Raw genomic sequence first — 101,082 nt, 5'->3', positions numbered from 1 at the left:
TGTTGACGGTGTTCTTGAGTTCGAGGATCTCGCCGCGGGCGTCGACGGTGATCTTCTGGGAGAGGTCGCCCTTGGCGACTGCGGTGGTGACCTCGGCGATGGAGCGGACCTGGCTGGTGAGGTTGCCCGCCATCGCGTTCACCGAGTCGGTCAGGTCCTTCCAGGTGCCCGACACCCCCGGCACCTCGGCCTGGCCGCCGAGCTGGCCCTCGGTGCCCACCTCCCGCGCCACGCGCGTCACCTCGGAGGTGAACAGGGAGAGCTGGTCGACCATCCCGTTGAAGACCGTCGCGATCTCCGTCAGCAGGCCGTCGCCGTCCTCGGGGAGCCGGGTGCCGAAGTCGCCGTCCCGTACGGCGGTGAGGCCGGCCAGGAGCTGCCGCAGATCCAGTTCGGGGTCACCGCCGGCGGCGCGTGCTGATCGCGCACGCTTCGCGGTGCCTGCCCTCTCGACCATGTCCACCCTCGCGATCACCGTCATGAACAGGAGAAAGAAAGCATATAAAGCACTGCCGAACGCATCGGCCCCTGTGGCCGCGGCCGCGGACTCATCCGGTGGAGTCGCGGCCGGCGTCGAACACCTTCTCGTAGTGCTCGCGCGCCTGCTCGACCACGGAGTCGTCGAGCCACGCGACCGGCTCGACCTGGTCGATGAGCGGCTCGTGGTCGGGGCCGCGGGCCACCACGCGACCGGCCAGCACCCACGCGTGCCGCTCCTCGTCCTTCTCGGCCAGGTGCGTGTACTTGCAGATCTGACGGGCCAGCCAGTCGCGCAGCGGGAGGGTCCACCAGCGCTCGGCGTCGAGCACGGTCACCGACAGGCCGGGCAGTTCCAGACGGCTCTCGTAGTCGACGCTCGGCTTGCCGGCGTCGGCGTCGGGGCCCTTGGAATAGCGCAGGTACAGCCCGGGCCGGTGCTCGACGAGCTCGGTCAGCTCGTCCAGGCTCTTGATCGTCGGTATTCCGCTCACCTCGCCCCTCCACGCTCACGCCCGTCGCGTCTCTTCCGGACGGTCACGCAGGGTGCGGAGCACGAACGCGCCGATACCGGACAACGGCTGCACCGGAAGCGGGCGGCCCGAAAACGGTCCGTCCGCGGTGCCGTCCTCCCCTCCCCGTCCGCCAACAGGGCAAACCCCCGTCCGGTGAAGGCGGGAGGGGACATCACGCACCGTGACGGCCGCACGGATACCCAAGCCGCGCTGCTAATGCGCATTATTACCGCTATTACACCGTTGACGGAGGACGGGCGAGCCCGCAGACGTACAGGTAGCTCGACGACTGCCCGCACGACCCCTTGGGATAGGCCTGCGCCGGCCCGGCGGCTCCGACGCCCTGGCTCAGATCTGGGGCTTGTTCGCCTGGTAGAGCCACGCGTCGAAGAGGGGGCGGAGGTTCTGCCCGCTGAGCTTCTCGGCGAGGGAGACGAAGTCGGCCGTGGTCGCCGTGCCGTGCCTGTTCTCCTGCGCCCAGGTCTTGAGCAGGGAGAAGAACACCTTGTCCCCGATCTTCGTGCGGAGGGCGTGGACGGTCATCGCGCCCCGCAGGTACACCGCGTGCTCGTCGAACATGTGGGCCCGGCCGGGATCGCCGGTCTTCAGGTTCCAGAAGTGGCCGTTCTTCCGGTAGTGCCGGTCGAAGATCTCCTTGGCGGACGGCCCGCCGTGCTGCTCCTGGTAGAGCCATTCCGCGTACGTCGCGAAGCCCTCGTTGAGCCAGATGTCGCGCCAGCTCCGCACACCGACGCTGTCGCCGAACCACTGGTGCGCCAGCTCGTGCACGATCTCCAGGTCGTCGGTCGGACCGCCGCTGTAGACGGGCCTGCCCTGCGTCTCCAGCGCGGTCACGGAGCCGTTGCCGTCCGCGATGCCGCCCGTGGAGGAGAACGGATAGGGGCCGAAGAGCCCGGTCTCCCACGCGACCGCCTTCGCCGTGAACTCGTGCAGGTGCTCGGACTTCTTCGCCAGCGACGGGTCGTAGGCGGTCACGTTCGGCATGCCGTCGACGGTGCCCTCGTCGACTGTGAAGCGGCCGATCGCGACGGTGGCGAGATAGGGCGCCATCGGCTGCCTCATCTCCCACCGCACCGTGCGGTAGCCGTCGTCGTCCGCGTCGTCCGCACCCGTACGCTCACCGTTGGCCAGCACGGTGAGGTCCTCCGGTGCGGACACCCTGAAGGAGAAGGTGGCCTTGTCCGCCGGGCTGTCGTTGGCCGGGAACCAGCTGCGCGCACCGTCCGGCTGGGACGCGACGAACGCGCCGTCCTTGGTCTTGATCCACCCCTGGTGACCGGTCGCGTCCGAGACCGCCTTCGGCGTCCCGGCATAGGAGACCGCGACCGTGAATGTGCTCCCCGATTTCAGCCCCTTCGCAGGGGTGATCACCAATTCCTGGCCCTCGCGGCGGTGATCGGCCTGGGCGCCGTCCACCGTCACGCTGCTGATCGGCGGCCCGGAGAAGTCGAGGTTGAACCGGGACAGGTTCTGGGCGGCGGTCGCGGTGATCGTCGTGGTGGCGTCCACCTCGTGGTCGTCGGGGTCGAACCGCAGGCGCAGGTCGTAGTGTCCGACGTCGTAGCCACCGTTGCCCTGCAGGGGATAGTAGGGGTCGCCCATCCCCGCCGACCCAGGGAGGAAGGTGACCGGCTCCGCGGCGGCCGGAGCGGCCGAGGACGCCATTACGGTGAGGCTCGCGGCGAGGGCGGCTAATTTACGCACCATCCCCCCATAATGGGGATTTTTGGCTAAAAGCGGTAATTCGTCACATTAGTTCCTTTTGTGGCATATTTCCGCATGGTCGCCCTGGCCACGCCGGCCACACCGCTCACCCTGCCATCGCCGCGTCCACAAGATCGAGGCCCAGATCCTGTGCCTGCCGGACCGGCAGACCGGCGTCGCTGAACCAGTCGTCGGTGGCCTCCGGGTGCGGGCCGACCACGGCGACCCGGCCCGCGCCGTACGGTGTGACGAGGGCGGCGACGGCGCCGTTGGGGTAGGTGGCGAGGACGGTGGCCTCGTTGCCGGGTTCGAGCAGGAAGCAGGGGCCGTCCTGGAAGAACACGCTCCTGTTCCGGCCGCGCCACCGCACGTCGACGAGCGTGTCCTCCTCGCCCTCCACGGTCGCGCCCGGTGTGACGATGTACTGGTCGGTGTCGCCTGGCAGCAGGGCGAATCCCGGGGTGGCTCCGGCGAGGTAGCCGCCGAGACAGAAGCCGAGATAGCGGCCGCCCCTGGCGACGAAGTCGCGGAGCGGGCCGCGAAGCCGCCTGAGGTGCCGATAGCCGCGCGCCAGGTCACCGCCGCCGGGCTGGGCGTACACGGCGGCCCCGGCCAGCGCCTCCGCCGTGAGCGGGATCTCCTCGTGCGGGCCGGTGTAGCGGACGTCGAAGCCCCAGCGGCTGGCCTCCAGCAACCCGGCGACCGCCTCGGAGCAGCCGGGGATCGAGGCCGGGCCCCGGTAGACGAGCGCGAGCGGCCGTCCGGTGCGCGGCGGAGGGGCCTTCTCGGGGCGGAAGACGCGGCGGAGGGCCCTGCGTATGCCAATGGATCTCATGGTGTTCCTCGCACATCTCTCAGGCGGGGGCGGTCTGCGCCGGGATGCCTCGCCAGCTTGTGCCCGGCGTGAGCTGCTCACCCTTCATCAGCAGCGACAGAGCGCCGAGCGACACGTCCTCGCCCACCACGGAGTCGTAGAGCACCACGGCGCGGGGGCCGATGCTCGCGCCGGACCGCACGGTCACGGTGGACATCTTCATGACCCGGTCCTCGAAAAGGTGCGTCTGCAGTGACACCCCCGATCCGATCGCGACGTCGTCACCGATCTCCACCAGGTCGAACTCGGTCAGGTAGGTGGTCGCTATACAGGTGCGCCTGCCGATGCGGGCCCCGAACCACCGCAGGACGGGTGGGAGGAACGGGGTGCCGGCCAGAAGAGCGACCCCGGCCGGAACCGCGGCGGCCTCGTACAGCCCGGTGACGAACTCGGTGCGCCGGACGAACCGGCTCCACAACGGCTCCACTCTCGCCCGGTAGACGCCGATGAGGCGCCGCTTGAAGCCGACGCAGCAGCCGATCAACGCCAGCCCCGCCGAGCAGGCGACGAGCGGCGCGGCGGCCGCGACCGCGGGCAGGGGCAGGACGCGGGCGAGTGCGTGCACGCCCAGCAGGTGAAGGTAGAAGCCCGCGCCGAACAGCATCGCCGGGAGGGTGGCGCGGAAGAACTCGACGCCCAGGCGGTGCAGCACCAGCCGGCGAGGCGGTCGGAACGTCTGGTCCTCGGAGAACGAGCCGCTGTCCTGCCGTACGGGCAGGTGTATCGCGGGAGAGCCCAGCCACGAGGTGCCCTCGGGCACGCCGTCGCGCGGAGGGACCGTGCTGACGCCCACCAGGGAGCCCGATCCCATCCGCGTCCCCGCAGGGATGACCGCGGCGTTGCCGACGAACGCCCGCCTGCCCACCTCAGTTGGCAGGAAGGCGACACGGCCGCGGGCGAAGCCGGCGGCCCCCACACTCGCCATGTCCGCGACGAAGCTCTCCTCGCTCAGCGTGAGGAGGTCGGGGTCGAGTTGCGCGGCCGTGGACACCTCGGCGCGACGGCCGACCCGCGCGCCGAGCAGCCGCAGCCATGGCGAGGTGTACAGCGTGCCGTAGAGGGAGTTGGTCGACCTCAGGCTGAACTCCAGGAGCTTGTCCACGGCCCACTTGCGTACGCCGAGCCAGGAACGCGCCGGGTGGACGCCGACCGGTGCCTTCGGCAGGATGAGGCGTTTGCCGACGGCCACCGCCGCGCAGACGACGACCACGTACAGCGGGCCCGCCAGCAGGACGGCGACCGGGCCGGCCGCGAGGCCCCAGGTGGCCACGGCCGCCCAGACCACCAGGACGCTCGGCACGATCGAGGCCAGCATGACCGCCTCGAGGCAGCCGAGGACGACCACGGCCGCGGCCACATGACGCGCCTTCCATCCGCCGGGTGCGGGGGCGCGCAGCATCGTCTCCACCGCCGGCCCGACGGACTCCACGGGGCTCGGCGGCGACCCGGCCCACCGCGCTCCGTCCGGCACCGTCTCGCCCTGCGTCAGGGCCGACTGGTCGCCGAGCCCGGCATGGGCGCCGACCCGTGCGCCCGGTCCGAGTACGACCCCGTTGCCGAGGAACGCGTGCGGCCCTACCTCCACGGGGGCGACGACCACCCAGCCGTCCACCACCAGCCAGGCGTGCAGGGAGGCCCGGTAGCCGACCGAGGCGCCCGCACCGATCCGCAGCATGGTCGGGAGGTTGACGTCGCCCGTCACGACGGCGGCGCCGGGACCGACCCGCGCGCCGAGCAGCCGCAGGTAGGCCCCCATCATGGGGGAGCCGCTCAGCAGCGGCAGCGGGGAGACCGACAGCAGCAGTTGCAGCGCCCACAGCCGCAGGTAGGTGGCCCCCCACAGCGGATATCGGCCGGGCCGGACGCCGGCCGCCAGCGGCCGCGCGAGCAGCACCGGCAGCAGCCAGTGCACCCAGAGGTACGCGGTCATGGCGGCCAGCGCCAGTGAGGCGAGCAGGGCGCCGCCGTCTCCGGGCAGGAGCAGCCAGCCCTCGTCCCTCCTCGGGACATGGGGGATCGCGTCCGCGCGGGGGTTGGTCCACGCGTGCAACGTGACGGAGACCGGCAGTGTGATCACGAGCAGCAGCAGGTAGATGACCGCGCTCTGCACGGCCCCGGCCAGCGCGATCCGGCGGCCGCCGTGCCGAAGGGGGGCCGCACGGGCGTCCCGCGGCGGGACGCCCGTACGACCGCCGAGATGGGCGGCGAGGCGGCGTACCGTGGGGTTGGCGTAGAGGTCGCGCACCGCGAGGCCCGCACCGATCTCGCCGGCGCGCAGAAGCGACACCACGCGGGCCGCCAGCAGGGAGTGACCGCCGAGGTCGGTGAAGAAGTCCGCCTCGACCGACAGCGACTCGGGGTCGACGCCGAACGCCTCCGCCCACACCTCGCGCAGGCGTGTTTCCAGGTCGCTCTCGGCGGGCGTCACCGGCCCGGAGGCCACCAGGCGACGGCCGGTCGGCGGGGGCAGCCTCCTGCGGTCCACCTTGCCGCTCGGCATGGCCGGCAGCGCCGCCACGACGTCCAGGAACGAGGGCAGCATGTACGACGGCAGTCTGCGGCGCAGCCGGTCGTGGAGCCGCCCGACGAGCGCCCTGCCGGAGTCCCGGCCGTTCCCGTTCCCCTTCGCGGGCACGACATAGGCGGCGAGTTCGTCGCCGGAGGCGCCCGTGCCGGGCACGGGCATCAGGGCGGCCACGGCCTCGGCGACGCCGGCGTCCTCCAGCAGCACGTTCTCGATCTCGCCCAGGTCCACCCGGTGTCCCCGGATCTTCACCTCGGAGTCGGCACGGCCCAGGTACTCGATCTCCCCGGTCGCGGTCACGCGGCCGAGGTCCCCGGTGCGGTACAACCTGCCGCCGGGGGACGCCAGCGGGTGCTCGATGAACCGGTCGGCGGTCAGGTCGGGACGGCCGATGTAGCCGCGGGCGACGCCGGGCCCGCCGATGCAGATCTCGCCGACCTCGCCGTCCGGCACCGGGTCGCGCCGCTCGTCGAGCAGCACCACGGAGTAGGTCGGCAACGGCCGGCCGATGGTGACGCGCCGCCCCGGCAGCAGTTCGGCGCAGGTCGCGGTGACGGTCGCCTCGGTCGGCCCGTACGTGTTGAGGATCCGCCGGCCCGGCCGGCTCCACCGCTCCACCAGACGGGGCGGGCAGGGCTCGCCCCCGACGATGAGGGTGCGCAGGGACGGCAGCTCACGCGGGATCGTGGCGAGCAGCGTCGGCACGCAGTAGAGCATCGTGATCCTGCTGCGGTCCAGGAAGTCCGCAAGTTCCGCGCCGAACTGCGGTAAGCCCGCCGGGCCCGCGACGAGGGCGGCGCCGGCCGACCACGTCGGCCAGATCTCCTCGACGGAGAAGTCGAAGGAGATCGTCATCCCCTGGTAGACCCGGTCGTGCGGCCGCACGCCGTACAGGCCCGGCACGACGTCGAGGAAGTTGCAGATGCTCGACTGCGCCACCTCGACGCCCTTCGGCCGGCCGCTGGACCCGGAGGTGTACATGACGTACGCGACCGGATCGTCGTCGTCCGCTGCGCCGTCGAGCGGGCGGGTGACCGGCGCGGCGGCGACGAGGCCGGCGGAGGCGTCGAGGTCGAGCACGCGGTGACCCAGCGCGACGACGGCGAACGATCGATCCGACGTGGTGAGCACGAGGTCGGCGCCGGCGTCGTCGAGGATGTAGCCGACCCGGTCCGGCGGCGACTGCGGGTCGATCGGCACGAACGCCGCGCCCGCCTTGCCCACCGCGAGCAGCGCCACGTAGGTGTGCACCGACCTCGGCAGCAGGATCGCGATACGGGCCCCGCGTCCGATCCCCAGGTCGCGCAGCAGGTGGGCGAGCCGGTTCGCCCGGGCGTCCAGCGCGGCGTACGTGAGCCTCAGCTGTCCGCACTCCAGCGCCGTCGCCCGCGGCGTCAGGTCGCACCGTGCTTCGAAGACGTGGTGCAGCCGCCTGCGTGATCCCCCGTGCGAGATCCGCGAGCCGCCCTCGGCCCGCGCTGTTCGCGATGCGTGACTAGGCATGATCACCCTTAGGCCGATCGTCGTCGCCCTAGGTGTGCCCCTCCCTGTCGCTACGCTCCCGTAGCGAATCCCCAAACAGCGCAAAAGTTGGGCTCTGTCCGGCCCGCCGAACTCCGGCGTACGGCGACGCCGGGCGCCGTGGTATCAGGGGCGCTGCTCGCGTTCGGCGAGGAGGCGGGCGGTCTCGTCGGAGACCTCGCTCGCGAGGACCGCCGAGACCACGTCGATCAGATGGCTGGTGAACAGGCGGTCGTCCCGGGCCGGCGGGCCGCTCGCCCGGCGGGCCAGCTCGACGTACGTCATGCGGATCGCCATGAAGCGCTGGTGCAGGCGTACGGCGGCCTCGGGAAGCAGGGGGGCGACCAGTTCACGCCAGCGGTCGATGCTGCCGCCGCCGTCCTCGGGGAGGCTGGGCGGCACGCGGTGGACCAGTTGCTCCATGACGCGCAGGTAGTCCCGCCCGCCGTCGGGGTCGGCCAGCTTGGCGGCGGCCGGGCGGACGAGCGCGGCGGCGAGCGAACGCAGGGCGTCGGCCTGAGGCAGCGGGCCGCGTGCCTCGTACTCGTCCAGAAGCTGGTGGCGTCGTGCCTCGATCTCCGGGCGGTGCTTGGCGAGCACCGCCTTCAGCAGCCCGGCGCGGTCGCCGAAGTGGTACTGCAGCGCGGTGGAGTTGCGCTGCCCGGCGGCGGTGTTGATCTCGCGCAGCGACACCGCGTCGATGCCGCGCTCGGCGAACAGGCGTTCCGCGGCGTCCACGAGCCTCCGAACCGTGGTCTCCGCCGCCATCGTGCCTCCCTTGTCGCTCGTACGGCCAAAGGATACGGTATTTCAGGCGATCGTCTTATTTGACGTGTCAGTCGCATTATCGTGCCCGAGGGAGGGCCATGGCCATCGACTTCACGCTCGCTCCCGAGCACGAGGAGATACGCGCGCGGGTGCGGACGTTCGTCCAGGAGACGGTGATCCCGGCGGTGAAGCCGTTCGAGGACTCCGAGGAGAAGGTCCTCACCCGCGAGGAGTACCTGCGCACGATCTTCGACCTGCGCCGCAGGGCCAGGCAGGAGGGGCTCTGGCTGCCGCACATGCCCAAGGAATGGGGCGGCATGGGCCTCGGTCACGTCGAGCTGGCCATGGTGCAGGCCGAGGCGGCCAAGACCAGGCTCGGCCCGTGGGTGCTCAACTGCGCGGCCCCCGACGAGGGCAACATGCACACGCTGCTGCACTGGGGCACCGACGAGCAGAAGGAGCGCTACCTGCGGCCGCTGCTCGACGGCGTGAAGATGTCGTGCTTCGCGATGACCGAGCCCGAGGTGGCCGGCTCCGACCCGACCCTCATCCGTACGAGCGCCGTGAAGGACGGCGACGAGTGGGTGATCAACGGGCACAAGTGGTTCATCTCCAATGCCCGCAGGGCGAGCTTCGCCATCCTGATCGCCAAGACCGAGTTCGACCTGCCGGAGGGCGCACGGGGCGCCAACACGGCCTTCCTCGTGGACCTGCCCGCCGACGGCTGGAACGACGTACGCGAGATCGAGACCATGCACGGCTCTACCGGCCACAGCGAGATCGTCATCACCGACCTGCGCCTGCCGGACTCCGCCGTGCTCGGCGGGCGGGGCAACGGCCACCGGCTGGGCCAGTACCGCCTCGGTCCGGCCCGGCTGGCGCACTGCATGCGGTGGATATCGCAGGCGGAGACGGCCTTGGACATGATGGTGGGCAGGGCGCTGGACAGGTTCAGCCACGGATCGCTGCTCGCCGACAAGCAGGGCGTGCAGTGGATGATCGCCGACTCGGCCATGGAGCTCTACCAGTGCAAGCTCATGGTCCTGCACGCCGCCTCGAAGATCGACAAGGGTGAGGACTTCCGCACCGAGGTCTCGATGGCCAAGCACTTCGTGGCGAACAGCCTGAACCGGATCGTCGACCGGGCCATCCAGGTCCACGGGGCGCTCGGCTACTCGACCGACACTCCGCTGGCGCACATGTTCCAGCACGCGCGATGGGCGCGGTTCGCGGACGGCGCCGACGAGATCCACCAGATGCGCATCGCCGAGCGCACCATCGAGGCGTACCGGGCCACCGGCTCGACCAGGGCCGCAACGGGAGGACTGCCGCTGTGAACACCGACGACATCTCCGGCAAGGTCGCGCTCGTCACCGGGGGCGCGGGCGGCATCGGCGCGGGCGTCGCCCGCCGCCTGGCCGCGTACGGCGCGCATGTCGTGCTGGCCGACGTCGACGCCGAGGCCGGTGCGCGCACCGCCGAGGAGATCGGCGCCGCGTTCGTGCGGACCGACGTGTCGCGGCTGGAGGACAACCAGGCCGCGGTCGCGCTCGCGGTCGAGCGGCACGGGCGGCTCGACCTCGCCTTCCTCAACGCGGGCGTCGCCTCGGGGTTCGGGCTCGGCGAGGACTTCGACCTCGCCCGCTACCGACGCGTGATGGGGGTCAACCTCGACGGCGTCGTCTTCGGCGTGCACGCCGCGCTGCCTGCGATGCGGGCCGGGGGCGTGATCGTGGCCACCGCGAGCATGGCGGGGATCGTGGGCATCCCCTCCGATCCCGTCTACGCGGCCAACAAGCACGCGGTCGTCGGGCTCGTCCGCTCGCTCGGCCCGCAACTGGAGCCCCTCGGCGTCCGGGTGCAGGGGCTGTGCCCGTCGTTCGCGGACACGGCGATCCTCGACGCCGAGGCCAAGGCGCTGCTGGACGAGCTGAAGTTCCCGATCCTCGACGTCGAGACGGTCGTCGACGCGTTCTTCTCGCTGCTGGCGAGCGAGGGCACGGGCGAGTGCTGGTTCGTGGTGCCGGGCCGCGAGAGCCAGCCCTTCGCCTTCCGCCGCGCCCCCGGCCCTCGCTGATCGCCGTCCCTGGTCAGGAGCCGGAACCCGGCTGGGGACCGCGGTGCTGCTCCCGCCCAGTGGACGTGGTGTCGTGTATCGCTGATAACGCATGGATGGTTCCAGCGTTATCAACGCTGATACGATGTCATTGCTTTCACTGGAAACGGAGCGCTGAGGAGCATCGCATGTCCGACCGACTGCGGATCGTCGCGCACCGACTACCCCTTCACCTACGGGTTCCGCCCCGGTGGCTTCCCCTTCGTGGACACCAGCGCCGGCGTCGCCCGTTCCTTCCTGGAGGACGCCCCCTTCACCGACGAGCAGAAGGCCGACATCGCCCACCGCAACTGGGAACGCCTCACGTCCCGCGCCGCAAACCCCCACCTGGCGCGCGGGGCCCGTTGATCGGTTCCCGATAATGTGTTCGGCAGGAGCCGCCGGGGCGACGGCCGGGTGGAAGCGGAGCGAGAGCGAGCGCGATGAGCTGGGCGGACTTCCAGTACGAGATCTATCTCAGCGGCATGACCGGGGCCGTGCCCCGGCTGCCGACCGACCTGACCCGGCTGGAGGAGATGGCCGAGAGGCGGCTCGGGCCGGGTCCGGTCGGCTACGTCGCCGGCAGCGCGGGCAGCGGGCGCACCGAGCGCGCCAACCGCGAGGCGCTCGACCGCTGGCGGATCGTGCCGAGGATGCTGCGCGACGTGCGTGAACGCGACCTGTCGGTGACCGTGCTGGGCAGGCGGCTGCCCGCGCCGCTGGCACTGGCGCCGATCGGCGTGCTCTCGATCATGCATCCGGAGGCCGAGCGGGCCGCCGCCCGCGCGGCCGCCGCGACGGGCGTGCCCTTCATCCTGTCGTCGGCCTCCAGCACGCCGATGGAGGACGTCGCGGCGGCCATGGGGGACGGCGAGCGGTGGTTCCAGCTCTACTGGGGCAAGGACCGCGAGGTCACCCTCAGCTTCCTCGCCCGGGCCAAGGCGGCGGGGTTCACAATGCTCGTCGTCACCCTCGACACGCCGCTGCTGGCCTGGCGGCCCCGCGACCTCGACCAGGCCTACCTGCCGTTCCTGCGGGGCGTCGGCACCGCCAACTACTTCACCGACCCGGCGTTCCAGGCCGGGCTCGCCCGGCCCGTGCACGAGGACCCGAACGCCGCCGTACTGCACTTCGTGGGGATGTTCGGCGACCCGGGCAAGACGTGGCCGGACCTCGCGCTGCTGCGCGAGCACTGGGACGGCCCGATCGTGCTGAAGGGCGTCCTGCACCCCGACGACGCCCGCCTGGCCGCCGACGCCGGAATGGACGGCGTCGTCGTCTCCAACCACGGCGGACGCCAGGTCAACGGCTCGATCGGGGCGGCCGACGCCCTGCCGGCCGTCGCCGACGCCGTGGCCGACCGGCTCACCGTGCTGTTCGACGGCGGCATCCGCACCGGGGACGACGTCGTCAAGGCGCTCGCGCTCGGCGCCAGGACCGTGCTGCTCGGCCGTCCGTACGCGTACGGGCTGGGCCTGGACGGTCAGGCGGGGGTGGAGCACGTGATCCGCTGCGTGCTGGCGGAGACCGATCTCACCCTGGCCCTTTCCGGCTGCGCCGGGGTCGCCGCGCTCACCCCGGACCTGCTCACACGGATCTGACCCGGCCCTCGCGTGGTAATCCCACCTCGGCCGCGGCGGTCTGGCTCATGAGCAACGCAGTGTGGGGCCGCCGCGCCCGGCCCCCGGCCCCTCGATCAGGTGGCCGAACCGAGGTCCTCGGCCAGGGCCTCCTCCTCCAGTTCCTCCCGCCGCGCGGCGGCCGGGTCGGCGGCGGCCGCCTCGGCCGCCTGGGCGCGCTCGGCCTCGCCGAGCTGCCGGTGCGCGGTGGTGAGGACGACCGCGCCGAGGAGCACGGCCGCGGCCCCCATGTAGAACGGCGCGTGCCGGCTGTCGAAGTGCTCGGCGAGCTTGCCCGCGACGAAGGGCGCGAGACCGCCGCCGATGAAGCGGATGAAACCGTACGACGCGGAGGCGATGGGCCGCTCCACGGGCGAGATGGTCATGACCGCCTGGGTCGTGACCGTGTTGTTGACGCCGATGAAGACGCCGGCCACGATCACGCCGCAGATCACGGCGACCCGGTTGTCGGTGAACAGCGCGATCACCAGGATGTCGAGGCTGAACAGCACGAGGTTGGCGTACAGCGTGCGGGCGATGCCGAAGCGGGCCTGCAGCCGCGGGGCGCCGAAGACCGAGAAGATCGCGACGAGGATTCCCCAGCCGGTGAAGACGAGGCCGAGCTGGTGCTCGTCGAGCTCCATCGGGTAGGGCGCGTAGCCCAGCACGGTGAAGAAGCCCCAGTTGTAGCAGAGCGCGGTCAGGCCCAGGATGAGCAGGCCGCGGTGACGCAGGGCCTTGATCGGCGCCGCGATGCCGGTCTTCGTCGCCGGCGTGGGCGTGGGCCGCACCAGGGTGACGGTGGCGATCAGCGCGATCGCCATCAGGACCGCGACGCCGTAGAACGGGCCGCGCCAGCTGATGCCGCCGAGCACGCCGCCCAGCAGGGGGCCGACCGCGATGCCGACGCCGAGCGCGGTCTCGTACAGGATGATCGCTCCGGCGAAGCCGCCGCTGCTCGACGCGACGATGACCGCGAGCGAGGTGGCGATGAACAGGGCGTTGCCGAGGCCCCAGCCGGCGCGGAAGCCGACGATGCCGCCGATGCTGCCGGACGTCCCTGCGAGGGCGGCGAACACCACGATCAGGGCGAGGCCCACGATGAGGGTGCGCTTGGCGCCGATCCGGCTGGAGACCCACCCGGTGACCAGCATCGCCACGGCGGTGACGACCAGGTAGCTCGTGAACAGCAGCGACACCTGGCTGGGCGTGGCGTGCAGCTTCGTGCTGAGGGCGGGCAGGATCGGGTCCACCAGCCCGATCCCCATGAACGAGATCACGCAGGCGAAGGCGACGGCCCACACCGCCTTCGGCTGCTTGAAGGGGTTGGAGACAGGGGCATGAGCAGAGCTCACCGGACCTCCTGGGAAGAAGCGAGGGGGAGCGCCCTGATCCCTACTCGTCCGCCGTGCCCTGGAGCAGGCGCCGGAGCAGGGGGAGGAACTCGCCGGCGACCCGCGTCAGCTCACGCAGCTCGCCGGGGGACAGCGTGCCGAGCATCTCGGTGAGCCGCTCTCTGCGCCGTCGGCGCCGCTCGGCCAGCAGCGCCCGGCCGGCGTCGGTGACGCTGACCCGCACCGCGCGGCCGTCGAGGTCGTCGACCGCCCGGCATACCAGGCCTTCGCGCTCCAGGCGCTGCACGAGCTGGGTCATCGACGGCTGGGTGACGGCCTGCCGCGCGGCCAGGACGCTCAGCCGCTCCGGGCCGTTGCGGTCCAGGTACGACAGGGTCGTCGCGGCCGTGAGGCTGAGGTCGCTCTGCGCGGACAGCCGCCGTACGGCGAGCACCGCGAGGTCGTCCAGGACGGCCGCGACCGCCTGGGACTCCTCGGGGGGATCGGCACTCGGGGTGACGGACACAGGTGTTCCTCCGGACGGGAACCGAATTTACATAGGAATCCTATACAACCCTGCGGAGTGCACCACATCGCCCCCTCGCCGAGGGCTCGGCGGGCCGCTGCGAGCGGTGAGGAGTGCGTTACGGCGGATGAACGTGCTCGTGACGACGCGGAAACGACGGCCCCGTAAATAACTGTCAATCGACAGAAATCCCCCCAGCGCCCGGAGCCCCGATGGCCGTCACCGTCCCTTCCTCGCCTCCCACCGACGAGAGCGCCCTGCAGACGTTCGGCTACCGCCAGGAGCTGCACCGCAGCATGGGCAGGTACGCCTCCTTCGCCGCCGGCTTCTCCTTCATCTCCGTACTGACCACGGTCTTCCAGTTCTTCGCCTTCGGGTACGCCTTCGGCGGTCCGGCCTTCTTCTGGACCTGGCCCGTCGTGCTGGCCGGACAGATCCTGGTCGCCCTGTGTTTCGCCGAGCTGGCCGCCCGCTATCCGATCTCCGGCTCCATCTACCAGTGGTCCACCCGGCTCAGCACGGCGACGTTCGGCTGGTTCGCCGGGTGGATCATGATTCTCGGGCAGATCGTCGTGATCGCCGCCGCGGCGCTCGCCCTGCAGGTGGTGCTGCCCGCGATCTGGCCGGGCTTCCAGCTCGTCGGCGGCGACCCCGCGCCCACCACCGCGACGGGCGCGGCCAACGCCGCGATTCTCGGCCTGGTCCTGCTCGCGCTCACCACCACCGTGAACGTCGTCGACAACCGCGTTCTCGCCCGGATCAACAGCATCGGCGTCACCGCCGAGATCGTCGGCGCGATTCTCATCGTCGTGCTGCTGCTCACCCACGCCGAGCACGGTCCCGGCGTGACGTTCAGCACCGGCGGGCAGGGCGGGGCCATCGGCGCGCTGCTGGTCGGCTCGTTCACCGCCGCGTATGTCCTCATCGGGTTCGACAGCGCGGGCGAACTGAGCGAGGAGACCCGCAGCCCCCGGCGGGTCGCCCCGCGCACCATCCTGACCGCGCTCACGGCGGCCGGGGTGCTCGGGGGACTCATCCTGTTCGCGGGTCTGCTCGCCGCTCCCAGCCTGACCGACGGGAGGCTGGCCGCCGAGGGCCTGTCCTACGTGCTCACCAGCAGCCTGGGCGACTGGGTGGGCAAGCTGCTGCTGGCCGACGTGGTGCTGGCGATCACCGTGGCGACCATGGCGATCCAGACGGCCGCCACCAGGATGTTGTTCTCCATGGCGCGCGACGGGGCGATGCCCTTGTCGGGCGCGCTGTCCAGAGTCTCGCGCCGCACCGGGATGCCGACCGGGCCGGCGCTGGTCACCGGAGTGGCCGCGGCGGCCATCCTGCTGCTCAACTTCGCCTCTCCCGAGGCGTTCCTGGCCATCGGCACCACCTGCATCGTGCTGCTCTATCTGGCGTACGCGATGGTGACGGGCCCTCTGCTGCTCCAGCGCCTGCGCGGCGGCTGGCGGGGCGGGGCGCCGGGCGGGTTCGCCGAGGACGGCAGCCGGCTGTTCAGCATGGGCCGCTGGGGCCTGCCGGTCAACGCGCTGGCCTTCTGTTACGGCCTGGCGATGATGGTCAACCTGGCCTGGCCGAGGGCCGAGGTGTACGCCCCGATCACCGGCCACTGGTTCTTCCAGTGGTTCACCCTGCTCTTCCTGGTGGCGGTCGTCGCTCTGGGCGCGCTCTACCGGCGGCTACGCCGGCCCGCGGCCCGTCTTGCGCAGGTCGGGCAGATCCCGGTCGGGAACGCCGGCCAGGCGTAGCGCCGCGTCGGCGGTGGCGGCCGCCAGCGTCTCCAGGGCGTCGGCGGCCATCTCGCCCGGGGCGTCCCTGCGGATCAGGATGACGCCCTCGATCAGCGCGAACAGCAGATCGGTGCGCAGCGCCCGGTCGGCGGGCGTCAGCGCCGCGCCGGAGGTGGTGGCCGCCAGCAGCCGCGCGTAGGTGTCCTTGAGCTCGCCGCGCATGCGCCGGAAGGCGGCGAACCGCTCGGTGCGCACCTCGGGCAGGAGGTAGAGCGCGCCAAGGTTGTGCGGGCCCGAGCAGAGCAGCCTGGCGTCGCAGTGGCACAGCTCCCACAGCCGCTCTTCCGGCGTACCGCCGGTCAGGGCGCGGGCGGTCTCCAGCGAGGGCCGCACCGTGCTCTCCAGCAGTTCGGCGAGGATGTCCTCCTTGCCGTCGAAATAGTGGTAGATCGACGCCTGCCTGATCCCGGCCCGTTCGGCCATCGCCCTCGTCGAGGTCGCCGCGTAGCCGTGCGTCGTGAACAGCTCCGCCGCCGCCGCCAGGATCTCCTCCCGCGGGCTCAGCTCGGTTCGCGGCCGGGCGACGGCTCGCGGCCTGCCGACCCTTCGCGCGCTGGAGCCGGGCGCGCTGGAGCCGGGCGCGGTGGAACGGGCACTCACCGCACGATCCTCGCACACCTCCAACCGGCCGCCGCGGCTGTGCGCTTCCGGTAACGGGCGGGAAACCCAGGGGCGCAGGAGAGGAAACACACGCCGCCTAATTTCTGTCGTGCGACAGAAATTCACCCCCCAGAGGAGAACGCGTCATGGCGACCAGCACGACCTACGGCGCGCGCGAGCACGCCCGAGCACAGGAAGGCACCACAAGCGACACCATGCCGGTGCTCCCGGCCTCGGACTGGCCCACCCCGCCCGACGGCGTCGACCCCGCCCACCTCGTGTGGGCCGAAACCGTCGCCGGGGGCGGCTACACCCACAAGGTGCTGGCCCGGGGCACCGAGCTGCGCCTCACCGACCTGGCCGGCGACGCCTGCGCGCACCTGCTGCTCTTCGTCGAGGGCCGCCCCTGGGAACGGCTCAACGTCGCCGACACCGTCAAGGTGCTGTGGAACGCCTACCTCGGCGAAGGCCACCTGCTGCTGTCGGACCAGGGCCGCGTGCTGGCCTCCGTGGTCGCCGACACCTCCGGTCGCCACGACACCATGTGCGGGGTCTCCACCCTTCGGCGCAACACCGAACGCTACGGCGACGGCTCCCCGCACGGCCCCGCCCCCGCCGGGCGCGAGCTGTTCAAGCTGGCCGCCGCCAAGCACGGACTCCAGCCCCGGGACCTGCCCCCGTCGATCTCCTTCTTCCAGGGGGTCAGGGTCGGCCCCGACGGCGGCCTGACCTTCACCGGCTCAGCCGGGCCCGGGGCGTCCGTCACCCTGCGCGCCGAGATGCCGCTGACCGTGCTCATCGCCAACACCGCCCACCCCGTCGACCCCCGCCCCGCCTACACCTGCACCCCGCTGGAAGTCCTGGCCTGGCGCGCCCGGCCCACCGGCCCCGGCGACCCCCTGTGGCAGGCCGGCCCCGAAGGCCGCCGCGCCTTCCTCAACACCGCCGAGGTGACCCGATGACCGTGCCCGACGTCCCCACGCTCGACGTGCCCGTGGTTGATGTGCCCGTGGTTGATGCGCCCGTGCTCGAGGTGACCGTGCCCGCCCGTGCCCCCTGGTCGGCGATCATCCGGGCCGGGCAGGAGCTGACCATCACCGACCTCGGCGGCAACCAGGCCGTCGACTGCCTGCTGTACGACGCGCACGACACCGCCGTCCGCTACAGCGCCCCCGACACCATCCACGCCCAGGGCGGCATCTTCCTCACCACCGGCAGCGTGCTGCTGTCCAACGAGCACACCCCGCTGATGACCGTCGTCGGCGACACCTGCGGCCGCCATGACACCGTCGGCGGCGCCTGCTCCAAGGAGTCCAACACGCTGCGCTACGGACACCACACCTACTCCCAGCACGCCTGCGTCGAGAACTTCCTCATCGAGGGCAGCCGCCACGGGCTCGGCAAACGCGACCTGGTCAGCAACATCAACTGGTTCATGAACGTCCCGGTCGAACCCGACGGCACGCTCGGCATCGTGGACGGCATCTCCGCTCCCGGCCTCGCCGTCACGCTGCGGGCCGAGACCGATGTGCTGGTCCTGATCTCCAACTGCCCGCAGATCAACAACCCGTGCAACGGCTTCGACCCCACGCCCGTGCGGATGACGGTCCGATGAACACCCTCCTCATCGCCAACCGGGGCGAGATCGCCGTCCGCGTCATCGCCACCGCCCGCCGCCTGGGCCTGCGCACGGTCGCCGTCTACTCCGACGCCGACCGGGGCGCCGCCCACGTCCGCCTGGCCGACCACGCCGTACGGCTCGGCCCCGCCCCCGCCCGGGAGAGCTACCTGGACGCCGGCCGGGTGCTCCGCGCCGCCCTGGACAGCGGCGCGGACGCCATCCACCCCGGCTACGGCTTCCTGTCCGAAGACGCCGCCTTCGCGCGCCGGGTCGAAGCCGCCGGGCTGGCCTTCGTCGGTCCCACTCCCGAGCAGCTCGACCTGTTCGGCACCAAGCACACCGCCCGCGCCGCCGCCGAGCGGGCCGGCGTGCCCCTGCTCCCCGGCACCGGCCTGCTGCCCGACCTGGACGCGGCCCTGAGCGCCGCGCGGGAGATCGGCTACCCGGTCATGCTCAAGGCCACGGGCGGGGGCGGCGGCATCGGCATGCGCGCCTGCCGCGACGCCGGCGAGCTGGCCGAGGCGTGGCACAGCGTGCAGCGCACGGCCGCCGCGAGCTTCGCCTCGGCCGGGCTGTTCCTGGAACGCCTGGTCGAGGGCGGCCGGCATGTCGAGGTCCAGGTCTTCGGCGACGGCCTGGGCGGCGTCGTCACGTTCGGCGACCGCGACTGCTCGCTGCAGCGGCGTCACCAGAAGGTGCTGGAGGAGGCCCCCGCCCCCGGCCTGCCGCCGCTGGTGCGGGCCAGGCTGGCCGAGAGCGCGGCGGGCCTGTGCGCGTCGGTGCGCTACCGGTCGGCGGGGACCGTCGAGTTCATCTACGATCCGGTGCGCGCCGAGCCGTACTTCCTCGAGGTGAACACCCGGCTGCAGGTGGAGCACCCGGTCACCGAGGCGATCTACGGCGTCGACCTGGTCGAGTGGATGCTGCGCCTGGCCCAGGGCGACGCGAGCCACGTGCACGCCGCGCTGCGGACCCCGCCCGCGGCGGTCGGTCACGCCGTGGAGGCCCGGGTCTACGCCGAGGACCCGAGCCGCGACCACCGGCCCAGCGCGGGCCTGCTCACCCGCGTCGCGTTCCCCGAGGGCGTGCGGGTGGACGGCTGGGTGGAGACGGGCACCCAGGTGAGCAGCGCCTACGACCCGCTGCTCGCCAAGGTCGTCGCGCACGGCGCCGACCGGGAACAGGCCCTGGACCGGCTGGCCGCGGCGCTGGCCGAGACCAGGATCGACGGTGTCGAGACCAACCTCGGGCTGCTGCGCGCCGCCGTAGACGATCCTTCCGTGCGGGCGGCCACGCACGGCACCGCCACCCTGGCCGGGCTCGCCGACGGCTCCCGCCGGATCGAGGTGGTGCGGCCCGGCACCCTCACCACCGTCCAGGACTGGCCGGGACGGACCGGCTACTGGCAGGTGGGCGTGCCGCCGTCGGGACCGATGGACGACCGCTCCTTCAGGCACGGCAACGCCGCCCTGGGCAACGACCCCGGCGCACCCGGACTGGAGTGCACGTTGCGCGGCCCGGCGCTGCGCTTCAGCCACACCACCACCGTCTGCGTCACCGGCGCGCCCGCACCCGTCACGGTGGACGGCGCGCCCGTCCCCCAGTGGGAGCCGGTCACCGTGCCCGCCGGCGGGGTGCTGGACATCGGCGCCGCCGAAGGGCCGGGACTGCGCGTCTACCTGCTGATGGCGGGCGGGTTCGACGTTCCCGCCTACCTGGGCAGCGCCGCGACGTTCACGCTCGGCGGGTTCGGCGGCCACGGCGGCCGGGCCCTGCGCGCCGGAGACGTCCTGCACGGATCCCTCAAGCGCCTGAGGCACGAGGGACGCCTCGTCCCCGGCAGCGCCGAAACAGGGGAGCGGCCCGAGTTCGGGCACGCCTGGCGGATCGGCGTGGTCGAGGGCCCGCACGCCAACCCCGAGTTCTTCACCGACGACGACATCCGCGACTTCTACGCCGCCCAGTGGAAGGTCCACCACAACTCCGCCCGCACCGGCGTCCGCCTGATCGGCCCCAAACCGCGCTGGGCCCGCCTCGACGGCGGCGAGGCGGGACTGCACCCCTCCAACATCCACGACACGCCCTACTCGGTGGGCGCCGTGGACTACACCGGTGACATGCCGGTCGTGCTCGGCCCCGACGGCCCGTCGCTCGGCGGGTTCGTCTGCCCGGCCACCGTCGTCAGCTCCGAACGCTGGAAACTCGGCCAGCTGCGGCCAGGAGACACCGTCACCTTCGTCCCCGTGCCCCCCGCGATCGGCGTTCCCGGCGACGGCGGCGTGCTTCACCGCCTTCCCGAGACCGGCGAGCGGCCCTGTGTCACCTACCGGCGCAGCGGGGACGACAACATCCTTGTCGAGTACGGGCCGATGGAGCTCGACCTGGGCCTGCGCATGCGCGTGCACGCCCTGGCGGAGGCGCTCGCCGCCCGAGACCTGCCCGGCGTCGTCGACCTCACCCCCGGCATCCGCTCGCTTCAGATCCATCTCGACCCGGCGGCGCTCTCTCAGCGCGATCTGCTGGCCGAACTGCTCCGCATCGAGGCCGGTCTGCCGCCCACAGGGGAGCTGGAGGTGCCCAGCCGCGTCGTCCACCTGCCCCTGTCCTGGGACGACCCCGCCACCCGGGAGGCCATCGCCCGCTACATGGCGGGAGTGCGCGACGACGCGCCCTGGTGCCCGTCGAACATCGAGTTCATCCGCCGGGTGAACGGCCTGGAGGACGTGGCCGAGGTCCACCGCATCGTCTTCGACGCCGAATACCTCGTCCTCGGGCTCGGCGACGTCTATCTCGGCGCTCCCGTGGCCACCCCGCTCGACCCCCGGCACCGTTTGGTCACCACCAAGTACAACCCCGCCCGCACCTGGACCGCCGAGAACTCCGTCGGCATCGGCGGCGCCTATCTGTGCGTCTACGGGATGGAAGGTCCGGGCGGCTACCAGTTCGTGGGCCGTACGACGCAGGTGTGGTCGAGCTGGCAGCAACGCGGCGCGTTCCAGCCCGGGTCCCCCTGGCTGCTGCGCTTCTTCGACCGCATCCGCTGGTATCCGGTGACGGCGGAAGAGCTGCTGGAACTACGCGCCGACCTGGCGGCGGGGCGCCTCGAACCCAAGATCGAAGAAGGGGTGTTCCGGCTCGCCGACTACCACCGCTTCCTGGCCGAGCACGCCGACTCCATCGCGGCCTTCCGCGAACGGCAGGCCGCCGCCTTCGCCGCCGAGCGGGCGGCCTGGCAGGCGTCGGGCGAGTTCGACCGGGTGGAGCAGCCCAAAGGCCAGGCCGAGACCGAGCTGGAGCTCCCCCCGGGTTGCCAGGTGGTGGAAGCGGAGCTCACCGCGAGCGTCTGGCAGATCAGCGTCACGCCCGGCCGGCGGATCGCCGCCGGGCAGCCGCTGATCGTGCTGGAGGCGATGAAGATGGAGTCCGCCGTCCTGGCCCCCGCCGACGGCGTGGTCGAACGGGTCCTGGTCGGCCCCGGTGACCAGGTGGAGGCCGGCGTCCCGCTGGTGGTGCTGAGGAGTGATCGTGGCTGAGACGGCACTGGAACGAGTCCGCAGGGCCTACACCCGGATCGCCAAGACGGACCGTCCGGAGATCTGGATCGACCTGCGGCCGCGGGCCGAGGTGGAGGCCGAGGCCGCCGCCGTGGACGTCCGGGTGGCGGGCGGCGAGCACCTTCCCCTCGCGGGCCGCCTGCTGGCCGTGAAAGGCAACATCGACGTGGCCGGGCTGCCGACCACCGCCGGCTGCCCCTCCTACGCCTACCGTCCGGACGCCGACGCCCCCGCCGTGGCTCGGCTCCGCGGGGCCGGTGCGATCGTGCTCGGCACCACAAATCTCGATCAGTTCGCCACAGGGCTGGTCGGCACCCGCAGCCCCTACGGCGCGGTGCGCGCCGCCACCGACCCGGACCGGATCTCCGGAGGATCCAGCTCGGGCTCGGCGGTCGCCGTCGCGCTCGGCCTGGCCGACCTCGCGCTCGGCACCGACACCGCGGGCTCGGGCCGGGTCCCCGCCGCCTTCAACGGCATCGTGGGGATCAAGCCCACCCGCGGCCTGATCCCTGCCGAAGGCGTGGTCCCGGCCTGCCGGAGCCTGGACTGCGTCAGCGTCTTCGCCCGCACGCTCCCCGAGGCCCAGCAGGCCCTGGCCCTCATGACCGCCCCTTCCGCACCTCCCGCATCCCGCCCGGCCCGCCGCCCCGGACCCTGGCGGCTGGCCGTGCCCGCCACCGCCGGCCTCGGCACGCTGGCCCCGGGCTGGGCCGAGGCGTTCGAGACCACGGCCGGCAGGCTGGCCTCGGCAGGCGTCGAGATCCACCCGATCGACCCCGCCCCCTTCCTGGAGGCCGCCGCGCTTCTCTACCAGGGGGCCTTCGTCGCCGAGCGTTACACCGCCGTCGGCGCGTTCGTCGACAAAGGCGGCCCGGACCTGGATCCCACTGTCGCCTCCATCATCACCGCGGCCCGCGACCTGCCCGCCCACCGCCTGTTCGCCGACCGGGAACGGCTCGCGGCACTGCGCGAGCGGGCCTTGTCCCTGCTCGGCGACCGCGACGCCCTGCTCCTGCCGGTCACTCCCCGCCATCCCACCCTGGCGCAGGTCGCGGCCGACCCCGTCGGCGTCAACAGCGACCTCGGCCGCTTCACCAACTTCGTCAACCTCTTCGACATGTGCGCGCTCGCCGTACCCGCCGGACAGGTGGACGGGCTTCCGTACGGGGTCATGCTGGTCGGCCGGGCCCACGCCGACGACGACCTGGCCGCCATCGCCCGGCTGCTTCAGCCGGCCGTCCGCCTGACCGTGGTCGGCGCGCACCTGTCAGGACAACCGCTCAACCACGAGCTCACCACGCGCGGCGCCCGCCTGGTGGCCACCACCACGACCGCCGCGCGCTACCGGCTGCACGCCCTGACCACCGACCCGCCCAAACCCGGGCTCGTCCGAGTCGCCGGGAACGGCGCGGCCATCGAGTGCGAGGTGTGGGAACTTCCCGCCGAAGGGCTGGCCGACCTGCTCACGGCTCTTCCCCGCCCGATGACGCTGGGCCAGGTCGAACTGGCCGACGGCACGAACGTGCCCGGCTTCCTCTGCGCTCCGGAAGGGCTGCGGGGCGCGGCCGACATCACCGCGCACGGGGGGTGGCGCGCCTACGTCCGAACCGTGGCGGTCCATCTCTGACCCGCTGGGCCGGCGGTCGGCTCGTCCTCTACGGCAGGTGAGGAGGGCTCAGGGCTGGATGTTCTCCAGGTCCTCGAGGAGGCTGGGGTGCGTGGGCTGCCACCCGAGGACCTCGCGGGTATGGGCGCTGGAGGCCGGCTGGTCCATGGCGAAGATCGGGCCGAACGGGCCGAAGTTCTCCTGCGGCACCGGCTCGACCGGCAGGCCGAGTCGCCGGCCGATGACGGTCGCGATGTCTCGTACGGCGTCGCCCTCATCGGCCACGGCGTGCCAGACCGTCCCGGCGGGTGCCGACTCGAGAGCCAGCCGGAACAGGACCGCCGCGTCGAGCGCGTGCACGGCCGGCCAGCGCTGGGCGCCGTCGCCGGGGTAGCCGGACACGCCGGTGCGGCGCGCCTGATCCGTCAGCAGGCCGGCGAATCCGCCCTTGCCCTCGTTGTGAACCGTGCGCGGCATGCGGACAGCCGTGCTGCGCACACCACGCGACGCCAGATCCAGCAGCGCATTGACCGAACGGCCGCGACCGCCCACCGGTCCCTCGGTCGCCGCGGGGTCGGTCTCGGTGGAGAGGCGGCCCGGCACCCAGGGCGTGCCCGAGACCGTGACGATCGGACGAGCACTGCCGAGCAGCTCCTCGCCCAGAGCGGCGAGAGCGGCGCTCTCCTCGGCGATCGACTGCGCGACGGCCTCGTCAGTGCTGTAGTCGCCGCCGAACGCCAGGCTGATCACGCCGTCGGACTGCGCGGCGCCGGCCCGCAGGACGTCGAGGTCGGCCAGCTGTCCGCGTAGCACCTGGGCACCGGCGTCTGCGAGGGCTTGCGCGGACTTGTCCGAGCGGGCCAGCGCGAGAACGGTGTGACCGTTGGCGAGCAGTTCGGCAACGACGGCGGAGCCGATGGTGCCGGTGCCGCCGGTGACGAAAACGTGCATGACACTCTCCCCAAGTGACGAGACTATTGTCCCATCACCATACACACCGACGGGACACTTGTCCCATCACCTATGATGTCGTTCATGGCCCGATGGCAACCGGAGACGACCCAGCGACTCGTCGTCGCGGCCGTCGACCTGTTCACCGAGCAGGGATACGACGCCACCACGGTGGCGCAGATCGCCGAGCGCGCCGGCGTTACCAAGAGCACCTTCTTCCGGCACTTCTCGGACAAGCGTGAGCTGCTGGTCGCCGGCCAGGAGACCCTGAGCCGGTTGCTCGCGGAGGGGATCGCCGAGGCGCCCCCGAACGCGAGCCCGCTCGAGGCGGTCGCAGCCGGTCTCGAACGCGCATCCAGCGCCATGGGGCCGGCGAACCGTGAACTCGGCCCCCGCCTGAAAGCAGCCGTGGCGGCCAGCACCGAACTTCAGGAGCGAGACGCCCTCAAGAGCGTCGGTCTCGCTGCCGCCATGACCGCCGCGCTCATCGCCCGCGGTGTGCCGGACCCGACCGCGCACCTCGCGGCCGAGATGGGAGTCCTTGCCTTCAAGCGGGGCTACGCCCAGTGGTCCGAAGGCGATCGTGATGACGCACGAGGGCTCGCGCACCATGCGTTGGCCGCCCTGCGGGATCTGCGCGCGGCAACGGCGTCACTGGGTTGATCGATTCTGCGCCGGCGGGGAACGGGGAGGTGCGGCCGGGCACGATGCCGCATGCCTATGCTGTGCCGGCCGCAGATGCCTCCGGCCGGCACAGTTGATGTTCAGGTCGATCTGCCTGTCCCAGTCCTCGACCGCCAGGTGCGGCACGCTGTTCGGGCGGGCATCACCGTCCCTTCGCGACACGTGAAAGGCTGACCGCGCCGCGGTCGCGTCGGCGGTCTGTCTTCTCCGGGCCCTCTGCCCGGTCAGCCGCGCCGAGCGGGCGGCCAGCCGTGGCCCCAGCCGCCCTGTGCCATCGTCTGGAACGCCCACCCGTCCTCGGTGCGCACCAGCAGGTCGCCGTAGTGCATGCTCTCCCGCCGGCCCTCGACCGTCATCGTCGCCGTGGTCTCCACGAACACCAGGTTGGGGCTGAGGAAGTGCGGCGTCCTCGCCGACTCCAGGTCGAGCCCCGCCGTTCCGCCGCCCATGGCCTCCCGCATCGCCTCGACGTACTCCTCGCGCGTCCACTGCCGTACGGCCGCGAAGCCGCCCGGCACGTCGGTGGCCAGATTCATCGGGAAGACCGCGAGGTCGGCCAGCCGCTCGATCGCCCCCTGCTCGGCGACCGCGTCGTACTGGGCGAACCAGTCCTCGACGCTCTTCAGTTCCTCGTCGCTCGGCTCGTACACGAAATGCGCCCCTTTCTGTCGTACGTTGTACCGTACAGCATACGGAAGCCTTGTGTGCCGGGCCGGACACGAATCGGGTATGAGACGCGGATCACCGGGTAGCCGTGAGCCTCGTATGTCGTGGAAGGCTCTCAACAGGAGGACCCATGGCCGCTCCGGTCGACTGGGGAAGAGGAGTGGCCGACGCCTGGTCGTCGGTCGCCACGTTCGTCCCCAAGTTCCTCGCATTCGTCGTCGTCCTCGCGGTGGGCTGGCTGGTCGCCACGGCACTGCGGAAGGTTGTGGACGCCGTACTCGAACGTGCCGGGTTCGACCGGTGGGTCGAACGCGGGGCCGTGGGACGGGCGCTGGCGCGCAGCAAATACGACGCGTCCGGCCTGCTCGCGAAACTCGTCTACTACGCGATCCTGCTGATCACGCTGCAGATCGCCTTCTCCGTCTTCGGGCCCAACCCCGTCAGCGACCTGCTCGCCGGAGTGGTGGCGTGGCTGCCCAAGGCCGCCGTGGCGATCGTCATCATCGTGGTCGCCACCGCCATCGCCAGGGCCGTCAAGGACATCATCACCGCCGCTCTGGGCTCCCTGTCGTACGGCCGGACGCTGGCCACGATCGCGTCGGTGTTCATCATCGGCCTCGGCGTCATCGCCGCGCTCAACCAGATCGAGGTCGCGACCACCGTCACCACGCCCGTGCTGATCGCGATCCTGGCCACCATGGCCGGCATCCTCGTCGTCGGCGTCGGCGGCGGCCTGGTCCGGCCCATGCAGCAGCGCTGGGAGCACTGGCTGAACCGGGCGGAGGCCGAGACCGACACCATCCGCGCCCAGGCCGCGGCCTACAGCCGTGGCCGCGCCGACGCGATGGAGACCGTCGCCGTGCCGCGGACCGAGCAGCCGCGGCAGCGGGTGGGGGCCTTCGCCCAGCCGGCCTCCACCGCGTACCCGCAGAGCACCGCGTCCCGGGAGAACATCGCGCAGCCGGAGAACATCGCGCAGCCGGAGAACATCGCGCAGCCGGAGGACACCGCGCAGCCGGAGAGCGCCGTGCGGCCGCAGAACGTCGGCGGGAACATCCCGGGCGCGCAGGGCGCCAGGGAGGCGCCGGCGAGCCGGCCCGCGTACCCCGAGAGCACGCCGCCGGTCGCTCCGGGCGCGCCGACGACTCCCATCCCCCCGGCGGGCGCGGTCCCTCCGGGCGCCCCCGGAACCCCGCCGATGCCGCAGGACGCGCCGGGTGAGGTGGCGCGGCCCACCTCCTCCCGGCCGAATCCCCCGGAGGAGCCGCCGGCGCCGCGCCGGTGAGCCTTTCAGCCGCGCGGGGCGTCCCTCATCGGGAGGGGCGCCCCGCCGCTGTGCCGGAAGCGGTGGGGAGTCAGGCGGGTTCGGCCGCGGCGTCGAGCAGCAGGCAGACCGCGGTCATGCGGAGGGTGGCGAAGTCGAGCGGCTGCTCCGGTCCCGGCGCCCGCCAGCCCTTCTCTCGCGCGCCGTCCCAGTAGCCGATCAGATAGGCGAGCAGGGAGGCAGGCCCGACCCGCTCGCCCAGCTCCGCGATGGCGTGCTTGACGGCGGTCATGTGCTGGTCCAGCGAGGCGAGGATCCCGGGATGCTGATGCCGCAGGTCAAGGACGCGCTGCGCGAACTCGGCACGGATGCGGACAGGCCAGGACTGCTCGGACACAGAAGTCCCCCGGAGGGTCAAGGGTGATGGGTGCCTCATCACGATAAGCGCCTCCGGGAGCACAGCGATCCAGAACGCTCAGACAGGGCGACACCCCGAGCGGGAGCGTCCGGTGCGGCTCAGCGCGCGGGCAGTGCCGATCGCGGCCCAGGCCGGCACGGATGTCCGGCCCCAGGCAGGCGGAGAGGGGGCCTGGGCCGTGACAGCGCGCGTGTTCCGGCCCACGGGCGGGCGGAGAGGGTCAGAGCGGGGGCGTGCTGGAGCCGCGCACGACGAGTGTCGTCGGCAGGATCCGGGGCGGCGGGGCGTCCGCACCGTTGATCATCGAGACCACCGCCTCCGCGGCGGCGGTGCCGAACCCGGCCTTGTCCTGGGCGACGGTCGTCAGGCCCGGCGGCACGAGCGCGGCCACCTCGATGTCGTCGAACCCGACCAGGGCGATGTCCTCGGGCACCTTCAGACCGGCCTCGCCGATCGCGCGCAGCGCGCCGACGGCCATCTCGTCGCCCGCGACGAACACGGCGTCGGGCCGCTCGTCCGCCTCGAGCAGGCGGCGCATCGCGGCGTGGCCGCCCGACAGGTAGAAGTCGCCCTCGACCACGAACTCGGGACGGTGCGGCAGCCCCAGGCGGGACATCTCGTCCTGGTAGCCCCGCAGCCGCTCGGCGCCCGGACGCGTGTGCGCCGGGCCGGTGATCGTGGCGATGGCTCGCCGTCCCCGCTCGTGCAGGTGCCGTACGGCCAGGCGGGCGCCGCCCGCGTTGTCCGAGGTCACGTATGTGGCGCGGGAACCCTCGACGGGACGGTCGAGGCTGACGCAGGGGACGCCCGATTCGGACAGCCGCCGCAGTGAGGGATCCCAGGTGCCGCTGTCTATCATCACGACGCCGTCGAGGTTGTGCCTGCGCACGGCGCGCACGTAGGCGTCTTCCGTCCTCTCCCCGCTCGTGTCCCCGCTGGTGGCGAGCATGAGGAGGTGATATTCGCGCCCGCTGAGCGCCGTCTTCAGGCCGATGAGGATTTCCTGGAAGAACGGGTGCCGCCAGCCGGGTCGGCGGTGGTCGGTGTCCCACACCAGGCCGACCATGAAGGACTTCTTGGTGGCCAGGGTGCGGGCCGATTCGTTGGGCAGGTAGCCGATCTGGCGCGCCGTCCGCAGGACCTGCTCCCTGGTCTTTGCGTTCACCACCTCCGGGTTGTTGAACACGCGGGAGACGGTTGCCGGGGACACGCCGCACAGGCGTGCCAGCTCTCTGATCGTTGCCACGGATCAAACGTTATCGCATCTCGCTGTAACCGGTTTCATGTAACCGGTTTCGAGGAAAGTATGCAACCCGGGGAAGTCTGTCAAGGCGGCCGGAGATTTCGCCGATGTTAGGTTTCCGTGACTTGACATCGGGTGCCGCTGTTATGTCTCATGGCGGACGTATCGGTCGATGCTTCTCGTTGCCGCGGCTCGGCCATCGCATCTCGCAGCCACCCCCCTCCTCCCCCCTGGAGTTCACGGTGTCTGCTGCGAAACTTCGTCTGCTCGCGGGTGTGCTCGCCGCCGGTGTGCTCGCCGCCGGATGCGGCGGCTCGTCCGGCGACGGCCACATCACCCTCACCCTCAACCTGTTCGGAAACATGGGGTTCAAGGAGTTGTACGCCAAGTACGAGGCCGCCCATCCGAACATCAAGATCGTCGAGCGTACTTCGGCGTACAACGACCACCACCGCAACCTGGCCGCGCATCTGGCGACGGGCAGCGGCGCGGCGGACGTGGAGGGCATCGACACCGGCTTCATCGCCCAGTTCAGGGCGCAGCCGGAGCGCTTCGTCGACCTGCGCAAGCACGGCGCCGACGGGCTGAAGGACCGGTGGTTGCCGTGGAAGTGGCAGGCGTCGGTGGCCAAGAACGGGGCCCAGATCGGGTACGGGACGGACGTCGGCGGCCTGGCCATGTGCTACCGGCGGGACCTGTTCGAGAAGGCCGGCCTGCCCACCAAGCGGGACGAGGTGAGCAAGCTCTGGCCGGACTGGGCGTCGTACTTCGAGGCCGGCAAGAAGTACACCGCGAACAAGCCGGCGGGCGCCGGCTTCTTCGACGGCGCCGCGCAGATCTTCAACGCCATGATCGGACAGGCCGAAACCGGCTACTACGACACCTCCGACCAGGTGATCGTCGCCTCCAACCCGGCGGTCCGCTCGGCGTACGACGAGGTGCTGAAGGCCGTGGCCGACGGCGAGTCGGCCAAGCTGGTGGGCAGCTCCCCGGCGTGGAACACCGGTTTCGCCAAGAGCCAGTTCGCCACCGTCGCCTGTCCCGCCTGGATGCTCGCGAAGATCCAGGACCAGGCCAAGGCCTTCGCCGGCAAGTGGGATATCGCGGCCATTCCTGGCGGCGGCGGCAACTGGGGCGGCTCGTACCTGACGGTTCCGGCGCAGAGCAAGCACGTGAAGGAGGCGGTGGACCTGATCACCTGGCTGACCGCTCCCGAGCAGCAGATCGAGGTGTTCAAGGCGCACGGCATCCTGCCCTCGACCGTGGCCACGTACGAGAAGCCCGAGGTCAAGGACCTGAAGAACGCCTTCTTCAACGACGCCCCGGTCGGGCAGATCTTCACCACCGCCGCGCTGAACCTGAAGCCGCAGTACCAGGGGCCGCGGGCCGGTGACATCCAGACCGCCATCCGCGACGCGATCAACCGGGTGGAGGAGGGCAAGCAGGACGGCCAGCAGGCCTGGGACCAGATGCTCAAGGACGTCGAGCGCATCGAGAAGTAGCCGCGCAGCCAAGCCGGGTGACGGCGGGAGGTCAGGGCCCGCCGTCTCCCCTCTTCCCGGGATGGATCCATGACCCCCGCACGATCCAAGCCGCGGCGTCGCTGGGCCTACCAGCTCGACGTCAAGGGCTCGCCGTACCTCTACATCGCCCCGTTCTTCCTGCTGTTCGGCGCGGTGGGGATGTTCCCGCTGCTGTACACCGCGTACGTCTCGCTCACGGACTGGAGCCTGCTGGAGCCCACCCGGCAATGGGTGGGGCTGGCGAACTACGCCGAACTGCTGACCGACGACTACTTCTGGAACGCGCTGTTCAACACCGTCAGCATCTGGCTGCTGTCCACCGTGCCGCAGCTGCTCGCGGCCCTGTTCATCGCGCACATGCTCAACCGCAGCCTGCATGCCCGCACGTTCTTCCGGATGGGCGTGCTGCTGCCCAACGTGACGTCCATCGTCGCCGTCACGATCATCTTCGCCCAGCTCTTCGGCCGCGACTTCGGCATGGTCAACTGGGTGCTCGAACTGGTGGGGCTCGAGCCCGTGGACTGGCAGGCAGGCACCCTGTCCTCGCACATCGCCATCTCGCTCATCGTCATCTGGCGGTGGACCGGCTACAACGCGTTGATCTACCTGGCCGCCATGCAGACGATCCCCGAACACCTGTACGAGGCGGCGACGCTGGACGGGGCCCGCCAGTTCACCCAGTTCCGGAAGATCACGATCCCGATGCTGCGGCCGACGATCATCTTCACCGCCGTCGTGTCCACCATCGGCGGGTTCCAGATCATCGCCGAGCCGCTGCTGTTCCAGGCCGGCACGGGCAACCCGACGGGAGGCTCGGACCGGCAGTTCCAGACCGTCGGCCTCTACCTGTACGAGCAGGGGTTCGGCCTGTACAAGTTCGGCTACGCCTCGGCCATCGCATGGACACTGTGCCTGATCATCGTGGTCATGGCTCTGGTCAACTACTCGGTCACCCGCCGGATCAGGAGAAGCTGACGTGACGACGATCATCACCGAGGCGCCCCGGCAGGCGCGCGTGCCCCGCTCGCGGGCGGCCCGCTCCCACGGCGGGCGCCGCTCGGCCGGGTTCTGGACCTACGCGGCGCTGGTCGCCGTCCTGCTCGGCTCCCTGTTCCCCGTCTACTGGTCGCTCATCGTGGCGTCGCACGACAACGACGCCATCGCCCGCGTGCCTCCCGTCCTGACGCCCGGCGGGCACCTGTTCGAGAACGTCGCGCGGGTCTTCGACACGACCGCGTTCGGCAAGGCGATGCTCAACTCCTTCATCGTCTCCGGCTCGGTCACCGTCTCGGTCGTGCTGTTCTCCACGCTGGCCGGGTTCGCCTTCGCCAAGCTCCGCTTCCGGGGCCGGACGTCGCTGCTGGTCGTGGCCATCGCGACCACCACCGTGCCGCACCAGCTCGGGATCATCCCGCTCTACATCCTCATGGCGGAGCTCGGCTGGACCGGCCGGCTGGAGGCGGTGATCGTGCCCGGCCTGGTCACGGCGTTCGGCGTCTTCTTCATGACGCAGTACCTGTCGAGCGCGGTGCCGGACGAACTCCTGGAGGCCGGGCGGATCGACGGCTGCTCCACCTTGCGCCTGTTCTGGCACGTGGTGGTGCCCGCGGCGCGGCCGGCCGCGGCCGTGCTCGGGCTGTTCACGTTCATGCAGGCATGGAACGATTTCTTCTGGCCGCTGGTGGTCCTCACCCCGGAGAACCCGACCGTGCAGGTCGCGCTCTCCTCGCTGGCCAGCGGTTACACGACCGACTACGCGCTCGTGCTCACCGGCACGGTGCTGGCGACCGTGCCCGTCGTGGTCGTCTTCGCGGCCCTGGGCCGGCAGATCATCGGAGGTATCATGTCAGGAGCGATCAAGGGATGACGGCGATCGAGGAAAGCCTCACCCGGCCGCGGACCTTTCCCGCGGGCTTCGTGTGGGGCACCGCCACCGCCGCCTACCAGATCGAGGGGGCCGTCGACACCGACGGCCGGGGGCCCTCAATATGGGACACCTTCTGCAGGGTGCCCGGCGCGGTGGCACAGGGCGAGTCGGGTGAGTTCGCCTGCGACCACTATCACCGCTGGCAAGAGGATGTCGATCTGATGAAAGACCTGGGGGCGGGGGCCTACCGATTCTCTGTCGCCTGGCCGCGGGTGCTGCCCGACGGCCGCGGACCGGTGAACCGGCGCGGGCTCGACTTCTACCGGCGGCTCGTGGACGCTCTGCGCGAGGGCGGGATCGAGCCGTACGTGACCCTTTACCACTGGGATCTGCCGCAGGCGCTGGAGGACCGCGGAGGCTGGCGGGTCCGCGACACCGCCGAGCGTTTCGCCGACTACGCCGAGGTGATGTACGACGCTCTCGGCGACTCGGTCTCGCAGTGGATCACGCTCAACGAGCCGTACTGCTCGTCCGTCGTCGGGTACGGCGAGGGGCGGCACGCGCCGGGCGCCAAGGAGGGGCACGGCGCGCTGGCCGCGGCCCACCACCTGCTGCTCGGCCACGGCCTGGCCGTCGCGCGCCTGCGGGAGATGGCCAGACCCGGTCAGCAGGTCGGGGTGACGCTCAACATGTCGCCGACCGTGCCGGTGACCTCCTCGCCGCAGGACGTCCGGGCCGCGCGGCGGATGGACCTGCTGGTCAACCGGCAGTTCACCGAACCGCTCTTCGGCGGGGCCTACGCCGCCGACATGGCCGAGACGTTCGGCCGGATCACCGACTTCTCCTTCCGGCAGGACGGTGACCTGGACATCATCGGCGCGCCGGTGGACTTCCTCGGGGTGAACTACTACTACCGCCTGCATGTGGAGGCCGCGCCGTACGAGGAGGCCGACCCCGCCCTGCGCTCGGCGTTCGACCTTGGTGTGCGCACCGTCACGCCGGAGGACGCGCGCACCAGCGGGCTGGGCTGGGTGGTGGAGCCCGAGGGGCTGTACGAGACCCTCGTCGGGCTGACCTCCCGCTATCCGGACCTGCCGCCCGTCTACATCACCGAGAACGGGTACGGCGACGACGGCGTGCTCGAAGACAGCGGGCGCGTCGACTACCTGCGCGACCACCTGGCCGCGACCCGCGACGCGATGACGGCGGGCGCGGACGTGCGGGGTTACTTCTGCTGGTCGCTGATGGACAACTTCGAGTGGGCCCGGGGCTACTCCGCCAGGTTCGGCCTGGTGCACGTGGACTACGACACCCAGGTGCGCACGCCGAAGGCCAGCTTCCACTGGATGCGCGACTTCATCGCCGACCCGGTCGTCGCCGCTCCCGCCACGACGGGCCCGGTCGACATCCTGGTCGCCGGCACCCCGGGGGGTGAGCGCCCGGCGAGGGACTGAGGAGCCCGCGGGGCTCCGGGTTGACCGGCCGCGCCCTGGCACATGCCGGTCAATTCCCCCTTTGATGCGCCGAATCCGGATTAATCGGCTACGTTTTGATCAACGTACGAGCGCATCAGGGGCAGGTCGGATGAACATGGAGCAGGGTCCGCCGGGAATCGACGTGACGGTCCCCAGCGTCGCCAGGATCTACGACTACCTCCTCGGCGGCAAGGACAACTTCGCCGTCGACCGGGCGGCGGCCGAGAAGCTCATCGAGCTGACCCCGAACGCGCGTGAGGGCGTGCGGACCAACAGGCGCTTCATCCGCCGGGCCGTGACCCTCATGGCCCGGGAGGGCATCCGCCAGTTCCTCGACATCGGCGCCGGCCTGCCGACGCAGGAGAACGTCCACCAGGTCGCGCTCGGTGAAGCCCCCGACGCGCGGGTGGTCTACGTCGACAACGACCCGATCGTGCTCGCCCACGGCCGGGCCCTGCTGGCCGACAACAGCCAGACGATCGTCGTGGACGGCGACCTGCGCGAGCCCGAGGCCATCCTCAGCGACCCCCGGATCAACGAGCACATCGACTTCGGCAAGCCGGTGGGCCTGCTCATGGTGGCCGTGCTGCACTTCATCCCCGGCACCGAGGACGCCGAGCGCATCGTCGCCACGCTGCGTGACCGGCTCGCCCCCGGCAGCGCGATGGCTATCAGCCACCTGTCGTACGGCGACCTCGACGAGGAGAAGATCCGCGAGGGGCGCGAGCTGTACAAGAACACCTCCGCCGGCGCGGTCACCCCGCGCACCCACGCCGAACTGCTGCGGTTCTTCGACGGGTTCGACCTGGTGGAGCCGGGTCTGGTCGTGACCGAGGAGTGGCGGCCCGAGCCCGACGAGCCGAAGCTGCCGAGGATTCCCGGCGTGGACGGCTACGCCGGCGTCGGCCTGCTGCGCTGACCCGGCCTCGGTGAGAGGGCCCGCCGCGGGCGAGCGGCGGGCCGGTCACCGGATCACGCGGCCGCGATCCACAGGTCGGGGCCGAACACCTCGTAGTGGATGCCGGAGGAGGGCACGCCCAGCTCGACCAGCTGCGCGCGCACGGCCCGCATGAACGGCAGCGGCCCGCACAGGCAGGCCACGACGTCCCCGGGCAGGTCGATCGCCGACAGGTCGGCCAGGCCCACGGCGGCGACGTGGTCTGCGGCATGCTCCTCCGGCAGGTCCTCGTACCAGCGGTGCAGGGTGGCGCCGGGCAGGGCCGCGACCAGGTCCGCGAGTTCGTCGCGGTGAACGTGCGCGTCCGGCGAGCGGTCGGCGTGCACGACCAGCACGCGCCGCTCAGAGCCGGTGGCGGCGAGGTGGTCGAGCATCGACAGGATGGGGGTGACCCCGATCCCCGCGGAGGCGAGCAGCAGCGGGCCGTCGCCCTCGGGCAGGGTCAGGTCGCCGAAGGGCGCGGAGACCGCGAGCACGTCACCGGCCCGGACATGCTCGTGCAGCCAGGCGGAGACCTCGCCCTCGGGGGTGCCCTCGCCGCGCACCCGCTTGACCGTGATCCGCCAGTCGCCGCGCTCCGGGGCGTTCGACAGGCTGTACTGCCGGATCTGCCGCGCCCCGTCGGGCAGCGTCACCTGGACGCTGACGTACTGGCCGGGCCGGAAGGACATCGGGGTGTCCGGGCGCAGGAGGAAGGAGACCACGTCCGCCGTCTCGTCGCACCGCTCGACCACCGTGGCCCGCGTCCAGCCCCGGCCCGCCTCGCGGTAGAGGCCGCGCTCCAGGCCGATCAGCGTCTCGGCCATGAGCCAGTAGACCTCGTCCCACGCCTGGGCGACCTCGGGCGTCACGGCGTCGCCCAACACCTCGACGATCGCGCCGAACAGGTATTTGTGCACCACGGCGTACTGCTCCTCGGTGATGCCGAGGGAGGCGTGCTTGTTGGCGATCCTGGACAGCATCGTGCCGGGAAGCACCCCCGGGCGCTCCACCAGCGCGGTCGCGAACGCGGCGATCGAGCCCGCCAGCGCGACGCGCTGCTCACCGTTGGCCTGGTTGCCGCGGTTGAACAGGTCGCGCAGCAGCTCCGGGTTGTCGGCGAACATCGTGTCGTAGAAGCGGGCGGTGATGTCCTGGATCGCACCCGCGATCACGGGCAGGGTGGCGCGGACCGTCGCGGCCGACTCCGGGGAGAGCATGGCATCCTCCAAATTGGTATCTAATATGCAAATTTAACGCCACGAACCTGCTGGTTCTTCCCATTGATGCAGGTCAGGAGAGACTGAGTAGCACCGGCCTCGACGACGAGGAGGCCAGCTGATCCACGGTGATCGGATCGAGGGAGGCGTAGAAGGCCTGCTGTGCCGCGCGCAGCGCGCCGCGCAGGCTGCAGACGGCCCGCAGCGGACAGGGGATCTCCCCCTCGCAGGTGACGACCTCCTCCTCTCCCTCCAGTTCGCGGACCAGCCAGCCGATCGAGGCCGTACGGCCGAACTCGGTCAGCTCCAGGCCGCCCCCGCGTCCCCGGCGGGCCTCCACGACGCCGAGGTGCTGCAGGCGGGCGATGGCCTTGGCGGTGTGGTTGTAGGGGATCACCATCGCGTCGGCCACCTGGCGGGTGGTGAGCGATGCCCCCGGTTCCAGGACCGCCAGGCGCATGGTGACGCGCAGGGCCAGGTCCGTGAACTTCGTCAACCGCACACCCTGACGCTATCAAATCGGTATGTAGCACTCCAATTTGGGGTGCTACGTACGGGAGCGAAGTTGTCGGTGGCCGGTTCTAGGGTGGACCCCATGACGACTCTTGCCGATCGCCCGAACACCGCGCTGCTGGTCATCGACGTGCAGAACGGGGTGGTGGCGGGCGCCCCCAACCGCGACGCCGTCATCGCGAACATCGACACCCTGGTCGGCAAGGCCCGCGCGGAGGACGTGCCGGTGATCTGGGTGCAGCACTCCGACGACCACGATCTCCAGCAGGGGAGTGAGAACTGGCAGTACGTGCCTGAGCTGATCCGCCAGGACGCGGAGCCGCTCGTCCACAAGAGGTACGGCGACTCGTTCGAGGACACCGGCCTGGAGGCGCTGCTCGCCGAGCGCGGGGTGGGCCGTCTCGTCGTCACCGGCGCCCAGACCGACGCGTGCATCCGCTCGACCCTCCATGGGGCCTTCGTCCGTGGGTACGACGTGACGCTGGTCGGCGACGCGCACACCACCGAGGACCTCACCGCCTACGGCGCGCCGGCTCCGGAGCAGGTGATCGCGCACACGAACCTCTACTGGCAGTGGCAGAGCGCCCCCGGCCGCCGCGCGGGGACCGTCGGCACGGCGGAGGTGACCTTCACCACCGACGCGGGCTGAGGTTCCGGCGCGGCTGAGGGGGCATCACCGAGGGTGAGCGGGCCGCGGATGGGGACGGCGCCGCTCACCGTCTGAACTTGAGCGTGGTGGACGTGACCGCAGCCGCCTGTCCCGAAGACCTCGTCCGGGCCGTCCGGGCGGTGGGCGTGCGTGACGAGCGCCTGCTCCAGGCCGTGCGCTCGACCCCGAGGGCCGGTTTCGTCCCCACCGAGCACATCGCCCACGCGTACGAGGACGTGCCGATCCCCATCGCGCACGGGCAGGTGACGACCCAGCCGTCGCTGTCGGCCACGATGATCGAGGGACTGGGACTCACCGGCCGGGAGCACGTGCTGGAGGTCGGCAGCGGTCTCGGCTACCAGACCGCGCTGCTCGCCCGCATGGCCGCCGACGTGGTCAGCGTCGAGTTGTGGCCCGACCTCGTGCGCGGGGCTCGCCGCAACCTCGCCCGGCAGGGCATCCGCAACGCGGAGGTGCGCGTCGGCGACGGCGGCCAGGGGGTGCCCGGGCACGCCCCTTACGACGCCGTCATCGTCTCGGCCGCCTTTCCCACGGTCCCCGCGCCGCTGGTCGAGCAGTTGCGGCTCGGCGGTCGCCTGGTGCAGCCCATCGGCACGGGCGGCCGCGAGGAGGTCGTGTTGTTCGAGCGCACCGTCATCGGCCTCGAACCGCGTCAGGTCCTCACGCTGGCCCGCTTCGTCCGCCTCCACGGCCGCTACGGGTACCCCTCCTGACCGTACGGCCGGCCTCTGGGAGGATGTCCGGGAATCCGCATGCTCGACGCCTGGAAGATGTGCGTCAATTGGCGTAGGGCGGCTTTTCGTTGATCTATTCGACCGACGGCTCGTGCCGTAAGATCAAAATCGCCCTCTGATTCATCGAGCCGATCGGGCCGCGATTGCGAAGAGTTTCCATCACCCATGACGGTGACGAGGAAGAGGAGCGGCCACTCCACGGATGCGGGAGTGCGGCGCTGCTCGCTCTGGGGATCGGCCTCGGCGGACCCGTCCTGGACGCGCGCCTCGTCACAAGAATGCAGCTGAACTGCACGGGGAGCCTCAACGCCCCGGAGAAGTTCGCGGGATTCCTGTGGCTGATGGAGAGGGTCCTGGTGTTCGGGGCCATCGCGTTCGTCTCCGTCATTTCCGTCGTGCTGCTGGATGCCGCCTCGCGGAGATTCGCATTCCTCGGGTGGTGTCACTGGGGAAGGGCGCTCCTGCTGAGCTTGACCCTCGCGATCGCCGCGTCGGCCGTGATCGTCGTCCATGACGTCCACGCCGCGGGCCTGCGTCTTTGCTGAGGAGAAGGTGATGGACGCCGAATCCGGCGACGCGAAGCCGCGTTTCCCGAGAAAATCATCCCGCGCGGCCCTCGTCGTCCTGGTCCTGACGGCCGGATTGCTTGCCGCGGGTACGGCCGTCGCATTCCGTCGGTACGAGAACACGTCGCGAATCGCCGCGGCGTACGAGCTCGCTCTCCGCGGCGCGGAGTTGCGCGAGTCCCGGCCGGAAGACGCGGCGTTGCTGGGTGCGGCGGCCGTGTCGATCCGGCCGGACGAGGTCACCCGGGCGAGCCTGGCCGACACGTTGCTCCTCCACCGTCGCAGCGTCGTTTTCGGCACCGTGAACGTCGACTCGGTGGCGATAAGCGCCGACGGAAGTCTGGCGATCACGAGTGACCTCCACACCGGCGTGAAGATTTGGGAATTGTCGTCCGAAATGGACGACAGTGTCGAAGCAAGCGATATCTCCGCTCTCAAAGATCACGAAGGCTGGGTGACCGCGATCGCGTTGACGCCGGACGGAAAAGTCGCGCTGACCGCCGGCAGTGATGATGGCTCGATGAGCGTCTGGGATCTGACCCATCCACGCCGCCCGGTCAAGGCCGGGGGAATGGTGGTGGGCGATGTGGTCAACGGGGTCACGAAGGTGGCGCTGGCCGCGGACGGGCGCACCGCGGTGGCCGGCACCGAGAACGGCGACGTCACCCTGTGGGATCTGACCAGGAAGTCCCATCCGGTCCGGTTGTCCGAGCTGCGCGGTGCGAAGTCGCGCGTCGGGGGTCTGGCGATGAGCGCCGACGGGCGCACGGTCGTGTCCGCGGCGGGAGGTAGCGGCGTCGTATGGGACGTCACCGACCGGGCTCGGCCGGTTCGACTGGCGACGTTGGACCGGCCCGGCTCCACCGTCGAGGGCGTCGCGCTCAGCGCCGACGGACGCACCGCTCTGGTGGGTGGGCTGACAGACGTCGATCGGCGCAACGGGGCGCACATGTGGGACCTGTCCACACCGGCGAGGCCCGTTCACCTGGCGACTCTGCCCGCCCGCATGTCGGAGGTCTACAACGTGGCGCTGGCGGCGGACGGGAAGACCGCCATGACGAGCGGGTTCGGCGGACTGACGATGCTCTGGGATCTGCGGGATCGGTCGCGTCCGGTGCGGACGGCCACTCTCAAGGGGCCTGCCACGCTTGCGAACGGCGTCGCCATGGCCGCATCCGGGACGACGGTGATGATGGCCACGCCGAGGTGGGGTGCTTTCACCTGGAACATCGCAGGGGTCGGCGAGGATCCACTACGGACCTTCTGCGACGGCCCGCGATATTTCCAGCACGTCGACCGGCAGTGGTGGGACCGCTGGATGGACGGACATGCCTGGCCGCCCGCTCTCGACGAAGCGGAGGACATCGCGCCGTGCTCGCAGCTCTGACGGCCACCCCCGGCCATGCCGCCGATGCCGAAAGGCGGAAAAGTGCGTGAGCGCGTCCGGCGGACCTTCGCCCTGAGTATGCACGATCGGAGGGCTGCGGAATTAGGAACACCCGAATGTCGGGTTGAGGTCACAGCAAGACGTCTTATCGCAGGTAATCGCACGCATCCGTCCCGTGATCAAGCTTGTGTCATGAGGGTGATGTCGCAGATCGGCGAGGTCCACAGGGGCTGAGCGACCGCCAGCGGTTTGGGTAATGCGGCAAAGCAAATTTTATGCCCTCTTTACGTCATGATCGTCGGCAGGTACCTTTTGATCACTTTGCTGAAGATCGCTCCGGTGTCGCCGAGCCTCTCCTGAAGCTCTGCTTCGCATGGGCGCCGTGCGCGCAGCATGTTGCGTGCCGACGGAGAGGTGGACGGGGTGCGACGGAGTGGGTTCGGCCTGGGCAAGATCGGCCCGGCTCGATGGCTGCTGCGTGTCACGACTGTGTCGGTGATCGCGATTCTGCCTGGAACGTTACAACTTCCGGCATTTCCGGCCCCGGTCTCCGCGCCGCGCGTTGTGCTGAACTTGCCGAACGTCACATCCGGCTCGGCCGACGCCCCGCCGGTGCAGCAGTCGGGCTCGGCGCAGGGCCTGCCGCATCTGGTCGATGCATCGGCCACCGAACCGAGAGACCTGCGAATTCCCGGCCCGCGTCCAAGTGACGACGGGAAGCGCCCGGAAGGTGGGCTTCCGCTGGACAAGCCGCGCACGCCGTCGGACGAGCCGGCCAAGGGCGGTCTGAAGTCTCCACCGCCACTGCCGGCCGAATTCAGGGAAGCGAAGCCCGAGGAGACGGCCCCCCCGCAGGCCGTCCAAAGTCAGGGCTTGTCGATGAGGCAGGTGCGCCCCGCCAAGGGCGCTGCTGCGGAGTCACCCACGCTTGTCGTTACCCGAGTGGCGTCTGCCGCAACGTCGACAAGGTGGTCGTCGAACCTCGCCTCCGCCATGGCGGAGGGTGACGCTCCTTCCGTGTCATCCCTCTCGGCCTTGGGGACCCAGGGTTCGGACGGATGGACGCTGTCGTCGTTGACGCCGTATTTCCAGGCGAAGGTCACCGACCCCTTGTATCGGTCGTCCTATCTCGGGTACGAGATCGAGCACGATCCCTCGGTGCCCGCGCAGGGCTCCGGTCTGATCTCTTCGGGCAAGGGGACGACCTCGGCGTCGTCGGGGTCGTTCGCCTCCGTCAGCGTGCCTTCGGGAAAATTAACGGACGGTTGGCTGGTGCGCTGGCGGGTCCGTGGTGTCACCACGAGCGGCGTAGAGGGCGCGTGGTCTGACTGGCAGCCGGCGAAAATCGACGTCTTCAAGCCCGCGGTATCGGACTTGTCGGCGTGGCCGGAGGCGGGAGTGTCAACATTGGCGTCACTGACCCCGGAATTCTCGGCGAAGGTCACTGACCCGATGCCGTTCCGGTACTCATACTTGAGTGCGGAGGTGGAGCACGATCCGTCGACGCCAGGCCAAGGGTCGGGTCTGATCTGGTCGGGTACGGGCACGACGGCGACGTCCTCGACCAGCTCGTACGCCTCCGTCACGATGCCGAAGGGCAAGCTGACCGATGGCTGGATGGTGCGGTGGCGGGTCCGGGCCGTGACGACGACGGGTGTGGCCGGGCCCTGGTCCGACTGGCAGTCGGCCAAGGTGGACATCTTCAAGCCGACGGTGTCGAACCTGTCGGCCGACGGGACGCAGGGCTCGGGGCTGTGGACCTTGTGGTCGCTGACGCCGCGATTCGACGCCGACATCAGTGACTGGGTTTCCTCTCGGTACTCCTATCTGAGTGCGGAGGTGGAGCACGATCCATCGGTGCCGGGTCAGGGGTCGGGTCTGATCTGGTCGGGTACGGGCACGACGCCGACGTCCTCGTCCACGTCCTCCGCCTACGTCAAGGTGCCGGCGGGCAAGCTGACCGACGGCTGGATGGTGCGGTGGCGGGTCCGGGCCGTGACGACGACCGGCCTGAACGGGCCGTGGTCCGACTGGCAGACCTCCAAGATCGACATAACCAAACCCGCGGTGTCGGAGGTCACGACGACTACCGGTCTGCCGAACTCGGGTCTGTGGACGTCGTGGACGCTGACACCGGAATTCCGGGCGAAGATCAGGCCCACCACATTCGGCAGTCTTGACGCGAACTCCTATCTTGCTGCGGAGGTCGAGCATGATCCGTCGACGCCGGGCCAGGGGTCGGGTCTGATCTGGTCGGGCAAGGGCACAACGACCACGTCCGCGGACAACCCGTACGCCTCGGTGACTGTGCCGTCGGGGAAGCTGAGTGATGACTGGGTGGTGCGGTGGCGGGTTCGCGGTGTGACCACCAAGGGCCTGGCGGGGCCGTGGTCGGACTGGCAGACCATGAGGGTGGACGTCACCAAGCCGGTGGTGTCCGACATCGGGGTGCAGGGGAGCCAGAGCGGCGGCCTGTGGACGATGTGGACCCTGTCGCAGAGCTTCTCGGCGAAGATCACCTACAACTCGATTCTCGGTCTCGGACCGAACGCCTACCTTGGGGCGGAGATCGAGCATGACCCATCGGTGCCGAACCAGGGGAGCGGACTGATCTGGTCCGGGACGGGCACGACGGCCACGTCCTCAAGCAGCTCATACGCCTCGGTGTCGATGCCCGCGGGCAAGCTGACCGATGGGTGGCTGGTGCGGTGGCGGGTTCGCGGTGTGACGACGACGGGGATCAACGGGCCGTGGTCGGAATGGCAGACGGCGAAAATCGACGTCAACAAGCCGGCCGGGACCGGCCTCGGCGTGGTCCCGGGAACCAAGACCGCGGACGACTTCTGGGTTCTGGCCTCGTCGACGCCCTGGCTGTACACGAAGGTGACCACTGAGGGAGGCCTGGCCTCCTATCTGGGCGCGGAGGTCGAGCACGATCCGTCGGTGCCGGACCAGGGGAGCGGGCTGATCTGGTCGGGGACCGGCACCAAGTCGTACGCCTCCGGGTCGAACGCCTGGGTGCAGGTGCCCGCCGACAAGCTGTCCGACGGATGGCTGGTGCGGTGGCGGGTCCGGGGCGTGACCACGACCGGCGTCACTGGACCGTGGTCGGAGTGGCAGAGCGCCAGGGTGAGCGTCAACAGACCTGCCGTCGCAGCGGTGGGAATCACCCCAGGAACGGCCGGCGTTTGGTCCTGGACCGCTCAGTCGCTGACTCCGTGGCTGTTCGCGAAGGTGACCGACGCCCAGGGACGCAGTTCCTACCTGGGCGTCGAGGTCGAGCACGACCCCGAGGCGGCCGACCAGGGATCAGGTCAGATCTGGGCCGGGACCGGCACCGCCGCATACCCGTCCGGCTCGAACGCTTGGACGGTCATCCCGGCAGGCAAGCTCACCGACGGCTGGCGGATCCGCTGGCGGGTCCGGGGCGTCACCATGAGCGGAGTGAACGGCCCGTGGTCCGAGTGGCAGAGGGCGACGGTCGCGGGCCTGCCCTTCCAGACCTTCTCTCCTGCGGACAACTCGCAAGTGAGCACGTTGCGTCCGACACTGTCCGCGCACGCGCAGTCGCCGGTCGAGGCCAAGGTGACCTACTGGTTCCAGATCTGCTCGGGGACCAAGGACCACTGGACGTGGTGTGAGAGCTCGTATGATTGGAGCAAGAACGGGACGTTCACCGTCCCGAAGGACAAGCTGCAGTGGGGCAAGACCTACTGGTGGTACGCCAAGGCCGCCACGAGCACCGTAACCGTGACCTCCCCGTGGATGAGCTTCACCACCACGCCTGAACAGGGCACCGTCAACTCCCTTCTCGTAACCGGCACCGAGGGCCGGGAGTTCAACTACGTGAACGGTGACTACACCCGGTCGGTCACCGATCTGTCCGTCGCCACTCCTGGCCCGCCGCTGGCCGTCACCCGCTCGTACAACAGCCTTGACCCGCGTTCGGACGGGGCGTTCGGTTCCGGCTGGTCCACGCGGTGGGACATGCGGATTCAGGACGAGGGACAGGCGATCAGCTACCCGTCCATGGTCGGTCACTGGCGTCTGGGCGACCTTCTGGGCAGCGTGTTCGCGGCGGACGCGTCCGGCCGGAGGTTCAACGCGGCGCTGTCCGCCGGCACGTCCCCCGTTCAGGGGAAGATCGGCGGTGCCATCGCCACGTCGGGTGGCGCGGTGGCCACCGCACCCGGGCCGGTGCTGCGCACCGACGACAGCTACACCGTCGCGTCCTGGCTCAGGCTGGACGACAGGTCGGGTTCCTACCAGGTGGCCCGGCAGAACGGCGACAACGGAGCGCCGTACTACCTGGGCGTCGACCAGGCCACCGGCCAGCTCAAGTTCGCCACCTACGCCTCCGACACCGCCGGTTCCACGAGTACCTCCGTGCTGTCGGGAGTGAACGCGCCCGTCGGGCAGTGGTTCCACGTCGCCGGCGTGTACGACAAGGCCGCGGGCTCGATCTCTCTCTATCTCAACGGCGACCTGATGAAGACGGCCACCGGCGTCCCGGCCGGCTGGAACGCGACCGGCACGACGGTGCTCGGCAGCGACGTCAAGGGCGCCATCGACGACCTCCGGATGTTCCAGAAGGCGTTGTCGTCGGCCGAGATCCAAGGGCTGGCCGCCATCAAGACGATCACGCCTCCCGCCACGGTGCTGATCACCTACCCGGACGGCACCCAGCAGCGCTTCGCCTCCAAGGGCGACGGCACCTACGCCTCCCCGCCGGGGACCTTCGCCACCCTGGTCAGCCTGGATGACGGCGGCTGGCGGTTGATGGACCGGTCGGCCACCTCCTACTGGTTCGACACCTCCGGTCGGCTGACGAAGGTCAGCGACAGGCGGGACCGCACGCAGGACCTGGCGTACGGCACGGACGGCAAACTGCTGAAGGTCACGGCGACCGGGGGGCGTTCGCTCACCTTCGGCTGGACCGGCGCGCATGTGACCAGTGTCGCCACCGACCCCGTTGACGGCGCTCCAATCAGCTGGACCTACGAGTACGACGGCGACAAGCTGGTCAAGGTATGCCCTCCGGCCGCCGGCGGCGCCTGTACCACCTACACCTACACCGACGCGTCCCACTACCGCAGCGTCGTCCTCGACTCCATGCCCACCGGCTACTGGCGCCTCGGCGGGACCGCGACGGCGTTGCGGAGCAAGGTGCCCAGCTCCGGCGGCCTCGACTTCGGCGCGAGCGACGGCATGCTCAGGGGTACCACAGCCAATGCGACCGCGGGCGTCACGGGAGCGCTGGCCGGCACAGCGGACACGGCCATGACGTTCGCGGGCACCGCTGGCTCCGCCTACGTGTCACTGCCTGAGGCGACCGTCAGCGGGCTCGGCGGAAGCCTGTCCGTCGAGGCCTGGTTCAAGACCACCGGCTCGGGCACCATCCTCGGTTACCAGAACTCGTACGAGGACGATCCGGACTCCTATGGTCTGGGCATCTATGTCGGGACGGACGGCAAACTCCGCGGCCAGTTCTGGAACGGAACCATCGCTCCGATCACCACGCCCGGCAAGGTGAATGACGGCAACTGGCACCATGTGGTGCTGTCCGGCGCGGAGGACATCCAGACCCTGTTCCTGGACGGGCAGCCTGTCGGCGGCGTCGCGGGCAAGATCACCCACACCGTCAGTTCCGAGATGTGGGACACCCGCATCGGCGCTGGGTACGGCGGCCCGAGCTGGCCGTTCACCACGGCGTCGTTCACCGCCTTCCCCTTCGCCGGCAGCATCGACGAGGTCGCGGTGTACAACAGGCCCCTCGGGCTGGGCACCGTCCGCACCCACTACGCCGCGCGACTGGCCCAGCCGCTGCTGACCAAGGAGACCCAGCCGTCGGGCCGCGTCCACGCGGAGAACACCTACAACGCCGACGGAGGCCGGCTCACGACGCACACCGACGACGACGGCGGCATTTGGAAGTTGTCGGACCTGGTGTACGCGAAGGAATCGACCACTCAGATCTCGGCCACGGCCACCGTGACCGACCCGCACAACGGCACGCTGACCTACGTCACGAACGCTCTGCGCGGATACCAGGTCGTCTCCACGACCGACCAGCTCGGCAAAACCACCAGGTACGCCTACGACGTCGGCGGATTCCCCGCGAAGGTCACCGACCCGAACGGCAACGCAACGGACGTGTCGTACAACGCGCGCGGTAACCCCGTGGCCAAGAAGACGTGCCGCAGCAGCGACACGTGCTTCACGGAGTACTACTCCTATTACCTGAACGCGGACGACCCCTTCGATCCCCGCAACGATCAACCGACCGCCTACCGCGACGGCAGATCGGCCTCGGCCGCCGACGACACTTACGCGGTCACCATGACGTATAACACCCATGGTGAGCCGACGAAGAAGACGGTTCCGGCCACGTCGGACTTCCCCCAGGGGCGCTCCCAAATCACGGCCTACACCGACGGCACTGAACCGGCAGTTGGCGGTGGCACCACTCCAGCCGGCCTGGTGAAGTCCGCCAAGGACTTCAAGGGAAATGAGACCACTTACGCTTACACTGCCAACGGCGACCTCGCTCAGGAGACCGGCCCCAGCGGCTTGATCAAGAAGTACGGCTACGATCCGATCGGGCGGATGGTCGAGCGCAGCGACATCTCGCAGGCGAATCCCGAGGGCGTCACCACCGAATTCACCTATAGCCGACGTGGGCTTCTCACAACCGTCACTGGAGCGGCCGTCAGGAACGAAGTTGCCGATGTGACGCACACGCTGAGGCAGTCCTTCACCTATGACGCGGACGGCAATCAATTGAGCGTGTCGGTGTCCGACCTGACCGGAGGCGACGCGGAGCGCACCACCGCGCACACCTATGACTCCTACGGCCGGGTCGATTCGGTCACCGGTCCGGAGGGAGGCGTCGAGCGATATGAGTATGACCATAAGGGACAGAAAGTAAGCTACACCGACACGCGCGGTTCGGTGTACAACTACACCTACACACCGCGTGAAGAGCTCGCCACGGTCATCCTCAGGGGATGGAGGGGCAGCCCGGTGGATCCACAAAGCGCGACCGACGTGGTCATGGAATCGTATGCCTATGATCCCGCTGGCAGACGCGCAGCCAAGACCGACGCGATGGGCCGCATCAGCTCTTATACCTATTACGCGGATGGCCTCCCGGCTCAGACGATCGCCAGCGGCGTGAGCCTGAATGGTTCTTCTTCTGAGCGTGATGTGATACTCGACGAGAGGGTGTACGACCCCGCTGGTCACCTCACTCGGCAGATCACGGATGGCGGCGTCCTGCGCGTCGACGCGGTCTACGACGAGGCCGGACGTCTCACGTCACACACGACAGATCCGGCCGCGTTGGCCAGGAAGACGGCGTACCGCTACGACGCTAATGACAACATCATCGAAATAGGTCGGAGCGCGGCCGGAACCGATCGCACCGAGGTCACCGAATATGCCTACGACGCGGCAGACCAGCCCATTAGGCAGGTCGTGCACAACAACGGTCAGGACCTGGTCACCACGCTGACTGTGGACGACCGCGGACTGATCACGGCCATCACCGACCCTCGCGGCAACGTCTCTGGAGCCACCGCCGCTGACTACACCACTGACATTCGTTACGACGTGGCGGGCAACCGGGTTGAGGTGAAGCTGCCGCAGGTCCAAATCGAGCGCTACGGAATCGCCGCCGCGCCTGCTCGTCCCACCACCTGGGTGGGCTACAACACGTTCGGAGACCAGACCCACCTGTTGGACCCGGAAGGACAAAAAGTTGTCTCCGCGTTCGATCGGGCGGGGCGGATGGTCTCGCAGACCATGCCCGCCTACACCCCGCCGGGCGGCCAGACGATTACTCCAATGGTGACGGCGGAGTATGACCTCGCCGGACAGCAGGTCAGTGCGACAGACGCGCGTGGCCACACCACGACAGCGCTTTATGACGGGCTCGGCCGTAAGGTGCGGGTCACAAACCCGTCTGTCGGCGGGGCGGCGGGCGGTATCACGACGTACGGCTACGACCTGCTCGGAGAAGCGATATCGCAGACCGACCCCACTGGTGCACGCTGGGAAGCGACCTACGATGACCTCGGCCGCCAGATCACCACGACGACCTTTGAGCGTAGGCCGACCGTGGCCGCCTACGTCACCAGACTGGAGTACGACGACGCGGGCAACCTGACCAAGGTCACTCGTCCGGGCGGAGACGTCGCCAACCGTGCTTACAACGCGGCCGGCGAGATGACGTCCCACACGGACGGGCTCGGGAACAGCACGACCTTCGGCTACGACCTCACCGGCCGGGTTGCGAAGACGACCAACCCATTGGGTGTATCGACGACCGCTGGTTTCGATCAGGCCGGCAGGCAGATCGAAGCGGCAGACATCGATGCCGATGGCACCGTCTTGCGCGCCCGGACCTTCGGCTATGACGCTGCGGGAAACCAGATCAGCCAGACCACGGCGAGCGGTCACACGACCACCCGTGTCTACGACGCGGCCAACCGCATTGTGGAGCAGCACGAGCCGGTCTCCGCCACCGAGACCATCAACACCTCCTTCGGATACGACGCGTCAGGTCGGCAGACCCGGTCGACTGACGGGCGGGGCAACTCCACCTACGCCACCTACAACAGCCTGGGACTAGTGGAGTCGGTGATCGAGCCGATCACCACTGCCCACCCGAACGTGCCCGACCGCACCTGGACCACCATCTATGACGAGGCGGGTAACCAGATCACGAGCCTGCTTCCCGGAGGTGTCAAGGTTGAGAGGACCTTTGACGAGCTGAACCGACTTGTCAAGCAGACCGGAAGCGGTGGCGAGGCGGCCACGGAGGACAAGCACTTCACCTACGACCTCGCCGGTCGTCTGACCAGTGCGGACGAACTGGCCTTTTCGCTGAACGACCGCGGCCTACTGCTGAAGAGCAGCGGACCCGACGGCGACATCAGCGCCTATGCCTACGACGCCGACAACCGGCTCGTTCAGAGAGTGGATGCCACTGGCATGGCCTCCTTCACCTGGGACGACGCCGATCGCCTTACCGGCATGACCGACCCGGTGACGTCCTCCGCGATCGAGTATGGGTACGACAAAGCAGCGCGGGTGACAAGCATGGTCTACGGCGCGAACGGCACGCGGCGGAGCTTCTCCTACGATGCGCTGAATCGTCTTACCAAGGACGAGCTCAAAAGCGGCCAGGACTCACCGATCGCGTCGATCGACTACGGCTACGACGCCGACAACAACATGACCAGCAAGGCCACGACCGGCACTGCCGGCGCGGGTAACAACACCTACACGTACGACTGGGCCAACCGCCTCACATCATGGATCGCGCCTGACGGCAAGACCACCGACTACGGCTGGGACGCCGCCGGAAACCGCATCCGGGCAGGCGACAAGACCTATACCTACGATGAACGTAACCGCCTCATATCCGGTGACGGCTATACCTATACGTACACAGCACGCGGCACCTTGGCCGAGGCTTCTAACGGAAAAGTAGAGATCACCAAGTTTGACGCTTTCGACCGTCTCGTCCAGGACGGTGCAGTAACGTACGACTATGACGCCCTCGACCGCATGGCCACCCGTAGTGACGGCGAACAGACGTTGAAGTTTGCCTATGATGGCCAGACGAACAATCTGGTCGGCGTCACGGACAGCGGCAACGTAAAGAAGGCGGCGTACGGCCGAGACGCGTTCGGGCGCACGGTGAGTCTGTCCGACGGAGGCGGCGGACAGTTGGCATTCAGTGATCTGCACGGCGACCTGATCGGCGCCTTTACGGCCGACGGCACCGCATTGATCGACTCGGTTGCCTACAACCCCTTTGGAGAGGTAATCGCTCAGACGGGTGCCCCTCACGGAATCGGGTACCAGGGCGGTTACACCGACCCCAGCACCAAGAAGGTCAATATGGCCGCCCGTTGGTACCAGCCCGCAACGGGTAGTTTCGTCTCCCGTGACACCGCGACCCTCACCGCCGATCCGTCGGTCCAGCTCAACCGCTACACCTACGCCAACGACAATCCCCTGACCAACACCGACCCCGATGGACATAAGGCCAAAACAGCCACGGTGTCCGGAGGGCTGGCGAAGGTCAAGACAAAGACGAAGACGGTCACGGTCCAGCCTGCGACCAGTTGCGCGAAGAAGAAGGGAAAGGAAAAGCAGACCTGCCTGGTCGAAACCGAGGTCAAGCAGGATCACAAGCGGTGTGTGAAGGATTACGGCCAGGGTGGATGCTCCTGGGCGGAGAATGAGTATCGCGACTGTCGTGCCGAGCACTCCAAGAAGTACTGCGCCGCGACGAAGGATGTTTATGGAGACTGCCTGGCAATTGGATATGGCAACAAGACCTGCCAGTACGGGGTTTCCGCGTATGCCGAGTGCCGTGGTGTTCACATCGATGCGGATATCTGTCGCGACACGGCTTCCGTCGCGATCAAATGCCGCGCCGGTGGCTACGGCAAGAGAACATGCGACGACACTACCGTGGCTTATAGGACGTGCCTCAACGGACGCAAGACGAATATGTCCGAGGGTAGAAGCGTCTGCGGCGACAACGAGTCACATTACCGTCAGTGCCGGACCGAACGCGACGCGGACATGTGCAATAGCTGGTCCAGCAACTACCTCGCATGCCGTGATCAGGCCAAGATGCACGACGACAAGTCCTGCACTTCCTTCGCTGAGACGTACTTCCAATGCCGCTCGTCAAAGAAGTACGGTGCGCACAACGACCCGTTCTGCGGCGAGATGATGAGTGGACTGCTGGGCTGCTGGAAGGAGAACAAGCCGGGAGCCTGCTGGTGGTACGACGACATGTACCTGGAGTGCGCGAAGAAGAACAAGTCGGAGCGTGCCTGCATGCAGGGAAACGGAATGACTGGCAAGGTGTGTGACAAGAAGAATAAGAACTGCGTCTACCATCTGGATAATGGATTGACCAACCTTGTGACCACCGCTGCCGCCGTAGGTGGTGCATTCATCTTGGCTGCTTGCGGTGTCGCCGGTGTCCACCTGATCACTTTCATTTGTGAGGCGGGTGCGGCCGTCATCGAGTTCGGTGCGTGGAAACTGTCGACCAAGAACAAGGGTAAGGGTGTCTGGATTAAAGTTGGCGACCCTCAAATTATTTGGGATTGGTCTGGAGTCCCGATACCGGCACCGGGGGATATCACGGTTGGATCCCAATGAGAAAACGAATTCCGACTGTCCGTAGGATTCGCCGGCTGACGGCGATCGTTCAAGGTTCCGTCTTCCTGATGGCGGCTGCGTCGATCCCGCTGGAACCGCCTGGGGAGCACAAGTGGACGAATGTTCTGTTCGCCATCGCGATCTCGCTCACTCTGGTCGTCATGCTGCTGATGCTCCTTGAGATGTACCTCGGTAGAAGGCGTCGGCGGGGGACCGAGGGCGATGACAGCGCGTAGCGCGCCTGTCAACGCTCCACGGCCGGGTACACGACGGTTCAGCGGGTGCCGGGGATGCGGTCGGCGAGGGCGGCGTGGCGGTCCCGGAGCTCGCGCTTGAGGATCTTGCCGCTCGGGTTCTTCGGCAGCGCGTCCACGAAGGCGATGGCCTTGGGCACCTTGAACGCGGCGAGCCGCGCCCGGACGTGGGCCCGCAGTTCCTCCTCGGTGACGGTCACGCCCGGCTTGGTCACCACGATCGCGACGACCGCCTCGATCCAGCTCGGGTGGCGGACGCCGACGACGGCCACCTCCGCGACCGCCGGGTGCTCGTAGACGACCTCCTCGACCTCGCGGCTGGCGACGTTCTCCCCACCGGTCTTGATCATGTCCTTGATCCGGTCGACGACCGTGAGGTAGCCCTCCTCGTCCATCACCCCGAGGTCGCCCGAGTGGAACCAGCCGCCCCGGAACGCCTCGGCGGTCTTCTCGGGGTCGTCCAGGTAGCCGAGGATCGCGTGCGGGCTGCGGTGCACGATCTCGCCGATCTCCCCGGGAGGAACGTCGTTGCCGTCGGCGTCGACGACCCTGGTCTCGACGTTCAGGGCGGCCTGGCCGGCCGAGCCCGCCTTACGGATCTGGTCCTCCGGCTGCAGCATCACCGCGACAGGCGCCATCTCGGTCTGGCCGTAGAAGTTCCACAGGCGCACATCAGGCAGCCGCTCGGCGATCTCCCTCAGCACCTCGACCGGCATGATCGCCGCGCCGTAGTAGCCCTTGCGGAGTGAGGACAGGTCGCGCCGGTCGAAGTCCGGGTGGCGCAGCAGCGAGATCCACACCGTGGGCGGGGCGAAGAACTTGGTCACCCCGTGGCGCTCTATCGCCTCCAGCACGGCGGCCGGGTCGGCTCCGGGGAGGATGTGGCTGGAGGCGCCCAGCTGGATGTCCGGCACCAGGAAGCAGTGCTGCTGGGCGCAGTGGAACAGCGGCATCGCGTGCAGTTCGACATCGTCGCGGGTCATGCCGCCGTCGATGACGCAGCTCGCATACTGGGCGATCAGTGCGGCGTGGGACAGCACGGCGCCCTTCGGGCGTGACTCCGTGCCCGAGGTGTAGAGGATCTGCGCGGGGTCGTCCGGCCCGATCGGCACGATCGGCTCGGCCACATCCTCCCGAAGCAGCGAGTCGAACGACTCCCAGCCCTCCTCGGGCGCCGGGCCGTACACCATGCGCAGCCGCAGCCCGTCGGCCTGCTTGGCCGCGTCCCGCGCCACCGGCAGCAGGGCGTCCTGAGCGATCAGCGCGACCGCGCCGGAGTGGGACAGGACGTAGGCGATCTCGTCGGAGCCGAGCATGAAGTTGACCGGCACGAGGACGGCCCCGGCGCGGGCCACGCCGAAGATCGTCCGCACGTAGTCCACGCTGTTGCGCGACAGCACCGCCACGCGGTCTCCGGGACGCACACCCCGCGCGGCCAGCGCGCCCGCCACTCGCGTCACGTCCTCGTCGAGCTCCGCATACGTACGGGATCGGGCCGCGTCCGCCACGGCCAGACGGCCGGGGTGCCGCCGGGCGGAGCGCCGGAGCAGGTCCGCGAGCGACTGGCGGCGGGCGAGGGCGACATCCGGCGAGGCGGGGGACATGAGCGGCTCCAACACCTGAACAGAGGAAACTTCTGGATCAGCCTAGTGAGAACCGATGGCCTTGGGGAGAGCCCCGCCTAGCGACGGCCGGGAGCACCTGCCGCGGAGAGCCGAGGCGCCGTCACCCGCTCATCATGACGGCGCCGACCAGCGTCACCCGGGTCGTGATAGTCCTGTTCCGTGTCGATCACGGACGAGGAACTGGCCCTGACGGCCGCGCAGGCCGGAGCCGCCGTCGTGCGCTCCATGTGGGGGACATCGCTGACGCGCTTCGCGAAATCCGCGGACGACTTCGCCACGGTCGCGGACATCGAAGCGGAGAAGGCCATCCTCGACGTCATCCGCACGGCTCGTCCGGACGACGCCGTGACAGGCGAGGAGAGCGGCCGCACCGGGCGGGACGGCGCGGAGCGCATGTGGCTGGTCGATCCCCTGTGCGGCACGCGGAACTACGCCGCGCGCACCATGCTCGTCGCGGTGAACGTCGCCCTGCGCGTGGGCTCGACCATCACGGCTGCGGCCTGTGCCGACCCGTTCGCGGGTGAGGTGTTCTGGACGGACGGCGTTCACGCGTACGTCCGCCGGGACGCCGTGGACGAGCCGCTCACGCCGTCGGCCGAGTCGCGACTGGTGGACGTCAACCTCGATCCGCCGTTCCCGAACGCACCGGACTTCCTGGCCGCTCGGCTCCTCGCCGATCCGAGCTTCGCCGAGCGTTTCCACCCCCGGGTCGTCTCCACCACTCTGGCGGTGGCGTGGGTCGCCACCGGGCGGCGCGCCGCGTACGTCACCGACGGCCGTCTGCGCGACAGCGTGCACTTCGCGAGCGGGATCGCGCTGTGCCAGGCCGCCGGATGCGTGGTGACCGGCATCCACGGCGAACCACTGCACACCGGTGCCGGCGGGCTCGTCGTGGCTGCCGACCGGGAGACGCACACCGCGTTGCTGGAGATCATCGCCCGCGCTCATCGGTGAGCACGGTCAGGCGGCCGTCGCCGGAGTGGCCGCGGTGGTGAGGTCGAAGACCGTGACGCCGTCCACGGTCCGCGGCTCGAAGGTCTCCTGCACCCACGCGGCGATCCGGGTGGCCTCGTCGCCGCCGTTCGTTCCGCCGCGGCCCATGCCCATGCCCGTGCCGATGAAGTAGTGGATCCGTCCCTCGGCGACGTACTGCTGGAACCGCGCCAGCGTGGGCGCGGGATCGGTGCCGTTGAAGCCGCCGACGGCCATGACGGGTTCCTCGGTGGCCAGCTGATATCCGGCGGCGTTGTTGGAGCCGACGGTCGCCGCGACCCAGGTGTAGCGTCCCGCGTCGGCGGACAGCAGCGCGGTGAGCGCGGCGCCGGGCGTCGCCGCGTTCAGCAGCCCGCCGCCCGCACCACCTCCTGGGCCACCTCCCGGGCCCATGCCGCGCCCGCCGCCGAACCCGCCGGGGAACCCGCCCTGACCGGTCCGTCCGGGGAACGCGCCGCGCGGACCGCCGTTGAGGCCGCCCCGCCCGAAGGCCCCGCGCGCGCCGAAGCCGCCGGGTCCGCCGAAGGCGCTCGGGCCCGCCGAGGGGATGGCGCCCGTGTGCGGGGTGGCCGCCGTCTCCACGGCGTACGCCGCAGGGCCGGCCAGGCAGGCCACGAGCCCGGCGACGGCGGCCGTGGCGAACAGCCGCACGCGCGCCCGCCACAGGGCGAGGATCGCCACGGCGGCGACCGCGCCGGCGGCCGGGACCGCAAGCGCCGGCCAGGGGAGCCGTCCGGAGGCGCGTGACAGCAGCACCGAGGCCCACCAGGCGGTCACGACCACGGTCGCCGCGAGCGTGACGACGGCGGCGGGGCGGTGCCTGCGCTCCCACAGCAGGGCCGCGCCCATGCCCACGAGCGCGGCGACGGGCGGGGCCAGCGCGACCGTGTAGTACGCGTGGAAGATCCCCTGCATCAGGCTGAAGATCAGGCCGGTCACCAGCAGCCAGCCGCCCCACACGCCGAGCGCGGCGCGGGCCGGGTCGGTACGCGGGGCCCGGCGCAGCAGCCACAGCCCGGCCACCAGCAGGATGAGCGCGGCGGGCAGCAGCCAGGAGATCTGCCCGCCGGCCTCGGTGTCGAACAGGCGCAGCAGCCCGGCCTGCTGGTTGGTGTTGCCGAGCCCGCCGGCCTCGTCGCCGTTGAGCCGGCCGAGGCCGTTGTAGCCGAGCGCGAGCTCAAGCACGCTGTCGTCCTGCGACCCTCCGATGTACGGCCGGGAGCCGGCGGGGATCGCCGCGACGATCGCCGGCCACCATCCGGCCGACACGAGGACGGCCAGGCCCGCGAGGGCGAGCTGTCCGAGCCGCCGGCGCAGGCTCGCCGGAGCCGCGACCAGGTAGACGAGCGCGAAGCCCGGCAGCACGAGGAACGCCTGGAGCATCTTGGCGAGGAATCCGGTGCCGACGCAGAGCGCGGCGAGGACCAGCCAGCGGGTCTCCGCCTTCTCCTGCGCCCGCACCAGGAAGTACGCCGCCAGCGTGAGCAGCAGCACCAGCAGCGCGTCGGGGTTGTTGAACCGGAACATCAGCACGGCCACCGGGGTCAGCGCCATGACCGCGCCCGCCAGCAGCGCCCCCCAGACGGGGAAACGGCGGCGGACGGTGGCGTACAGCACGCCCACGGCGGCCGTGCCCATCAGCGCCTGGGGGACCAGGATGCTCCAGGAGTTCAGCCCGAACAGCCGCACGCTGAGGGCCATCGGCCACAGCGCCGCGGGCGTCTTGTCCACGGTGATGGCGCCGGCCGCGTCGGAGGCGCCGAAGAAGAAGGCCTGCCAGCTCGCGCTGCCCGCCTGGACGGCCGCCGAGTAGAACGAGTTGGCCCAGCCGGAGGCGCCGAGGCCCCAGACGTACAGCACCGCTGTGGCGGCGAGCAGCACGGCCGGGGCGAGCCGGGCGGGCACCCGGCGGGGTACGGCTCCCACGGCCGGCCGGGGCGGGCGGAGTGTGTCAACGGTCACCGGGATCGTCCTTCGCGTCGTGTCGTCGTCTCACGACGCTAGGAAGCGCGTCTCGGCCTCCGCTGAGATCCGCATGAGGATCCGATGAAGGAAGCCGCCCGGAGCCCTGGGCATCGAGTCCCGGCCGCGGGGCCCGAGCCGCCTGGAGTCCCGGTTGCGGGGCCGGAGCGCCCGGATCCCGGTGGGTCAGATGCTTTCGGGTTCGCCCTCGTCCACCTGGTAGGTCGTCTCCCACGAGGCGCCGCAGTGGCAACTGGTCAGCTCCAGCAGCTGTCCGTCCTCGGTGACGGCGTAACCGTCGTTGAGGCGGACGTGGACGTGCACGCTCATAGGAGCCGCCTTCGTGGTCGTCGGCTGTTCGGGCGGCCCTGGGACCGAACCCCCGAAGTCTTATGAGGTGTTATATACCAACTTGGGTGATTTTTGACTAGAAACCTATCGAGCGGCGCGGTGGATCTCGTCCAGCAACGCCGCCGCCGCGGCGCCGCCGGGCGCCCCGCTCACCGCCACGGTCTCCCACATCGGCGCCGGGTCCGCGAGTTCCAGGAAGCGCACGCGAGCGGTCTTCGCCGAGAACGACCGCGGGACCAGCGCGACGCCGAGGCCGTTCCCCACGAGATCGAGCAGGGAGTGGACGTCGGTGACCTCCAGGGCCACGTGCCGGTCGACACCGGCGGCGGCGAGCGCCTCGTCGGCCCGCGTCCGGGTGCCCCAGTCCGGCGGGAAGTCCACGAACCGCTCGCCCCGCAGCGCCGCCAGCCCCACTCTCCCGAGCGCGGCCAGCGGGTGCCCCGGCGCGCAGGCCAGCACGAGCGGCTCGGCCGCGAGAGGGGCCACCACGACGTCGTCGGGCTCGCGCGCCGGGCGGGACACCAGGGCGAGGTCCAGGCGGCCCTCGCGCACCTGCTCGACCAGCTCGCCCGAGCCGCCGTGGCGCAGCCGGATGTCGAGCCCGGGATGGGCCGCCACGAACCCGGCGAGCACCGTCGGCAGGTCCACCGCGTGCAGGCACTGCAGGGAGCCGATGGACAGCGATCCGCGCAGCAGACCCTGGACGGCGGCCACGGCGTCACGGGCCGCGTCGCTCGCCGCGAGCGCCCTGCGGGCCTCCACCAGCAGCGCCCGGCCCTCGGGTGTGAGCCGCACCTGCCGGGTGTTGCGCCGGAACAGGTCGGCGCCCAGCTCGCGTTCGAGCGCGCGGATGGACGCCGACAGGCCCGACTGTGCGATGTGCAGACGATCGGCCGCCTGAGTGAAGTGGCTCTCCTCGGCGACCGCCACGAAGTACCTGAGCTGCCGCAACTCCACCGCTTATCACCCACGCTGCTCAATGCGATCGAAATCTTCTGTTGGACGGCTTAATGCCGGATTCGCAGGATAGGACACAGAACTCTGATCTGTGTCCTTCGAAGGGGGATCTTCTTATGCGGACTCGCCGCATCGGCGACGTGCAGGTCGGCGCGATCGGTCTCGGGGCCATGCCGATGTCCATCGAGGGGCGGCCCGACGAGCAGCGCTCGATCGCGACCATCCACGCGGCACTGGACGCCGGGGTGACGCTCATCGACACGGCCGACGCCTACCACCTGCACGCGGACGAGGTGGGCCACAACGAGCTGCTGATCGCCAAGGCTCTGGCGAGCTACGACGGGGACACCTCGGACGTGCTGGTCGCCACCAAGGGCGGGCACCTGCGCCCGGGTGACGGCTCGTGGACGCTCAACGGCTCGCCCGACTATCTGAAGCAGGCGTGCGACGCCTCGCTCAAGCGGCTGGGCGTCGACGCGATCGGCCTCTACCAGTTCCACCGGCCGGACCCGCGGGTGCCGTACGAGGAGTCGGTCGGGGCGATCCGCGACCTGCTGGACGCGGGCAAGATCCGTTACGCCGGCATCTCGAACGCCGACCCCGAGCAGATCCGCCAGGCCGACGACATCCTCGGCGGCCGTCTGGTCAGCGTGCAGAACCAGTTCTCCCCGGCCTTCCGCTCCAGCGAGCCGGAGCTGGAGCTGTGCGCGGAGCTGGACATCGCGTTCCTGCCCTGGAGCCCGCTCGGCGGCATCTCCAGGGCGGGCGAGCTGGGCTCGCGCTTCGCGCCGTTCGCGGAGGTGGCGCGGGCCCACAACGTGAGCCCGCAGCAGGTGTGCCTGGCCTGGATGCTGGCCAAGGCGCCTGTGGTGATCCCGATCCCCGGCTCGTCGCGGCCGGAGACCATCCTCGACTCGGTGAAGGCGGTGGACCTGGAGCTGTCGCCCGAGGAGCTCGGCCGGCTCGACGCGGCGGGCTGAGGACTACCTCACTCGTCCGCCCACTGACGGTTGCGGGCCGCCGCGGCCAGCGCGGCGGCCCGCGCCGTCTCGGTCGGCGTGAACGGCAGGTCCGGCCGCCGCGCCACCAGCACGCCGCCGTCGGGCAGGGGGATGGCCATCACGGTCGGTCCTTCCTCGGGGGCCGGCTCGCCGGGGCCACGCCTGCGGATATCTGCCGTGCGCAGCAACTCGGTCATGGCCGCGACCAGCTCGCCCGGGTCGTCGCGTACGCGCCGACCCAGCAGCAGCGCCTGGATACCGGGGTCGATGAGGTCCCTGACCTGGGCGGGGACGATGACGGCTTCCGCGCCGCCGGCCCGGTCGACCGCGCGCCACAGGTCGAGGGGCGTCAGCGAGGCCGGGGCCTCGACGATGAACTCGTCCAGGGCGTCGCAGCCTCCCGGCAGCATCGACGCGCTCCCGGCGGGCGCGATCTGCAGGGCGAGGATGTTGCAGCGCAGCCGGGCGAACGCCCCGGCGAGCGCGGCGAGGCGGCCGGGGCGCTCGGCGACCCTGGCCCGCACCCGCCACAGGCTCGTGGGCTGCTCCGCCCTGACGCGGGCGCGCGGCCGTACGCCTCCCGAGGCCGACAGCCGCCGGTGCACGGCCGAGCCGAGGATCAGCGCCAGGCCGAGGCCGACGAGGACCACCGGGCCGGGGTCCCGGTGGCCGAGCAGGGTGGTGAGCACGTGGGCGAGGCCGACGGCGAGGAAGAGCGCGGCCAGCTCCGCGACCTCCCGCCGCCAGGACCGGACGCTGTGGTGCCGGTGATGCGTATGCCCGTGATGCGGGGGCCGGGGATGCGGGCCGGGAGACGCGTGCCCGCCCCCGCCGGCGGCATTTCTCGGTTCGCTCATACCCCGGAAGTCTGACCAGGCGTTGTTACGTGGTCACGGTCTGTGGAATGTCGCCCGCATTAATCCGCTTTCACACGTCCGTCGTCCCCGCCGCCAGATCATCAGGGTGCCGGTCAGTCCGTCCTGACCCAGAGACAGAACGGGTGCCCAGCCGGATCGAGGTAGACCCGCACGTCGTCCTGCGGCTGGTGGTCGGCGAGGGTCGCGCCCGCCTCGACGGCGTGGGCCCCGGCGGTGTCGAGGTCGTCCACCTCGATGTCGAGGTGGAGCATCATCTGCTGCTCCCCGGGCGCCGCGGGCCATACGGGCCGCTCGTACAGCTTCTCGGTCTGGAACGACAGGCCCGTCCCGCCGCCGGGCACGCGCAACGTCACCCATCCGGGCTCGTCGTCATCGATCGGCCAGCCCAGCAGCCGCTGGTAGAAGGCCGCCAGTTCGCGCGCGTCGGGTGCGTTGAGCACCGCCGCCGTCAGGGTCATGCGTGGCGTCATGCGTCCTCCTGAGATCGTCACCGTGCCGCTGCCCCATTGCCCGCGGGTGAATCTCAGGGGATGATCTTCAACGTCATGGAATCCGTGGGAGCGATCCCACCGGCGAGGAGCGACGCATGGACAACTTCGGACAGGCACCGGCGGGAATCGATCCCACCGTCCCCAGCGTCGCCCGGATGTACGACTACTACCTGGGCGGCAAGGACAACTTCCCGGCCGACCGGGAGGCCGCCGAGAAGATGCTCGCCATCGGCCGCCAGATGGGCAACGACGGGCGGGAGATCGCCCGGGAGAACCGCGGCTTCCTCGGCCGCGCCGTACGGCACCTGGCCGAGTCGGGCGTCACCCAGTTCATCGACATCGGCGCCGGGCTGCCGACGCAGGAGAACGTCCACCAGGTCGCGCAGCGCCACGCCCCGGGATCGCGGGTCGTCTATGTGGACAACGACCCCGTCGTCCTCGTCCACGCGCGGGCGCTGCTGGCCGACAACCCGGACACGATCGTCATGAGCGGTGACCTGCGCGACCCCGGCGCCATCTTCGACGACCCGTCGGTGCGGGCCCACATCGACTTCACCCGGCCGTTCGCCGTGCTCATGGTCGCGGTGCTCCACTTCGTCTCCGAGGACGAGGTCGCCGACCGGATCGCGGCGAGCGTCCGCGAACGGCTGGTCCCGGGCGGACACCTGGTGCTGTCGCACATCCACAAGGGCGACATCCAGGAAGAGGTCGTCGAGGCGAGCAAGCAGGTCTACTCGGCCACCTCCTCCGGCGGGCTCGCGGGCAGGCCGCTGGCGCGGATCGCGTCCTACTTCGACGGCCTGGAGATGCTGGAGCCCGGCCTGGTCCCCGTGCAGGCGTGGCGGCCCGACGTCCCCTGGGAGGTGCCGGCCGACACGAGCCGGTCCGGCATCGTGGGAGCCGTCGCCCGCAAGCCCTGACCGGGCGCCGGGCCCGTCGCCGACCGGCGGCGCGGGTGGTCAGGCGCTGACCGCCTTCTTGTAGAGGCGGGTCGCCAGTGGGATGAACACGACCAGGATCACGGCGATCCAGAGCAGCGCCGCCGGGATGGCGTGGTGCAGGGGCCAGGCGTCCGAGGTCTTCATCGCGGTGCTGGTGTTGCCGAAGAGATCGCGTACGGCTTGGGTGATGGTGGAGACGGGGTTCCACTCGGCGACGACGCGGAGCGGCGTGGGCAGTGCGGAGCTGTCGAGGAAGGCGTTGGAGATGAACATCAGCGGGAAGGAGAGCATGGTGGCGATGTTGTTGAAGCTCTCCGGGGTGCGCAGGGCCAGCGCGACGGCCGCGGTGAACCAGGAGAACGCGTAGGCGAACAGCAGCAGCAGCCCGAAGCCGAGGACGGCCTCGTAGGGCGAGGTGTGCACCCGCCAGCCGACGATCAGTCCCATCACCGCCATGACGACCAGGCTGGCGAGGTTCATCAGCAGGTCGCTGACGGTCTGGCCGATCAGCACCCCCGACGGGGCCATGGGCAGCGAGCGGAACCGGTCGAAGATGCCCTTCTGCAGGTCCAGGGTCAGTGTGTAGCCGGTGATCTGCGCGCTCATGATCACGGCTTGGACGAAGATGCCGGGGAGCAGGAACTCCCGATACGACATCCCCGGGACGTCGATGACGCTGCCGAAGACGTAGGCGAACATCAGCACGAACACGATCGGGAACATGATCGCGGAGCCGAGCAGATCGGGCGACCGCCTGATCTTCAGGGTGTTGCGCCTGGCGATGGTCCAGCCGTCGGCGATGGGCATGGTGAGCGCGTTCATCGGGCGGCCTCCCGGGCCTGAGGGTCGGTGCCGGACGCCTGGTGTCCGGTCAGGGTGAGGTAGACGTCGTCGAGGGTGGGCCGCCGCAGGCCGGCGTCGCGCACCCGGACTCCGGCGTCGGCGAGCAGGCCGAGGACCTGGCGGAGCGACTCGGGGCCGTCGGTGACCGGGGCGGTGATCTGGAGCGATTCGGGCACGGTCCGCACGGCGCCGACGGCGAACCGGGCGAGGGTCTGCCGGGCGGTCTCCAGTTCGGCGGCGTCGGTCACGGTCAGTTCGATGCGGTTGCCGCCGATCTGGTCCTTGAGCTCGTCGGCGGTGCCGCGGGCGATGGCGCGGCCGTGGTCGACCACCATGATCTGGTCGGCGAGATGGTCGGCCTCCTCCATGTACTGGGTGGTGAGCAGCAGCGTGCTGCCGGCCGCGACGAGTTCCGAGATGGCGTCCCACAGCGCGGCGCGGGCGCGGGGGTCCAGGCCTGTGGTGGGTTCGTCCAGGAACAGCACCGGCGGATCGGCGACCAGGGCGCCGGCGAGGTCGATGCGGCGGCGCATGCCGCCGGAGTAGCCCTTCACCGGACGGTCCGCGGCGTCGGTGAGGTCGAAGCGTTCGAGCAGCTCACGGGCGCGGGCCTTACTGCGCCTTGCGCCCAGGTGGTAGAGCCGTCCGATCATCTCCAGGTTCTCTGCGCCGGTGAGGTGCTCGTCGACGGCGGCGTACTGGCCGGACAGTCCGATGGACGAGCGCAGCCGCCGGGCGTCACCGACGACGTCGCATCCGGCGACGGTGGCGCGGCCGCCGTCGGGGCGCAGCAGCGTGGTCAGGACCCGCACCGTCGTGGTCTTGCCGGCGCCGTTCGGGCCGAGCAGGGCGAGCACCGTCCCTTGCGGGACAGCGAAGCTCAGCCCGTCGAGAGCGGTCACCTCGCCGTATCTCTTGACCAGTCCTTCGGCCGTGATCGCGTCGCTCATAGGGGGTCTCCTTGCTGGTGTTCGGAGGTCAGGACCGGTGGATGTCGATGTCGCCCCAGTTGGTGTTCACGTGCACCTCGACGACCGCGTCGGTGGTCTCGGGGCCTTCGGCGGCGTCGAGGGCGTTGCGCACCACGCCGTTCTTGGAGTGCAGGTCCAGCCAGGCGGCCGTGCCCTCGGCGACGCCGACGCCGACCTTGCCGTAGCCGGTCTCCAGGTGGACGGTGCCGCTCACCGCCGCGTCGATCCTGATCCCGCCGTGCGCGGTCTTGGCGGTGAGGTCGGCCAGCACGCGGTCGACGGTGATGTCACCGTGGGCGGTCTTCAGTTGCAGGTCACCGGTCGCTTCGCCGAGGGTGATGGCGCCGGTGGAGGTTTTCAGCGTGCCGGGGCCGTCGATGGTTCCGATCCGGATCGCCCCGGTGGAGGTGGTCGCCTCGGCGGGTCCGGTCACCCGGTCGACGGAGATGTCGCCGTACGACGCCTTGGCCTCCAGGGGACCGGTCTCCTCCAGGCGCAGGCCGCCGTACGAGCTCTGCAGGACGGTCTGGCCGAGCGGGCCGGTGGCGATGAGGTCCGCGGCACCTTGGGTCTCGACGCGGGAGCCGGCCGGCAGTTCGACGGTCACGTCGATGAAGCCGCGCCAGGGCAGCAGGTATCTCAGGGCCTTCGGCTTGGGATCCTTGACCAGCAGCCGTCCGCCGGAGAACTCGACGATCGTCCGCTCGGCGGCCTGCACGCTCGCCTCGCTGGACGGGTCGCTGGGGCGCACCTCCACCACGGTGTCGGCACGGTCGCTCGCGTGGATGCGGACCTGGCCGAGGTAGATCTGGATGTCGGCGGTGATCGGCTCGGGGGTGTCGAAAGCAGGCATGGCGGAGCCCTCCTCACGGGTCCGGTGGAACATCCCGGCCTCGGGGCCGGGCGAAGAGTGGTGACGGGTGATGAGACCGGGCGGGCGCCGCTAGCGCACCCAGCCGGTGTAGCTGCGCCCGCTCCGGGGCTGCTTCGGCCGGTCGGCGGGACCGCTCGCGGCGCCCGGCTCGAACGCGGCGGAGACGGCGCGGACCAGCCAGGCGTTGACCGAGATCCCCTGCCGGGCGGCCGCCTCCTCCACACGCACCTTGAGCGGCTCGGGCAGCCGCAGGGTCACCCGCGCGGTGCCGCCCTCCTCGCCGAACGGCGGCCCGGCAGGCGGGGCGGCCTCCGGCGCCGCCGGCGGCGCGGTCTCCGCCTCGCCGGCCGTGCCCCCCGAAGACGGCGCCGGCTGCGGTGGCGTCACCACGAAGGCCGGGTCACCGCCGCGTAGCCGTACGTCGACCGAGCCCGGTGCGAGATCACGGGTGATCTCGTCCGCCGCCGCCGACAGCGCCTCCAGCAAGGTGAGCCTGGCGGCCGATTCGAGGGCGCCGGTGAGGCGTTCGGCCAGCGCACGGGCGTCCGGACCGCCCGCCTCGGCGGCGACGGCGAGCTGACGGCGGAGGTTCTCGACGTATGGCATCAGATCCATGACCCAACTATGACGCCATTGTGACGTCACGTCAATCGGTTATGACGTCATGCCGCATCAAGGTGATGTCATATGCAGGGCGCGGGTGAGCACGTCGAGGGTGATCTCGATGATGTCGTCCGGATCGGTCGCCGCGGGCTCCGGGATGTGTGCCGCCGCTTCGGGCATGAGGCGGCGGGCCCCCGCCCGCAGCACCCCCCACGCCAGCTCGGCCCGCAGCGCCGGATGGTCGGCCCCCGCCTCGCGCAGCGCGTCGGCGAGCGGCGCGATCAGCGCGCCGTGCAGCTCGTCCACCCGGACCCGGCACTCACCCGGCAGCCCGATCGCCTGCAGCGCCGGGATCAGCGCGTAGTCGGGGCTGCCGACGAAGTCGAGCGCCGCTCTGCCGTACGCGCGGATCCTGCCGGGCAGCGAGCTATCGAGGTCGTCGGGGGCGATGGCGGCGCGCAGGCGGGCCGACCAGCGGGGAAAGGCGTCCTCCACGAGCTGCGCCAGGATGTCGGCGGTGGAGGCGAAGTAGCGGTAGACGCTGGAGCGGGCCAGGCCGATCCGGGCGCCGACGGCGGCCGGGGTGAGCGCGTGCACGCCCTCGGCGGCCAGGATCTCCCGCGCCGCCTCCAGCAGGGCGGCGTGCTGGTTGGCCCGGTGATCCGCGACGGTCGCCGCGCTGATCCTCGGCATTACCCCCTCCAGGGTCGCTACATGTCCAGGTCGCGACCTCCAGTATCCGGCCCGCCCGCCGCGACCCGCTCCGGCGACTCGTCCTTCACGGCCGGTGTGCGGGGCAGCAGGAGAGTGACGCCGACCCCGGCCAGCAGCGCCAGCGCCGTGATGAACGTGACCCTGCGGGTCGCCTCGGCGGCGGCCTCGACCGCCGCCGCGTGGATCACCGGGTCGCGGAGCGCGGGGATGGCGGCGCCGGCGCTCTCCTCGACCGCGCGCGCCGCACTCGTGCGCACCTGCTCGGGCCGGTCGGCGAGCCCGCGCTCGACGGCCGAGCCGAGCCCGGCCACCAGCACCCCGCCCAGGATGGCGACTCCCAGCGCCGCGCCGAGCTGGCGGACCGTGCTCTGGAGCGCCGACGCGCCGCCGGACAGACGCGCCGGCACGTCGGCCATGAGGACGCCGGTGAGCTGCGCCGTGGCGAAGCCGATGCCCGCGCCGTAAAGGAGCAGCCACGGCACGGGCCGCCAGGCGCCCATGTCCGGCGCGAGGGACAGGCCGATGCCGGCCGCGCCGACGGCCTCCATGCCCAGGCCGATCCGCACGATCGTCCGCGGGGACAACATCTTCGACAGCGGGGGGACCAGCCCGCCCGCGAGGAAGGTGCCGAGGGCCAGCGCGGCGATGACGAGACCGGCGCGGAAGGCGGTGTAGCCGAGCGCGGACTGCAGGAAGAGCGGCAGCACGAGGATCATGCCGAACTCGCCGAGCGCCACGATCACCGCCGCCATCGCGCCGTAGCGGAAACTCGGCAGCTCGAACAGCGTCAGGTCGACGAGCACGGGCCGGCCGGCGCGCCCGCGCCGCCGTTCGCGTACGACGAGGGCGACCAGCGCGAGGATGCCGACGCCGAAGGCGAACGGCACGGGGGAGACGCTCTCGAACCGCAGGCCGAACAGGTCCGCGGTCCGCCGCGGCTCCAGCCAGCCGTACTTCTGGCCCTCGATGAGCGCGAAGACGACGCCGGTCGTGCCGAGCACGGCGAGGACGAGTCCGGCCAGGTCGCCGCCCGCCCTGTGGCCGTCGCGTGACTCGGGCACCCCCAGCGAGCCGAGCAGGAGCAGCGCGCCGATGGGCAGGTTGATCCAGAAAGCGGCCCGCCAGCCGTGCTCGGTGACGAGCCAGCCCCCCACCAGTGGGCCGACGGCGGCCATGCCGCCGATGATGGAGCCCCAGACCGCGAAGGCGATCACCCGCTGACGGCCCACGTAGACGCGGTTGATGATCGCGAGGGTCATCGGCACGGCCATCGCCGCACCCACGCCCTGCACGGCTCGTACGCCGATGAGCATGGGCCCGTTCACCGACGTCGCCGCCAGCACGCTCGCCAGCAGGAAGACCGCGACGCCCAGGGCGAACAGGCGGCGCCTGCCGTATCGGTCGCCGGCCCGGCCGAACGGGATGAGCAGCGCCGCGAACATCAGCGAGTAGATCGAGTTGACCCACTCCACGTCGGTCGCGCCCAGGCCCAGATCGGCGATGATCGCGGGCACCGCCACGTTCACGATCGTGGCGTCGATGACGACCATCGACACGCCCGTCGCGAGCACGACGAGGGGGATCCAGCTTTGGCGCGATGTTGGCGACGACATGTCGCGAACTATAGCAACACCATGTCGCCAACCTGCTCACGAGGGGGCGCGGCGGGCGCGGGCGCGGCGCTTGCCCTCGTGCATGGCCTGGACGCGGGCGACCGGGATCGTGTGGCCTTCCTCGATCAGTTCGCGGGGCAGCCGCTGGGGCTCCGGCATGAGCGCGGCCCAGGGGTCGCCGTCCCGCAGCAGCCCCGCCGCCGTGTGGACGGTGAAGTCGCCGGGGGTGATCCGGTCCAGGTCGTCCCAGGCCACCGGGAACGACACGGGAACGCCGGGCCGTACGCGCGGGCTGTAGGCCGCCACCACGGTCGCCCCGCCCGACCGCGTGGAGTCGATGAACACCCTGTCCCCGCGGTCCTCCCGGATGAACGCCGTCGTGGCGAGGGCGGGGTCGAGTCGCTCGGCGCGTACGCCGAGCGCGCGGGTGGCCGCGGCGACGTCCTCCGTCGCGTGCGCCTCCAGCGGCACGAACACGTGCAGGCCCTTGGCGCCGCTGGTCTTCACCGCTCCCGAGAGGCCGGCGTCGGCCAGCGCCCGGCCGGCCAGGCGGGCGGCGGCGACGGCCTGCGGGAACGCCTCCGCCGACGGCGGGTCGATGTCGAGCACGAGATGGGTCGGACGGTCCCACTCGCCGGCGTGGACGAGGGCCGGGTGATACTCCACCGCCCTCTGGTTGGCGAGCCACAGCAGGGTGCGCCGGTCGTCGCACAGGGCGTACGACACCCGCCGCTGCGACGACTCGGCCCAGAGGGTGACCGTCCGCACGAAGTCCGGGGCGTAGGAGGGCACGTTCTTCTGCATGAACGGCGCCTGGCCCTGCCGCACCCGCACCACGGACAGCGGCCGGTCGCGCAGCACCGGGATGACGCGGTCGCGGACCGCGTCCAGGTAGTCGACCAGGTCGCGTTTGGTCGCGCCGGCGCCGTCGAACAACGGCTGGTCGAGGTTGGTCAGCGTGACTCCGTCGCGCACCTCATCGCTGGTCATCGCATCACCATGCCCGCGCTCGGGCCGGGGAATCAACCGTCCAGTGGGGCCAGGTAGCCGCGCAGGACCTTCTTCAGCTCGCGCACCTCGGCCTCCCGCTCGTCCTCGGGGGCCGCGACCACCACCGGCGTCATCGCCTGGAAGATCTGCACGAGCACCCGCGCGCTGCGGGTCCGCTCCGGCGCGGACAGGCCGGGCGCCCGTACGGCGAGGATGGCCTCGACCCGGCCGAGCAGCGCCGACTGGATCGGCCCGGCCGCCGTCGCGAGGCCCGGCGGCATGTCCGGGCGGGCGAACAGCGCCTTGAACCCCGGGTTGGCGACGTTGAACGCCACCAGCGGATCGACGACCCGGTCGATCAGGTCGTCCAGGTCCATGGCGGCGAGGTCGGCCGGGGCGAACGCCTCCCCGTGCGCGGCGCGCATCTGGACGGTGAACCGGTCGGCCAGCGCCTGCGCGACGGCCTCCTTGCTGCGGAAGAACTGGTAGAGCGACCCGGGGGAGATCCCGGCCGCCGCCGCGACGGCGTTCGTCGTGGTCTTCTCGTAACCCTGCTCGGCGAACACCGCCGCCGCGGCGTCGAGGATCTCGCTCATCCGCCGCTCGCCGCGCGCCTGCCGCCTCCGGGGCCGCGCCTCCTCGCTCTCCATGGCACCCCTCATTGCGAATACGAGTGATTGCTCGTATTCTCTCGCCTCAAACACGAATGATCGCTCGTAAAACTAGCAGGAGGGCTCGTGCCGGACGGAATCGTCGTACGCAGAGCGGGGTGGGTCGTCGTGGTGAGCGTGTTGATCACTCTCATCGCCGGGGTCGTCGGGGCCGGGACCATCGGCGCGCTGTCCCTCAACAGATTCGAGGCGCCGGGCTCGGAGTCGGCGCGGGCGCGCGACGATCTCGCCCGGCTGTTCGGCACCGGCAGCCCCAACGTCGCGCTGCTGGTCACCGCCCGCCGGGGGACGGTCGACAGCGACCCGGTCGAGGCCGCCGGGCGGGCGCTGACCCGGGAGCTCGCGGCCTATCCCGGCGTCGGCGACGCCTGGTCGTACTGGACGCGTCAAGGCGTGGCCACGCTGCGCTCCGGCGACGGGCGGCAGGCGATGGTGCTCGCCTGGGTGCCCGGCGACGCCGACAGGGTGCGCCGTGCGGTGCTGCCGGCCCTGACCCCGCACTTCACCCGGGGCGACGCCGTGATCGACGTCCGGGCGGGAGGCTCCGACGAGGTCTTCCGCACGGTCATGGAACAGGCCAGGCAGGACTTCGTCCAGGCCGAGCTGGTCGTGCTGCCGATGGTCCTGCTGCTGCTGTGGCTGGTGTACCGGCGGCTCGCGGCGGCCCTGGTCACCCTCGGCGTCGGGATCTTCGCAGTGGCCGGGTCGCTTGCGCTGCTGCGCGGCGTCGTGCTTCTCACCGAGGTCTCGACGTTCGCCTCGAACATCGCCCTGGTCATGGGCGTCGGGCTCGGGGTCGACTACGGGCTCTTCATGATCTTCCGGCTCCGCGAGGAGCTGCGGCGCGGCCTGCCGGTGCCGGAGGCGGTGACGCGGACCGTCCGCACCGCCGGGCGCACGGTGCTGTTCAGCGGGGTCACCGTCGCCGCCTCGCTGTCGGTGCTGTTCGCCTTCCCCTTCCCGTTCCTGCGCTCCTTCGCGTACGCGGGGGTCGCGGTCGTGGTCGCCGCGGTGATCGGCGCGACCGTCGTGCTTCCGGCCGCGCTGGCCCTGCTGGGGCACAGAGTCGCCCGTGCCGGTTCTGCCCGAGTCGAGCGCCGCGGGTTCTGGCACGGTCTCGCCCTGCGCGTCGTGCGCCGTCCGCTGGCGTTCGGAGGGGCGGCGCTGGCGGTCGTGCTGCTGCTCGGGTCGCCCTTCCTCGGCGTCCGCTTCGGGCTGCCCGACGACCGGGTGCTGCCGTCCTCCGCGCCCGTACGGCAGATGTACGACCAGATCCGGGCGGGCTTCTCCCAGGAGGAGGCGGACGCGGTCCACGTGGTCGCGCCGGAGGGGAACGCCGCCCAGGCGGGGCCGTACGCCGCCGCGCTGTCGCGGGTCGGCGGGGTGGTGCGGGTGGACTCGGCCGCCGGATCCTACGCGGAAGGCCGGCCGGTCCCGGGGCCGGCGGATGCGCGTTTCGCCGCCGCCCGCGGCACGTGGCTGTCGGTGGTGGCGTCGAGCGACCGTCTCGACGCCGACGCGGCCGGGCTGGTACGCCGGGTGCGGGCGGTTCCGGCGCCCTTCGCGGTGGAGGTGGGCGGCTATCCGGCCGAGCTGGCCGACTACCGGGACGGCGTGACCGCGCGCCTGCCGCTGATCGGCCTGCTGATCGTGCTGGTGACCTTCGTGGTGCTGTTCGTCATGACCGGCAGCGTCGTGGCGCCGCTCAAGGCGTCGGCGCTCAATCTGCTGAGCCTGTCGGTGATGTTCGGCGCACTGGTGTTCGTCTTCCAGGACGGCCACCTGTCCGGGCTGCTCGGCTTCACGCCGACCGGGTCCATCGAGCCGAGCATCCCGATCCTGATGTTCTGCGTGGCCTACGGGCTGTCGATGGACTACGAGGTCTTCCTGCTCGCGCGCATCAAAGAGGAGTACGACCGGACGGGCGACGCCGTGGCGTCCGTGCCCGCGGGCATCGCCCGCAGCGCGCCGCTGGTCACCGCGGCCGCCGCCATCCTGGCCGCCTCGTTCGCGGCGTACGCCACGGGACGGGTGGTGTTCCTGCAGCAGCTCGGCGTCGGCATGGCGCTCACGGTCGCCGTCGACGCCACGTTGATCCGCGGCGTGCTCGTGCCGGCGCTGATGCGGCTGGCCGGTCCGGCGAACTGGTGGGCCCCGGGCCCGCTGCGCCGCCTGCGTCGAGCCGTGTCGGTCTCAGATAGTGAAACATAATTGCTCAAATCGCGAGACGCGTGGAATCGTAACCGGCATGGCAAACGAAACGGCCGTGTACACCCACGGCTTTCACGAGTCCGTCCTGCGCTCCCACCGCTGGCGCACGGCCGCCAACTCGGCGGCGTACCTGCTGGGCGCGCTGAAGCCCCACATGCGGATCCTGGACGTCGGCTGCGGCCCGGGCACGATCACCGCGGACCTGGCCGAGCGGGTGCCGCAGGGCGAGGTGATCGGGCTCGACACCGCACCCGGCATCCTGGAGCAGGCGCGCCGCGAGGCGGAGGGGCGCGGCCTGGGCAATGTGAGCTTCACGACCGGCGACGTGCACGCGCTCGACTACCCCGACGCCTCCTTCTGCGTGGTGCACGCCCACCAGGTGCTCCAGCACGTCGGCGACCCGGTGGGCGCGCTGCGCGAGATGCGGCGGGTGACCAAGCCGGGCGGGATCGTCGCGGTGCGCGACTCCGACTACGCCGGCTTCGTGTGGTATCCGCAGATTCCGGCCCTGGACGACTGGCTGGACCTCTACCGGCGGGTGGCCCGCGCCAACGGCGGCGAGCCCGACGCCGGGCGCCGCCTGCGCGCCTGGGCCGGGGAGGCCGGGTTCACCGACATCACCTCGTCATCGTCCACCTGGTGCTACGCCACCCCGGAGGAGCGGGACTGGTGGGGCGGCCTGTGGGCCGACCGCACGGTCCAGTCCTCCTACGCGGACCGGGCGGTCGAGGCCGGCCACGCCACGCAGGACGATCTGCGGCGGATCGCCGACGGCTGGCGGGAGTGGGCCGCGAGTGAGGGCGCCTGGTTCAGCGTCCTGCACGGCGAGATCCTCTGCCGTGTGACCTGACGACCGGCCCGTGTCCGTACATGCCACTTCGGGACCGCCGGGACGAGGGCCCGCACGGAGGTTCACGCCCCCTCGGGCAGGGCGGTGCGGAGGAACCCCTCGTACCCGCGCGCGGCCACCCGGTCGCACATGGTCCGGTAGTTGCCCACGCCGCCCGCGTACGGCAGGAAGGTGCGTGGCTTTCCGGCGATGTTCGCACCGGAGTACCAGCTCTCGGCCCTGCCGTAGAGGGTGAACTCGGCCAGCTCCCTGACGTGATCCATCCAGGCCGCCTCGGCGTCGGCCTCGGCCTCGATCAAGGCCCGTGGGCCGAACGCGCGCTCGAGGTCGGCGAGGCAGGCGGCGATCCACTCCACATGCTGCTCGATGGAGACGATCATGTTCGTGAGCACGGAAGGGCTGCCGGGACCGGTGATCGTGAACAGGTTGGGGAACCCGGCGCTCATCAGGCCCAGGTAGCTGCTCGGCCCGGCCGCCCACGCGTCCCGAAGCCGCCGCCCGCCGCGGCCTCGGATGTCCATCCCGAGCAGCGCACCCGTGATGGCGTCGTATCCGGTGGCGAAGACGATGGAATCGACGTCGAAGGTCTCCCCGGCGGTTCGGATTCCGTTGGGGACGATCTCCGTGATGGGAGTCTCGCGCAGGTCCACGAGGGTGACGTCCGGACGGTTGTAGACCGCGTAGTAACCGGTGTCCAGGCACAGGCGTTTGAGCCCTATGGAGTAGCCGGTGGGGACCAGCCGTTCGGCCGTCGCCCGATCGGTCACGATGGAGCGGATCTTGTCTCGTACGAAGTCGGCCGCCGTCCGGTTGGCCTCCTCCGAGAGCAGCAGATCGGAGAAGGCGGCCAGGAAGCCGACCCCGCCGCGCGACCACCTGCGCTCGAACTCGGCCAGTCGCTCCTCCGGGCTCACCTCCAGGGCCGAACGCTCCCCGTACTCGATCAGGAACCCGCCTGGCGAGGTCCGGGCCCGCCGGGCGAGGGCGTCGCGGTTGTCCTTGAACCACCGTTCCCGCGCCGGGTCCAGAGGGCCGTTCACCGCCGGTGTGCTGAAGTTGGGCGTCCTCTGGAACACCGTCACGTGCGCGGCCTGCTCGGCCACGGCGGGAATCAGCTGGATGCCGGACGAACCCGTGCCCACCACGGCGACCCGTTCGCCCGTGAAGTCGACGCCCTCGTGCGGCCAGCGGCCCGTGTGATGCCAGCGGCCCTCGAAGGATCCGAGGCCGGGCATGTCGGGGACGTTGGCCGCCGACAGGCAGCCGACGGCGGTGATGAGGAACCTGGCGCGCAGGGGGGCGCCGTGTTCGGTCGTCACCGTCCAGCAGCCGTCGTCCTCGTCGTACACCGCGCCCGTCACCCGCGTGCCGAACCGGATGTCCTCGCGCAGGTTCAGCCGATCGGCGACATAGCCCGCGTACCGCAGGATCTCCGGCTGCGCGGCGTAGCGCTCGCTCCAGCTCCACTCCCGGGTGATCTCGGGGCAGAAGGAGTAGGAGTACTCCAGGCTCTCCACGTCGCAGCGCGCTCCCGGGTAGCGGTTCCAGTACCAGGTGCCGCCGACGTCTCCGCCCGCCTCCAGGACGCGGGCCGTGAAGCCCGAGACACGCAGCCGGTGCAGCATGTACATGCCGGCGAATCCGGCGCCGACGACGATCGCGTCGAACCGGGCCGCACGATCGTGCGGCCTCACCAACGTCTCGGACACGAACGAATTCCTCCTGCGGGAGCGCGAACCGGCCCAGGGAAGGCCTCCAGGCCCGGCCGCTCGTAGGGGTGGGCGGCGGACGACCGCCAGGCCGACCGGTTGACGACTTTCGCATCCGGGTCTGTAACGGGCCTGAAACGACGGGGCGGCACCTCGTCCTGCGCGCTCCGGCGTACCGGACCGCCTCTCTGGAATCGCGCTGACGCGCAACGCGCGGCCGCTCGCCCCCTGCGTCAGCGGCGCGTCAGCGGGGCTCCAGGATCCGGTGCGACAGTGTCCGCGGCGGAGGCTCGGGGGAGCGCCTCGGCGGCCACGAGACCGCGTCAGGCGGAGTGCCGGCGCGGGGGCTTCTCACCGCGGTGCCGTCCCGGGACACCGGGAGACGGCCGGGGACGCGACGGTGACCCTCGCGCGCCGAGGGTCACCGGTGGCGCCCGGCGCCGAGCCCCGAGGCAGGACCGCACGCAGGACATCTCGAAGGGGGAGAACGAGTGCTGGAGAAGCTGGTCGAAGGCGATCTTCCGCCGGTCATACTTGTGGACTTCGCCATGTTCTCCACCGCCGACACGATGACCGGCCTGATGGGCGTCCCGGAATCGAGGTGGGAGACCTACCGCATCGACGCCGTGCAGGACCTCGAGATCCACGGGTCCCTGACCATCGCCCGGCTGGCCGACCTGTACGCCAAGGAGATCGAAGGGCTGGGGAGCCGGCCCGCCGCCGTGCTCGGCTACTGCAGCGCGGCGACGCTCGCACTCGCGCTCGCGAAGCGGCTCGCGAGCGGCGGGGACGGGCACGCGCCCGACGTGGTCCTCGTCGAGCCGACGTGGCTCACCGTGACCATGATCGGGCAGGAGCTGGACGCCCTGCGGGCGACGCTCGGCGCAACCGGAGACCGGCCCGTCGAGCTCACACTCGACACCGTCCTCGCCACGCTCACCGGCGACCTCACGACCAAGCTCGCCGCCGACGGCATGCCCGAGGCCGAGATCGAGACGTGCGTCACGATGCTGACCCAGCGCTACGAGGCATGGTTCGGCTTCCTCTTCGCGACCGTGGACGCGGCCGTGCCGGCACCCGAGGCGCCGGTTTCGCTCGTCGTCAGCGGTGCCAGTGACCGGGGACCGGCGCCGGGATGGACCGCGGCGCAGTGCTCCTCCCTTCGGGTCGACGTTCCCCCCGGTGAGTTCCTGCGGAGCCCCGTGGTGCGCCAGAAGATCTTCGATCTGATCGACCGCGCATGAACGCGACCACGGTGGATGCACCGCCGCAGACGTCGTACCGGGCGCGTGTCTACTGCTTCGCCCACGCCGGCGGCTCGGCGGGGGAGTTCCGTGAGTGGACGGGCCTCGCCGACGAGGTCGAGATCATCGGTGTGGAACGGCCGGGACGCGGCGCCAGGTTCGCCGAACCGGCCTCACGGGATCTGCGCGCCCTGGCCGGGGAGCTGGCGGACTCCCTGCCACTTGACCTGCCCTTCGGTCTGTTCGGCCACAGCTTCGGCGCCCTGCTCGCCTTCGAGATCGCGCACGCGCTGCGCGCTCGCGGTCGCAGGACCCCCGATTGGCTGTGGGTATCCGCCTTCCCGAGTCCCGACATCGCGCGCCGAGAGCCCGAGGTGCGGCACCTCCCGGACGCCGACCTGCTGTGGACGCTGCACAGGAGGCACGACGGGATTCCCGCCGAGGTGCTGGAGAGTCCCGAACTGATCGAGATCGTGTCGACGTACATGCGGGCCGACTACGCGGCCATGGAGACCTACCGATTCCAGGACCGCCGGCCGCTGGCGTGCGCTCTGCAGGTCCTGTGCGGTGCCGACGAGCACGACCTGCACGACAGGCTCGGCGGCTGGGAGAAGCACTCCGCCGGCGCCTTCTCCACGCGCCTTCTCCCGGGCGGCCATTTCTACCTGCGCCGTCCCGACAACAGGCGCCGCATCGTGCAGGCGATGCGCGATGCGGCGATGACCATCGATCCGACTCCGGGGGTGGAGTGATGAGGGAGATCCCAACCGGTCCGCGACGCGACGGAGGCGGTCGCTCATGACCTCCGAACCGCGACAGTGGGGGCGTGCGCCGGAGGTGGACGCGGAGGCGTCCGTGGGAGAGCTGATCGCCGAGGCGGGCGCCGAGTTCCCGGACCTGCCGGCGGTCCGGGATCTCGGGCGGGGCCTGAGCCTGACCTACGCGCAGCTCCTCGGACAGGTCGAGGCGCAGGCCGACGGGCTGCTGGCACGCGGGCTCGGGGCCGGCGACCACGTGATCGTGGCGCTGCCCCGTTCCGTCGAGGAGATCGTGGCCGTCCTCGCCGTTCTCAGCGTGGGGGCCGTCTATGTTCCTGTGGACGCCTCGCTCCCGGAGCCGAGGCTAAGGTCGATGCTCGACCCGGTCCGGCCGAAGGCCGTGGTCGCGGACTTCGCCGCGGCCCGCTCCATCGTCCGGGCCGCCCCCGCAGGGTGCGTGCCCGTCCAACCGGCGCCGATGACCCACCCGCCCGCCGCCGGCCCGCGCAGGGCTTGGGCCCACCGGGGTCCCGGGGACATCGCCTACATCACGTTCACGTCGGGATCGACCGGCGTGCCGAAGGCCGTGCGCATTCCCCACCGCGGTGTCGTGCGCCTCGTACGCGGCGCCGTCTACGCGCGGAGGGGGCCCGGCGAGCGGATGCTCCGGCTCGCCCCGCTGGCCTTCGACGCCTCGACGCTGGAGATCTTCTGTGCGCTGGCCACCGGCGCGACCGTGGAGGTCTTTCCCGACGGCCCGGTCTCGCCGGGCGAGCTGGCGGCGTTCATGCGCGAGGCCGAGGTCAGCGTCGCCTTCCTGACCGCGGGCCTCTTCCGGGTCGTGGCCGCAGAGGCGATCGAGGCGTTCGCCACCGTCCGGCAGGTGTTCACCGGCGGTGACGTCGTGCCCCCGGACGCGGTCCGCGCCGTGCTGTCGCGCCATCCCGGGCTGACGGTGGTCAGCGCGTACGGACCGACCGAGAACACCACGTTCTCCACGGTGCATCCCATGGGGAGCGCGGCGGAGGTCGAGGCGCCCGTGCCGATCGGCAGGCCGATCCCGGGCACCTCCGCGCTGGTCCTCGACGAGGCGGGCGAGCCGGTCGGGCCGGGCGAGGTCGGCGAGCTGTATCTCGGCGGCAGCGGGCTGGCCGCCGACTACCTGGACGCCCCCGAGGAGACGGGACGGGCCTTCGTGACACCCCCCGGCCGGCGGGAGCGCTTCTACCGTACGGGCGACCTCGTGCACTGGGACACGACGGGACGACTGCACTTCGACGGGCGGCGCGACCGGCAGGTGAAGGTGCGCGGCTACCGGATCGAGCTGGCGGAGATCGAGGGCCGGCTGGCCGGGCACGACGATGTGCGGGACGTCGCCGTCGTGGTGACCGGCGCCGACGCCGGATCCAGGCGCCTGCTCGCCGCGGTGGTGGCCGACCACGAGGACGGCCTGGTGGCACGCCTGCGCGAAGCGCTGCGCGCCGAACTGCCCGACTACATGGTGCCGGCGCTGTGGGTGGTGACCGACAGGCTGCCGTACACCTCGAATGGCAAGGTGGACGTCGCCGAGCTCGAACGCCGCGCCACGGCGGGCGACCGCGGCCGGCCGCCGGCTCCGGCCGCCGCGGGGACGACGCGCCACGGCGACGGCGGCGGACGCGGCGAGGACCGCGGGCCGGTCTTCGAGGACGTCATCGCCGGCGTATGGCGCGAGGTGCTGGGCACGGCCGATTTCGGCGTCCAGGATCCCTTCTTCGAGATCGGCGGGGACTCGCTGCTGGCCGGGCGCGTGCACACACGCCTGCGCGCCGAGCTGCCCGACCACCCCCTGCGCATCGTGGACATCTTCCAGTACCCGACCGTCCGGGCGCTGGCCGAGCATCTGAGAGGGGTGCGGCGGTGAGCCGGGAGACGGGCGCACAGCGGGAGGGCGTCGCGATCATCGGCTTCGGGCTGCGACTGCCCGGCGCCGAGACCGCCGCGCAGTTCTGGGACAACATCGCTTCCGGCCGGGAGTGCCTCACCCGGTTCGAGCCCGGCGAGCTGGCGGCGGAGGGGGTGCCGGAGGCTGTTGTCGCCGATCCGGCCTACGTCCCGGTGCGCGGGACGATCTCGGGCGTCGAGGACTTCGACGCCGGTCTGTTCGGCATGCCGCCACGCGAGGCCCAGGTCACGGACCCGCAGCAGCGGCTCTTCCTCGAGTGCGCGCTTGAGGCCCTGGAAAACGCCGGATACACCCAGGAGACGGCCCCCGGTCCGATCGGGGTGTACGCGGGCACGGGCAAGAACCACTACCTGATGCGGCACGTCATCGGGCACGCCGGCCTCGTCAGGAACCTCGGGGACATGACCATGCTCGTCGGCCACGAGAAGGACCATGTGGCGACGCGCACGGCCTACCGGCTCGGTCTGCGGGGCCCTGCGATCACCGTTCAGACCTCCTGCTCCACGTCGCTGGTCGCCGTGCACCTGGCCGTGCAGAGCCTGGTGCGGCACGAGGCGGACCTCATGCTCGCCGGTGGCGCGTCGGTCGTCCTGCCCCAGCGGTCCGGCTACCTCTACAGCCCGCACGACATCCTGTCGCCCGACGGGCACTGCCGTGCCTTCGCGAAGGACGCCAGGGGCGCCGTGCCGGGCAACGGTGTCGGCGTCGTGGTGCTGAAGCGGCTGAGCGACGCCGTACGCGACCGGGACACGATCTACGCGGTGATCAGGGGATCGGCCGTCAACAACGACGGGGAGCGCAAGGTCGGCTACACCGCCCCCAGCGTGAGCGGGCAGGCGGACGTCATCCGCGCCGCTCAGGCCGCGGCGGGCGTGGGCCCGGACACGATCCAGTACGTCGAGACCCACGGCACCGGCACGGAGCTCGGCGACCGGATCGAGGTCGAGGCCCTCGTCCAGGCGTTCGGGCGGGGCGAGCCGGGTTCCTGTGCGCTCGGCACCCTGAAGCCGAACATCGGGCACGTGGACATCGCCGCCGGAGTCGCCGGGCTGATCAAGGCGTCGCTCGCACTGCACCACGGCCGCATCCCGCCGAGCATCAACTGCGATCAGGAGGACCCCGGCCTGGGCCTCGACGACAGCCCGTTCTACATCAACAGGACGCTGCGGCCCTGGCCCGCGACGGACGGCCCGCGCAGAGGCGCGGTCAGCGCTTTCGGCGTCGGCGGCACGAACGCGCACGTCGTGCTCGAACAGGCTCCCCTCATCGCCGACAGCCGGCCGGCGCCGGCCCTGCCCGTCATCGTGCCGCTCTCGGCGCACACCCCGGACGCCCTGACCGAGCTGACCGACCGGCTGGCCGGGCACGCGCGCGCCAACCCCGAGGCCGACGTCCGCGACATGGCGCACACGCTGCGGCTCGGCCGCCGGCAGCGGGAGTACCGCTCCGCCGCGGTCGTGTCCGGCGCCGCCGAGCTGGGTGTCCCCTCGGCGTTCCGGCTGCCGGCCCGCAGCGGCGACTCGGTGAGCGTCGGCTTCCTCTTCACCGGCCAGGGCAACCAGCACCCCGGCATGGCCGCGGAGCTGTACGACCGGTTCCCCGTCTTCCGCGCGGCCATGGACGACTGCGCCAGGGAGTTCTCCGTCAGCACCGGCGTCGACATCCGCTGGACGCTGTGCGACGTCCCCGGCGACCGTGCCGCCGCCCAGGCCGAACTCGACGGCATGGCCCTCGCGCAGCCGTCCGTCTTCGCCGTGGAGTACGCGACCGCCACGCTGCTGCTGTCGCTGGGACTGCGGCCCAAGGTGTTGATCGGGCACAGCCTGGGCGAGTACGCGGCGGCCTGCATCGCGGGGGCGATGAGCCTGGCGGACGCCGCGGCGCTGGTGGGGGCCCGGGGCCGCCTGCTGGACCGCGTGCGCGGCGGCGCGATGCTGGCGGTCTTCGCGGCGGAGGAGAGCGTCGCCCCGCTGTTGCCCGCGTCCCTGTCGGTGGCCGCGATCAACGCGCCCCGCTCGATCGTGGTGACCGGCCCGGCCGACGCGATGCCGGACCTCGTCGAGCGGCTCGACGCGCGCGGCATCCGGCACCGTAAGGTCCCCGTGCCGATCGCGGCGCACTCGGCGATGCTGGACGGCCTCCTCGACGAGTTCCGCGCCCATGCCGAGAGGCTCACCTACCGCCCGGCCGCCATCCCGGTCGTCTCCGGGATCACCGGACGGCCCGTCGACCCGGAACGCGGTTTCGACGCGGACTACTGGACGCGCCACCTGCGCCAGACCGTCCGGTTCGCGGCCGCGGTCGAGTACGCCCTCCAGTGGCGCGACCCGCTGCTGATCGAGGTGGGCCCCGGCCGCACGCTCGCCAACCTGGCGCACGAGACGGCCGCAGGCCGCCCGCTGGTGGCCCTCGCCGCCCTGCCCGGCCGCAAGGACGACGCGCGGCCGCTGCAGACCCTGCTGGAGGCCGTGGCCGCGGCGTGGTGCGCCGGAGCCCCGGTGGACTGGTCCGCCCTCGACGACGACCCGCACGCGCGCCGGGTGCCCCTGCCCCGCTACCCGTTCCAGCGCGGCAGGCACTGGCTCGATCCGGTGGCGCCCGAGCCGTCCGGACCGGAACACGGCGTGCGCATGCCCGCGCCGGCGCCCGCTCCGGAGACCGCCGCGGAGCAGCGCGGCTTCCCGGCGGAGCGGGAGATCACGGTCGTCTGGCGGGACCTGCTGGGAGTGGAGGACGTCGGCCCCGATGACAACTTCTTCGCGCTCGGCGGCCAGTCCCTCCTCCTCGTCCGGATGATCGCCCGGCTCAAGGAGCTGACCGGCGTCGCCATCCCGCTGCGGGACGCGGTCGCCGCCCCGACCGTGCGGGGGATCGCGGCGCTGCTCGCGCACCACGGAAGGGGCCGCGCATGACCGCCGGTGACGCCAGGCTCGCGGTCGTCTTCGGCGAGGGCGCGGTGACCCTCGGCGACATGCTGGTCGGCCTGAGCTTCTGCCACGATCCGATCTTCGTGGTGGCGCCGGGCCCGGACGGCGCGCGCTACGCCGCCCTGCTCGAGTCGGCGGGCACCGTCATGACGCTCACCGGAGACTCGCACGCCGACGGCCGCGCCCTCCGCGCAGCGGGGGCGAGCGGGATGGTGACCTTCAGCGAGCGGGAGCTTCCCGTCGCCGCCGGGCTCGCCGCCGCGGCCGGCCTGCCGTTCCACAGCCCGCAGACCGTCGAACGGCTCACCGACAAACATCTCCAGCGGCGGGCGATGCGCGAGCACGGCATCGAGACCCCGGCGTCGTGGCTGCTGCGCGGCCCCGCTGACTGGCCCCGGGACGTTCGGCTGCCCGCCGTGCTCAAGCCGGTCCGGGGGGAGGGCAGCCGCAACACTCACCTCGTGGAGGACGCCGCCGAGGGCGCGGCCCTGGCCGGCCGGCTCCTCGACCCCGAGGGCGCCGCCGCGGAGGAGGGTCTCGTCGTCGAGGAGTGCCTGACGGGCGTCCCGAGCGAGCCCTTCGGCGACTACGTCTCGGTGGAGAGCGCCTGCGCGGGCGACAGCATCCACACGATCGGCGTCACCGGGAAACTGCCGCTGCTGCCGCCGTTCCGCGAGAACGGGCAGTTCTTCCCGGACACGCTGGACGACGCCCTGCGGGCCGAAGTGATCGAGATGACCGAACGGACGCTCCGGGCCCTTGGAGTGCGGCACGGGATCACCCACACCGAGGTGAAGATCACCGATCGCGGGCCCCGCGTCATCGAGGTCAACGGCCGCATCGGCGGGTTCATCAACGAGCTGTACCTGCGGGCGACCGGCATGGACCTCATCGAGGTCGCGGGCCGGCTCGCACTCGGGCAGGACGTGGAGCCGGCCGTGCGTCCCCGGGACGGCGTGTTCTTCCAGCACTACACCCGGCCGCTGCCCGAGGCGACCCGGGTGGTCGCGATCGAGGGGGCCCGCTCGCTCACCCGGATTCCGGGGATCACCGCACGACGCCAGCTCGTCCAGCCGGGCACTCCGTTGCCGGGCGACGGCAAGGCGGTCTATCTCGACCTGCTCGTCGGCCACGCGCCGTCACACCGGGAGATGCTCGCCGTGCTCGACCACGCCCTTTCGGGGATCGGCTTCACCTTCGACACTCCGGCGGGCCCGGTCACCCGAACCGGCGCCGAGCTGCGCGACAGAGTTCCGGTCCACCGCTGACCGGGCGCGAACCAGGGGGGCTTGTATGGGAGAAAGAAAAGCGGGGGTGAGCGGGCCGGACAGCGGCCGCTCCGAGGCGACGGGGATCGCGGTCGTCGGCTACGGCAACGCCGGGCGCCAGCACGTCGACGCCCTGGCCGGCGCCGCCGGCGCGTACGCCGCCGCGGTGGTGGAGACGGATCCGACGGCGGCGTCGCGGGCGCGGGGCGCGGGACTGACGGTGCGCGCGCTGGACGAGGTGCTGGCGGACGACGCCGTCCGGGCGCTGGCGCTGTGCCTGCCCCCGGGCGCCCGTACGGACGTCGCGCGGGCCGCCGTGGCCGCCGGCAAGCATCTGCTGCTGGAGAAGCCGCCGGCGCGCACCGCGGAGGAGCTCGCCGGGCTGCTCTCGCTCGCGGACGACGGCGAGGTCCTGGCCGCGGTGATGTTCCAGCACCGGTTCGCCCTGCCAGAACCGCTGCGTGCGATCGAACCGGAACGGTTCGCGGGGGCCGTCGCGAGCCTCACGGTCTCCCGCGCGCGTTCCGACGCGCACTACCGGCAGGCCGGCTGGCGCTCCGACCCCCGCCACGCGCTCGGAGGCGTCACGGCACACCTGGGAGTGCACTACCTCGACCTGGCATGCCAGCTGCTCGGAACGCCGCGGGCCGTGACGCCTCTGTCCAGGACCGACGCCGCACCGGGCATCGACACCCAGCTGTGCGGGCACATCGCGTTCGAGTCCGGCGCCCAGCTGTCGGTCGCGATCACCAGCCGCTCCGTCGCGAGGGCCGAGCAGCTCACGGTGCTCGGCGCCGACGCCTGGCTGGAGGTCCGTTCCGGCGCCGTCACCGGCGAGATCGACGGCAGGCCGATCGAGGGACGAACCCGTCCCGCGTCGGTGTTGCGCACCGAGGTCTACCAGGAGTTCTCCGGCGCGGTGGCGGGCCGCACCACCCTCGGTCTGGCCGCGCTCAGCCGCAGCCGCGGGGTGGTGGAGGCGCTGGACGGCCTTCTCTCCGGGCATGCCCCCGCCGCTCGCACCGCGGGGGCCGCCCGATGACGAACGTCCCGGCCATCGGTCTCAGCTCGGGAACCCTGCCCGGAGCCACCGCCGCGCAACTCGCCGACGCCGTCCTCGCGTACGGCGGTTCCGGTGTCGACCTGAGGATCGGCAAGAACCAGCGGTGGGAGCGCGACGGCGTCGCCGAGGCGGTGCGCGGGTTCGCCGCGGCCGGGCTCCACGTCTTCTTCACCGGCGTCGGGTGGCGGCTCGGCGATCCCGCCCTGCCGGATCCGGCGGCGGCAGGCGTGCCGTCCGAATGGCCGGTGAAGGTCTTCTGCGTCGAGGCGCCCGACGTGGGGCTGGTCGCCGACCAGGTGGCGGCCGCCGCGGACGCCGGGCTCGAACTGTGGGTCGAGACGCATGCCGGGGGCCCCGGCGTGAACGGCCTGATCGATCTCGCCGAACGCACCGGTGTGGGGGTCGTCCTCGACGTCCTGGGTCTCGACGAGATCGGCGGCGCGGACCGGCGTCAACTGGCCGGCCTCGCCCCGCACGTACGGGCGGCCCAGGTCAAGGGTGTGCGGCGGACCTCCGATGGAGTGCGGCACCGCTCCCTGACGCCGGCCGACCTCGAGCCCGTCCTGCGGGTCATGGACCGTGCCGCGCTGCGATGCGTGACGGTCGAGTCCCGCGCGGGGACCCCGGCGGCGGACATGGCCGTTCTCGCCGCCGCACTCGCCACCGCCCTCGTGCCGGCGGGCGCCCACCCGAACGCGACTGCGGCGACGAAGCCGCCGGAAAAGGAAGAGGGACTCCGATGAAACTGGCAGTCATCGGCGACGAGCTGGCGCAGGACTGCCGGGTGGTCGCCGAGACCACCGCCGAGCTGGGATTCGACGCCGTCGAGATCAGGTCGATGGAGGGCACCCCGCCCCATCTGCTCACCGACGACCAACTGGTGCGGGCCCGGGCGATCCTCGACGAGCACGGGCTGGCGAACGCCGGGTTCGCGCCGCCCGCGTTCAAGGTCGCGCTGCCGGAGACGGACGACGACCTGCGGGCCGCCGCGGACCTGCTGGTGGACGGCTGCCGCCGGGCGGTGCTGCTCGGCGCCCCCCACGTCAGGATCTTCAGTTTCTACCGTGACGGCGACCCCGACCCGGTCCGCGCCGCCCGCGTGGCCGCCCGCGTCCTGGACGGGCTGCGGCTACCCGTCCCGCTCGTCGTGGAGAACGGCACCAGGACCAACACCCCGACGTTGCGGCACGTGATGACCTTCCTCGACGCGCTCGGCCGTGACGACGTGGGCGTGCTGTGGGACCCGGGCAACAGCGTCTTCAGCGGCTGGGACCCCGTCCCCTTCCCCGGCGACTACGAGGTGGGCCGCGAGCGGATCCGACACGTGCACGTGAAGGACCCCGACGGCACTCGCGGATACGTCCGGCTCGGCGACGGCGATCTCGACTGGCCGGTGATCCTGCGACGGCTGGCGGACGACGGCTACACCGGGTTCGTCAGCCTTGAGACCCATTGGCGCCAGGGCAGGCAGCTCACCGCCGCCGAGCGCGACGACCCATGGGGCGAGGAGTTCTCGCGCGGAGCCTACGTGGCGAGCGTGGCGTGCATGCGACGGCTGCGCGGCTGGCTTGACGACCTGGCCACGGCGGGCGCGGGGTCGTGACCGTGCCGGGAGCATCGCCGCTGATACTGCTCGGCGCGCAACGCTCGGGCACCACCGCCCTGGCGGGGGTGCTCGACGCGGCCTTCGAGGCGGTGGGCGGACTCTTCACGATCAACGGGAAGCTGCCCTACGTGCTGCATCGCTGGTGCACGGAGGAGGACGTCCGGGCCCGTCACCTGCGTGTCGACGAGATGCTGCACGCCCTGCGCCGCAGACCGCCGTACGGACGGCGCGGCGAGCGGTGGCTCGCCACGGTGGAGCGCGTGTTGCGTGAGGCGGCCGCCGAGGTCGCCGCAGGATCCGCCGGGGACGCGGTGGCACTGCGGCGCGACCTCGTACGGCGCGCCTACGCGGGCGCGACCCGCTTCGGCGAGAAGTACAACGAATACCTCCTCGAACTCGACCGGCTCGCCGAGACCGTGCCGGACGCCCGGTGGGCGCTGCTGGTCCGCCATCCCTCGGCGGTGGCGGCCTCGATGCTGCGGTGGTCGGGCGACCGCCCGTGGCGCCCCCGCACGCGCGAGGCCGCGCTGGACAAGTGGGCCGCCTGGCACGAGCCCTGGCTGCGGCACGAGCGGACCCGCGACCCCGCCCGCTGTGTGGTGGTCGAGTACGGGCGGCTGTGCGCCGGCGAGGACCTCGATCGCCTCTCCGAGGCGGCGGGCCTGGAGCTCGCCCCCTTCGCGGGTCTGCTCACCGAGCGTCCGGGGCCGCAGACGCCGGACGATCTGCCGCCGCACGTGGAACGGATCTGGCACGACCTTCTCGACCGGAGAACGCTATGACCGTAATCCCCGACGCACGAAAGGCATTTCCGACATGAGCGACCGCCCGCAGCCCCAGCCGTACGAGACCACGACCGCCACCTCCGCCTTCGGCCTCGGGCTTCACCACGTGCAGCTCGCCCTGCCGCCGGGGGAGGAGGAGGTCTGCCGTCGTTTCTACGTGGACGTGCTCGGCATGACCGAGATCCAGAAGCCCCCCGTGCTCGCCGCCCGTGGCGGCCTGTGGGTCCGCGCCGACAACCTCGAGATCCACCTGGGAGTCGAGGAGGACTTCCGCCCGGCGCGTAAGGCCCACCCCGGCATCCTCGTCGCGGACCTCGACGCCCTCGCCGCGTCGCTGGCCGACCGGGGGGTCGAGGTCACCTGGGACGACAACTTCCCCGGCCACCGGCGTTTCTACGTGAAGGACTGCCACGAGAACCGGCTGGAGTTCCTCAGCCCGGTCGAGTCGCGAAAGCCCGGGTCGTGAGCGCCCCGGAGGTCCTCCGCCGCCTCGCGCGCAACTGGATAGGGCTCCCCGACGTCCCCGGCGCCCGGCGCTGGGCCTGGGTGGCGGTCATCGACGCGGTCGGCACGGGCATGCGCATCCCGGTCACCGTCCTCTATCTGACCGCCGTGGTCCAGTTGCCCGCGGCGTCGGTGGGCGTCGGGCTCGGGGTCGCGGCCCTGGTGGGAACGGTGTGCGCGCCCGCGGCCGGCGCGCTCATCGATCGCCTCGGCCCCAGGACCATGGTCATCGCCTGCTTCCTGACCGCGGCGACCGGCTACTTCGGCTACCTCGCGATCCGCGACTGGGTCTCCTTCATGGTGGTCGCGGTCGTCGCCGAGATCGCCGAGCACAGCGCGCGGCCCGCCAAGCAGGCGCTCGTGGCCGCGATGGTCACCCCGGAGCAGCGCGTGCCGCTGATGGCCTTCCAGAGGTCGGTGCGCAACATCGGCTTCGGCCTCGGCGGGCTGACCAGCGCGGCGCTGGTCGCCCTGAAGGCCCACACCGGCTACACGATGGTGCTGGCCGGGGACGCGGTGTCGTTCCTCGTGGCCGCCGCGCTGGTCATCGGCATCCACGTGACGCGCCCGGCGGCCGCCCGCGCCGCCGGCGCCGGCGCGGGCGGGGGCGGGGGCGGGAAGGCGAGCCCGCGTGGCGGGTTCCGCGAGGTGCTCGCCGACCGCAGGTACGTCGCGCTGGCCGTGCTGAACACGCTGGTCATGACGCACGTGACGGCCCTGAACGTGGGCGTGCCGCTCTGGATCGACCAGCACACCGCCGCCTCGCCGGGGCTGGTGGGAGTGCTGTTCGCGATGAACACGGCGCTCGTCGTGCTCCTGCAGGTCCGGCTGACCAAGGGGATCTCCCGGGTCGGCCAGACGCCGCCGGTTTACGCCCGGGCCGCGGCGGCCTTCGCGCTCGCCGCGATCGTCTACTGGGCGGCGTCCCTGGCCGGGGACGCGTTGTCGCTCGTCGTGGTCCTCCTGGTGGTCGGCGTGCTGGCCCATACCGCCGCCGAGTTGTACGGCGCGGTCGGCGAATGGACGGTCTCCGTCAACCTCGCTCCGGAGCACCTGCGGGGTCGTTATCTCTCCCTGTTCTCCATCAGCTTCTCCGCGCACCAGGCGATCGGCCCGGTGCTCGTCATCGTCCTGATCACGCAGGCGCCCGGTATCGCCTGGTTCGTCCTGGCGGCGGTTCTGGGGGTGGGCTGCCTGGCGAGCGCCTGGCTGGCCCACGGAGCCGAGGAACCGGCCGAGACGGGCACGACGACCGAACCGGCCGCGGCCACCGCGGCGCCCGGCACCGACTCGAAGGAAGCGAGCAGCACGGCATGACACCACCTGACCACACGCGGCCCGCCTCGACCGCCGACCTGCTCGGCGAGGCGTGGCAGGCGGCCCTGGGCGCGGCCCCGGCCGGTCCGGACACGGACTTCTTCGCCGTGGGAGGCGACTCCCTGCTGGCCGTACGGATGCTGAGCAGGCTCCGCCAGGCCCGTGTCGCCGCGACACCGGCCGACATCCTGCGCGGGCGCACGTTCAGCGGCATCCTGTCCCGGCTCGAAGCGCTCCGCGAGGCCACGGACCCGATGGGATCGGAGGGGACGGCCGGCAGGGGAAGGACCGGCACGGTGCCGCTGCTCCCCACTCAGCACCGCTGGATCGCCAACGGATTCACCGATCCCGACCACTTCTCCCTCGGCTGGATCTTCGACGTGCCGGAGCGTACGCCCGACGGCAGGCCGGTGGACACCGGGGACGTGGAGGCCGCCGTCCTCGCCCTGGCCGGCAGGCACGAGGCTCTGCGCACCCGCTATGTGCTCGAGGGCGAGGGCGCGCCGCGCGCGGAGGTGCTCCCCGCCGCGCCGGACGGCCTGTTCGTCAAGGCCGACGTGCCCGACGACGAGGTGCCCGGCGTGCTGCGGGACGGCTGGCGGGCGCACCGGCTCGCCGAAGGGCGGGTGCTGGCCGCGCGCTGGCTGCCGGCCCAGCGGCTGCTCCAGGTCGCGCTCCACCACCTGACGCTCGACGGTTTCTCCGTCGAGCTCATCGCGGACGACCTGGAGGCCCTCCTCGTCGGCGCGGACCTCCCGGCCGCTCCCGGCGCGCCACGGGACCGGGCGCGGGTGCTGTCCGCCTGGCTGACCTCCGCGCAGGCCGGCCGGGACGCGGCGGCGTGGGCCGGCCAGGACTGGACGCGGGTCCGTCCGGTGCCGGTCGAGGCGACCGGGCCCGGCCTGCTGTCCAGCATGGACGTCGCGAGCGCCGAACTGGACGTCGCGCACACGGCCGCGGTCCAGCGGCTGGCCGTGCGCAGTGGTCTGACCTTCGAGGCGCTGGTGCTGACCGCCGCCGCGGACGCGATCACGGAGCGGTTCGGCCTGCCCGGGGTGAGCGTGGACACCTACCACCACGGGCGGGACAAGCTGCCCGGCGGACCGGACATCACCTCCGGCATCGGATACTTCCAGGCCAGCTATCCCGTCGTGGTGACCGCCGGCCCGGGTGACTGGCTGGAGCGGGCCGCGGCCGTGTTCGACCGGGTGCCGAAGGACCGCTTCGGGTTCGACGCGCTGCGGTTCGCCGGGCACACCGCCCTCGCGGACCTGCCGTCCAGCGGCATCCGGCTGAACTTCCGCAGCCGGATGAGCGAGATCAACGCCCGTGAGGTGGACTGGCTCCCGCCTTCCACGGTGTCGGCCGGCGGCCGCCGTTCGCCCCGCCAGACGGAACCGTACGTGCTGATGCTGGAGGCCGACCAGGTCGGCGAGCGGTTCGCCTTCGCCGTCAAGTTCAGCCGGGACCACTTCGCCAGGGAGACCGTGGAGCACCTGGTGCGCTCCACCCTCGCGCGGCTCGAGCAGGCCGCTCTGCGTGCCGGGGGGCCGGCATGACGCCCCCCACGACGACCGGCCTCGCGTCCGCGGCCTCCCACCTGCCGCTCGTGCTCGAACTACAGGACGTCGTGCTCTCCGTCGGCCCGCCGGGCGCCGAACGGGTCCTGCTGCGCGGCGCCGACCTGAGGATCCGCGAGGGCGAGAAGGTTCTGCTGTCCGGGTTGGACGGCGAGGCCCGCAGCAGCCTCACGGCCCTGTTGGACGGCCGGATGCCCCCCACGTACGGAACGGTCAGGGTCGGCCCCGTCCGCAGCGGACGCCTCGGGCGCCTGCGGGCCGGCCGGGGCACCACGGTGCTGGACGCCGGAGACGGGCCCGGCAGCATCACCGTGGCCGACCTGCCGCCCGACGACGACCCGTTCAGCGTTCTGGTGCTCGCCGGACACGAATGGGCAGGACTGAGCGTGCCCGGCCGATACCGGTCCCTGCGGCTCGACGGCGGGCAGTTCGTCGAGTCGCCGCCCGCCCGCCCGCCCGCGGGCGTCCGCGTCCCGCTGGCCGAACTGCATCGCCGCACTCTGGCCGCCCTGCTCGCGGCCGGTGTCGAGGCGCCGGCCGCCGAGGCCGCGAGCAGCGTCCTGGTCGACGCCGAACGCCGAGGGCACCGTTCGCACGGCGTCGCCCTGCTGCCCACCTACCTGAGGCGGATCGAGGAGGGCGGGATCCGGGCCGCGGCCCGGCCCCGGCTCACCGAGGCCGGCCCCGCCGTCGCGACCGTCGACGCGGGGGGCGGCCTCGGCCAGCCCGCGGCCCGGCTGGCGGCCGACTGGTGCGCGGCCAAGGCGGCGGAGCACGGGCTGGCGGCGGTCGCCGTGCACGACAACAACCACGTCGGAATGCTCGCCGCCTATCGGCACGCGTTCCAGCGGCACCAGGTGGTGGGCTTCCTGCTCAACACCTCCGGCCCCTCCATCGCCGCTCCCGGCGCGGGCGGGCCCACCCTGGGCAGCAACGCGATCTGCCTGGTCACTCCCTCCGCTGAGGGAGGAGAGCCGTTCTGCGTCGACCTGGCGACCGGTGTCGTCGCCGCCGGGAAGATCAGAGACGCCCTGAACAGGGGAGTGCCGGTGCCGCCGGGCTGGCTGCAGGACGCGTCTGGCGCGCCCACGACCGACCCGGGCGACCTCGACCGCGGCGGCTCGATTCCCCTGTTCGGCGGCTACAAGGGGCTGTGCGTCACCCTCCTGGCGGAGATCCTGGCCGGTGCGGTCGCGGGCCGCCGGGTGAGCCCGGACGTCGGCAAGCAGCGCAAGCACCCGGAGCAGGTGATGGGCTGCTCGCAGCTCTTCATCGGGCTGTCCGCCCGGCATCTGGGTCCGGCGGGCGAGCCGGAGGCGCTGGACGGCTTCGTCGACCGGCTGCGCGCCGCCGTGCTGGACGGTCACGCCACCCGGCCGGCCCGCCCGTGGTTCCCCGACCAGCCCGAGGAGGACCACGCCGCCGAGGCCGACGCGCGCGGGGTGGAGGTGCCGGCGTCCGTGCTGGCCGAACTCGGATGGGGGCTCCCCTGATCGCCGACCTCGCCGACCCCGCGCTCGGCTCCGCCCCCGGTTGGCCGCTGGTGCTGTACTTCCACCACGTCAACGCCCTCGTCGACCACTACACCGCGCTCTCCCCCGACCAGTTCCGCAGGGGCCTCGACACGGTGCTCGGCACGGTCGGCCCGGCGCTGGACCCGGCCGCCGTCGGGCCGGGATTCCGTCCGCCCGACCATCCGAGCGTGCTGTTCACCTTCGACGACGGCTACCGGGACAACCTGCAGGTGGCGGCTCCGCTGCTCGCGGAGTTCGGCGTCAAGGCGCTGCTCTTCTGCGTCACCGGCGAGTTGGACGCCGCCGACCGGCTGAGCGAGCCGGAGCGGGCCGCGTTGCCGCCCCGCAGGAGCTTCCTGACGTGGGAGGAGGCGGAGCGGTTCGCGGGGCTCGGACATGTGCTGTCGGCGCACACCGTCCGTCACCCCAAGCTGCCGGAACTCGGCGGAAACGAGGCCGCCGAGGAGGTCACGGCGTCGCTGCGCCGGGTCCGCGAGCGGACGGGCGAGCCGGTGCGGACGTTCGCCTACCCCTACGGGCTCATCCCCGAGCGACCTCCGGTCCCCGCCGGCCTCCTGGCCTTCGGAACGGTCAAGTCCCCGCCGGCCTCCTGGGAGCACCGCCCGCTGCACATCCGCCGCACCTATCTGCCGAGCGGCGAGGTGGAGCGGTGGGCGGGCCTCGCTACTGGATGGAGAGAGCAGTGGTTCGGATCTCAGTAGTCATTCCCACCCGCGACAGAGCTCGCGACCTGCGGCGATGTCTCGACGCGCTGACAGAGTGCGCGCGCCGCCTCGACGGCTCGGACTCCCGGGCGAAGCTGCACCAGGTCATCGTGGTGGACGACGCCTCGGTCACCGGGCACGCCACCGCCGTCGCCAGGTCTTCGCCCCTGCCCGTCGAGATCCTGCGCAGCCGGGACCGGATGGGGGCGGGCGCCAGCCGCCGGCTCGGCGTCGAACTGGCGACGGGTGACGTGCTCGCCTTCCTGGACGACGACGCCGCACCGCGCGGCGACTGGCTCATCCAGGCCGCGACTGTGGACGACGGCAGCCCGGCGATCACCGGGCGGGTGCTCTGCTTCGACTTCGGCCTGCTGTCCCGCGCGCGCCAGGCCCGATACGACGCCCGGTACGCACGGCTGGAACGCGACGCCACGGTCGGCTTCTTCGCCGGCGGCAACAGCGCGGTCCTGACCGAGGTCTTCCATGAGGTGGGCGGTTTCTCCCAGGAAGGCACGGGCGGGGACAACAGCCTCGCCCGCTCCCTGGCAGAGCGCGGCACCCCGGTGCGGTTCCGGCCCGAGCTGGTCATCGCGCACCGCAACGGGAAGGGCTGGCGGCGCGCTCTGTCGGACGCGTGGTCGTCGGGCCGGCAGCAGGCCGGGCGGATGACCGCGTCCGAAGGGCTGCGGGCGTTGCGCGACGGGGCTGTCGGAGGCACGCGGACGATACGGGAGGTCAACAGGGCCCTGGGGGCGGTCCACGTGCTGGGCAGGCTCACGGCGCCGAGGGGCGTCCGATGACCGTCACGTCCTCGGACGCCCCCGGGCGCGGACAGGACGGGCAGGCGCCTACCCCAGGTGCCCGCACGTCTCCTTCTCGTGCTGACGCCAGAGCTCGGCCGCGTACGCCCGGAGCAGTCCGGGCAGCACGTACCGGTCACGCGGATACCGGGTGAGCAGGTGCGAGGCGGTGAGCTGGTCGAGCAGCGGACGGACCCGCTGCACGGGCAGACCGGCCAGCTCGGCGGCGGTCCGCGCGGTGACGTCGCCCTCCGCACGGCATCCGAGCCGGCGGAACAGTCCCGCCGCGTGCTCGCCGAGGGACCGATACGACCAGGAGAAGACGGTGCGCAGGTCGGTGGTGGGATCACCGCCCGTCAGGACGTCCAGGGGCGCCCAGCCCCCCAGCATGTCGGCGGCCAGTCTCGTGAGAGGGCGCACCGGATACGTCTCGGCCTGCGCCGCCACGATGGCCAGCGCCAGCGGCAGCCCGCCACACTGCTCGACGATCTCCTCGGCCGCGTCGTGCTCCGCCTTCACCCTGTCCTCGCCCAGGCGGCTCGCCAGCAGGGCGTACGCTTCGGCGGGCGGCAGCGGGCCGAGGGTCAGCTGCCGCGCCCCCTCGGTGACGACCAGTGGCGTCAACTGCGTCCGGCTGGTCACCACGGCCGCGCACTCGGGCGAGCCGGGCAGGAGCGGGCGGACGTGCGCGGCGTCCCTGGCGTTGTCGAGCACCACGAGGATCCGTTTGCCGGCCAGGAGGCTGCGATAAAGGCCCGCCCGGGCCTCGACGCCGGCGGGGATGCCGCTCGGCGGCACGGCGAGAGCGTTGAGGAACCCGTACAGGGCGTCCGCCGGGTCCAGGACCGATCCGCTCGGGTCGAACCCCCGGAGGTCGGCGTAGAGCTGGCCGTCGGGGAACCGCCCGGCCACCCGCTGCGCCCAGTGGACGGCCAGTGCCGTCTTCCCCACTCCCGGCGCCCCGGACACCGCCAGGATGGCGGCCGAGCCGGTCTCGGTGCCCTGTTGCCGCTCCAGCACCTGGTCGAGGTGTTCCAGCTCGGCCACGCGGCCGACGATCCTGCCCCCTCTGGGCGGCAGCTGCGCCGGAACGACCGGTCCCGCCTGGCTCACCCCGGCGGAGCCGGGCAGGTCGGGCGCGTCGGCGCCGGGCCGGATCGCCAGGCGGGCGACGGGCGGGTCGAGGGAGGCGTCGTGATTGAGGATCGCCTCCTCCAGCGCCTGCAACGGCCTCCCGGGGGAGACACCCAGCTCCCTTCTGAGCCTGCCCCTGAGCCGGTGCAGGACGGACAGCGCGTCGGCCTGGCGGCCCGTCCGGTACAGCGCGAGTGACAGCTGCCGGTGCAGGTCCTCGTAGAAGGGGTGCTGGCGGGTGAGGTCCTCCAGCTCCGGGATGAGCGCGGCGTGCTCGCCCAAGTCGAGCCGGGCCTCCACGAAGACGGTGAACGCGATCATGCGTACCTGTTCGAGCCGCTCGGCCTGCTCGTCCAGCCAGGGGTGAGCGCTGAGGTCGTCCAGCGGCTGACCGCGCCACAACGAGACGGCCTCCCTGAGCTTGGCCGCCCGTAACCGGGGGTCGGCCGACCGTCTCGCCTCGTCGATGAGCTGCTCGGCGATCTCCACGTCGGTGGTGACGTCGCCCTGGACCAGGCAGTATCCGGCCGGCCGCGTGACGATCGACTCGCGTACCCCGAAGAGCCGGCGCAGGTAGGAGATGTGGCTCTGCAACGTGTTCACGGCCGTGACGGGTGATCGGCCGCCCCAGACGACGTCGATCAACCTGTCGTAGCTGACCACCTTCCCCACCCGCAGGGCGAGCGCGGCCAGGGCGGTCTTCCTGCGCAGTCCCGAGACGTATCTCGCGGTGTCGCCGAAGACGACGTCGAGCGGCCCGAGAAGCCTGATGGTCACCGGTTGGGCCGGTCCGGTGCTCGGTCCCGCCTGCCAGGTCTCCGCCCATGACGCCGCCGTTGCGGGAACCCGATGTGAGTCGTGCTCCGACATCGTCGTCGGAGGGGGAACCTTGAGGAGGGGAGCCGACGTCGCGTGCGCGGTGCCCCCCGAGGGCGGCCGTCTGACGGGCGATGGGAGCCCGGCACTTCTCCTCAGTCTGCTGTTCATTCGCCTCACAGTGTCCTCGGCCGGTTGCAAGCGTCTTGATTCCTACTTGGACGAGGGCCGGTGCCGGATCGCCGGGGTTTTACCCGCCCGGGCCACGCTTGCCTCCGGGCCTACGGGGGACGGTCACGGAGTGGCCGTTCTGAGAGGGGAGCAGCCATGACGTTGCGGATCGTGGCAGGGACGGCCAACCGCCCGCTCGCCGCCGCCGTCGCGGCCGCGCTGGACCAGGAGCCGTCCGTCCCGGCGGTCGAGCGGTTCCCGGACGGCGAGTCGCGGCCGGTCGTCACCGGTGTCCGGGGCGCGGACGTCTACCTCGTCCAGCCCACCGGGCCGCCCGTCGACGAGCACGTCATGGAGGCGCTGCTGCTCGCCGACGCCTGCCGGCGGGGCGGCGCGGCCCGGCTGACGGCGGTCGTGTCCTATGTGGGATACGCCCGGCAGGACCGGCGCCGCCGCGAGGGAGAGGCGATCGGGCTGCGGGTGGTGGTGGCCGCGCTCGCCTCGGCCGGGGTCGAGCGCCTGATCGCGGTCGACCCGCACACGGCCGCGCTGGAGGCGGTGTGCCCGATGCCGGTGGAGACGCTGACGGCCGTGCCCGCCCTCGCCCGCGCCGCCGGCCGCGGGCTGCCGGAGGAGGCGGTGGTGGTCGCGCCCGACCTCGGCGCGGTCAAACTCGCCCGCCACTACGCCCGCCTGCTGGCGCGGCCCGTCGCGCTGGTCCGCAAGACGCGGCTGACCGGGGCGGACGTGCGGGCCGAGCAGGTCTTCGGCGACGTCACCGGCCGCCCCGCGCTGGTCGTCGACGACATGATCAGCACGGGCGCGACGATCGAGGCGGCCGTCGAGGCCCTGCTCGCACAGGGAGCGGCGCCGCCGTTCGCCGTCGCCGCGACGCACGGCGTGTTCGCCGGGGACGCGTGGGAGCGGCTGCGCCGCGCGGAGATCCGGAGCCTGATCCGGGGCCTGGTCGTCACCGACACCCTGCCGCAGGACGAGGCGGCCCTGCCGTCGCTGGAGGTGTGCCCGGTCGCCCCGCTGCTGGCCGAGGCGATCGGCCGCCTCCACCGGGACGAGGACATGGACGACCTGCTGTCCGGCGCCTGATACCGCCCGGTGGCGGCGGACGGCCAGGGGGGAGGATGGGAGCGTGACGTCCAGGACGCGCGGCCGTACGGCGGCGGGCAGGGACCTGACCCGCCTGCCGGACCGAGCGTGCCGTCTTGTCGAGACCCTGGGCGGACGGTTCTCCCGCGAGATGGGCATCGACGTCGACCGGGGTGATCGCGAGGTCGAGCGGTGGCTGCTCGCGGCGACGCTGTTCGGCGCCCGGATCTCCGCCGCGATCGCCGTACGGACCTACCGGGCCATGGCCGAGGCGGGGGTGCGCGGAATCTCCGACGTCGAAGGCCGCACGTGGGAGGAACTGGTCGAGATCCTCGACCGCGGCGGCTACGCCCGCTACGACTACCGCACGGCCACCCGGCTGCTCCGCCTCGCCGAGTCGGTGGGCGGCGAGGTAGGCGCGCTGCGCGGGGGCGGCCTGGACGAGACCCGCGCCGCGCTCGGCGCGCTGCCCGGCTGGGGCCCGGTGACGGTCACGCTGTTCCTGCGCGAGCTGCGCGGCGTCTGGCCGGGGGTGGACCCGCCGCCGGACGACCGGGCATTGGAAGCCGGGCGGCACGCCGGGCTGCTCGGCGCGGGACACCACCCCCTCGATCGGCTGCGGGAGATCGCCGGCGAGGCGGGGGTGGACGTGCGCGACCTCGAAGCCGCCCTCGTCCGCCTGTGGCTGGCCCACCACAAGGACTTCCCCCACTGTCCGGGCGGCGCCCGCTGTGCGGCACTCACCGAGGAGGGGTGAGATGCGATCGGCGGCGGGGGACCCGGTGACGCTGTTCCTGTGCGGCGACGTCATGCTGGGCCGGGGCGTCGACCAGATCCTCCCGCACCCCGGAGATCCCGCGCTTGAGGAGTCGTGCGTCCGGGACGCCCGCGCGTACGTCGAGCTGGCGGAGGAGGCGAACGGCCCGATCCCGCGGCCGGTGGGCTACTCCTGGCCCTGGGGCGACGCCCTGGAGGTGCTGGACGAGGCCGCCCCCGACGTACGCGTGCTGAACCTGGAGACGAGCGTCACGCGCGGCCGCGACTTCGCGCCGGGCAAGGAAGTGCACTACCGGATGAACCCGGCCAATCTCCCCGCCCTGGCCGTGGCCCGGCCCGACGTGTGCGTGCTGGCCAACAACCACGTGCTCGACTTCGGCGTACGCGGGCTCACCGAGACGCTGGACGCGCTGGCGGGGGCGGGACTCGACCAGGCGGGCGCGGGACGGGACGAGGACGAGGCGCGGCGGCCGGCGGTCGTGGCGCTCCCCGGCGGTGGGCGGGTCCTGGTGTTCGCAGTCGCGATGCCGTCCAGCGGCGTCCCCGGCGGATGGGCGGCGGCCCGCGACCGGCCCGGGGTGGCCTTCCTGTCCGGGCCGTCCCGCGACGCCGCGGCGGAGACGGTCCACCGTGTCCGACAGGCCAAGCGGCCGGGGGACATCGCGGTCGTCTCCCTCCATTGGGGTTCCAACTGGGGCTACGAGGTCGAGGACGACCAGGTCGAGTTCGCGCACGCGCTGGTCGAGGGCGGCGTCGATCTCGTCCACGGCCACTCCTCCCACCATCCCCGCCCGGCCGAGGTGTACCGCGACCGGCTGATCCTCTACGGCTGCGGGGACTTCATCGACGACTACGAGGGCATCACCGGTTACGAGGAGTACCGCGACGACCTGCGGCTGCTGTACTTCGCGACGGCCGAGGCGGCGTCGGGGCGGCTGCTGGAGCTGCGGATGGCGCCGATGCGGGCCGTACGGATGCGGCTGCGGCACGCCTGCGGCGGGGACCGCGAGTGGCTGCGGGCGACGCTCGACCGGATCGGCCGGGAGTTCGGCGCACGGGTCGCACCGGCGCCCGGCGGCACGCTCGCCCTCGCACCGGCCGCGTAGGAGGTGGTCACGATGCTGGTCCGCGAGATCATGACGACGCCGGTGGTGACGGTCCGGCGCACGGTGACGATCAAGCAGGCCGTCCGCCTGCTGTACGAGCAGGACATCACGGCCGCGCCGGTGGTGGACGCGGCCGGGCGGATGGTCGGCATCGTCAGCGAGATGGATCTGCTGCGCGGTGAGTTCGGGGCCAACCCCCGGGCCTTCCTGCGCCCCGAGGCCCTGCCCACCGGCAGGCCGCCCGCGCTCGTCGAGGAGGTCATGACGCCGCGCGTCGCCACCGTCGGGGACGGCGCCGACACCATGGACCTGGTCGAACTGATGATCACGACGGGGGTGAAGAGCGTCCCCGTCCTGTGCGACGACGAGCTCGTGGGGATCGTCAGCCGCCGCGACCTGATGGGCCTGCTGGCCCAGGGGGACGAGCGGATCCGCGACGACGTGCTCGCGGCGCTGCGCGACTGCGCCGACACCTCGTCCTTCGGCGCGGCCGTGCGGGACGGCGTCGTCGAGCTGTACGGCCCCGGCGACGAGCGGTCGGCCCGCATCGCCGGGCTGGTCGCCAGGACCGTCCCCGGAGTGGCCGACGTCGTCTTCCCCGAGGGACTGGTGAGCTAGCTAGTCGAGGCGGCCGAGCACGTCCGCGGCGAGTCGTTCGAGCGCGGTGACCTGTTCGCGGGTGAGACCGTCGAAGAACAGGCGGCGCACGGTCTCCACGTGTCCGGGGGCCGCGGCGGTGATGGCCCGGCGGCCCTCCTCCGTGATCACGACGTACGCGCCGCGGCCGTCGTCCGCGCACTCCTCCCGCCGGACGAGCCCCCGGCGCTGCATCCGGGTCAGGTGGTGGGACAGCCGGCTCTGCTCCCACTGGAGGTCGCGCTGCAGCTCGTACGGCCGCAGCCGCCCTTCCTCCCGGTCGGTGAGGTGCACGAGGACCTCGTAGTCCGCCAGGGACAGACCCGAGTCCGCCTGCAGCTGCCGGTTGAGCCGGGCCGTCAGGCGGCCCTGCATGCGCAGGTAGGCCCGCCAGGCGCGCTGCTCGTCCGGGTCGAGCCACCGAGGGCTGTTCATGGTCCCCAGGCTAGCCGGAATCAATGACTCGTCATGTATGTTGAGGGCACCAGTAGATGACGCATCATCTACATGGCGACGAGGAAAGGGCACTCATGACCACGACCAGGCTGACCCCTCGTGTGGACATCCGCCGGGCGGCCGAGCGTTCCGCCACCCGTATCTCCTGGCTGGATTCCAAGCACTCGTTCTCGTTCGGCGGCCACTACGACCCCGACAACACCCACCACGGCCTGCTGCTGGTCAACAACGACGACGTCGTCCACCCCGGCACCGGCTTCGAGACCCACCCGCACCGCGACATGGAGATCGTCACCTGGGTGCTCCAGGGCTCGCTGGTCCACCAGGACTCCGAGGGCCACTCCGGCGTCATCTATCCGGGCCTGGCCCAGCGCATGAGCGCCGGCACCGGCATCCTGCACTCGGAGAAGAACGACTCCTGGCGGCTGACCGGCGGCGACACCCACGACAAGCCGGTGCACTTCGTCCAGATGTGGGTGGTCCCCGACGAGCCCGGCATCACCCCCGGCTACGAGCAGCTGGAGATCGAGAACGAGCTGCTGGCCGGCGGCCTGGTGCCGGTCGCCAGCGGCATGGACAAGCACACCGGCGAGGCGGCCATCCGCATCAAGAACCGGTACGCCGCGCTGTACGCCGCCCGTCTCCAGCCGGGCCAGAGCGTGGAGCTGCCGGAGGCGCCGTTCCTGCACCTGTTCGTACCCCGGGGGACCGTCGCCCTGGAGGGTGCGGGCACTCTGGAGACCGGCGACGCCGTACGGTTCACCGCCACCGGCGGGCAGAAGGTCACCGCGACGGAGCCCGCCGAGATCCTCGTGTGGGAGATGCACGCGACGATCGCCGCCTGACGACAATCCTGGAAGGAATCCCGATGCAGCAGTCAGAACCGCAGGTCGCCGACAACCCGGAGGCGAGCCGCTTCGAGATCACCGTGGACGGCGCGCTCGCCGGCTTCGCCGACTACCGGCTCAACGGGCCGAGGATCTCCTTCACCCACACCGAGATCGACCCGGCCTTCGAGGGCCGGGGCCTCGGCTCGACGCTGGTCCGGGCGGCGCTCGACGCCGCCCGGGACGCCGGGCTGTCGGTCCTGCCGTTCTGCCCGTTCGTGAAGCGGTACATCGAGCGGCACCCTGACTACCTCGACCTGGTGCCCGCCGATCAGCGGGCCAGGTTCTCCCTCGACGGCGGGGAGGCATCAGAGTGAGCCCTGGGGAGTCGGCGCTGTACGGCTGTACCGTCGCCGACGGCACGGAGCCGGAGAGCGTGCTCCTGCCCGGCCACGACGTGCCGCTCGGCCGCTACACGACCGTGCGCCGGCTGCTCCCGCAGCGCCCGCGCCGGATGGTCGGCGCATGGTGCTTCGTCGACCACTTCGGGCCCGACGACGTGAGCGGCCGGCCGGGCATGCAGGTGCCGCCGCATCCGCACACCGGTCTGCAGACGGTCACCTGGCTCGCCGAGGGTGAGATCCTGCACCGCGACAGCCTCGGCAACGTCCAGGCGATCGTGCCCGGGCAGCTCAACCTGATGACGGCCGCCCACGGGATCGCCCATTCCGAGCAGTCGCCGCCGGAGCACCCGCCGGGCATGCACGGGCTGCAGCTGTGGGTCGCGCTGCCGGAGGAGGCACGGCACGGCGAGGCGCGGTTCGAGCACCATGACGCGCTGCCCGTGCTGCGCGACGGGGACGTCACGGTGACGGTCGTGGTGGGCGAGGCCGGGCCGCTGCGCTCGCCCGCCCTCGTGCACACCCCCCTGCTCGGGGCCGAGGTGCTCTTCTCCGGGCCGCCTGGACAGCACCGGCGGCACCGGCTGCCGGTCGATCCGGCGTACGAGACGGCGGTGCTGGTCATGTCGGGCACGGCCGAGGTGGCCGGGGTCGCGCTGGCGCCGGGCTCGCTGCTCTATCTCGGGCAGGGCCGTACGGCGGTGCCGATGGAGACGGCCGGTCCGGCCCGGCTGTTCGTGCTGGGCGGCACGCCGTTCGAGGAGCCCCTGGTGATGTGGTGGAACTTCGTCGGCCGTTCGCACGAGGAGATCGCGCGGGCGCGCGACGACTGGATGCGGGGCGGCCGCTTCGGCGTCGTCCCGGGCGGGCAGAACCCGCTTCCCGCGCCCGAGATGCCGACCGTGCGGCTGAAGGCCCGCGACCGCCACGGCCGCGTCCTCAGCTGACGGACGAGCCCGCCCGCCTTCTGGTGAAGCAGTTGGCTTCCTCCCCCGCCTAAGGGCGGGGGATTCCCGCCCTCGCGGGCTGGGCTTCCTGTTTCAACGCCGACCGCATCCGGGAGGACCCGGAATGACTCACGTCAGCTCCGCAGGCGGACACCGCTCGACCAGCGGCCAGGATGTTCTTGGCGGCGTTGACGTCCCGGTCGTGCCGGGTGCCGCATCCCGGGCACGTCCAGTGCCGGGTGGACAGGGACAGTTCGGCGAGCAGGTGCCCGCACGCCGAGCAGGTCTTGGACGAGGGGTACCAGCGGTTGATCACGATCAGGCGGCGGCCGTATTTGGCGGTCTTGTACTCCAGCTGGCGGCGGAACTCGCCCCATCCGCAGTCGGAGATGGCGCGGGCCAGGGATCGGTTGCGGACCATGCCTTTGACGTTGAGGTCTTCGATGACGATCAGGTCGTGGTCGCGGACCAGCCGGGTGGAGGTGCGGTGCAGGAAGTCGGCGCGGGCGTCCCGCACCTTGGTGTGGGCGCGGGCGACCTTCGCCCTGGCCTTGGCCCGGTTGTTCGATCCGCGCTGCTTGCGGGCCATCCTGCGCTGGTAGCGGGCCAAGTTGCGGGTCTTGCGCTCCAGGTGGCGGGGGTTGGGGATCTTCTTCCCGGTGGACAGGACGGCGAAGTGGGTCACGCCGAGGTCGATCCCGGCGTGGCTGCCGGTGGCGGGCGCTGGCTCGGGTTCGGTCGCGTTTTCGGTCTCCACGGCAAAGGAGGCGTACCAGCGGCCGTCGGGGTCGCGGGAGACGGTCACCGTGGTCGGGCTGATCGTGGTGAGGTCACGTTCGGGCCAGGACCACACGAACTCCAGCGGTGCGTCCATCTTCGCCAGGTACAGCCGGCCGTCCCGCCAGCGGAACGCCGAGCGGGTGTAGGTCGCGGACTGGCGGCCGTGGCGGGACTTGAACCGCGGGTATTTGGCGCGTCCGGCGAAGAAGTTCGCAAAGGCGGTGTGCTGATGGCGCAGCGCCTGCTGTAGGGGGACGCTGGAGACCTCGTACAGGAAGTCGTGGCCGCCGTCGCGTTTCAGCTCGGTCAGATACCGGTCGGTCTGCGCGTAGGAGGTCTTCACGCCCTCAGCACGGTAGCGGGCCTGCCGCCAGGCAAGGACCGTGTTCCAGACCAGGCGTACGCAGCCGAACGTGCGGCTCAGCACCGCTGCTTGCTCGGGGGCGGGATAGACCCGCACCTTGTACGCCGTACGCACGTCCGCATTTTGCCATCCACTTCTCTGATCGGAACGCGAAAACGAGAGAGTCATGAGCGCTTCGCACTCTGGCTTGTCCCGGCTTCGCCGGGCCACCCCTTGGGAGGCCCGGATTCCTCCCGACCCTGAAAGGCCAGCCTTCCTCTGGAGAATCCGGTGAACACGGCAAGCGCGGAGACGGCGGTCATGCAGGCCAGCGCCCAGCGGTAGCCGGTCACGAGCTGCTCGACCGCCGTGGATGAGACGTGGGACAGCGTTCCCGCGAAGACGGCGTCGTGCAGCCCGGCCGGCAGCGGCACCGTGATGATCGACAGGACCAGCGCGGTGCCGACCACCACCCCGGTGTTCTGCAGCATCAGGCGCATGGCGTTGACGATCCCCAGCCGGTGCGACGGCACCCCGTCGAGGATCGCGGTGGTGTTGGAGGGCAGGAACATGCCCGAGCCGACGCCGATCAGCACGAGGGCGGCCGTGAGCGACGCCGACGACATGCCGGGGGAGATCAGCCACAGCAGCACGGCCAGGCCCGCCGTCGTCAGCGAGGTCGCGGCGACGGCCACCGTGCGCGGGCCGAGGCGGCGCAGCAGGAAGCCCGATGCGACCGACGCCGCCATCGCCGCGATCGAGAGCGGCAGCACCTTCACCGCCGCGCTCACCGGGTCCTCCCCGCGGACGGCCTGGAAGAACAGCGACACGAGGAGCACCACCCCGACCCGAGCGGTCGAGTTGAGGAATGACGCCAGTGTCCCGAGGGCGAACGTGAGATCGCGGAACATCCGGATGTCCACCACCGGATGACGGGCCCGCAGCTCCCGCACGACGAACAGCGGCAGCGTCACCGCGAACACGACGAGCCCGGAGACCACCATCGGATGTCCCCAGCCGAGCCTGGTCACCTCCGACAGCGCGAGCAGCAGGCCGCCGAGACAGGCGAGCACGAGCGCGTTGCCGGACAGGTCGAGCCCCCGGTCGCGGCCCTGCGGCGGTCCGGGACGGAGGGCCATCGCGCCCCAGACCAGGCACGCGATGCCGAGGGGCACGTTGTACCAGAACACCCAGCGCCAGCCCAGGTGCTCGGTGAACAGGCCGCCGAGCGAAGGGCCGGCGAGCTGGGCGATGGAGAACGACGCGGTGTAGACGCCCATCCCCTCGCCGAGCCGCGACTTGGGGAAGGCGGCGGTCACCAGGGCGGCGCTGTTGGTCAGCAGCATGGCCCCGCCCGCCGCCTGCACCACCCGCAGCGCCACGATGACCCACGCGTCCGGCGCGAGCCCGGCCAGCAGGCTGGCGACGGTGTAGGTGGCCAGGCCGCCGAGATACATCGCCCGCCGCCCGAACAGGTCGGCGAGCCGGCCGAACACGACCATGAGCACGGTCGTCGTGAGCTGGAAGGCGAGCAGGATCCAGCTCGCGGCGTCCGCACTCGCGTGCGTCTGCCG

General features: G+C 71.4%; 83 protein-coding genes (1 of these 83 only partly in view). 49 read left to right on the top strand and 34 right to left on the bottom strand.

Annotated elements, in window-relative coordinates:
* The 6 genes from FH610_RS23390 to FH610_RS23365 form a co-directional block, all read right to left on the bottom strand.
* Positions 1 to 481 (bottom strand): HAMP domain-containing protein (locus FH610_RS23390; protein WP_240809139.1); only part of this gene is annotated, 481 nt, incomplete at its 3' end.
* A 67-nt stretch (positions 482 to 548) separates the two neighbouring features.
* Complete coding sequence (locus FH610_RS23385; RefSeq protein ID WP_139576765.1) at positions 549 to 971, bottom strand: DUF6098 family protein; 423 nt, start codon at positions 969 to 971, stop codon at positions 549 to 551.
* 369 nt (positions 972 to 1,340) lie between these two features.
* A complete protein-coding gene (locus FH610_RS23380; RefSeq protein WP_139576764.1) occupies positions 1,341 to 2,720 on the bottom strand; it encodes a M1 family metallopeptidase in 1,380 nt (459 codons plus the stop codon).
* A 103-nt stretch (positions 2,721 to 2,823) separates the two neighbouring features.
* Positions 2,824 to 3,552: a BPL-N domain-containing protein gene (locus FH610_RS23375; RefSeq protein WP_139576763.1), complete on the bottom strand. Its 729-nt coding sequence runs from the start codon at positions 3,550 to 3,552 to the stop codon at positions 2,824 to 2,826.
* Between the two features lie 19 nt (positions 3,553 to 3,571).
* Positions 3,572 to 7,618, bottom strand: coding sequence for a Pls/PosA family non-ribosomal peptide synthetase (locus FH610_RS23370; protein ID WP_139576762.1), 4,047 nt, complete (start codon positions 7,616 to 7,618; stop codon positions 3,572 to 3,574).
* Positions 7,619 to 7,762: 144 nt separating this feature from the next.
* Positions 7,763 to 8,404, bottom strand: a complete 642-nt coding sequence (locus FH610_RS23365; RefSeq protein WP_139576761.1) for a helix-turn-helix domain-containing protein — start codon at positions 8,402 to 8,404, stop codon at positions 7,763 to 7,765.
* A gap of 98 nt (positions 8,405 to 8,502) precedes the next feature.
* Here FH610_RS23365 and FH610_RS23360 point away from each other — a divergent pair, with 98 nt between their 5' ends.
* The 4 genes from FH610_RS23360 to FH610_RS23345 all read left to right on the top strand — a co-directional run bounded on the left by FH610_RS23360 (position 8,503) and on the right by FH610_RS23345 (position 12,100).
* Positions 8,503 to 9,741 (top strand): acyl-CoA dehydrogenase family protein, encoded by a 1,239-nt coding sequence (locus tag FH610_RS23360; protein WP_139576760.1) that lies wholly within the window; start codon positions 8,503 to 8,505, stop codon positions 9,739 to 9,741.
* On the top strand, positions 9,738 to 10,481 hold the full coding sequence (locus FH610_RS23355) for an SDR family NAD(P)-dependent oxidoreductase (RefSeq protein ID WP_167538761.1): 744 nt from the start codon (positions 9,738 to 9,740) through the stop codon (positions 10,479 to 10,481). The genes FH610_RS23360 and FH610_RS23355 overlap by 4 nt, the downstream gene beginning before the upstream one ends.
* Before the next feature lie 243 nt (positions 10,482 to 10,724).
* A complete protein-coding gene (locus FH610_RS23350; RefSeq protein ID WP_205825986.1) occupies positions 10,725 to 10,868 on the top strand; it encodes a hypothetical protein in 144 nt (47 codons plus the stop codon).
* Between the two features lie 74 nt (positions 10,869 to 10,942).
* Entirely contained in the window at positions 10,943 to 12,100 is a 1,158-nt protein-coding gene (locus tag FH610_RS23345) for a lactate 2-monooxygenase (RefSeq protein WP_139576758.1), read from the top strand.
* Positions 12,101 to 12,195: 95 nt separating this feature from the next.
* On the opposite strand, the gene FH610_RS23340 is transcribed toward FH610_RS23345, so the two are convergent.
* Both FH610_RS23340 and FH610_RS23335 read right to left on the bottom strand, forming a co-directional pair.
* Positions 12,196 to 13,473 (bottom strand): MFS transporter, encoded by a 1,278-nt coding sequence (locus FH610_RS23340; protein ID WP_139576757.1) that lies wholly within the window; start codon positions 13,471 to 13,473, stop codon positions 12,196 to 12,198.
* A 40-nt stretch (positions 13,474 to 13,513) separates the two neighbouring features.
* Positions 13,514 to 13,978, bottom strand: a complete 465-nt coding sequence (locus FH610_RS23335; RefSeq protein ID WP_205825985.1) for a MarR family winged helix-turn-helix transcriptional regulator — start codon at positions 13,976 to 13,978, stop codon at positions 13,514 to 13,516.
* A gap of 212 nt (positions 13,979 to 14,190) precedes the next feature.
* Here FH610_RS23335 and FH610_RS23330 point away from each other — a divergent pair, with 212 nt between their 5' ends.
* Positions 14,191 to 15,738: an amino acid permease gene (locus FH610_RS23330; RefSeq protein WP_139576756.1), complete on the top strand. Its 1,548-nt coding sequence runs from the start codon at positions 14,191 to 14,193 to the stop codon at positions 15,736 to 15,738.
* On the opposite strand, the gene FH610_RS45275 is transcribed toward FH610_RS23330, so the two are convergent.
* The gene (locus tag FH610_RS45275; protein ID WP_139576755.1) at positions 15,670 to 16,380 is read right to left on the bottom strand and encodes a TetR/AcrR family transcriptional regulator; all 711 of its coding nucleotides are present in this window, start codon (positions 16,378 to 16,380) and stop codon (positions 15,670 to 15,672) included. The two genes, FH610_RS23330 and FH610_RS45275, sit on opposite strands and share 69 nt — an antisense overlap.
* A 146-nt stretch (positions 16,381 to 16,526) precedes the next feature.
* Here FH610_RS45275 and FH610_RS23320 point away from each other — a divergent pair, with 146 nt between their 5' ends.
* From FH610_RS23320 to atzF, 4 genes are read left to right on the top strand one after another with little or no spacing between them, the layout of a single operon-like run.
* Entirely contained in the window at positions 16,527 to 17,342 is an 816-nt protein-coding gene (locus FH610_RS23320) for an urea amidolyase associated protein UAAP1 (protein ID WP_139576754.1), read from the top strand.
* Positions 17,339 to 17,995 (top strand): urea amidolyase associated protein UAAP2, encoded by a 657-nt coding sequence (locus FH610_RS23315; RefSeq protein ID WP_139576753.1) that lies wholly within the window; start codon positions 17,339 to 17,341, stop codon positions 17,993 to 17,995. The genes FH610_RS23320 and FH610_RS23315 overlap by 4 nt, the downstream gene beginning before the upstream one ends.
* Positions 17,992 to 21,534: a 5-oxoprolinase/urea amidolyase family protein gene (locus FH610_RS23310; protein ID WP_139576752.1), complete on the top strand. Its 3,543-nt coding sequence runs from the start codon at positions 17,992 to 17,994 to the stop codon at positions 21,532 to 21,534. Before FH610_RS23315 ends, FH610_RS23310 begins: the two co-directional genes overlap by 4 nt.
* Positions 21,527 to 23,182 carry an allophanate hydrolase gene (gene atzF / locus FH610_RS23305; RefSeq protein WP_139576751.1) on the top strand — a complete coding sequence of 552 codons (1,656 nt, stop codon included), beginning with the start codon at positions 21,527 to 21,529 and terminating at the stop codon, positions 23,180 to 23,182. The genes FH610_RS23310 and atzF overlap by 8 nt, the downstream gene beginning before the upstream one ends.
* Positions 23,183 to 23,230: 48 nt before the next feature.
* Here atzF and FH610_RS23300 read toward each other — a convergent pair whose 3' ends face one another.
* Positions 23,231 to 24,112, bottom strand: a complete 882-nt coding sequence (locus FH610_RS23300; RefSeq protein ID WP_139576750.1) for an SDR family oxidoreductase — start codon at positions 24,110 to 24,112, stop codon at positions 23,231 to 23,233.
* An 84-nt stretch (positions 24,113 to 24,196) separates the two neighbouring features.
* Between FH610_RS23300 and FH610_RS23295 the strand changes: the two genes are divergently transcribed.
* Complete coding sequence (locus FH610_RS23295; protein WP_139576749.1) at positions 24,197 to 24,775, top strand: TetR/AcrR family transcriptional regulator; 579 nt, start codon at positions 24,197 to 24,199, stop codon at positions 24,773 to 24,775.
* 245 nt (positions 24,776 to 25,020) lie between these two features.
* Here the strand turns inward: FH610_RS23295 and FH610_RS23290 are convergent, their stop codons facing one another.
* Entirely contained in the window at positions 25,021 to 25,446 is a 426-nt protein-coding gene (locus tag FH610_RS23290) for a nuclear transport factor 2 family protein (RefSeq protein WP_139576748.1), read from the bottom strand.
* A gap of 146 nt (positions 25,447 to 25,592) precedes the next feature.
* On the opposite strand from FH610_RS23290, the gene FH610_RS23285 reads away from it, so the two are divergent.
* On the top strand, positions 25,593 to 26,747 hold the full coding sequence (locus tag FH610_RS23285; protein ID WP_139576747.1) for a mechanosensitive ion channel family protein: 1,155 nt from the start codon (positions 25,593 to 25,595) through the stop codon (positions 26,745 to 26,747).
* 70 nt (positions 26,748 to 26,817) lie between these two features.
* Here FH610_RS23285 and FH610_RS23280 read toward each other — a convergent pair whose 3' ends face one another.
* Positions 26,818 to 27,123: a DUF6401 family natural product biosynthesis protein gene (locus FH610_RS23280; protein ID WP_139576746.1), complete on the bottom strand. Its 306-nt coding sequence runs from the start codon at positions 27,121 to 27,123 to the stop codon at positions 26,818 to 26,820.
* A 241-nt stretch (positions 27,124 to 27,364) separates the two neighbouring features.
* Complete coding sequence (locus FH610_RS23275; protein ID WP_139576745.1) at positions 27,365 to 28,390, bottom strand: LacI family DNA-binding transcriptional regulator; 1,026 nt, start codon at positions 28,388 to 28,390, stop codon at positions 27,365 to 27,367.
* Positions 28,391 to 28,629: 239 nt separating this feature from the next.
* On the opposite strand from FH610_RS23275, the gene FH610_RS23270 reads away from it, so the two are divergent.
* The 5 genes from FH610_RS23270 (at position 28,630) to FH610_RS23250 (ending at position 34,171) form a co-directional block, all read left to right on the top strand.
* Positions 28,630 to 29,889: an ABC transporter substrate-binding protein gene (locus tag FH610_RS23270; protein ID WP_240809138.1), complete on the top strand. Its 1,260-nt coding sequence runs from the start codon at positions 28,630 to 28,632 to the stop codon at positions 29,887 to 29,889.
* Positions 29,890 to 29,958: 69 nt separating this feature from the next.
* Complete coding sequence (locus FH610_RS23265) at positions 29,959 to 30,885, top strand: carbohydrate ABC transporter permease (RefSeq protein WP_139576743.1); 927 nt, start codon at positions 29,959 to 29,961, stop codon at positions 30,883 to 30,885.
* A 1-nt stretch (position 30,886) separates the two neighbouring features.
* A complete protein-coding gene (locus FH610_RS23260) occupies positions 30,887 to 31,777 on the top strand; it encodes a carbohydrate ABC transporter permease (protein ID WP_139576742.1) in 891 nt (296 codons plus the stop codon).
* Positions 31,774 to 33,231, top strand: a complete 1,458-nt coding sequence (locus FH610_RS23255) for a GH1 family beta-glucosidase (protein WP_139576741.1) — start codon at positions 31,774 to 31,776, stop codon at positions 33,229 to 33,231. Before FH610_RS23260 ends, FH610_RS23255 begins: the two co-directional genes overlap by 4 nt.
* 130 nt (positions 33,232 to 33,361) lie before the next feature.
* Positions 33,362 to 34,171, top strand: coding sequence for an SAM-dependent methyltransferase (locus FH610_RS23250; RefSeq protein ID WP_338104575.1), 810 nt, complete (start codon positions 33,362 to 33,364; stop codon positions 34,169 to 34,171).
* 53 nt (positions 34,172 to 34,224) lie between these two features.
* On the opposite strand, the gene FH610_RS23245 is transcribed toward FH610_RS23250, so the two are convergent.
* Positions 34,225 to 35,409, bottom strand: coding sequence for a globin domain-containing protein (locus FH610_RS23245; RefSeq protein ID WP_139576740.1), 1,185 nt, complete (start codon positions 35,407 to 35,409; stop codon positions 34,225 to 34,227).
* A 73-nt stretch (positions 35,410 to 35,482) separates the two neighbouring features.
* Complete coding sequence (locus FH610_RS23240; protein ID WP_139576739.1) at positions 35,483 to 35,911, bottom strand: RrF2 family transcriptional regulator; 429 nt, start codon at positions 35,909 to 35,911, stop codon at positions 35,483 to 35,485.
* A gap of 93 nt (positions 35,912 to 36,004) precedes the next feature.
* On the opposite strand from FH610_RS23240, the gene FH610_RS23235 reads away from it, so the two are divergent.
* The 6 genes from FH610_RS23235 to FH610_RS42920 all read left to right on the top strand — a co-directional run bounded on the left by FH610_RS23235 (position 36,005) and on the right by FH610_RS42920 (position 50,708).
* Complete coding sequence (locus tag FH610_RS23235; protein ID WP_139576738.1) at positions 36,005 to 36,571, top strand: cysteine hydrolase family protein; 567 nt, start codon at positions 36,005 to 36,007, stop codon at positions 36,569 to 36,571.
* 83 nt (positions 36,572 to 36,654) lie between these two features.
* A complete protein-coding gene (locus FH610_RS23230) occupies positions 36,655 to 37,305 on the top strand; it encodes a protein-L-isoaspartate(D-aspartate) O-methyltransferase (protein WP_240809141.1) in 651 nt (216 codons plus the stop codon).
* A gap of 299 nt (positions 37,306 to 37,604) precedes the next feature.
* On the top strand, positions 37,605 to 37,871 hold the full coding sequence (locus tag FH610_RS23225; protein ID WP_139576737.1) for a hypothetical protein: 267 nt from the start codon (positions 37,605 to 37,607) through the stop codon (positions 37,869 to 37,871).
* Between the two features lie 10 nt (positions 37,872 to 37,881).
* A complete protein-coding gene (locus FH610_RS23220; RefSeq protein WP_161628062.1) occupies positions 37,882 to 39,279 on the top strand; it encodes a WD40 repeat domain-containing protein in 1,398 nt (465 codons plus the stop codon).
* A gap of 414 nt (positions 39,280 to 39,693) precedes the next feature.
* Positions 39,694 to 50,472: a LamG-like jellyroll fold domain-containing protein gene (locus FH610_RS23215; protein ID WP_139576735.1), complete on the top strand. Its 10,779-nt coding sequence runs from the start codon at positions 39,694 to 39,696 to the stop codon at positions 50,470 to 50,472.
* 68 nt (positions 50,473 to 50,540) lie between these two features.
* Entirely contained in the window at positions 50,541 to 50,708 is a 168-nt protein-coding gene (locus FH610_RS42920) for a hypothetical protein (RefSeq protein WP_161628061.1), read from the top strand.
* Between the two features lie 38 nt (positions 50,709 to 50,746).
* Here FH610_RS42920 and FH610_RS23210 read toward each other — a convergent pair whose 3' ends face one another.
* The gene (locus FH610_RS23210) at positions 50,747 to 52,330 is read right to left on the bottom strand and encodes an acyl-CoA synthetase (protein ID WP_139576734.1); all 1,584 of its coding nucleotides are present in this window, start codon (positions 52,328 to 52,330) and stop codon (positions 50,747 to 50,749) included.
* 180 nt (positions 52,331 to 52,510) lie between these two features.
* Between FH610_RS23210 and FH610_RS23205 the strand changes: the two genes are divergently transcribed.
* Positions 52,511 to 53,305: an inositol monophosphatase family protein gene (locus FH610_RS23205; protein WP_139576733.1), complete on the top strand. Its 795-nt coding sequence runs from the start codon at positions 52,511 to 52,513 to the stop codon at positions 53,303 to 53,305.
* A gap of 6 nt (positions 53,306 to 53,311) precedes the next feature.
* Here FH610_RS23205 and FH610_RS23200 read toward each other — a convergent pair whose 3' ends face one another.
* The 3 genes from FH610_RS23200 to FH610_RS23195 form a co-directional block, all read right to left on the bottom strand.
* Positions 53,312 to 55,306, bottom strand: coding sequence for an ArnT family glycosyltransferase (locus FH610_RS23200; protein ID WP_205825983.1), 1,995 nt, complete (start codon positions 55,304 to 55,306; stop codon positions 53,312 to 53,314).
* Positions 55,307 to 55,492: 186 nt separating this feature from the next.
* Positions 55,493 to 55,636: a hypothetical protein gene (locus tag FH610_RS43300; protein WP_167538764.1), complete on the bottom strand. Its 144-nt coding sequence runs from the start codon at positions 55,634 to 55,636 to the stop codon at positions 55,493 to 55,495.
* 105 nt (positions 55,637 to 55,741) lie between these two features.
* Positions 55,742 to 56,614 (bottom strand): LysR family transcriptional regulator, encoded by an 873-nt coding sequence (locus FH610_RS23195; protein WP_139576731.1) that lies wholly within the window; start codon positions 56,612 to 56,614, stop codon positions 55,742 to 55,744.
* A gap of 116 nt (positions 56,615 to 56,730) precedes the next feature.
* On the opposite strand from FH610_RS23195, the gene FH610_RS23190 reads away from it, so the two are divergent.
* Entirely contained in the window at positions 56,731 to 57,594 is an 864-nt protein-coding gene (locus FH610_RS23190) for an aldo/keto reductase (protein WP_139576730.1), read from the top strand.
* 8 nt (positions 57,595 to 57,602) lie between these two features.
* On the opposite strand, the gene FH610_RS23185 is transcribed toward FH610_RS23190, so the two are convergent.
* Entirely contained in the window at positions 57,603 to 58,472 is an 870-nt protein-coding gene (locus FH610_RS23185; RefSeq protein ID WP_139576729.1) for an ACT domain-containing protein, read from the bottom strand.
* Between the two features lie 113 nt (positions 58,473 to 58,585).
* Entirely contained in the window at positions 58,586 to 58,963 is a 378-nt protein-coding gene (locus FH610_RS23180) for a VOC family protein (RefSeq protein WP_139576728.1), read from the bottom strand.
* 116 nt (positions 58,964 to 59,079) lie between these two features.
* Between FH610_RS23180 and FH610_RS23175 the strand changes: the two genes are divergently transcribed.
* Positions 59,080 to 59,904 carry an SAM-dependent methyltransferase gene (locus FH610_RS23175; protein ID WP_139576727.1) on the top strand — a complete coding sequence of 275 codons (825 nt, stop codon included), beginning with the start codon at positions 59,080 to 59,082 and terminating at the stop codon, positions 59,902 to 59,904.
* 39 nt (positions 59,905 to 59,943) lie between these two features.
* Here FH610_RS23175 and FH610_RS23170 read toward each other — a convergent pair whose 3' ends face one another.
* The 8 genes from FH610_RS23170 to FH610_RS23135 form a co-directional block, all read right to left on the bottom strand.
* A complete protein-coding gene (locus FH610_RS23170) occupies positions 59,944 to 60,747 on the bottom strand; it encodes an ABC transporter permease (protein WP_139576726.1) in 804 nt (267 codons plus the stop codon).
* Positions 60,744 to 61,718 carry an ATP-binding cassette domain-containing protein gene (locus FH610_RS23165; RefSeq protein ID WP_139576725.1) on the bottom strand — a complete coding sequence of 325 codons (975 nt, stop codon included), beginning with the start codon at positions 61,716 to 61,718 and terminating at the stop codon, positions 60,744 to 60,746. The genes FH610_RS23170 and FH610_RS23165 overlap by 4 nt, the downstream gene beginning before the upstream one ends.
* A gap of 28 nt (positions 61,719 to 61,746) precedes the next feature.
* Complete coding sequence (locus FH610_RS23160) at positions 61,747 to 62,592, bottom strand: DUF4097 family beta strand repeat-containing protein (protein WP_139576724.1); 846 nt, start codon at positions 62,590 to 62,592, stop codon at positions 61,747 to 61,749.
* A gap of 90 nt (positions 62,593 to 62,682) precedes the next feature.
* On the bottom strand, positions 62,683 to 63,228 hold the full coding sequence (locus FH610_RS23155) for a toxin-antitoxin system HicB family antitoxin (RefSeq protein ID WP_139576723.1): 546 nt from the start codon (positions 63,226 to 63,228) through the stop codon (positions 62,683 to 62,685).
* A gap of 57 nt (positions 63,229 to 63,285) precedes the next feature.
* Positions 63,286 to 63,909, bottom strand: a complete 624-nt coding sequence (locus FH610_RS43790; RefSeq protein WP_205825982.1) for a TetR/AcrR family transcriptional regulator — start codon at positions 63,907 to 63,909, stop codon at positions 63,286 to 63,288.
* A gap of 17 nt (positions 63,910 to 63,926) precedes the next feature.
* Positions 63,927 to 65,543: an MFS transporter gene (locus FH610_RS23145; protein ID WP_139576722.1), complete on the bottom strand. Its 1,617-nt coding sequence runs from the start codon at positions 65,541 to 65,543 to the stop codon at positions 63,927 to 63,929.
* 36 nt (positions 65,544 to 65,579) lie between these two features.
* Complete coding sequence (locus FH610_RS23140) at positions 65,580 to 66,533, bottom strand: DNA polymerase domain-containing protein (protein WP_139576721.1); 954 nt, start codon at positions 66,531 to 66,533, stop codon at positions 65,580 to 65,582.
* 32 nt (positions 66,534 to 66,565) lie between these two features.
* Positions 66,566 to 67,183: a TetR/AcrR family transcriptional regulator gene (locus tag FH610_RS23135; protein WP_205825981.1), complete on the bottom strand. Its 618-nt coding sequence runs from the start codon at positions 67,181 to 67,183 to the stop codon at positions 66,566 to 66,568.
* A gap of 87 nt (positions 67,184 to 67,270) precedes the next feature.
* Here FH610_RS23135 and FH610_RS23130 point away from each other — a divergent pair, with 87 nt between their 5' ends.
* Positions 67,271 to 69,415, top strand: coding sequence for an MMPL family transporter (locus FH610_RS23130; protein ID WP_139576720.1), 2,145 nt, complete (start codon positions 67,271 to 67,273; stop codon positions 69,413 to 69,415).
* Between the two features lie 37 nt (positions 69,416 to 69,452).
* Positions 69,453 to 70,265: a methyltransferase domain-containing protein gene (locus FH610_RS23125; protein WP_139576719.1), complete on the top strand. Its 813-nt coding sequence runs from the start codon at positions 69,453 to 69,455 to the stop codon at positions 70,263 to 70,265.
* Between the two features lie 62 nt (positions 70,266 to 70,327).
* Here the strand turns inward: FH610_RS23125 and FH610_RS23120 are convergent, their stop codons facing one another.
* Positions 70,328 to 71,974, bottom strand: a complete 1,647-nt coding sequence (locus FH610_RS23120) for a flavin-containing monooxygenase (RefSeq protein ID WP_276607700.1) — start codon at positions 71,972 to 71,974, stop codon at positions 70,328 to 70,330.
* Positions 71,975 to 72,465: 491 nt separating this feature from the next.
* Here FH610_RS23120 and FH610_RS23115 point away from each other — a divergent pair, with 491 nt between their 5' ends.
* From FH610_RS23115 to FH610_RS23045, 15 genes are read left to right on the top strand one after another with little or no spacing between them, the layout of a single operon-like run.
* A complete protein-coding gene (locus tag FH610_RS23115; RefSeq protein ID WP_139576718.1) occupies positions 72,466 to 73,218 on the top strand; it encodes a hypothetical protein in 753 nt (250 codons plus the stop codon).
* Entirely contained in the window at positions 73,215 to 73,970 is a 756-nt protein-coding gene (locus FH610_RS23110) for a thioesterase II family protein (RefSeq protein ID WP_139576717.1), read from the top strand. Before FH610_RS23115 ends, FH610_RS23110 begins: the two co-directional genes overlap by 4 nt.
* Positions 73,971 to 74,016: 46 nt before the next feature.
* Positions 74,017 to 75,879 carry a non-ribosomal peptide synthetase gene (locus FH610_RS23105; RefSeq protein ID WP_139576716.1) on the top strand — a complete coding sequence of 621 codons (1,863 nt, stop codon included), beginning with the start codon at positions 74,017 to 74,019 and terminating at the stop codon, positions 75,877 to 75,879.
* Positions 75,876 to 78,833 carry a type I polyketide synthase gene (locus FH610_RS23100; protein ID WP_139576715.1) on the top strand — a complete coding sequence of 986 codons (2,958 nt, stop codon included), beginning with the start codon at positions 75,876 to 75,878 and terminating at the stop codon, positions 78,831 to 78,833. The genes FH610_RS23105 and FH610_RS23100 overlap by 4 nt, the downstream gene beginning before the upstream one ends.
* Positions 78,830 to 80,116: an ATP-grasp domain-containing protein gene (locus FH610_RS23095; RefSeq protein ID WP_139576714.1), complete on the top strand. Its 1,287-nt coding sequence runs from the start codon at positions 78,830 to 78,832 to the stop codon at positions 80,114 to 80,116. Before FH610_RS23100 ends, FH610_RS23095 begins: the two co-directional genes overlap by 4 nt.
* A 25-nt stretch (positions 80,117 to 80,141) precedes the next feature.
* Positions 80,142 to 81,158 (top strand): Gfo/Idh/MocA family protein, encoded by a 1,017-nt coding sequence (locus FH610_RS23090; RefSeq protein WP_139576713.1) that lies wholly within the window; start codon positions 80,142 to 80,144, stop codon positions 81,156 to 81,158.
* On the top strand, positions 81,155 to 81,922 hold the full coding sequence (locus tag FH610_RS23085) for a hypothetical protein (RefSeq protein WP_139576712.1): 768 nt from the start codon (positions 81,155 to 81,157) through the stop codon (positions 81,920 to 81,922). The genes FH610_RS23090 and FH610_RS23085 overlap by 4 nt, the downstream gene beginning before the upstream one ends.
* A complete protein-coding gene (locus tag FH610_RS23080; protein ID WP_139576711.1) occupies positions 81,919 to 82,782 on the top strand; it encodes a sugar phosphate isomerase/epimerase family protein in 864 nt (287 codons plus the stop codon). Before FH610_RS23085 ends, FH610_RS23080 begins: the two co-directional genes overlap by 4 nt.
* The gene (locus FH610_RS23075) at positions 82,779 to 83,567 is read left to right on the top strand and encodes a sulfotransferase (protein ID WP_139576710.1); all 789 of its coding nucleotides are present in this window, start codon (positions 82,779 to 82,781) and stop codon (positions 83,565 to 83,567) included. The genes FH610_RS23080 and FH610_RS23075 overlap by 4 nt, the downstream gene beginning before the upstream one ends.
* A 34-nt stretch (positions 83,568 to 83,601) precedes the next feature.
* Positions 83,602 to 84,036 (top strand): VOC family protein, encoded by a 435-nt coding sequence (locus FH610_RS23070; RefSeq protein ID WP_139576709.1) that lies wholly within the window; start codon positions 83,602 to 83,604, stop codon positions 84,034 to 84,036.
* Positions 84,033 to 85,391, top strand: coding sequence for an MFS transporter (locus FH610_RS23065; protein WP_139576708.1), 1,359 nt, complete (start codon positions 84,033 to 84,035; stop codon positions 85,389 to 85,391). The genes FH610_RS23070 and FH610_RS23065 overlap by 4 nt, the downstream gene beginning before the upstream one ends.
* Positions 85,388 to 86,950 carry a condensation domain-containing protein gene (locus FH610_RS23060; protein WP_139576707.1) on the top strand — a complete coding sequence of 521 codons (1,563 nt, stop codon included), beginning with the start codon at positions 85,388 to 85,390 and terminating at the stop codon, positions 86,948 to 86,950. Before FH610_RS23065 ends, FH610_RS23060 begins: the two co-directional genes overlap by 4 nt.
* Positions 86,947 to 88,464, top strand: coding sequence for an Ldh family oxidoreductase (locus FH610_RS23055; protein WP_139576706.1), 1,518 nt, complete (start codon positions 86,947 to 86,949; stop codon positions 88,462 to 88,464). The genes FH610_RS23060 and FH610_RS23055 overlap by 4 nt, the downstream gene beginning before the upstream one ends.
* Positions 88,449 to 89,207: a polysaccharide deacetylase family protein gene (locus FH610_RS23050; RefSeq protein WP_139576705.1), complete on the top strand. Its 759-nt coding sequence runs from the start codon at positions 88,449 to 88,451 to the stop codon at positions 89,205 to 89,207. The genes FH610_RS23055 and FH610_RS23050 overlap by 16 nt, the downstream gene beginning before the upstream one ends.
* A complete protein-coding gene (locus FH610_RS23045; RefSeq protein WP_161628060.1) occupies positions 89,189 to 90,010 on the top strand; it encodes a glycosyltransferase family 2 protein in 822 nt (273 codons plus the stop codon). Before FH610_RS23050 ends, FH610_RS23045 begins: the two co-directional genes overlap by 19 nt.
* A 48-nt stretch (positions 90,011 to 90,058) precedes the next feature.
* On the opposite strand, the gene FH610_RS23040 is transcribed toward FH610_RS23045, so the two are convergent.
* Entirely contained in the window at positions 90,059 to 91,921 is a 1,863-nt protein-coding gene (locus FH610_RS23040; RefSeq protein WP_161628059.1) for an AfsR/SARP family transcriptional regulator, read from the bottom strand.
* Between the two features lie 366 nt (positions 91,922 to 92,287).
* Here FH610_RS23040 and FH610_RS23035 point away from each other — a divergent pair, with 366 nt between their 5' ends.
* Genes FH610_RS23035 through FH610_RS23020 form a run of 4 tightly spaced genes read left to right on the top strand, consistent with a single transcriptional unit; the run spans position 92,288 to position 95,736 of the window.
* Positions 92,288 to 93,235, top strand: coding sequence for a ribose-phosphate diphosphokinase (locus tag FH610_RS23035; protein WP_139576702.1), 948 nt, complete (start codon positions 92,288 to 92,290; stop codon positions 93,233 to 93,235).
* 43 nt (positions 93,236 to 93,278) lie between these two features.
* Positions 93,279 to 93,992, top strand: coding sequence for a hypothetical protein (locus FH610_RS23030; protein ID WP_139576701.1), 714 nt, complete (start codon positions 93,279 to 93,281; stop codon positions 93,990 to 93,992).
* A 1-nt stretch (position 93,993) separates the two neighbouring features.
* The gene (locus FH610_RS23025; RefSeq protein ID WP_139576700.1) at positions 93,994 to 95,118 is read left to right on the top strand and encodes a CapA family protein; all 1,125 of its coding nucleotides are present in this window, start codon (positions 93,994 to 93,996) and stop codon (positions 95,116 to 95,118) included.
* A gap of 12 nt (positions 95,119 to 95,130) precedes the next feature.
* The gene (locus FH610_RS23020; RefSeq protein WP_139576699.1) at positions 95,131 to 95,736 is read left to right on the top strand and encodes a CBS domain-containing protein; all 606 of its coding nucleotides are present in this window, start codon (positions 95,131 to 95,133) and stop codon (positions 95,734 to 95,736) included.
* Here the strand turns inward: FH610_RS23020 and FH610_RS23015 are convergent, their stop codons facing one another.
* Positions 95,737 to 96,189: a MarR family winged helix-turn-helix transcriptional regulator gene (locus tag FH610_RS23015; RefSeq protein ID WP_139576698.1), complete on the bottom strand. Its 453-nt coding sequence runs from the start codon at positions 96,187 to 96,189 to the stop codon at positions 95,737 to 95,739.
* Between the two features lie 95 nt (positions 96,190 to 96,284).
* Here FH610_RS23015 and FH610_RS23010 point away from each other — a divergent pair, with 95 nt between their 5' ends.
* The 3 genes from FH610_RS23010 to FH610_RS23000 are packed head-to-tail and all read left to right on the top strand — an operon-like array spanning position 96,285 to position 98,385.
* A complete protein-coding gene (locus tag FH610_RS23010) occupies positions 96,285 to 97,055 on the top strand; it encodes a pirin family protein (protein ID WP_139576697.1) in 771 nt (256 codons plus the stop codon).
* 23 nt (positions 97,056 to 97,078) lie between these two features.
* Positions 97,079 to 97,414: a GNAT family N-acetyltransferase gene (locus FH610_RS23005; protein ID WP_139576696.1), complete on the top strand. Its 336-nt coding sequence runs from the start codon at positions 97,079 to 97,081 to the stop codon at positions 97,412 to 97,414.
* On the top strand, positions 97,411 to 98,385 hold the full coding sequence (locus FH610_RS23000; protein WP_240809137.1) for a pirin family protein: 975 nt from the start codon (positions 97,411 to 97,413) through the stop codon (positions 98,383 to 98,385). The genes FH610_RS23005 and FH610_RS23000 overlap by 4 nt, the downstream gene beginning before the upstream one ends.
* A gap of 49 nt (positions 98,386 to 98,434) precedes the next feature.
* On the opposite strand, the gene FH610_RS22995 is transcribed toward FH610_RS23000, so the two are convergent.
* Positions 98,435 to 99,643, bottom strand: a complete 1,209-nt coding sequence (locus FH610_RS22995) for an RNA-guided endonuclease InsQ/TnpB family protein (RefSeq protein WP_139576694.1) — start codon at positions 99,641 to 99,643, stop codon at positions 98,435 to 98,437.
* Positions 99,644 to 99,693: 50 nt separating this feature from the next.
* On the bottom strand, positions 99,694 to 101,082 hold the 3' portion of the coding sequence (locus FH610_RS22990) for an MFS transporter (protein ID WP_240809136.1). Its footprint extends 141 nt past the window's final position; 1,389 of the gene's 1,530 nt are visible here — the last part of the coding sequence; its start codon lies off the right edge, out of view; it ends in the stop codon at positions 99,694 to 99,696.

The sequence above is a fragment of the Microbispora catharanthi genome (assembly GCF_006334915.2).
Lineage (GTDB): Bacteria > Actinomycetota > Actinomycetes > Streptosporangiales > Streptosporangiaceae > Microbispora > Microbispora catharanthi.
Note: the sequence above shows the minus strand (reverse complement) of the source record. Positions and strands in the feature narration are given on the sequence as shown.

Bases quoted from the DNA above. Each gene is read 5' to 3' on its own strand.
- FH610_RS23380 (WP_139576764.1), bottom strand. From the start codon at position 2,720: ATGGTGCGTAAATTAGCCGCCCTCGCCGCGAGCCTCACCGTAATGGCG.
- FH610_RS23375 (WP_139576763.1), bottom strand. From the start codon at position 3,552: ATGAGATCCATTGGCATACGCAGGGCCCTCCGCCGCGTCTTCCGCCCC.
- FH610_RS23370 (WP_139576762.1), bottom strand. From the start codon at position 7,618: ATGCCTAGTCACGCATCGCGAACAGCGCGGGCCGAGGGCGGCTCGCGG.
- FH610_RS23365 (WP_139576761.1), bottom strand. From the start codon at position 8,404: ATGGCGGCGGAGACCACGGTTCGGAGGCTCGTGGACGCCGCGGAACGC.
- FH610_RS23360 (WP_139576760.1), top strand. From the start codon at position 8,503: ATGGCCATCGACTTCACGCTCGCTCCCGAGCACGAGGAGATACGCGCG.
- FH610_RS23345 (WP_139576758.1), top strand. From the start codon at position 10,943: ATGAGCTGGGCGGACTTCCAGTACGAGATCTATCTCAGCGGCATGACC.
- FH610_RS23330 (WP_139576756.1), top strand. From the start codon at position 14,191: ATGGCCGTCACCGTCCCTTCCTCGCCTCCCACCGACGAGAGCGCCCTG.
- FH610_RS23320 (WP_139576754.1), top strand. From the start codon at position 16,527: ATGGCGACCAGCACGACCTACGGCGCGCGCGAGCACGCCCGAGCACAG.
- FH610_RS23315 (WP_139576753.1), top strand. From the start codon at position 17,339: ATGACCGTGCCCGACGTCCCCACGCTCGACGTGCCCGTGGTTGATGTG.
- FH610_RS23310 (WP_139576752.1), top strand. From the start codon at position 17,992: ATGAACACCCTCCTCATCGCCAACCGGGGCGAGATCGCCGTCCGCGTC.
- FH610_RS23300 (WP_139576750.1), bottom strand. From the start codon at position 24,112: ATGCACGTTTTCGTCACCGGCGGCACCGGCACCATCGGCTCCGCCGTC.
- FH610_RS23295 (WP_139576749.1), top strand. From the start codon at position 24,197: ATGGCCCGATGGCAACCGGAGACGACCCAGCGACTCGTCGTCGCGGCC.
- FH610_RS23285 (WP_139576747.1), top strand. From the start codon at position 25,593: ATGGCCGCTCCGGTCGACTGGGGAAGAGGAGTGGCCGACGCCTGGTCG.
- FH610_RS23265 (WP_139576743.1), top strand. From the start codon at position 29,959: ATGACCCCCGCACGATCCAAGCCGCGGCGTCGCTGGGCCTACCAGCTC.
- FH610_RS23255 (WP_139576741.1), top strand. From the start codon at position 31,774: ATGACGGCGATCGAGGAAAGCCTCACCCGGCCGCGGACCTTTCCCGCG.
- FH610_RS23250 (WP_338104575.1), top strand. From the start codon at position 33,362: ATGAACATGGAGCAGGGTCCGCCGGGAATCGACGTGACGGTCCCCAGC.
- FH610_RS23245 (WP_139576740.1), bottom strand. From the start codon at position 35,409: ATGCTCTCCCCGGAGTCGGCCGCGACGGTCCGCGCCACCCTGCCCGTG.
- FH610_RS23235 (WP_139576738.1), top strand. From the start codon at position 36,005: ATGACGACTCTTGCCGATCGCCCGAACACCGCGCTGCTGGTCATCGAC.
- FH610_RS23225 (WP_139576737.1), top strand. From the start codon at position 37,605: ATGCAGCTGAACTGCACGGGGAGCCTCAACGCCCCGGAGAAGTTCGCG.
- FH610_RS23220 (WP_161628062.1), top strand. From the start codon at position 37,882: ATGGACGCCGAATCCGGCGACGCGAAGCCGCGTTTCCCGAGAAAATCA.
- FH610_RS42920 (WP_161628061.1), top strand. From the start codon at position 50,541: ATGGCGGCTGCGTCGATCCCGCTGGAACCGCCTGGGGAGCACAAGTGG.
- FH610_RS23210 (WP_139576734.1), bottom strand. From the start codon at position 52,330: ATGTCCCCCGCCTCGCCGGATGTCGCCCTCGCCCGCCGCCAGTCGCTC.
- FH610_RS43300 (WP_167538764.1), bottom strand. From the start codon at position 55,636: ATGAGCGTGCACGTCCACGTCCGCCTCAACGACGGTTACGCCGTCACC.
- FH610_RS23190 (WP_139576730.1), top strand. From the start codon at position 56,731: ATGCGGACTCGCCGCATCGGCGACGTGCAGGTCGGCGCGATCGGTCTC.
- FH610_RS23185 (WP_139576729.1), bottom strand. From the start codon at position 58,472: ATGAGCGAACCGAGAAATGCCGCCGGCGGGGGCGGGCACGCGTCTCCC.
- FH610_RS23180 (WP_139576728.1), bottom strand. From the start codon at position 58,963: ATGACGCCACGCATGACCCTGACGGCGGCGGTGCTCAACGCACCCGAC.
- FH610_RS23175 (WP_139576727.1), top strand. From the start codon at position 59,080: ATGGACAACTTCGGACAGGCACCGGCGGGAATCGATCCCACCGTCCCC.
- FH610_RS23170 (WP_139576726.1), bottom strand. From the start codon at position 60,747: ATGAACGCGCTCACCATGCCCATCGCCGACGGCTGGACCATCGCCAGG.
- FH610_RS23165 (WP_139576725.1), bottom strand. From the start codon at position 61,718: ATGAGCGACGCGATCACGGCCGAAGGACTGGTCAAGAGATACGGCGAG.
- FH610_RS23160 (WP_139576724.1), bottom strand. From the start codon at position 62,592: ATGCCTGCTTTCGACACCCCCGAGCCGATCACCGCCGACATCCAGATC.
- FH610_RS23155 (WP_139576723.1), bottom strand. From the start codon at position 63,228: ATGGATCTGATGCCATACGTCGAGAACCTCCGCCGTCAGCTCGCCGTC.
- FH610_RS43790 (WP_205825982.1), bottom strand. From the start codon at position 63,909: ATGCCGAGGATCAGCGCGGCGACCGTCGCGGATCACCGGGCCAACCAG.
- FH610_RS23145 (WP_139576722.1), bottom strand. From the start codon at position 65,543: ATGTCGTCGCCAACATCGCGCCAAAGCTGGATCCCCCTCGTCGTGCTC.
- FH610_RS23140 (WP_139576721.1), bottom strand. From the start codon at position 66,533: ATGACCAGCGATGAGGTGCGCGACGGAGTCACGCTGACCAACCTCGAC.
- FH610_RS23135 (WP_205825981.1), bottom strand. From the start codon at position 67,183: ATGGAGAGCGAGGAGGCGCGGCCCCGGAGGCGGCAGGCGCGCGGCGAG.
- FH610_RS23125 (WP_139576719.1), top strand. From the start codon at position 69,453: ATGGCAAACGAAACGGCCGTGTACACCCACGGCTTTCACGAGTCCGTC.
- FH610_RS23110 (WP_139576717.1), top strand. From the start codon at position 73,215: ATGAACGCGACCACGGTGGATGCACCGCCGCAGACGTCGTACCGGGCG.
- FH610_RS23105 (WP_139576716.1), top strand. From the start codon at position 74,017: ATGACCTCCGAACCGCGACAGTGGGGGCGTGCGCCGGAGGTGGACGCG.
- FH610_RS23095 (WP_139576714.1), top strand. From the start codon at position 78,830: ATGACCGCCGGTGACGCCAGGCTCGCGGTCGTCTTCGGCGAGGGCGCG.
- FH610_RS23090 (WP_139576713.1), top strand. From the start codon at position 80,142: ATGGGAGAAAGAAAAGCGGGGGTGAGCGGGCCGGACAGCGGCCGCTCC.
- FH610_RS23085 (WP_139576712.1), top strand. From the start codon at position 81,155: ATGACGAACGTCCCGGCCATCGGTCTCAGCTCGGGAACCCTGCCCGGA.
- FH610_RS23080 (WP_139576711.1), top strand. From the start codon at position 81,919: ATGAAACTGGCAGTCATCGGCGACGAGCTGGCGCAGGACTGCCGGGTG.
- FH610_RS23070 (WP_139576709.1), top strand. From the start codon at position 83,602: ATGAGCGACCGCCCGCAGCCCCAGCCGTACGAGACCACGACCGCCACC.
- FH610_RS23060 (WP_139576707.1), top strand. From the start codon at position 85,388: ATGACACCACCTGACCACACGCGGCCCGCCTCGACCGCCGACCTGCTC.
- FH610_RS23055 (WP_139576706.1), top strand. From the start codon at position 86,947: ATGACGCCCCCCACGACGACCGGCCTCGCGTCCGCGGCCTCCCACCTG.
- FH610_RS23050 (WP_139576705.1), top strand. From the start codon at position 88,449: ATGGGGGCTCCCCTGATCGCCGACCTCGCCGACCCCGCGCTCGGCTCC.
- FH610_RS23035 (WP_139576702.1), top strand. From the start codon at position 92,288: ATGACGTTGCGGATCGTGGCAGGGACGGCCAACCGCCCGCTCGCCGCC.
- FH610_RS23025 (WP_139576700.1), top strand. From the start codon at position 93,994: ATGCGATCGGCGGCGGGGGACCCGGTGACGCTGTTCCTGTGCGGCGAC.
- FH610_RS23020 (WP_139576699.1), top strand. From the start codon at position 95,131: ATGCTGGTCCGCGAGATCATGACGACGCCGGTGGTGACGGTCCGGCGC.
- FH610_RS23015 (WP_139576698.1), bottom strand. From the start codon at position 96,189: ATGAACAGCCCTCGGTGGCTCGACCCGGACGAGCAGCGCGCCTGGCGG.
- FH610_RS23010 (WP_139576697.1), top strand. From the start codon at position 96,285: ATGACCACGACCAGGCTGACCCCTCGTGTGGACATCCGCCGGGCGGCC.
- FH610_RS23005 (WP_139576696.1), top strand. From the start codon at position 97,079: ATGCAGCAGTCAGAACCGCAGGTCGCCGACAACCCGGAGGCGAGCCGC.